The sequence below is a fragment of the Amycolatopsis sp. cmx-4-54 genome (assembly GCF_046548895.1).
Taxonomy (GTDB): Bacteria; Actinomycetota; Actinomycetes; order Mycobacteriales; family Pseudonocardiaceae; genus Amycolatopsis.
Map to the genome: position 1 here is coordinate 731,146 of NZ_JAEBEJ010000002.1, position 108,965 is coordinate 840,110.

109 protein-coding genes, 2 tRNA genes, 1 other RNA gene and 4 pseudogenes (2 of these 116 only partly in view) are annotated in these 108,965 nt (G+C 68.7%); 58 read left to right on the top strand and 58 right to left on the bottom strand.

The window, feature by feature from the left end; all coding sequences use genetic code 11:
• Nucleotides 1-355, bottom strand: the 5' end (the start) of a protein-coding gene (locus ACLJQ7_RS08740; RefSeq protein WP_410647594.1) for a YgfZ/GcvT domain-containing protein. Its footprint begins 773 nt before the window's first position; only the first 355 of its 1,128 coding nucleotides appear in the window; the start codon lies at nt 353-355; the stop codon falls past the left edge of the window.
• 30 nt (nt 356-385) lie between these two features.
• Between ACLJQ7_RS08740 and ACLJQ7_RS08745 the strand changes: the two genes are divergently transcribed.
• Complete coding sequence (locus tag ACLJQ7_RS08745) at nt 386-1,240, top strand: aminodeoxychorismate lyase (RefSeq protein WP_410647595.1); 855 nt, start codon at nt 386-388, stop codon at nt 1,238-1,240.
• A gap of 64 nt (nt 1,241-1,304) precedes the next feature.
• Here ACLJQ7_RS08745 and ACLJQ7_RS08750 read toward each other — a convergent pair whose 3' ends face one another.
• The 9 genes from ACLJQ7_RS08750 to ACLJQ7_RS08790 form a co-directional block, all read right to left on the bottom strand.
• Nucleotides 1,305-1,718, bottom strand: coding sequence for a hypothetical protein (locus ACLJQ7_RS08750; protein WP_410647596.1), 414 nt, complete (start codon nt 1,716-1,718; stop codon nt 1,305-1,307).
• Nucleotides 1,706-2,578, bottom strand: a complete 873-nt coding sequence (locus ACLJQ7_RS08755) for a biotin-dependent carboxyltransferase family protein (protein ID WP_410647597.1) — start codon at nt 2,576-2,578, stop codon at nt 1,706-1,708. The genes ACLJQ7_RS08750 and ACLJQ7_RS08755 overlap by 13 nt, the downstream gene beginning before the upstream one ends.
• Nucleotides 2,575-3,186 (bottom strand): 5-oxoprolinase subunit PxpB, encoded by a 612-nt coding sequence (pxpB, locus tag ACLJQ7_RS08760; protein ID WP_410647598.1) that lies wholly within the window; start codon nt 3,184-3,186, stop codon nt 2,575-2,577. Before pxpB ends, ACLJQ7_RS08755 begins: the two co-directional genes overlap by 4 nt.
• 10 nt (nt 3,187-3,196) lie before the next feature.
• Nucleotides 3,197-3,829, bottom strand: a complete 633-nt coding sequence (locus ACLJQ7_RS08765) for an FABP family protein (RefSeq protein WP_410647599.1) — start codon at nt 3,827-3,829, stop codon at nt 3,197-3,199.
• Between the two features lie 227 nt (nt 3,830-4,056).
• Entirely contained in the window at nt 4,057-4,365 is a 309-nt protein-coding gene (locus ACLJQ7_RS08770; protein WP_034312617.1) for a DUF1416 domain-containing protein, read from the bottom strand.
• The gene (locus tag ACLJQ7_RS08775) at nt 4,365-5,201 is read right to left on the bottom strand and encodes a sulfurtransferase (protein ID WP_410647600.1); all 837 of its coding nucleotides are present in this window, start codon (nt 5,199-5,201) and stop codon (nt 4,365-4,367) included. Before ACLJQ7_RS08775 ends, ACLJQ7_RS08770 begins: the two co-directional genes overlap by 1 nt.
• Nucleotides 5,202-5,223: 22 nt before the next feature.
• Nucleotides 5,224-5,658 carry a DUF4395 domain-containing protein gene (locus ACLJQ7_RS08780; RefSeq protein ID WP_410647601.1) on the bottom strand — a complete coding sequence of 145 codons (435 nt, stop codon included), beginning with the start codon at nt 5,656-5,658 and terminating at the stop codon, nt 5,224-5,226.
• A gap of 235 nt (nt 5,659-5,893) precedes the next feature.
• Nucleotides 5,894-6,313, bottom strand: a complete 420-nt coding sequence (locus tag ACLJQ7_RS08785) for a TlpA family protein disulfide reductase (protein WP_410647602.1) — start codon at nt 6,311-6,313, stop codon at nt 5,894-5,896.
• 7 nt (nt 6,314-6,320) lie between these two features.
• On the bottom strand, nt 6,321-7,214 hold the full coding sequence (locus ACLJQ7_RS08790; RefSeq protein ID WP_410647603.1) for a DUF2993 domain-containing protein: 894 nt from the start codon (nt 7,212-7,214) through the stop codon (nt 6,321-6,323).
• A 143-nt stretch (nt 7,215-7,357) separates the two neighbouring features.
• Here ACLJQ7_RS08790 and ACLJQ7_RS08795 point away from each other — a divergent pair, with 143 nt between their 5' ends.
• The 6 genes from ACLJQ7_RS08795 (at nt 7,358) to pstB (ending at nt 13,231) form a co-directional block, all read left to right on the top strand.
• Entirely contained in the window at nt 7,358-8,110 is a 753-nt protein-coding gene (locus tag ACLJQ7_RS08795) for a winged-helix domain-containing protein (protein ID WP_410647604.1), read from the top strand.
• 63 nt (nt 8,111-8,173) lie between these two features.
• Complete coding sequence (gene mshD, locus ACLJQ7_RS08800; RefSeq protein WP_410647605.1) at nt 8,174-9,049, top strand: mycothiol synthase; 876 nt, start codon at nt 8,174-8,176, stop codon at nt 9,047-9,049.
• Between the two features lie 229 nt (nt 9,050-9,278).
• A complete protein-coding gene (gene pstS, locus ACLJQ7_RS08805; protein WP_410647606.1) occupies nt 9,279-10,406 on the top strand; it encodes a phosphate ABC transporter substrate-binding protein PstS in 1,128 nt (375 codons plus the stop codon).
• Nucleotides 10,407-10,606: 200 nt separating this feature from the next.
• Nucleotides 10,607-11,524, top strand: a complete 918-nt coding sequence (pstC, locus tag ACLJQ7_RS08810; RefSeq protein ID WP_410647883.1) for a phosphate ABC transporter permease subunit PstC — start codon at nt 10,607-10,609, stop codon at nt 11,522-11,524.
• Between the two features lie 2 nt (nt 11,525-11,526).
• A complete protein-coding gene (gene pstA, locus ACLJQ7_RS08815; RefSeq protein ID WP_410647607.1) occupies nt 11,527-12,444 on the top strand; it encodes a phosphate ABC transporter permease PstA in 918 nt (305 codons plus the stop codon).
• Nucleotides 12,445-12,454: 10 nt separating this feature from the next.
• The gene (gene pstB / locus ACLJQ7_RS08820; RefSeq protein WP_125679661.1) at nt 12,455-13,231 is read left to right on the top strand and encodes a phosphate ABC transporter ATP-binding protein PstB; all 777 of its coding nucleotides are present in this window, start codon (nt 12,455-12,457) and stop codon (nt 13,229-13,231) included.
• Nucleotides 13,232-13,839: 608 nt separating this feature from the next.
• Here pstB and phoU read toward each other — a convergent pair.
• The 8 genes from phoU to ACLJQ7_RS08860 all read right to left on the bottom strand — a co-directional run bounded on the left by phoU (nt 13,840) and on the right by ACLJQ7_RS08860 (nt 21,157).
• Entirely contained in the window at nt 13,840-14,502 is a 663-nt protein-coding gene (gene phoU, locus ACLJQ7_RS08825; protein ID WP_016337999.1) for a phosphate signaling complex protein PhoU, read from the bottom strand.
• A gap of 80 nt (nt 14,503-14,582) precedes the next feature.
• Entirely contained in the window at nt 14,583-15,995 is a 1,413-nt protein-coding gene (locus ACLJQ7_RS08830) for an LCP family protein (RefSeq protein ID WP_410647885.1), read from the bottom strand.
• 830 nt (nt 15,996-16,825) lie between these two features.
• Nucleotides 16,826-17,554: a GGDEF domain-containing protein gene (locus tag ACLJQ7_RS08835; RefSeq protein WP_410647608.1), complete on the bottom strand. Its 729-nt coding sequence runs from the start codon at nt 17,552-17,554 to the stop codon at nt 16,826-16,828.
• Between the two features lie 65 nt (nt 17,555-17,619).
• Nucleotides 17,620-18,231, bottom strand: a complete 612-nt coding sequence (gene idi, locus ACLJQ7_RS08840) for an isopentenyl-diphosphate Delta-isomerase (RefSeq protein ID WP_410647609.1) — start codon at nt 18,229-18,231, stop codon at nt 17,620-17,622.
• 58 nt (nt 18,232-18,289) lie between these two features.
• The gene (locus ACLJQ7_RS08845) at nt 18,290-19,123 is read right to left on the bottom strand and encodes an alpha/beta fold hydrolase (RefSeq protein WP_410647610.1); all 834 of its coding nucleotides are present in this window, start codon (nt 19,121-19,123) and stop codon (nt 18,290-18,292) included.
• Between the two features lie 22 nt (nt 19,124-19,145).
• The gene (dusB, locus tag ACLJQ7_RS08850; protein ID WP_410647611.1) at nt 19,146-20,291 is read right to left on the bottom strand and encodes a tRNA dihydrouridine synthase DusB; all 1,146 of its coding nucleotides are present in this window, start codon (nt 20,289-20,291) and stop codon (nt 19,146-19,148) included.
• 276 nt (nt 20,292-20,567) lie between these two features.
• A complete protein-coding gene (locus ACLJQ7_RS08855) occupies nt 20,568-20,945 on the bottom strand; it encodes a hypothetical protein (RefSeq protein ID WP_410647612.1) in 378 nt (125 codons plus the stop codon).
• Complete coding sequence (locus ACLJQ7_RS08860) at nt 20,942-21,157, bottom strand: hypothetical protein (RefSeq protein ID WP_410647613.1); 216 nt, start codon at nt 21,155-21,157, stop codon at nt 20,942-20,944. The genes ACLJQ7_RS08855 and ACLJQ7_RS08860 overlap by 4 nt, the downstream gene beginning before the upstream one ends.
• A 253-nt stretch (nt 21,158-21,410) precedes the next feature.
• On the opposite strand from ACLJQ7_RS08860, the gene ACLJQ7_RS08865 reads away from it, so the two are divergent.
• Together ACLJQ7_RS08865 and ACLJQ7_RS08870 are read left to right on the top strand one after the other, a co-directional pair.
• Nucleotides 21,411-23,441, top strand: coding sequence for a DUF2339 domain-containing protein (locus ACLJQ7_RS08865; RefSeq protein ID WP_410647614.1), 2,031 nt, complete (start codon nt 21,411-21,413; stop codon nt 23,439-23,441).
• 44 nt (nt 23,442-23,485) lie between these two features.
• Nucleotides 23,486-23,887 carry a TIGR03667 family PPOX class F420-dependent oxidoreductase gene (locus ACLJQ7_RS08870; protein WP_410647615.1) on the top strand — a complete coding sequence of 134 codons (402 nt, stop codon included), beginning with the start codon at nt 23,486-23,488 and terminating at the stop codon, nt 23,885-23,887.
• Between the two features lie 9 nt (nt 23,888-23,896).
• Here ACLJQ7_RS08870 and ACLJQ7_RS08875 read toward each other — a convergent pair whose 3' ends face one another.
• Nucleotides 23,897-24,448, bottom strand: coding sequence for a superoxide dismutase family protein (locus ACLJQ7_RS08875; RefSeq protein WP_125679670.1), 552 nt, complete (start codon nt 24,446-24,448; stop codon nt 23,897-23,899).
• An 83-nt stretch (nt 24,449-24,531) separates the two neighbouring features.
• On the opposite strand from ACLJQ7_RS08875, the gene ACLJQ7_RS08880 reads away from it, so the two are divergent.
• The gene (locus tag ACLJQ7_RS08880; protein ID WP_410647616.1) at nt 24,532-25,494 is read left to right on the top strand and encodes a DMT family transporter; all 963 of its coding nucleotides are present in this window, start codon (nt 24,532-24,534) and stop codon (nt 25,492-25,494) included.
• Nucleotides 25,439-25,903 carry a DUF6328 family protein gene (locus ACLJQ7_RS08885; RefSeq protein WP_410647617.1) on the top strand — a complete coding sequence of 155 codons (465 nt, stop codon included), beginning with the start codon at nt 25,439-25,441 and terminating at the stop codon, nt 25,901-25,903. Before ACLJQ7_RS08880 ends, ACLJQ7_RS08885 begins: the two co-directional genes overlap by 56 nt.
• On the opposite strand, the gene ACLJQ7_RS08890 is transcribed toward ACLJQ7_RS08885, so the two are convergent.
• Nucleotides 25,904-26,431 carry a hypothetical protein gene (locus ACLJQ7_RS08890; RefSeq protein ID WP_410647618.1) on the bottom strand — a complete coding sequence of 176 codons (528 nt, stop codon included), beginning with the start codon at nt 26,429-26,431 and terminating at the stop codon, nt 25,904-25,906.
• 77 nt (nt 26,432-26,508) lie between these two features.
• Between ACLJQ7_RS08890 and ACLJQ7_RS08895 the strand changes: the two genes are divergently transcribed.
• Complete coding sequence (locus ACLJQ7_RS08895; RefSeq protein ID WP_410647619.1) at nt 26,509-28,323, top strand: LamG-like jellyroll fold domain-containing protein; 1,815 nt, start codon at nt 26,509-26,511, stop codon at nt 28,321-28,323.
• 174 nt (nt 28,324-28,497) lie between these two features.
• Nucleotides 28,498-30,702 carry an RNA polymerase recycling motor ATPase HelR gene (gene helR / locus ACLJQ7_RS08900; RefSeq protein ID WP_410647620.1) on the top strand — a complete coding sequence of 735 codons (2,205 nt, stop codon included), beginning with the start codon at nt 28,498-28,500 and terminating at the stop codon, nt 30,700-30,702.
• Between the two features lie 80 nt (nt 30,703-30,782).
• On the opposite strand, the gene ACLJQ7_RS08905 is transcribed toward helR, so the two are convergent.
• From ACLJQ7_RS08905 to ACLJQ7_RS08930, 6 genes and pseudogenes are all read right to left on the bottom strand, one after another.
• Nucleotides 30,783-31,277, bottom strand: coding sequence for an Lrp/AsnC family transcriptional regulator (locus ACLJQ7_RS08905; protein WP_034314503.1), 495 nt, complete (start codon nt 31,275-31,277; stop codon nt 30,783-30,785).
• A gap of 168 nt (nt 31,278-31,445) precedes the next feature.
• The gene (gene lysA / locus ACLJQ7_RS08910; RefSeq protein ID WP_410647621.1) at nt 31,446-32,789 is read right to left on the bottom strand and encodes a diaminopimelate decarboxylase; all 1,344 of its coding nucleotides are present in this window, start codon (nt 32,787-32,789) and stop codon (nt 31,446-31,448) included.
• Between the two features lie 255 nt (nt 32,790-33,044).
• Complete coding sequence (locus tag ACLJQ7_RS08915; protein WP_410647622.1) at nt 33,045-33,203, bottom strand: DUF6307 family protein; 159 nt, start codon at nt 33,201-33,203, stop codon at nt 33,045-33,047.
• 9 nt (nt 33,204-33,212) lie between these two features.
• Complete coding sequence (locus tag ACLJQ7_RS08920) at nt 33,213-33,395, bottom strand: RGCVC family protein (protein ID WP_410647623.1); 183 nt, start codon at nt 33,393-33,395, stop codon at nt 33,213-33,215.
• Nucleotides 33,392-34,417 carry a fatty acid desaturase family protein gene (locus tag ACLJQ7_RS08925; RefSeq protein ID WP_410647624.1) on the bottom strand — a complete coding sequence of 342 codons (1,026 nt, stop codon included), beginning with the start codon at nt 34,415-34,417 and terminating at the stop codon, nt 33,392-33,394. Before ACLJQ7_RS08925 ends, ACLJQ7_RS08920 begins: the two co-directional genes overlap by 4 nt.
• A gap of 433 nt (nt 34,418-34,850) precedes the next feature.
• Nucleotides 34,851-35,521 (bottom strand): annotated as a pseudogene (locus ACLJQ7_RS08930) (dihydrodipicolinate synthase family protein).
• Between the two features lie 102 nt (nt 35,522-35,623).
• On the opposite strand from ACLJQ7_RS08930, the gene ACLJQ7_RS08935 reads away from it, so the two are divergent.
• Nucleotides 35,624-36,007: a hypothetical protein gene (locus ACLJQ7_RS08935; RefSeq protein WP_410647625.1), complete on the top strand. Its 384-nt coding sequence runs from the start codon at nt 35,624-35,626 to the stop codon at nt 36,005-36,007.
• A 5-nt stretch (nt 36,008-36,012) separates the two neighbouring features.
• Here the strand turns inward: ACLJQ7_RS08935 and ACLJQ7_RS08940 are convergent, their stop codons facing one another.
• Together ACLJQ7_RS08940 and ACLJQ7_RS08945 are read right to left on the bottom strand one after the other, a co-directional pair.
• Entirely contained in the window at nt 36,013-36,483 is a 471-nt protein-coding gene (locus ACLJQ7_RS08940) for a heme-degrading domain-containing protein (RefSeq protein ID WP_410647626.1), read from the bottom strand.
• 33 nt (nt 36,484-36,516) lie between these two features.
• Nucleotides 36,517-37,746: a M20 metallopeptidase family protein gene (locus ACLJQ7_RS08945; RefSeq protein WP_410647627.1), complete on the bottom strand. Its 1,230-nt coding sequence runs from the start codon at nt 37,744-37,746 to the stop codon at nt 36,517-36,519.
• A 76-nt stretch (nt 37,747-37,822) separates the two neighbouring features.
• On the opposite strand from ACLJQ7_RS08945, the gene ACLJQ7_RS08950 reads away from it, so the two are divergent.
• From ACLJQ7_RS08950 to ACLJQ7_RS08960, 3 genes are all read left to right on the top strand, one after another.
• A complete protein-coding gene (locus ACLJQ7_RS08950; RefSeq protein ID WP_200865852.1) occupies nt 37,823-38,305 on the top strand; it encodes a tRNA adenosine deaminase-associated protein in 483 nt (160 codons plus the stop codon).
• A 23-nt stretch (nt 38,306-38,328) separates the two neighbouring features.
• Nucleotides 38,329-38,781 carry a nucleoside deaminase gene (locus ACLJQ7_RS08955; RefSeq protein ID WP_410647886.1) on the top strand — a complete coding sequence of 151 codons (453 nt, stop codon included), beginning with the start codon at nt 38,329-38,331 and terminating at the stop codon, nt 38,779-38,781.
• Between the two features lie 84 nt (nt 38,782-38,865).
• Complete coding sequence (locus ACLJQ7_RS08960) at nt 38,866-39,072, top strand: CsbD family protein (protein ID WP_184897027.1); 207 nt, start codon at nt 38,866-38,868, stop codon at nt 39,070-39,072.
• Nucleotides 39,073-39,119: 47 nt separating this feature from the next.
• On the opposite strand, the gene ACLJQ7_RS08965 is transcribed toward ACLJQ7_RS08960, so the two are convergent.
• Both ACLJQ7_RS08965 and ACLJQ7_RS08970 read right to left on the bottom strand, forming a co-directional pair.
• Nucleotides 39,120-39,207: transfer RNA gene (locus ACLJQ7_RS08965), tRNA-Ser, on the bottom strand.
• Between the two features lie 45 nt (nt 39,208-39,252).
• The gene (locus tag ACLJQ7_RS08970; protein WP_410647628.1) at nt 39,253-39,798 is read right to left on the bottom strand and encodes a DUF305 domain-containing protein; all 546 of its coding nucleotides are present in this window, start codon (nt 39,796-39,798) and stop codon (nt 39,253-39,255) included.
• 114 nt (nt 39,799-39,912) lie between these two features.
• On the opposite strand from ACLJQ7_RS08970, the pseudogene ACLJQ7_RS08975 reads away from it, so the two are divergent.
• Nucleotides 39,913-40,041, top strand: a pseudogene (locus ACLJQ7_RS08975) (limonene-1,2-epoxide hydrolase family protein); the annotation flags it as partial.
• 291 nt (nt 40,042-40,332) lie between these two features.
• On the opposite strand, the gene ACLJQ7_RS08980 reads toward ACLJQ7_RS08975, so the two are convergent.
• Nucleotides 40,333-40,515: a hypothetical protein gene (locus ACLJQ7_RS08980; protein WP_410647629.1), complete on the bottom strand. Its 183-nt coding sequence runs from the start codon at nt 40,513-40,515 to the stop codon at nt 40,333-40,335.
• Nucleotides 40,516-40,641: 126 nt separating this feature from the next.
• Nucleotides 40,642-41,970 (bottom strand): BNR-4 repeat-containing protein, encoded by a 1,329-nt coding sequence (locus tag ACLJQ7_RS08985; protein WP_410647630.1) that lies wholly within the window; start codon nt 41,968-41,970, stop codon nt 40,642-40,644.
• Nucleotides 41,971-42,143: 173 nt separating this feature from the next.
• On the opposite strand from ACLJQ7_RS08985, the gene ACLJQ7_RS08990 reads away from it, so the two are divergent.
• Nucleotides 42,144-44,621, top strand: coding sequence for an endonuclease/exonuclease/phosphatase family protein (locus ACLJQ7_RS08990; RefSeq protein WP_410647631.1), 2,478 nt, complete (start codon nt 42,144-42,146; stop codon nt 44,619-44,621).
• A gap of 249 nt (nt 44,622-44,870) precedes the next feature.
• On the opposite strand, the gene ACLJQ7_RS08995 is transcribed toward ACLJQ7_RS08990, so the two are convergent.
• The 6 genes from ACLJQ7_RS08995 to ACLJQ7_RS09020 all read right to left on the bottom strand — a co-directional run bounded on the left by ACLJQ7_RS08995 (nt 44,871) and on the right by ACLJQ7_RS09020 (nt 49,543).
• Entirely contained in the window at nt 44,871-45,242 is a 372-nt protein-coding gene (locus tag ACLJQ7_RS08995) for a hypothetical protein (protein ID WP_410647632.1), read from the bottom strand.
• Nucleotides 45,235-47,976, bottom strand: coding sequence for an FtsK/SpoIIIE domain-containing protein (locus ACLJQ7_RS09000; protein WP_410647633.1), 2,742 nt, complete (start codon nt 47,974-47,976; stop codon nt 45,235-45,237). Before ACLJQ7_RS09000 ends, ACLJQ7_RS08995 begins: the two co-directional genes overlap by 8 nt.
• A 15-nt stretch (nt 47,977-47,991) precedes the next feature.
• Entirely contained in the window at nt 47,992-48,237 is a 246-nt protein-coding gene (locus tag ACLJQ7_RS09005; RefSeq protein ID WP_410647634.1) for a hypothetical protein, read from the bottom strand.
• 1 nt (nt 48,238) lies between these two features.
• Nucleotides 48,239-48,499, bottom strand: coding sequence for a hypothetical protein (locus ACLJQ7_RS09010; protein WP_410647635.1), 261 nt, complete (start codon nt 48,497-48,499; stop codon nt 48,239-48,241).
• 140 nt (nt 48,500-48,639) lie between these two features.
• Nucleotides 48,640-48,724: transfer RNA gene (locus ACLJQ7_RS09015), tRNA-Ser, on the bottom strand.
• A gap of 72 nt (nt 48,725-48,796) precedes the next feature.
• Nucleotides 48,797-49,543, bottom strand: coding sequence for a PP2C family protein-serine/threonine phosphatase (locus ACLJQ7_RS09020; protein ID WP_410647636.1), 747 nt, complete (start codon nt 49,541-49,543; stop codon nt 48,797-48,799).
• A 77-nt stretch (nt 49,544-49,620) separates the two neighbouring features.
• Between ACLJQ7_RS09020 and ACLJQ7_RS09025 the strand changes: the two genes are divergently transcribed.
• The 4 genes and pseudogenes from ACLJQ7_RS09025 to ACLJQ7_RS09040 all read left to right on the top strand — a co-directional run.
• Nucleotides 49,621-51,261, top strand: a complete 1,641-nt coding sequence (locus ACLJQ7_RS09025) for an N-6 DNA methylase (protein ID WP_410647637.1) — start codon at nt 49,621-49,623, stop codon at nt 51,259-51,261.
• Nucleotide 51,262: 1 nt separating this feature from the next.
• Entirely contained in the window at nt 51,263-52,147 is an 885-nt protein-coding gene (locus tag ACLJQ7_RS09030) for a serine/threonine-protein kinase (protein WP_410647638.1), read from the top strand.
• A gap of 93 nt (nt 52,148-52,240) precedes the next feature.
• Nucleotides 52,241-52,897, top strand: a complete 657-nt coding sequence (locus ACLJQ7_RS09035) for a L,D-transpeptidase (protein ID WP_410647639.1) — start codon at nt 52,241-52,243, stop codon at nt 52,895-52,897.
• 61 nt (nt 52,898-52,958) lie between these two features.
• Nucleotides 52,959-53,192 (top strand): annotated as a pseudogene (locus ACLJQ7_RS09040) (LGFP repeat-containing protein); the annotation flags it as partial.
• Between the two features lie 122 nt (nt 53,193-53,314).
• Here ACLJQ7_RS09040 and ACLJQ7_RS09045 read toward each other — a convergent pair.
• Nucleotides 53,315-54,838 carry a 3-hydroxyacyl-CoA dehydrogenase gene (locus ACLJQ7_RS09045; RefSeq protein ID WP_410647640.1) on the bottom strand — a complete coding sequence of 508 codons (1,524 nt, stop codon included), beginning with the start codon at nt 54,836-54,838 and terminating at the stop codon, nt 53,315-53,317.
• A gap of 169 nt (nt 54,839-55,007) precedes the next feature.
• Here ACLJQ7_RS09045 and ACLJQ7_RS09050 point away from each other — a divergent pair, with 169 nt between their 5' ends.
• Both ACLJQ7_RS09050 and ACLJQ7_RS09055 read left to right on the top strand, forming a co-directional pair.
• The gene (locus tag ACLJQ7_RS09050) at nt 55,008-55,202 is read left to right on the top strand and encodes a hypothetical protein (protein WP_410647641.1); all 195 of its coding nucleotides are present in this window, start codon (nt 55,008-55,010) and stop codon (nt 55,200-55,202) included.
• A 9-nt stretch (nt 55,203-55,211) separates the two neighbouring features.
• On the top strand, nt 55,212-55,835 hold the full coding sequence (locus ACLJQ7_RS09055; RefSeq protein ID WP_410647642.1) for a TetR/AcrR family transcriptional regulator: 624 nt from the start codon (nt 55,212-55,214) through the stop codon (nt 55,833-55,835).
• On the opposite strand, the gene ACLJQ7_RS09060 is transcribed toward ACLJQ7_RS09055, so the two are convergent.
• Nucleotides 55,819-56,508, bottom strand: coding sequence for a TetR/AcrR family transcriptional regulator (locus ACLJQ7_RS09060; RefSeq protein ID WP_410647643.1), 690 nt, complete (start codon nt 56,506-56,508; stop codon nt 55,819-55,821). The two genes, ACLJQ7_RS09055 and ACLJQ7_RS09060, sit on opposite strands and share 17 nt — an antisense overlap.
• Before the next feature lie 117 nt (nt 56,509-56,625).
• Between ACLJQ7_RS09060 and ACLJQ7_RS09065 the strand changes: the two genes are divergently transcribed.
• Entirely contained in the window at nt 56,626-57,084 is a 459-nt protein-coding gene (locus ACLJQ7_RS09065; protein ID WP_410647644.1) for a nitroreductase/quinone reductase family protein, read from the top strand.
• 378 nt (nt 57,085-57,462) lie between these two features.
• Here the strand turns inward: ACLJQ7_RS09065 and ACLJQ7_RS09070 are convergent, their stop codons facing one another.
• From ACLJQ7_RS09070 to ACLJQ7_RS09080, 3 genes are all read right to left on the bottom strand, one after another.
• Nucleotides 57,463-57,669, bottom strand: a complete 207-nt coding sequence (locus ACLJQ7_RS09070) for a hypothetical protein (RefSeq protein WP_410647645.1) — start codon at nt 57,667-57,669, stop codon at nt 57,463-57,465.
• 67 nt (nt 57,670-57,736) lie between these two features.
• Nucleotides 57,737-58,393 (bottom strand): response regulator, encoded by a 657-nt coding sequence (locus ACLJQ7_RS09075; protein WP_410647646.1) that lies wholly within the window; start codon nt 58,391-58,393, stop codon nt 57,737-57,739.
• Nucleotides 58,390-59,559, bottom strand: coding sequence for a sensor histidine kinase (locus ACLJQ7_RS09080; protein WP_410647647.1), 1,170 nt, complete (start codon nt 59,557-59,559; stop codon nt 58,390-58,392). The genes ACLJQ7_RS09075 and ACLJQ7_RS09080 overlap by 4 nt, the downstream gene beginning before the upstream one ends.
• Before the next feature lie 52 nt (nt 59,560-59,611).
• Between ACLJQ7_RS09080 and ACLJQ7_RS09085 the strand changes: the two genes are divergently transcribed.
• On the top strand, nt 59,612-60,676 hold the full coding sequence (locus tag ACLJQ7_RS09085; protein ID WP_410647648.1) for a hypothetical protein: 1,065 nt from the start codon (nt 59,612-59,614) through the stop codon (nt 60,674-60,676).
• Here the strand turns inward: ACLJQ7_RS09085 and ACLJQ7_RS09090 are convergent.
• Nucleotides 60,670-61,224, bottom strand: coding sequence for a hypothetical protein (locus tag ACLJQ7_RS09090; protein WP_410647649.1), 555 nt, complete (start codon nt 61,222-61,224; stop codon nt 60,670-60,672). The two genes, ACLJQ7_RS09085 and ACLJQ7_RS09090, sit on opposite strands and share 7 nt — an antisense overlap.
• Nucleotides 61,225-61,395: 171 nt before the next feature.
• On the opposite strand from ACLJQ7_RS09090, the gene ACLJQ7_RS09095 reads away from it, so the two are divergent.
• Nucleotides 61,396-62,145, top strand: coding sequence for a response regulator transcription factor (locus ACLJQ7_RS09095; RefSeq protein ID WP_410647650.1), 750 nt, complete (start codon nt 61,396-61,398; stop codon nt 62,143-62,145).
• Nucleotides 62,123-63,604, top strand: coding sequence for a sensor histidine kinase (locus ACLJQ7_RS09100; RefSeq protein ID WP_410647651.1), 1,482 nt, complete (start codon nt 62,123-62,125; stop codon nt 63,602-63,604). Before ACLJQ7_RS09095 ends, ACLJQ7_RS09100 begins: the two co-directional genes overlap by 23 nt.
• On the opposite strand, the gene ACLJQ7_RS09105 is transcribed toward ACLJQ7_RS09100, so the two are convergent.
• Entirely contained in the window at nt 63,582-64,472 is an 891-nt protein-coding gene (locus tag ACLJQ7_RS09105) for a serine/threonine dehydratase (protein ID WP_410647652.1), read from the bottom strand. The genes ACLJQ7_RS09100 and ACLJQ7_RS09105 overlap by 23 nt on opposite strands.
• A gap of 45 nt (nt 64,473-64,517) precedes the next feature.
• Between ACLJQ7_RS09105 and ffs the strand changes: the two genes are divergently transcribed.
• Nucleotides 64,518-64,614, top strand: an RNA gene (ffs, locus tag ACLJQ7_RS09110) — signal recognition particle sRNA small type.
• Nucleotides 64,615-64,705: 91 nt separating this feature from the next.
• Here the strand turns inward: ffs and ACLJQ7_RS09115 are convergent.
• Nucleotides 64,706-65,539: a spermidine synthase gene (locus ACLJQ7_RS09115; RefSeq protein WP_410647653.1), complete on the bottom strand. Its 834-nt coding sequence runs from the start codon at nt 65,537-65,539 to the stop codon at nt 64,706-64,708.
• A gap of 83 nt (nt 65,540-65,622) precedes the next feature.
• Here ACLJQ7_RS09115 and ACLJQ7_RS09120 point away from each other — a divergent pair, with 83 nt between their 5' ends.
• Nucleotides 65,623-67,668, top strand: a complete 2,046-nt coding sequence (locus ACLJQ7_RS09120) for a DNA polymerase III subunit gamma and tau (RefSeq protein ID WP_410647654.1) — start codon at nt 65,623-65,625, stop codon at nt 67,666-67,668.
• Between the two features lie 334 nt (nt 67,669-68,002).
• On the opposite strand, the gene ACLJQ7_RS09125 is transcribed toward ACLJQ7_RS09120, so the two are convergent.
• On the bottom strand, nt 68,003-68,836 hold the full coding sequence (locus ACLJQ7_RS09125) for an N-acetylmuramoyl-L-alanine amidase (protein ID WP_410647887.1): 834 nt from the start codon (nt 68,834-68,836) through the stop codon (nt 68,003-68,005).
• A 98-nt stretch (nt 68,837-68,934) separates the two neighbouring features.
• Here ACLJQ7_RS09125 and ACLJQ7_RS09130 point away from each other — a divergent pair, with 98 nt between their 5' ends.
• The 4 genes from ACLJQ7_RS09130 (at nt 68,935) to ACLJQ7_RS09145 (ending at nt 73,616) form a co-directional block, all read left to right on the top strand.
• Nucleotides 68,935-69,291, top strand: a complete 357-nt coding sequence (locus ACLJQ7_RS09130) for a YbaB/EbfC family nucleoid-associated protein (RefSeq protein ID WP_007035126.1) — start codon at nt 68,935-68,937, stop codon at nt 69,289-69,291.
• Nucleotide 69,292: 1 nt separating this feature from the next.
• Entirely contained in the window at nt 69,293-69,889 is a 597-nt protein-coding gene (gene recR, locus ACLJQ7_RS09135) for a recombination mediator RecR (protein ID WP_005166260.1), read from the top strand.
• Nucleotides 69,890-69,968: 79 nt separating this feature from the next.
• Entirely contained in the window at nt 69,969-70,889 is a 921-nt protein-coding gene (locus ACLJQ7_RS09140; RefSeq protein WP_410647655.1) for a PIG-L family deacetylase, read from the top strand.
• Between the two features lie 768 nt (nt 70,890-71,657).
• Nucleotides 71,658-73,616, top strand: coding sequence for a DUF6541 family protein (locus ACLJQ7_RS09145; RefSeq protein ID WP_410647656.1), 1,959 nt, complete (start codon nt 71,658-71,660; stop codon nt 73,614-73,616).
• Between the two features lie 46 nt (nt 73,617-73,662).
• Here ACLJQ7_RS09145 and ACLJQ7_RS09150 read toward each other — a convergent pair whose 3' ends face one another.
• A complete protein-coding gene (locus tag ACLJQ7_RS09150; protein ID WP_410647657.1) occupies nt 73,663-74,760 on the bottom strand; it encodes a UDP-N-acetylglucosamine 2-epimerase in 1,098 nt (365 codons plus the stop codon).
• An 86-nt stretch (nt 74,761-74,846) separates the two neighbouring features.
• On the opposite strand from ACLJQ7_RS09150, the gene ACLJQ7_RS09155 reads away from it, so the two are divergent.
• The 12 genes from ACLJQ7_RS09155 to ACLJQ7_RS09210 all read left to right on the top strand — a co-directional run bounded on the left by ACLJQ7_RS09155 (nt 74,847) and on the right by ACLJQ7_RS09210 (nt 88,422).
• Nucleotides 74,847-75,866 carry a glycosyltransferase family 2 protein gene (locus ACLJQ7_RS09155; RefSeq protein ID WP_410647658.1) on the top strand — a complete coding sequence of 340 codons (1,020 nt, stop codon included), beginning with the start codon at nt 74,847-74,849 and terminating at the stop codon, nt 75,864-75,866.
• Nucleotides 75,863-77,173, top strand: coding sequence for a lipopolysaccharide biosynthesis protein (locus tag ACLJQ7_RS09160; RefSeq protein ID WP_410647659.1), 1,311 nt, complete (start codon nt 75,863-75,865; stop codon nt 77,171-77,173). Before ACLJQ7_RS09155 ends, ACLJQ7_RS09160 begins: the two co-directional genes overlap by 4 nt.
• Nucleotides 77,174-77,252: 79 nt before the next feature.
• A complete protein-coding gene (locus ACLJQ7_RS09165; RefSeq protein ID WP_410647660.1) occupies nt 77,253-79,220 on the top strand; it encodes a DUF6541 family protein in 1,968 nt (655 codons plus the stop codon).
• A 59-nt stretch (nt 79,221-79,279) separates the two neighbouring features.
• Nucleotides 79,280-79,981, top strand: a complete 702-nt coding sequence (locus tag ACLJQ7_RS09170) for a glycosyltransferase family 2 protein (protein ID WP_410647888.1) — start codon at nt 79,280-79,282, stop codon at nt 79,979-79,981.
• A 10-nt stretch (nt 79,982-79,991) separates the two neighbouring features.
• Nucleotides 79,992-80,429, top strand: coding sequence for a DUF2304 domain-containing protein (locus tag ACLJQ7_RS09175; protein ID WP_410647661.1), 438 nt, complete (start codon nt 79,992-79,994; stop codon nt 80,427-80,429).
• Nucleotides 80,426-80,968: a uridine kinase gene (locus tag ACLJQ7_RS09180; protein WP_410647889.1), complete on the top strand. Its 543-nt coding sequence runs from the start codon at nt 80,426-80,428 to the stop codon at nt 80,966-80,968. Before ACLJQ7_RS09175 ends, ACLJQ7_RS09180 begins: the two co-directional genes overlap by 4 nt.
• Nucleotides 80,969-81,514: 546 nt before the next feature.
• Entirely contained in the window at nt 81,515-83,056 is a 1,542-nt protein-coding gene (locus tag ACLJQ7_RS09185; RefSeq protein WP_410647662.1) for an ABC transporter substrate-binding protein, read from the top strand.
• Nucleotides 83,057-83,142: 86 nt separating this feature from the next.
• Complete coding sequence (locus tag ACLJQ7_RS09190; protein WP_410647663.1) at nt 83,143-84,144, top strand: ABC transporter permease; 1,002 nt, start codon at nt 83,143-83,145, stop codon at nt 84,142-84,144.
• Nucleotides 84,141-85,076 (top strand): ABC transporter permease, encoded by a 936-nt coding sequence (locus tag ACLJQ7_RS09195; protein ID WP_034314615.1) that lies wholly within the window; start codon nt 84,141-84,143, stop codon nt 85,074-85,076. The genes ACLJQ7_RS09190 and ACLJQ7_RS09195 overlap by 4 nt, the downstream gene beginning before the upstream one ends.
• A gap of 94 nt (nt 85,077-85,170) precedes the next feature.
• Complete coding sequence (locus ACLJQ7_RS09200) at nt 85,171-86,166, top strand: ABC transporter ATP-binding protein (protein ID WP_410647664.1); 996 nt, start codon at nt 85,171-85,173, stop codon at nt 86,164-86,166.
• A complete protein-coding gene (locus tag ACLJQ7_RS09205) occupies nt 86,163-87,281 on the top strand; it encodes an ABC transporter ATP-binding protein (protein ID WP_410647665.1) in 1,119 nt (372 codons plus the stop codon). Before ACLJQ7_RS09200 ends, ACLJQ7_RS09205 begins: the two co-directional genes overlap by 4 nt.
• A gap of 499 nt (nt 87,282-87,780) precedes the next feature.
• Nucleotides 87,781-88,422, top strand: coding sequence for an SDR family oxidoreductase (locus tag ACLJQ7_RS09210; protein WP_410647666.1), 642 nt, complete (start codon nt 87,781-87,783; stop codon nt 88,420-88,422).
• Here ACLJQ7_RS09210 and ACLJQ7_RS09215 read toward each other — a convergent pair.
• Nucleotides 88,415-88,978, bottom strand: a complete 564-nt coding sequence (locus ACLJQ7_RS09215) for a CGNR zinc finger domain-containing protein (protein WP_410647667.1) — start codon at nt 88,976-88,978, stop codon at nt 88,415-88,417. The genes ACLJQ7_RS09210 and ACLJQ7_RS09215 overlap by 8 nt on opposite strands.
• Before the next feature lie 89 nt (nt 88,979-89,067).
• Here ACLJQ7_RS09215 and ACLJQ7_RS09220 point away from each other — a divergent pair, with 89 nt between their 5' ends.
• Both ACLJQ7_RS09220 and erm read left to right on the top strand, forming a co-directional pair.
• Nucleotides 89,068-89,766: an SDR family oxidoreductase gene (locus ACLJQ7_RS09220; protein ID WP_410647668.1), complete on the top strand. Its 699-nt coding sequence runs from the start codon at nt 89,068-89,070 to the stop codon at nt 89,764-89,766.
• A gap of 183 nt (nt 89,767-89,949) precedes the next feature.
• Complete coding sequence (erm, locus tag ACLJQ7_RS09225; protein WP_410647669.1) at nt 89,950-90,684, top strand: 23S ribosomal RNA methyltransferase Erm; 735 nt, start codon at nt 89,950-89,952, stop codon at nt 90,682-90,684.
• Here the strand turns inward: erm and ACLJQ7_RS09230 are convergent.
• Nucleotides 90,587-91,510, bottom strand: a complete 924-nt coding sequence (locus ACLJQ7_RS09230; RefSeq protein WP_410647670.1) for an EamA family transporter — start codon at nt 91,508-91,510, stop codon at nt 90,587-90,589. The genes erm and ACLJQ7_RS09230 overlap by 98 nt on opposite strands.
• Before the next feature lie 87 nt (nt 91,511-91,597).
• On the opposite strand from ACLJQ7_RS09230, the gene ACLJQ7_RS09235 reads away from it, so the two are divergent.
• Nucleotides 91,598-92,557 (top strand): LysR family transcriptional regulator, encoded by a 960-nt coding sequence (locus ACLJQ7_RS09235; protein ID WP_410647671.1) that lies wholly within the window; start codon nt 91,598-91,600, stop codon nt 92,555-92,557.
• Here the strand turns inward: ACLJQ7_RS09235 and ACLJQ7_RS09240 are convergent.
• Entirely contained in the window at nt 92,493-93,098 is a 606-nt protein-coding gene (locus ACLJQ7_RS09240) for a TetR/AcrR family transcriptional regulator (RefSeq protein ID WP_410647672.1), read from the bottom strand. The two genes, ACLJQ7_RS09235 and ACLJQ7_RS09240, sit on opposite strands and share 65 nt — an antisense overlap.
• A 57-nt stretch (nt 93,099-93,155) precedes the next feature.
• Here ACLJQ7_RS09240 and ACLJQ7_RS09245 point away from each other — a divergent pair, with 57 nt between their 5' ends.
• Nucleotides 93,156-93,782, top strand: a complete 627-nt coding sequence (locus ACLJQ7_RS09245) for a peroxiredoxin-like family protein (RefSeq protein WP_410647673.1) — start codon at nt 93,156-93,158, stop codon at nt 93,780-93,782.
• Between the two features lie 81 nt (nt 93,783-93,863).
• On the opposite strand, the gene leuA is transcribed toward ACLJQ7_RS09245, so the two are convergent.
• Complete coding sequence (gene leuA, locus ACLJQ7_RS09250) at nt 93,864-95,621, bottom strand: 2-isopropylmalate synthase (protein ID WP_410647674.1); 1,758 nt, start codon at nt 95,619-95,621, stop codon at nt 93,864-93,866.
• A 244-nt stretch (nt 95,622-95,865) separates the two neighbouring features.
• On the opposite strand from leuA, the gene ACLJQ7_RS09255 reads away from it, so the two are divergent.
• Nucleotides 95,866-96,231 carry a hypothetical protein gene (locus ACLJQ7_RS09255; RefSeq protein ID WP_410647675.1) on the top strand — a complete coding sequence of 122 codons (366 nt, stop codon included), beginning with the start codon at nt 95,866-95,868 and terminating at the stop codon, nt 96,229-96,231.
• 56 nt (nt 96,232-96,287) lie between these two features.
• Here the strand turns inward: ACLJQ7_RS09255 and ACLJQ7_RS09260 are convergent, their stop codons facing one another.
• Together ACLJQ7_RS09260 and ACLJQ7_RS09265 are read right to left on the bottom strand one after the other, a co-directional pair.
• Complete coding sequence (locus ACLJQ7_RS09260) at nt 96,288-96,887, bottom strand: hypothetical protein (protein WP_410647676.1); 600 nt, start codon at nt 96,885-96,887, stop codon at nt 96,288-96,290.
• 9 nt (nt 96,888-96,896) lie between these two features.
• Nucleotides 96,897-97,736 carry a helix-turn-helix transcriptional regulator gene (locus tag ACLJQ7_RS09265; protein WP_410647677.1) on the bottom strand — a complete coding sequence of 280 codons (840 nt, stop codon included), beginning with the start codon at nt 97,734-97,736 and terminating at the stop codon, nt 96,897-96,899.
• A gap of 103 nt (nt 97,737-97,839) precedes the next feature.
• Between ACLJQ7_RS09265 and ACLJQ7_RS09270 the strand changes: the two genes are divergently transcribed.
• On the top strand, nt 97,840-99,300 hold the full coding sequence (locus ACLJQ7_RS09270) for an MFS transporter (protein WP_410647678.1): 1,461 nt from the start codon (nt 97,840-97,842) through the stop codon (nt 99,298-99,300).
• Here the strand turns inward: ACLJQ7_RS09270 and ACLJQ7_RS09275 are convergent.
• A complete protein-coding gene (locus ACLJQ7_RS09275; protein WP_410647679.1) occupies nt 99,261-99,857 on the bottom strand; it encodes a nitroreductase family protein in 597 nt (198 codons plus the stop codon). The genes ACLJQ7_RS09270 and ACLJQ7_RS09275 overlap by 40 nt on opposite strands.
• Nucleotides 99,858-100,084: 227 nt before the next feature.
• Here ACLJQ7_RS09275 and ACLJQ7_RS09280 point away from each other — a divergent pair, with 227 nt between their 5' ends.
• Nucleotides 100,085-101,350 carry an aspartate kinase gene (locus tag ACLJQ7_RS09280; RefSeq protein WP_410647680.1) on the top strand — a complete coding sequence of 422 codons (1,266 nt, stop codon included), beginning with the start codon at nt 100,085-100,087 and terminating at the stop codon, nt 101,348-101,350.
• Nucleotides 101,350-102,390 carry an aspartate-semialdehyde dehydrogenase gene (locus ACLJQ7_RS09285; protein WP_410647681.1) on the top strand — a complete coding sequence of 347 codons (1,041 nt, stop codon included), beginning with the start codon at nt 101,350-101,352 and terminating at the stop codon, nt 102,388-102,390. The genes ACLJQ7_RS09280 and ACLJQ7_RS09285 overlap by 1 nt, the downstream gene beginning before the upstream one ends.
• 368 nt (nt 102,391-102,758) lie before the next feature.
• Here the strand turns inward: ACLJQ7_RS09285 and ACLJQ7_RS09290 are convergent, their stop codons facing one another.
• Nucleotides 102,759-103,865, bottom strand: coding sequence for a DUF4034 domain-containing protein (locus ACLJQ7_RS09290; protein ID WP_410647682.1), 1,107 nt, complete (start codon nt 103,863-103,865; stop codon nt 102,759-102,761).
• 9 nt (nt 103,866-103,874) lie between these two features.
• Nucleotides 103,875-105,374: a M48 family metallopeptidase gene (locus ACLJQ7_RS09295; RefSeq protein ID WP_410647683.1), complete on the bottom strand. Its 1,500-nt coding sequence runs from the start codon at nt 105,372-105,374 to the stop codon at nt 103,875-103,877.
• Between the two features lie 237 nt (nt 105,375-105,611).
• Between ACLJQ7_RS09295 and ACLJQ7_RS09300 the strand changes: the two genes are divergently transcribed.
• Both ACLJQ7_RS09300 and ACLJQ7_RS09305 read left to right on the top strand, forming a co-directional pair.
• Nucleotides 105,612-106,802, top strand: coding sequence for an RtcB family protein (locus tag ACLJQ7_RS09300; protein WP_410647684.1), 1,191 nt, complete (start codon nt 105,612-105,614; stop codon nt 106,800-106,802).
• Between the two features lie 63 nt (nt 106,803-106,865).
• On the top strand, nt 106,866-107,237 hold the full coding sequence (locus tag ACLJQ7_RS09305) for a hypothetical protein (protein WP_410647685.1): 372 nt from the start codon (nt 106,866-106,868) through the stop codon (nt 107,235-107,237).
• Between the two features lie 305 nt (nt 107,238-107,542).
• Here ACLJQ7_RS09305 and ACLJQ7_RS09310 read toward each other — a convergent pair whose 3' ends face one another.
• Nucleotides 107,543-108,685 carry an MFS transporter gene (locus ACLJQ7_RS09310; protein WP_410647890.1) on the bottom strand — a complete coding sequence of 381 codons (1,143 nt, stop codon included), beginning with the start codon at nt 108,683-108,685 and terminating at the stop codon, nt 107,543-107,545.
• Between the two features lie 208 nt (nt 108,686-108,893).
• Here ACLJQ7_RS09310 and ACLJQ7_RS09315 point away from each other — a divergent pair.
• Nucleotides 108,894-108,965 (top strand): annotated as a pseudogene (locus tag ACLJQ7_RS09315) (catalase) (it continues 1,374 nt past the right edge of the window).

Here is a 108,965-nt window from a genome sequence, read left to right on the forward strand (position 1 = left end):
CGCTGGTGACCTCCGCGCCCCTGTCGCTGTCCAGCCACACCGTGCCGTCCGCGTGCGCGACGACCATATGCGTGTCGACGCGGCCGTGGCTGTCCAGCACGAGCGCCTCGGTGCCGGTGCCTTCGGCGAGGCCGGTGACGTGCTGCGAGATCACCAAATGCAGCCAGGACAACCGTTCTTCCCCGGTCACTGCCAGGATTTCGCGGTGCGAACGGTCGATCACGACCGCGCCGCGCGCGGCCGTCCGTTGCTCGGCGAAGGGGTCACCCCAATGCCACGGGACACCCTCTTCCGGATGCCCGTCGGGTGCCGCGATCGGTCCGGGAAGGTCGAGCAGGGGGGAGCGGTAGGGCATGAAACCCATGCTAGTGAGTACCGTGTCCCCATGCGCGTGCTTGCCTTCCTCGACGGGACCCTGGCCGACCCCGAAGCCGCTCACCTGCGGGTGGACGATCTCGGACTGCTTCGCGGCGACGGCGTGTTCGAGACGATCCTCGTCGTCGACGGACAGCCCCGTGAGTTCCGCCCGCACCTCGAGCGGCTGGCCCGTTCCGCGGCCATGCTCGACCTGCCGGAGCCGGACCTCGCCGACTGGGAGCGCGCCGCGCAGGTCGTCATCGACAACTGGTCCGGCCCGGCCGAGATCGCGCTGAAACTGGTGTACACCAGGGGAATCGACGGAGATCCGGAGGCGAAGCCGTTCGGGTTCGCGCTCGGTGTGGAGATCGACGAGAAGGTCCAGCGGGCCCGCGTCGAAGGCGTCGCGGCGATCACCCTCGAACGCGGTATCGAGCCCGACCTCGCCGAGCGCGCGCCGTGGCTGTTGCTGGGCGCGAAGTCGATTTCGTACGGCGTCAACATGGCGGCGCTGCGTGAGGCGGGCCGCCGTGGCGCGAGCGATGTGATTTTCACCGCCGCCGACGGCACGGTCTTCGAAGGGCCGACATCGACGGTCGTCCTCGCGAAGGGCAAGACGCTTTACACGCCGCCGGCGACCATCGGCATCCTGCCGGGGACGACGCAGGCGGCGCTGTTCCGCGGCGCCGAGCGGGCGGGCTGGTCGGTCAAGGTCGAGCCGCTCAACGTCTCGGATCTCACCGAGGGTGAAGGGCTGTTCCTCGCGTCGTCGGTCCGCAAGCTGACCAGGGTGCACACGCTCGACGGCGTCGCGCTCACCGACTCCAGCGCGATCCACGCCGAGCTGGCCGCCGCGTACGAGAGCGAGTACGCGATCAGCTGAGCGTCGCGCGCAACTTCGCGATGGCCCGGAGGACCTCGTCCCGATGCTGGGCCGCCCAAGCCGGTCAGTTGAGGGCGCTGATGATCAGCAGGTGCGGCAGGATCGCTTCTTCGCGGTAGGCAGCGATCTTGTGGTGCCCGTCGAGGATCACCGCCGCGTCGGTGGTCTCCAGCACGACCGCGACCGGCCGGTGCCCGCTCTTGATCGCGGTCCGGTAGTAGCCGACGCGGGACACGTCGGCGGGCGGCCAGTCGGCGCTCGGGGTCAGGTAGCGGTCCTCGGCCAGTCGTTCGGGTCCGGCGACCTGGTATTCGCCGTCGGCGAAGAGGTCGAGAAGCGGGCGGAGCGTATCGCCGAGCGGGCGCCGCATCTGGCCGGTGGCCAGCGCGATCCGCAGCGACTGCGGAAGCTCTGGTTGGGTTGGGACCGAATTCGTGTCGATGACACCCGTGCCACCGTCGACCTTTACCTGTTCCACACCCTCGTGGACGAGTGAAAGCGGAGAAGGGTTCCGGGTCGGACCTGCGCGAGCGCCGGGAGTGACGCCTGTCTCACCACGGCCGCCACCGGATAACCACCGGTAGTTGGATGATCCGCCAAGAACACGACCGGCAACCCGTTCGGTGGCACCTGGACGGCGCCGGTCAGCAGGCCTTCGCTGGGCAGTTCCCGCTCCGCGTAGTCGGCCGCGCGAGTCAACGCCGGTCCGTCGAGCCGGAGCCCGACGCGGTTGGATTCCGCCGTCACCGTCCAGGTCTTCGCGAGCCCGGACGCCGGATTCTCGAACCACTGCGCCCGCGGGCCCGGGTCGATCAGCACGACCAGTTCCGCCGGAGCCACCGTGGGCGGCACGACGTCGGCGCCGCCGGAGACGGACGGCGTGCCGAGCGGGAGGACGTCACCCGCTTTCAGCGGTGCCGGCCCGATCTCCGACAGGACGTCCCGCGACCGGCTGCCGAGTTCCTCCTCGACCGTGATCCCGCCGGAAACCGCCAGGTAGCACCGTAATCCGGTGGCGGGAGCACCGATCGCCAAGACCTGTCCCGCCGTCAGCCACACCGGCGTGTGCGAGCCGACGGGGCGCCCGTCGAGTTCGACGGTGACGGCGGGGCCGGTCACCGCGATGGTGCAGGACGTCGTGGCGCGCAGCCGTAACCCGCCGAACAGGCACTCGACTCCCGCGGCGGCTTCGTCGTTGCCGACGAGCCGGTTGGCCAGCTTCAGCGCCGGGACGTCCAGCGCGCCGGACGGCGGCACACCGAGATGTGCGAAGCCGGGCCTGCCGAGGTCCTGTACCAGCGCGAGCGGGCCGGTCGCGACCACTTCCAAGGACCTCATCCGGCACTCCGGAACCGCACACGGTCGCCGGGCGCCAGCAACGCGGGCGGGTCGGCGCGCGGATCGAACAGGACGGTCCGGGCGTGACCGATCAGCCGCCAGCCGCCGGGCGAGACGCGGGGGTACACGCCGGTGAACTCGCCCGCGATGCCGACCGAGCCCGGCGGCACGCGAGTGCGCGGGGCGGACAGCCGCGGCTGCCGGAGCGGCTCGGGAAGCCCTGTCAGGTAACCGAATCCTGGCGCGAACCCGGTGAAAGCCACGGTGTAGACGGCGCCGGTGTGCAGCCGGACAACGTCCTCAATGGACACTCCGGCGTCCTGCGCGACGAGTTCGAGGTCTTCGCCGTCATAGGTGACGTCGAGCGTGATCTCGCGGGATTCGCCTTCCGGCGGATGTTCGAGGTCGGCGTCCGCGAGCAGTTCGCGGACGGCCGCGAGGGCGCCGGAGGCCGGGATTTCCACCACGAGCAGGCTTCGGGCGCCGGGAACGAGTTCGGTGATGCCTGGCGGGCGCGCGGACGTGACCGTCGCGTGCGCCGCCATCGACTCGGTGAGGGAAGCGCAGTCGAGCAGGGCGGCGTGCTCGCCGTAGGCACGCCACCGCATGGGTAGAGGGTCAGCCCACCACGCGACGCAGCAGCGCCGACGTGTGCGGCTGCAGTTCCTGGCCCATCATCGCGCGCTCCTCGACGTAGCCGAGCTCGCCGTTGACGATGCCGTACAGCCGCTGCGAAGCCGTGACGTCCTTGGCGGTCGAACTGCGGACGACCGCGTCGGTGCCGAGCTCCCAGGCCGGGACGGAGGCCTTGCCACGCGGCTTGCCGTAGAAGAGTTCCACGATGCCGGTGTTGTGGGTCAGCAGCAGCTCGATCGTGTCGTCGGCCTGCGGCCGCCAGAACCCGGACTCGCGCGCGGCGGGACGGATGACCTTGCCGTCCTCGTCGAGCAGCCAGGCTCGTGCCTCGTGGGTGAGGAACGGGCGGCCGTCGTGCGCGATGGTCAGCTGCATGCCGAACCGGTACGGGCCTTCGATGGTCGGGTAGTCGACCTCGCCCTCGCCGCGCCAGACGCCGACGAGCGGCAGAAGCGCCAGGCAGGCGTCGTTGAGGTTCGGGCCTTCGCGCAGGTTCGCCGTGTCGCCGGGGATGGGCAGGTCAGGGAAGGTGCCGTACGGAGGCAGGTTCCGGTCGCGCGTGTTTTCCGCGCGCTTCTCCGCGGCCTGGATGGCCTCGTCGCCACTAGCCGTCATCGGTCAGCGCTGGTCCGCGTAAAGCCGGTAGACGACGTACACGGCGAACCAGGTGATCGCGACGCCGGCGAGCACCAGCAGGGTCGTAAACAGGATCTCCACGCCACGCACTTTAGTCGCTACCTGCCCGGCCAGGCCTGCCGAGGTCGCGTGGCCGTGCCCACACGTGCGTGAAGGCCCCCTTCCCGCGGCTGAGCCGAGGGAAGGGGGCCTTCACGCGCGAAACGTCAGGCGACCGAGATGGCCAGCTGGTGCACGCCGGGTCCCTGCGCGGTGACGGAGGCCTCGCCGTTGCCGGAACGGTGCAGCGCGCGCACCGTCCAATCACCGGGGGCCGCGTAGAAGCGGAAATCGCCGTCGGCCGACGAGACGACCTCGCCGGTGAAGTCGCCGCCGCCGTCCAGCAACCGCACGAAGGCGCCGCCGACGGGGCCCTCCGAACCGGTCACCTTGCCGGCCAGCACGACCTGGCCGCGGGTGTCGTAATCGGCGGGCGTGGCCTCCTGGGCCGGTGCGCCGCAGCTGTCGTCTGCCATCACTTAGCTCCCAACTCGACCGGCACGCCGACGAGCGAGCCGTATTCCGTCCACGAACCGTCGTAGTTCTTCACCTGGTCGTAGCCGAGGAGCTCGTGCAGCGCGAACCACGCGATGGACGAACGCTCACCGATCCGGCAGTACGCGATCGTGGCCTTCGACTCGTCGAGGCCCTCGTCGGAGTACAGCTCCTTGATCTCTTCCTCGGTCTTGAAGGTGCCGTCCTCGTTGGCGACCTTCGCCCATGGGACGTTCAGCGCGCCCGGGATGTGGCCCGGGACCTGCGACTGCTCCTGCGGCAGGTGCGCCGGGGCGAGCAGCTTGCCGGAGAACTCGTCGGGCGAGCGCACATCGACGTAGTTGCTCTTGCCGATCTCGGCGACGACCTCGTCGCGGAACGCGCGGATCGAGAGGTCCTGCTCCTTGGCCTTGTACTCGGCAGGCTCGCGCTTGACCTCGTCCGAGTTGAGCTCGCGGCCGTCGAGCTCCCACTTCTTGCGGCCGCCGTCGAGCAGCTGCACCTTGTCGTGGCCGTAGAGCTTGAAGTACCAGTACGCGTACGCGGCGAACCAGTTGTTGTTGCCGCCGTAGAGGATCACGCGGTCGTCGTTCGAGATGCCCTTCTCGGACAGCAGCTTCTCGAAGCCCTCCTTGTTCACGAAGTCGCGGCGGACGCCGTCCTGCAGGTCCTTGCGCCAGTCGAACTTCACCGCACCGCGGATGTGTCCGTTGTCGTACGCGGTCGTGTCCTCGTCGACCTCGACGAACACGACACCCGGGGTGTCCAGGTTCTCCTCGGCCCACTGGGTGGTGACCAGGACGTCTTCACGGCTCATGGGAGCTGACTCTCTTTCTGGGTTAGGACGCGCGAGGGCTGGGGCTGAAACGTTTGACGAGCAGGTACATCTCGCAGCCGAGACAGAAGTTGAACGCCGCGTTGAGGAAGGCCGCGAACAGCGCGAACGCCGTCGCGACGAAGCCGAGCGCGGTCAGGCCGGTGGCGAAACCGACGGTGCCGACGACGGCGAACACGAACCCGACAGCCTGCGCGAACCGCAGCGGGGCGGCGTCCTCGCGTTCGGTCGTCGGGCCGAGCCGCGGCGCGACGAGGTAGCGATAGAGCAGGGAGTACGGCGCGGGCTTCAGGCCGATGAAGGCGCCGATCGCGAACACCACCGCCTGCGCCGCGAGCAGTGGCCACCACTGGGTGATGAGCACGACCGCGAGCACGATCGTCGTCAGGATGGCGGCGAAACGCGGACCACGGGGGTCGACGGCCGGTCCGGCGGACATGGTTCCTCCTGCGAACGAGAGGGAAAAGAGGTGCGTGCCGGAAGAGGCACGCGCGGCGGCTTCGAGAGCGCGATCAGCGAGCCGGACACAGGCTGCTGCGAACGCGGCACAGGTCCACTGCGCGGCGCTGGGTCAGCAGGGTTCGGGGCAGCCGGTTCACGGGCACGAGGGTACGCAGAGCTCCCTCAGGTTGGGAACCGTGTTCACACCTTGGGACGCTTCCCGAAATCCGGGATCAGGCGTTCGCCAGATGGGGCTTCAGGGCTTCGAGAAGGTCCTGACCTCGGGGAACGCCGCCGACGCGGAAGACCTCCCGGCCATCCGCGGTCAACGCCAGGGTCGTCGGGGTTCGCAGCACCGACAGGGCCTGGGCGACTTCGGGGGTTTCGGTGACGTCCAGATCGACGTGCGTGAGGCCGTCGGTCTTCTCCGCGAGCGCGGACAGGATGGCGCGGGTGTGGCGGCACGGTGCGCAGAACGTCGTGGAGATCTGAACCAGGGTGACGCCTTCGGCCGCGAGGGCGGCCGAGACACGACCGGGCAATGCGGGCGCAGTCGACTTCGCCGCGCGGATGCGGCCGTTGCGCGCCCGCAGCAGCGCGCCGGCCACGCCGCCGAGCACCAGTACACCCAGCAGCACCCACACCCCGGTCATCCGCAAGTCACCCCTGAGGCTTCGCTCCGCTGAAGGCGACGTTCTTGCCTTCGCCCTTGATGGTCACCGAGCCGCTGTTCACGCGTACCGCCGTCGGGGTCACCGAGAACGGCATCGCGCCGGTGTCGATGGTCGCGTTGAAGTTCGGCAGCAGCGCGTCCTGTACGGCTTGGGGAACGACGGTGGTTTCCTTGTCATTCCCGAACTGGAGCCGCTTCGGCTCGAGACGGATCTTCTGCCCGTCCAGTTCGATCATCGCGAAGCAGAAGATCTCCACCTTCTGTCCGGCGATCTGGACGTTGCCCGAAACCCGGATCCCGGCGCTGGCGGTGTCCACCGGCTCGCCGTTCTCCTTGGTCGCCGTCGGCTTCGTCTCGCCCTGGCCGCTGTCGCCGTTGCGGACGTAGTCCTCGGTGACCGGCTCGATCTTCAGGTTCTCGATCTTGTCCAGCGGCGCCTGCCGCGCGATGTCCGCGGCCTTGATCGTCACCTCACCCTTGAGCGTGCCGATGACGATCGACTTCGTGTTGCCGGACGTCAGGTCCGAGAGCGGCGCGGTGACGTCGCTCATGTCCGCGTTGAAGTCCACGTCACGCAGCTTCGGCGGAACGGCGACGCCCTGGGCGTTGATCGTGATGTGACTGTAGTCACCGGAAAGCGCCTGGGTCAGGAACGGGAAACCGTGCACCGTGACCGCCGGATCGTTGGCGAGCTGCAGCTGCTGGCGGGCCTTCTGGGAGATCGTGTGCTCGGCGTACGCCGCCGCCCCGAAATCGGCCCCGACCAGCAACACCACCAGTACCGCGAGGGCGATGAGCCAGCCCCGGCCACGGCGCTTTCCTCGCTTGGCGGACCGGCCGGAAGACGGTCGGTCGTCACGCGCCACGGGCCTGCTCACCATCGTGTCGAATCTCCTTCGTAAAGCTCTTTGGCCAGGTGTGATCGATCCAGCACGGGGTAGGTCCTCGGCTGTTCACCCGCTATTCTCACCAAGCACCGGCTGTAGCCACGTTCGAGGCGACCACGACTGAAGGCGGTGCGGCGATGAGCCTGGACCTTCTGGTACTGACCGCGGAAGCAGATGCCACCACGGTATTGCCCGCCCTGGATCTGCTGCCCCACACCGTACGCGTCCGTGCTCCGGAAGTGACCGCGCTGCTCGACGCCGGCCACCGCGACGTCATCGTCCTCGACGCGCGCAGCGATCTCGCCTCCGCGAAGAGCCTCTGCCGTCTGCTCAAGGGCGCCGGTGAGGACGAAACCTCCACGCCGGTCATCGCCGTCGTCGGCGAGGGCGGGCTGGTCGCGGTCAGCGCGGAATGGCGCACCGACGACATCCTGCTTCCGACGGCAGGCCCCGCCGAGGTCGACGCCCGGCTGCGGCTCGTCACCACCCGCGACGGCGGCGCGGCGCAGGTCGACGCGGAACTCCGGGTCGGCGAGCTGGTCATCGACGAGGCGACCTACACCGCGAAGCTCCGCAAGCGCACACTCGAACTGACCTACAAGGAGTTCGAGCTCCTCAAGTACCTCGCCCAGCACGCCGGCCGGGTGTTCACCCGCGCCCAGCTGTTGCAGGAGGTCTGGGGTTACGACTTCTTCGGCGGCACGCGCACGGTCGACGTCCACGTCCGGCGCCTGCGCGCGAAGCTGGGGCCGGAGCACGAGCAGATGATCGGGACCGTGCGCAACGTCGGCTACAAGTTCGAGCGGCCGTCCAAGGGCAGCGCCGCGGCCAAGCAGGCCATCGCCCCGGACGCGAGCGTCTACGAGCCGAACGAGCTGTCCGCGCACTGAATCCCCTCTCCTGCCTGACAAGACGTCCGGGTGGGCACCGGGTTCCCCGGTAGGGTCGGTTTCATGCTCGATCTGGCTTGGACCGGTGAACCGGACACGGAAGAGATCCACGACTTCCTGCTCGCCGTGCGTGAGGCCGACGGTCGCCCGGAGGACACCGGTTTCGCCGGTGGACAGCATCTTCTGGGGCGCCTCGACGGCGAGTTGGTGGCGTACGCGCACCTGGACACCGAGGGCGATGCGCACGGCAACCAGGTCGCCGAACTGTTCGTCCACCCCGGGTACCGCCGCTCCGGGCACGGCAGGGCGCTCATCAAGGCGCTCGTGGACCACGTCGCGGGGAAACCGTTGCGGGTCTGGGCACATGGTGACCATCCCGCCGCCGTCCACCTCGCCGGGACCGAAGGTTTCGAGCGCGCTCGCGAGCTGTTGATCCTGCACGCGGACGTGGAGACCGCCGAGTGGCCGGAGCCCGTGACTCGCGAAGGAGTCACGCTGCGGACGTTCGTCCCCGGTCAAGACGAGGAAGCGATGGTCCGCGTCAACGCGCGCGCTTTCGACTGGCACCCCGAGCAGGGCGCCCTGACCGTCGACGAGGTCCGGGCGACCGAAAAGGAAGCCTGGTTCGACCCCGAGGGCTTCTTCCTCGCGGAAGAGGACGGGAAGGTCATCGGCTTCCACTGGACGAAGGTCCACGACGCCGTCCCCGGCCGGTTCGGCGGCGAGCCCGCCGGTGAGGTCTACGTCGTCGGCATCGATCCGGACGCCCAGGGCGGCGGTCTCGGGAAGGCACTCACGCTCGCCGGGCTGCGGTACCTCCGTGATCGCGGGCTCGGCCAAGTGATCTTGTACGTCGAAGGGGACAACGCGCCGGCACTCGCGGTTTATTCGAAGCTGGGCTTCACCCGATACGAGGTAGACGTCCAATACGCTCGGTAGCCGCGTTCACACGTGCGGCACTTGACCGGTCACGGAGAGCAGACGCGCAGGTCACGGCTGGGACACAGACCACTTTCGGAGTAGTCGCGCTGCTCACATCGGACGCCTTGTTCACCTGTCGTTCACCCTTAGACGGTCGCCTGTCCACTGTCGGTGCTTAGTGTCCGGGTCCGGAAGGAACGCTCCCGTTCCACCGATCCGGCGAAAGTCTCCCAGTGGAGGAAATGCAGTGAAGATCATGCGGCCCGCGGGCGCGATCGGCATCGTGGCCACCGCCGCCCTCGTGCTCGGCGCCTGTGGATCCGACCCGGCGGCGACCAAGCCCGGCAGCACCGGCGCCGCCGCCGCCCCCAGCGGCACGGCCGACGTCGACTGTGGCGGCAAGAACCCGCTTTCCGCCGAGGGCTCGTCCGCGCAGAAGACCGCGATCGACATCTTCGTGCAGGCCTACGCCGCCAAGTGCTCCGGCCAGAAGGTGAACTACAACCCCAGCGGTTCGGGCGCCGGCGTCAAGCAGTTCAACGGCAACCAGGTCGACTTCGCCGGATCCGACTCGCCGCTCAAGTCCGGCGAGGAGGCAGACAAGGCCAAGGCCCGGTGCGCCTCCGACGCATGGAACCTCCCGCTCGTCATCGGCCCGGTCGCAGTCGCCTACAAGGTTTCCGGGGTCGACAAGCTGACCCTGACCCCCGAGGTCACCGCCAAGATCTTCAACGGCGGCATCACCAAGTGGAACGACCCGGCCATCAAGGCGGTCAAGGGCAACGAGAGCGTCAACCTGCCGGACAAGCCGATCCAGGTCATCTCCCGCACCGACGAGTCGGGCACCACCGACAACTTCCAGAAGTACCTGAAGGTCGCCTCGAAGGGCGCCTGGACCCAGGGCGACGGCAAGAAGTTCAACGGTGGCGTCGGTAACGGTGCCGAGAAGTCCAACGGTGTGGCCAGCGCGGTCAAGGCCACCGACGGTGCCATCACCTACGTCGAGTCCGCGTTCGCGAAGGACGGCATCAGCACCGCCCTCATCGACAGCGGCTCCGGCGGTGTCGAGCTGACCGCCGCGAACGTCGCCAAGTCCCTCGACGCGGCGAAGTTCAAGAAGGAAGGCACCAACGACCTCGCGCTGGACCTGGACGCGATCTACTCCAGCAACGTCGCCGGCGCCTACCCGGTCATCCTCGCCACCTACGAGATCGTCTGCTCGAAGTACGCCGACGCCGAGGTCGCGAAGGCCGTCAAGGCCTTCCTGACCGTCGCCGCCACGGACGGCCAGAAGCCGCTCGCGGACAAGGGTTACGTGCCGATCCCGCAGAGCCTGCAGGACAAGGTCCTGACCGCTGTCAAGGCCATCGCCTGACCCTTCCGGTTGATCGGTAAAGACAGGCTGGACAGAAGTAGTCGATGAGCGATTCATCTTCGCCCAGAACGCCCACCGGCGACCCCGGTGGGCGTTCTGGCGTCCGCGAGACCTTCACGGAGGACCCGATTTCGGAGCAACCTGCCGCGTCACCGCCCGAGAAGTCCTCGGTGCCGCTCGCGAGCCCCAATTCCAGGACGGTGCGACCCGGTGACCGCATCTTCCAGTTCCTGACCACCGGTGCCGGCGTCTTCGTCGTCGCACTGATCGGCCTGATCGGGTTGTTCCTGCTGGTGCAGGCCATCCCGGCGCTCCAGGCCGACAACGTGAACTTCCTGACCAGCCAGGTCTGGCAGACCACCCCGGACGACATGCGCTTCGGGATCATGGGTCTGCTGCTCGTCACGGTGTACTCGTCCCTGCTGGCGCTGGTCATCGCGATGCCGATCTCACTCGGGATCGCCCTCTTCCTCACCCAGTACGCGCCGAAGCGGCTGGCGCGACCGTTCGCGTACGTGATCGACCTGCTCGCCGCGGTCCCCTCGATCATCTACGGCCTGTGGGGCCTGATGGTCTTCGCGCCGACGATCGAGCCCTTCTCCCAGTGGGTCAACGACACCTTCTCGTGGATCCCGATCTTCGCGGCGGGCAACGTCTCGCCGGACATGCGGGGCACGATCTTCACCGCGGGCATCGTGCTGGCCGTGATGATCCTGCCGATCATCACCTCGCTGTCCCGTGAGGTGTTCGAGCGGACCCCGACCCCGCACATCGAAGGCGCGCTGGCCCTGGGCGCCACCCGCTGGGAGGTCATCCGCACCACGGTGCTGCCGTTCGGCAAGGCGGGCTACATCGGTGCTTCGATGCTCGGCCTCGGCCGCGCGCTCGGCGAGACGATCGCGCTCGCGATCATCCTGACCGGCGCGGTGGGCCGCGAGTTCAGCTGGAGCCTCTTCGACGGTGGCGCCACGTTCGCCTCGAAGATCGCGGCGGACTACGCGGAACTCAACAACGAGATCTCGGCGGGCGCGTACATCGCGGCCGGCCTCGTGCTGTTCCTGCTGACGTTCGTCGTCAACTTCGCCGCGCGATCCATCATCGCCAAGAAGGGGGACTGAGCATGTCCACCACGCTCGAGAAAACCCCCGCCACCACCCCCGCCTTCCAGCAGGTCAGCTTGGCGCGGAAGGCCAAGAACGGCTTCGCCACAGCACTGATCTGGCTGTCGTTCCTGATCGCCGTCGTGCCGCTGGTGTGGCTGCTCGCCACCGTGGTCATCAACGGTGTCAAGCGGATCCCCTACAGCAACTGGTGGACCGAGGACTTCGGCTCGGTGCTGTCGGACGAGGTCGGCGGCGGCGTGGCCCACGCCGTCATCGGCTCGGTGCTGCAGGGTGTGGTCTGCGCGATCATCGCGGTCCCGATCGGCATGCTGGTCGCGATCTACCTGGTCGAATACGGCCGTGGCAAACTCGCGAAGATCACCACGTTCATGGTGGACATCCTCTCCGGTGTGCCCTCGATCGTCGCGGCGCTGTTCATCTACGCACTGTGGATCACCACGTTCGGCCTCCCGCGCAGCGGTTTCGCCGTGTCGCTCGCCCTGGTGCTGCTGATGATCCCGGTGGTCGTGCGCTCCTCGGAGGAGATGCTGCGGATCGTCCCGGACGACCTGCGCGAAGCCTCTTACGCGCTCGGCGTGCCGAAGTGGAAGACGATCATGAAGATCGTCCTGCCGACCGCGCTGTCCGGCATCATCGGCGGCATCATGATGGCGCTCGCCCGGGTCATGGGCGAGACCGCGCCGCTGCTGGTCCTCGTGGGCTACTCCGCCTACGTGAACTGGGACATCTTCGGTGGCGAGCAGGCCGCTCTGCCGCTTCTGATGAACAACGAACGGGTCAGCAACCCGTTCGACGAAGGTACCGTCGCGTTCGACCGGATCTGGGGTGCGGCGCTCACCCTGGTGCTGATCATCGCGATCGTGAACCTCCTCGCCATGCTCTTTGCCCGTCTTGTCGCCCCGAAGAAGAAGTGAGCTGTTTGAGATGGCCAAACGAATCGACGTCAAAGACGTGGACATCTACTACGGCAAATTCCACGCCGTGGACGGCGTCACCCTCTCGGTGCCGCCGCGGAACGTCACCGCGTTCATCGGCCCGTCGGGCTGCGGTAAGTCGACCGTCCTGCGCACGCTGAACCGCATGCACGAGGTCATCCCCGGCGCCCGCGTCGAGGGTGAGGTGCTGCTCGACGGCGAGGACATCTACGGTGCCGGGGTCGACCCGGTGCAGGTCCGCCGCACGATCGGCATGGTGTTCCAGCGGCCCAACCCGTTCCCGACGATGTCCATCCGCGACAACGTCGTGGCGGGCCTGCGCCTGGGCGGCGCCAAGGGCAAGAAGGAACTCGACGAGGTCGCCGAGCGCGCGCTGCGTGGCGCGAACCTGTGGAACGAGGTCAAGGACCGGCTGAACAAGCCGGGCGGTGGCCTCTCCGGTGGTCAGCAGCAGCGGCTCTGCATCGCGCGGGCGATCGCCGTGCGGCCCGACGTGCTGCTGATGGACGAGCCGTGCTCCGCGCTCGACCCGATCTCGACGCTCGCCATCGAGGACCTGATCGGTGAGCTCAAGAAGGAGTACACGATCGTCATCGTGACGCACAACATGCAGCAGGCGGCGCGGGTGTCGGACCAGACCGCGTTCTTCAACCTGGCGGGCGTCGGCCAGCCGGGTCGCCTGGTGGAGTTGAACGACACCGAGAAGATCTTCTCGAACCCGGACGAGAAGGCGACCGAGGACTACATCTCGGGCCGCTTCGGCTGAGTCCTGCTTTTTGCGCGTGAAGGCCCCCTTCCCTCGGCTGAGCCGCGTGAAGGGGGCCTTCGCGCGCTTTGGGGTGGGCGCGCTGGGCGGACGTTGCGAAAGCCACTTTCGCAACGTTGAAGGTTGCGAAAGTGGCTTTCGCAACGCGTTCCCGCGGTGCGGTGCACAGGTGAGGGTCTCGCGCGGATGCTGGGCATCTTGTGTGTCTGGATGGACGACTCGCGTGTCTGGATGGACGGCACGTGTGTCTGGATGGACGACACGTGTGACTGGGCGGACGGCACGTGTGTCTGGATGGACGACACGTGTGTCTTGGGGGCGATACGTGTGTCTGGGGGCGACTCGCGTGTCTGGATGGACGGCACGTGTGTCTGGGCGGACGGCACGTGTGTCTGGATGGACGACACGTGTGTCCAGGCGGACGGCTCGCGGCGTTGCCCGGCCGCGGCAGTGTCGTCCGCCCAATCACGCGAAACGACCGGCATCGGTCCAGGTGGTGGCGGGCGGCGTGAGGCAGTCCTTGAGCGTAGGACCGTGAGACGACGAAGGGCCCTTCACCGCGCGAGATGCGGTGAAGGGCCCTTCGCTACAGCCTTAGACGACAGAAATTACAGCTCGTCGGGTCCGTAGCCGGGCATCTTGCCGGTCACCACGAAGATCATCCGGCGCGCGACCGAGACGGCGTGGTCGGCGAAGCGCTCGTAGAAGCGGCCCAGCAGGGTGACGTCCACGGCCGCGGCGACGCCGTGGTCCCAGTTCCGGTCCATGATGACCGTGAACAGATGCTTGTGGATCTCGTCGACCTCGTCGTCGTCCGACTCGATCGTGCGGGCTGCCTCGACGTCCTTGGACTTGATGACCTGCTCGACCTGGCGGGCCAGGCTGACGCCGACCTCGCCCATCTTGGCGAAGTCCGCCTTCACCTCTTCGGGCAGTACGGGGTCCGGGTGACGGCGGCGCGCGGCCTTGGCCACGTGCAGCGCCAGATCGCCCATCCGCTCCAGGCTCTCCGCCGCGTGGATCGCGGCGAGGACGGTCCGCAGGTCGGTCGCGACAGGTGCCTGCAGGGCCAGCAGCGCGTACGCCTGCTCCTCGCATTCGGCGCGCGCGTCGTCGACCTTCGCGTCGTCGCTGATCACCTGCTCGGCGAGTCCGAGATCGACCTCGAGCAACGCCCGGGTCGCCCGCTCCATCGCGTCGGCGACCTGGAGCGACATGCTCGCTAGATTCTCGGCGAGCTGTTCGAGTTCGACATGGTAAGCCTCACGCATGGCCCAACCCTACGGGGAACAGGGGCCAAAAGCCGCATCCCAGAGTGAACCCGACGTGAACCCGGACTAACGAATGATCCTCAGCCTGAGCTGCTGCTCTTCTTGGCGCCGCCGGACTTGGCGGAACTCGTCGGAGTGGACGGCGTGTCGGCTGTGCCGGCGGCGGGAGGCACCGGTGCCTTCTCTTCCAGCGGGGTGTTGTTGATCAGCGCGTCGAAGACGGCTTTCGCCCTGCTCTGGACCAGCACCTCGTTGCCGCGTTTGTTCGCCTCTTCGGTGGTGGGCACGGTCAGGAACTTGACCTTGTCCGATCCCATCCCGCGCATCGACTTCGCCAGCGTCATCATCTGGTTGATGCCGAGGTTCTCGCCGAAGGTGGCCTTGGCGAACGCGTCGATGAAGCCGCTGAGCTTGCCGGTGTCCAGGATGACGTCCTTCGACATCACCGTCTTCAGCAGCGCGCCGAGGAAGGCCTGCTGCCGCTTGATCCGGCCGTAGTCCGACGTCACGTCGCCCTTGACGTGCCGCGCCCGGACGTAGTTCAGCGCCTGGTCGCCCGAGATCCGGACCTCGCCCGCCTGCGGGATGATCATGCCGAGCGTGGTGTCGTCGACCGGTTTCTCGTTGTACACGGTGACGCCCTGCACGGCGTCGACCATGGACTTGAAGCCATTGAAGTCGATCCCGACGAAGTGGTTCATCTTCATGCCGGTGATCTGCTGGATGACCTTCGTGACGCACTGCGGGCCGCCGACCGCGTAGGCCGTGTTCAGCTTCGCGATCTTCTGCGCCGGCGAGGTCTTGTCCGAGTACGACGACGTCGCCGGGTCCCAGCGCTTGCATTCGGGGCGGCTGATCTCGAGGTCGCGAGGGAAGGACACCATGACGACGCGCTGCCGGTCGGCGGGGACGTGCGCGATCATGACCGTGTCCGAACGGGCTCCCGGGGTGCCGTCGGCGTCACCCACGCCGTCTTCGGCGGACGCGCCGTCACGACTGTCGGAACCGACCATCAGGAAGTTCTCGTCACCGGTCTGGCCCGCGGCGTCCTGGATGTCGGACGAGTCTTCGTCGAGCGAAGCGACGGTGTTGAACTTCGCGTCGAACCAGGTCTGGGCACCCCACGCCGAACCGATGGAGAGGAACACGAGCGCGGCGACCACGGCGGCGGCGATCCGGCCGCCCTTGGCCGTCTGCCTGGTCTTGCGTTCCTTCTTCTCCTGCAGACGGGTCTGCGGCGCCGACTCCTCGGCGGCTTCCGCGGGCACGGGATCGGTGGTCGTGACCACCCGCTGCAGTGCCGTGCGGGTCTGCTCCAGCAGCGCGGCGGGGCGGGCGGCGAGCCGTTCGCGGCGCTCGCGTTTCTTGGCCTCTTCGGCTTCGAGTTCGTCGTGCGCGGCGGAGAACCTGGCCAGCGTGTGGTCGATCTTGCGCTTGGTGATCGTCGCGTCGTCGATCGCCTCGAGCTCGTCGGTCATGGTGAGCCGGTCCATCTCGGACCTCGGCGGGACGCCGGGCGACGGCGGCGGGACCGGTGCCTGCTGCACCGGTCGCTGCACCGGGCGGCGGGGACGACGCGGGGGCGGCGGTGCCGCGGGCTGCTGCTGTGCGCCCGGGTTCACCAACGGCGGACGGCGCTGAGCCGGCGCTTCGGGACCGGGCGCGGCCTGTGTGGCGCGGCGTGGCTGCCGCGCGCGCGGCGGGCGCGGGGTCTCGGTGGGCTGCGGGTTGCGCGGCGGTGCCTGCGGCGTGACGGGTTTGGCCGCGCGGGGCGCGGTCGCCGGAGTCTCGGCGGCAGCGGCCGGACGAGGACGGCGAGGTGCGGGTGGCTCCGTCCGAGCGGCGCGCGCACCGGGTCCCGGAGGCTCGGGCGCCGGTTCGCTCTGCCGGAGGCGACGTGGAGCGGGTGCCTCGGCGGCGGGGTCGAAGATCGGGCGCTCACCGGTGTGACGTGCGACGACGTCGGAAACGCTGATCCCGCCGTGGGTGTCCATCGAGCGGCGCCGAGCCCCGCGGCCGCGCTCGCCGGCGCTTCTGTCGGTGTGACTGTGGCGACCGGTCCCCGGGTTGTGGTGCTCGTCGGGCACTCGGTCTCCTTTCGCGACTCTTCGAAGCTCTTTCGTTATCGTACGGACACCTCGGGTTCGTGGCGACAACCATCCCGGAATTTTCTTCACTCAAGGTACCGAGAAGCGCCGAGCGGTCCATGCGATCGGGTGAGCGGTCGTGGTTAAACCTGCGTTAAAAGGTGAGAAACCGCTACGCAGAGTGCGACGCCTAACTGTGCGAGTGGCGGCGAGTGTCGGCGAGTGGCGGCGAGTGGCTAGGCGCCCGCGGACTCCGCCGCGTTCATCGCCTGCGGAATCGTCCGTGACGATTCTTCGTCCTGATAGGCCACTTTGTTTCTCCCCGCCCGTTTTGCCATATACAACAAAGCGTCGGCGCTGCGCAACTGCCGTTCCGGTTCCGCCGCGATATCCGGCTCCGCGCGGCTTTCGTGCGCGAGCCCGACGCTGATCGTCACCGAGAGGCCGGGGCGGATCCGGCGCCACGGATGGCGGGCCACCCGGATACGGGCGGTGTCGGCGATGCGCACCGCGCGGGCGGCGTCGACATCGGGGATGACGAGCGCGAACTCCTCGCCGCCGTAGCGGGCGCAGAACGCCTCCGGCGGGAGTCCTTGCTGCAGAAGGTCGGCCACCTCGCGGAGCACGCGGTCGCCGACCAGATGCCCGAAAGTGTCGTTGACGCCCTTGAACAGGTCGAGGTCGACCAACGCGATGGCGACGCCGGGCGGGCCGCGGTGGTCGACGGCCGGGCCGTGCAGCCACTGATCGAGATAGCGGCGGTTGTAGCTGGACGTCAAGGTGTCCCGCAGGCTGCCCGCCCTGGCGAGGTCCAAAGCGGACTTGAGGTGGTGGTACGCGCGACGCCAATCACCCTGCGTGGCGAGAACTCGCGCGATCGACTCATGCAGGGTGAGCAGATCGGTGGACGGCGCGCCCGATGGGAGCGCGGCCTCGTCGTCGGCTGCCACGCTCACCTCCGCCACGAATTGGTTTTCGTCGTATAGGAGGGATCTCTTGAGGTATGAATACGGGCCAAAGCGAATATCGCTCAAGAGGACGACGGTTCGGCGCCATTGTCACGCACCGGAGTGCCGTTCTGTAAGGACGAAAACGGTTCGGTGTCTTTGAGCTGCGAAAACTGATCTTTCGCCCAGTAACTCACGTCAGTCACATCGTCATTCAGCAACAGTGCGTAATCATTCCAGCTCAGCCAGCGCCAGTCGCCGACCTCGTCCGGATGCGGTTCCGGGTCGTCGTCGACCCAGGCGACGAAGACCGGGCAGAACTCGTTCTCGACCACCCCTTCGAACGGCGGCGTGGAGTAGCGGTACGCCGGAAGGACGCACTGAAGCCCGTTCAGCCGGGGCAAGCCGAGTTCGAACGCGGCCCGGCGCCGGACGGCCTCCTCGATCGGTTCACCCGGTGCGGGATGCCCGCAGACACTGTTGGTCCAGACCCGGGGCCACACCTTCTTGGTGGCGGCGCGGCTGGTGATCAGCAGGGCTTGGTCGCTGCTGCGCAGCAGATAGCAGGAGAACGCCAGGTGCAGCCGGGTGTGCTCGTGGTGGGCGGCCAGCTTGGGCGCGGTCTCGCCGGTCGGCTCGCCGTCCTCGGTGACGTAGACGATGCGTTCGGTGTCCACTTCGGTCATGTTGTTCATCGGCCCCACTGAACCAGCAGGCCCGCTGTAACCGGTACCGCGACCAGAGTTACCCCTGTTAGTGGGACGAAAGGTGCTCCACGAGCAAAGAAGTGACGGCTTCGGGTGCCTCTTCCACCACCCAGTGTGAGACGTCCTCGATCATCTCGAAGCGGTACGGGCCGGTGACCCGGTTCGCGGTGTCGAGCGCGGCCGTCGAGCCGAAGGCGGCGTCTTCGGTGCTCCAGATGTAGAGCGTCGGTACCTCGATCGGGCCGATCTTGCCGCCGGGGCGGCCGGCGCGGTACCAGTTGAGCGCGGCGGTCAGCGCGCCCGGTTCGGACAGGCGCCGGATGTACTCGTCGACCTTGCTCGGCGACACCTTCCAGTCGAACATGCGGCGCAGCGCGTCCGCGTTGTTATCGAGCATCCGCCGTTCGGTGACCCGGCTCTGCCGCCATTCGGTCATGTACGCCGACCGGAGATGCTGGTCCTCGTCGGTCTTCATGGCCTCCGCCAGCGCCGCCGGATGCGGCGTCGAAAGCACGGCGAGACTGCGGAGCCTGCCGGGATGCGCGTCGGCCGTCCACCACGCGACAGCGCCGCCCCAGTCGTGCCCGACAAGATCGAATTCCTTCCACCCCAAGCGATCCGCGATCGCGATGACGTCGCCGACGAGATCGTCGATCCCGTACTCGGACGCCTGTTCCGGCCGCACGTCCGGCGAGTAGCCGCGCTGATCCGGGGCCACCGCGCGATAGCCGAGCACGCCGAGCGTCGCGACCTGGTGCTCCCATTCCACCGCGGCCTCGGGAAACCCGTGCAGCAGCAGGACAGGGCGGCCGTCTTCGGGACCGGCCGCGATGGCGTCGAAGGAACCGGCCGCGGTGGGGATGCTCAGCTGCTCGATCACGACGCCGACTTTACGGGGACGGCTAACCGCCCGAATGCATGTCCTCGGCCTCGGGCACGCAGTCGTCGTCCGGGTCGTCGAGCCAGCCGTGCGGCAGCGTGACCTTGCCCGGCGAACCCTGCCGCCCGCGCGGCCCGGTGGCGGCGCTGGGGAACGGGGCGTCGTGGTCGAGCTTGGCGATGAGATCGTCGAGTTCGTCCATGCTGGACAGCATCGCGAAACCGCGGCGGAGCTCGGAGCCGACCGGGAAACCCATGAAGTACCAAGCCATGTGCTTGCGGATGTCACGCATGGCCTTGTCGTGGCCGTCGTGCTCGACGAGCAGTTCCGTATGGCGGCGCAGCACCTTCGCGACCTCGCCGAGGTTCGGCGGAGTCGGCTGCGGGCGCCCGGCGAAGGCGGCTTCCAGTTCGCCGAACAGCCACGGCCTGCCCAGGCAACCGCGGCCGACCACGACCCCGTCGCAGCCGGTCTCGTCGACCATGCGCAACGCGTCCTCGGCGGAGAAGATGTCGCCGTTGCCGAGCACCGGAATGCTGGTGACGGCTTCCTTGAGCGCCGCGATCTTCGTCCAGTCGGCCTGGCCGGAGTAGCGCTGCGCGGCGGTGCGCGCGTGCAGGCTGACCGCCGCCGCGCCCTCCGCCTCGGCGATCCGCCCGGCGTCGAGGTAGGTCAGGTGATCGTCGTCGATCCCCACCCGGAACTTGACCGTGAACGGCACCCCCGCCTCGGCCGCGGCCTTCGCCGACTCGCGCACGATGTCGGCGAACAGCTTGCGCTTGAACGGCAACGCCGCTCCGCCGCCCTTGCGCGTCACCTTCGCCACCGGGCAGCCGAAGTTGCTGTCGATGTGGTCGGCGAGCCCCTCACCGGTGATGATGCGGACGGCCTCGGCCATGGTCTTGGGGTCGACCCCGTAAAGCTGCATGGACCTGGGCTTTTCGTTCTCGCCGAAGGTCATCATGTGCATGGTGCCGGGGTGGCGCTCGACCACCGCGCGGGCCGTGATCATCTCGCAGACGTAGATGCCGGCGCCGTACTCCTGGCACAACCGCCGGAACGCGACGTTCGTGATGCCCGCCATGGGAGCGAGCACGACCGGCGGATCGACCTCGTAGGGGCCGATCTTCAGGCTGGGCTTGCTCAGAGTGGCTGTCACGTCCTCCATTGTCGCCTGTGGTGTCTGTCACTCGCAGGTGGGCCGGTCTCCGTCGCCGATCAGGCCGCCGCGAGGGGTGATCACGTGTGTGTCTTCGGGGACCATATGGGTGTCTCCGTGACTGTGTGGATTTTGGGACGTCAGATGTCCCAAAATCCACACGGTGACCGAGTCTTCGCCGACGAATCATCGAGGCCGCGGCACCACATTCCGCGTCAAGCGAAGCTGATTTCAGTAGCTTCGCTGGTGGGCCGGTCTTCGTGGCGGCGCATCAGGCCGGGTTCGTCAGGACGACTTCGCCAACTGGCTGACTCGCTGGAACGACATACCGAGCACTTCGCCCGCTTCGCGTTGTGAAACTCCAAGAGCGAGCAGTTCTTGAACTGCCGCACGATGTTCAGCGGCCGCTTCGGCCTGCTTGCGTTGGGCTTCTTCGCGCAGGACTTCGGCGCGGGCTTGGTGGTCCTTCACGGAACTCGGCAGGTGCACTTCGAGGTGCAAGTCGTATTCGTCGTTTCGGACGCCGTCCATGATTTCGATGAGCTCGCTGGCCATCGTCACGACGTCCTTGTAGCGAAGAGCCTGGGTCGAGCGGTCGATCTCGCGGACCCGGATCAGCCAGAACCTTCCATCGCGAGTGACTTCGGCGTGGTAGGTCTTCACTTCCTCCACCAACCTTTCCCGAGGACGCCCTCGCATTCCTGGAAGATGTCGACGGCGAAGACCTCGCCCAGTTCGGTATGGCGCGGGATGGGCACCACCACACCGTTCAAGGTGTAGATGGTGTGGTTGGCGCCTTCCCGTTCCAGGATCCACGCCGCGCGTTGCCGCCTGGCGGCGACAGCGATCTTCTTGATGACCTCTCGTCGTCTCACAGGGTATGTCTAGGCAGGGCTAGACGCAAGCGTCAAGGCCGGGGTAGACACTTCCTGAGATGGGATGAAAAGGGACGCCTCGTTGCGGCTGCGCAACGCGGCAGATCCACGGAGGCGACCAAGTTCCTGGTAAGAATGCGGGCCGCCCGAGGCACTCCGCAGGTTCGTTCGATCGCGATGATCTTGCAGGTCGCGACCACATCGTCATCACGATTGAGTAGTGCTACGGATCCCCCGGGGGTCCTCAGGCCGCATGCTGATCGCCATGACCACCGATGGGGATGTGCTCCTCAGGCTCGCCGGGGAGATCGACGACCTTGGGGCCCGCCTCGTGCGGGTCGGCACGGAGCTGCGGACCGTCCGGTCCTCGGCGGAGCCGCGGCACGAAGAGGCCACTGAGCAGGCCGAGCAGCAGACGCCGCCCCAGGCCGAGCAGGCCCGGCAGCCGCAAACCCAGCAGCCGCAAACCCAGCAGCCGCAAGCCGAGCAGCCCGCACCCCAGCATCCGCAAGCCGAGCAGCCGCAACCCCACCAGCCGCGAGCCGAGCAGCCCCAGCAGACCCCGCAACCGCAGGTCCCGCAGCAGCCGTACCCTCACCACCAGCAGCACGCCCACCACCAGCAGCAATACCAGCAGGCCCAGTACCAGCAGGCCCAGTACCAGCAGGCCCAGTACGCGCAGTGGCAACAGCAGCAGTACCGCCGGCAGTATCAGCAGCCGCAGCAGCCCTACCGCCCGTACCAGCCCGCCCCGAAGGTGTCGCTCGCCGAGAAGCTGGGCAAGGAAGGCGCCGGTAGCCGGCTCCTGGCCTGGATCGGCGGAGCGGTCACGTTGCTCGGCATCGTGCTGTTCCTCGTGCTCGCGATCCAGCGTGGCTGGTTCGGCCCGGTGCCGCGGGTGATCGGCGGCGCCGTGCTCGGCGCGGCGCTGGTCGGGATCGGCCTTCGCCTGCACCGCACGCCGGCGGGCCGCACGGGCGCGTTCGCGCTCGCCGCCACCGGTATCGGCGCGTTGTACCTCGACGCCATCGCCGCGACGACGATGTACGAGTACCTCCCGGCCTACGCCGGGCTCGCGATCGGGCTCCTGATCGCGGTCGGCGGGTTGCTGCTGGCCGTGCGGTGGAAGTCGTCGCTGCTCGCGACGGCCGTCGTGCTCGGCTGTGTGGTCTGCGCGCCGATCATCACGCAGGGTTTCACCCCCCAACTGGTCGCGTTCCTGCTCGTGGTCCAGGTCGCTTCGACGCCGGTGCAGCTGCGCCAGTCGTGGCCGTCGGTCGCGGTCGCGGCCGGGATCCCGCCGCTGGTCGCGTCGGTCTTCAGCACGGCGTTCACCGGCTTCGGCGGCAGCACGGCCAACACCGCCGCCGCGCTGGCCGCGGGAGGCGTGGGACTCGCGCTGGCCCTGATCGTCACCGCCAAGCGGCCGGGGGACGCCGCCGCGCTCGCCCTGCTCGCCGTCGCCCCCGCGCCTTCGCTGCTCGCCGCGTTGTTCCTGCCGAAGACCCCGGCCGTGGTCGTCACGGCGTCGGTCGCGCTGGTGCTGCTCGCGGTGTGGGCGGCCGGGCAGTGGCTCGACGGCTGGACGGGTGACCTCACGGGCGCCGCCGGACTGGTCGCGGCCCTCCAGACGACGATGACGCTGTTCGACGGCAGTGCCCGTTCGGCGATCCTCATCGGCGAAGGGGTGTTGCTGGCGCTGGTCGCGCTGTGGACGAAGAAGCACGTGGCGCTCTTCGGCGGTCTGGGCTTCGCCGTCATCGGCGGCATGATCGCGCTGGTCTTCGACGTCCCGCCGACGCTCTTCTTCCTGATCCGGAACCGCCCGGACGCCGACCTCGCCGCCGCCTTCCTGGTGGCACTGGCGATCCTCGCCGTCTCGATCACCCTTCCGTGGGTCGCGCACCGGCTCGGGCTGTTCAAGGCCGCGGCGGAGAACGTGGTGCCGTGGCTCTTCGCCGGGGTCTGCGGGCTCTACGGCGCGGGCGCGATGGTGCTGTGCGGCGCGATGCTGGCCGTTCCCGGCCGCTCGGGTTTCCTGGTCGGCCACGTGGTGATCACGGTGTCCTGGACGGTCGCCGCGCTGGTGCTCCTCGTCCGCGGCATCTCCGCGGTCAACCTGCGGGTGATCGGTTTCGTGCTGGTGGGCGCGGCGGTGCTGAAGCTGGTGCTGTTCGACCTCGCCGCGCTGGACGGCCTGGCCAGGGTCGCCGCCTTCCTCATCGCCGGTCTGGTGCTGCTCGGCGCCGGGTCGCGGTACGCGAAGCTCGTCGCGTCCCGCTGAGCGGACGAGGAAGAAATGTCGGTGGCTCGTGGTTGGGTCGGGGCATGAGCTACCGACCCGACCCGCGGCTCGCCGAGCGGGCGAAGGAGAACGTCGCCTGGCTGACCACGATCAGCCCGAAGGGACGCCCTTCGCCCCGCCCGGTGTGGTTCGTACTCGACGGTGACGACATCATCGTCTTCAGCCAGCCCGACACGGCGAAGACCCGGCACATCGAGGCCAACCCCGAGGTCAGCCTCCACTTCAACAGCGACGAGCACGGCGGCTCGATCCTGGTGATCGGCGGCAAGGCCGAGATCCTGACGGACGGTCTCGCGTCGGAGCAGCCGGGCTTTCTCGAAAAGTACGAGAAGCATTATCCGGCGATCGACTACGACGTCCCGAAATTCGACCGGGAGTACCGCGCCCGGATCAGGATCCGGCCTGAGCGCACCTGGGGGTTCTAGGAAACACTGCTAGAAACCGACGGTCACGCAGGCCAGCCGGGCGCCCGCGGTCCCGGCGTGGCCCGGGTGGGTGTGCGTATGCGTTTCGTGGATCACGATGGAGTTCGCGCGCCGATCGGTGAACGTCCAGTCCACTTTGGACACGGCGGCGCCGCGGCCGGTGGCGTCGGTGGTCAGGTCGAGCCAGATCTCGTTGCGGGGGTTGGCGTAGGCCGGGTCCACCGACGGCTTCACCGGGTCTTCGACGTTCTGGTAGTGCGGTCCGGCGAGATCACCGGTGGCACCGCACGGCTTCGTGTGCGCGTGGGCGCCGTATTCGCGGTTGGGCAGCAGGCCGGTCACGAGGACCGCGGTGGAGGTGCCGTGGGCCTTGGACGTCAGCCCGAAGACGTGCGCGCGGGCACCGGGCGGCACCAGTTCGGGTTTGTAGCTCGTGAGGCCGCTCTTGGCGGTGATCACGTGGACGCGGGAGCCGGGAACGGCGGTGGCCGGTCCGGCGCCGGCGGTCAGGGCCAGTGCGGCCGCGGACAGGACAAGCGAGAGTGCGGGGACGGGGCGCATGCCCCTTGCCTAGTCCGCACGAATCGGACACGCCAGGGTGGTCACTCGGTCGGGCGATCATTCTCAAACTATGGGCAGGAAATGTGAGTAGCAACCCTCCGGATCGCACCTGGCTGGTCGCGGTCGCCGCCGCTCTCTGGGGTACCGACGGGCTTTTGCGGCTCCCGCTCGCCGAGGCGCTCCCGGCGGCCACGGTCGTCTTCTGGGAGCACCTGCTGGTGGTGCTGGTGTTGAGCCCCTTGATCCCCGGCGCCATCCGGGCGCTGCGCCGGACCGGCCCGCGGGAATGGCTGGCCGTGCTCGCCATCGGCGGCGGGTCTTCCGCGCTCGCGACGGCGATGTTCACCGCGGCCTTCAAACTGGGCGACCCCGTGACGCCGTTGGTGCTGCAGAAGCTCCAGCCGGTGTTCGCCGTGCTGGCGGCGTATTTCGTACTCCGGGAGCGGGTCCGCCCCGGATACGCCTTGTTCGCGATCCCGGCGCTGCTCGGTGCCTGGCTGCTGGCCTTCAAGGATCCGCTGAACATCCAGGTCGCCGCGGCGAAGGCGGCGCTGCTGGCGATCGGCGCGGCCGCGCTGTGGGCGGCGGGCACGGTGCTCGGCCGGATGCTGTCCACCGAACTGGCGCCGAAGGAGGTCACCACCCTGCGTTTCACGGTCGGGCTTCCGGTCTCGGCGGGGATCGTGGCGTACCAGGGCGGCCAGTTCGCCGTCGGCTGGGACAACGCGCTCGGGCTCGGCCTGCTCGCGCTGGTCCCCGGCCTGCTGGCGCTGAGCCTCTACTACGTGGGCCTGCGGTCGACGCCCGCGGCCAGGGCGACGCTCGCGGAGCTGGCGTTCCCGGTCACGGCGGCCGTTATCGGCGTATTGTGCTTGAACGCCGATTTGTCGGGTACTCAGTGGCTTGGCCTCGCCGTCGTGGTGGTGTCGGTGACTTCGCTCGGCTGGCATGAAAAAGTCAGGCGTCAACCGATGGTCTTGGAGCCGCTGAATGGTCGAGCACACCGGCGAGACGAAGAACGAACGCCTGACCCGCAACGTCAATGAGCTCCTGCAGGAGCTGCGGGTCGCGCAGGCCGGCGTCCAGATCCTCTTCGGTTTCCTGCTCACGGTGGTCTTCACCGACGAGTTCCACGAGGCGAGCGGTTTCGAGAAATCCGTCCACCTGACGGCGGTCCTGCTCACGGTCTCTTCGACGGTCCTGCTGACGGCGCCCGCCGCGTGGCACCGGCTGCTGTTCCGCACCGGGAACCGGGAGCGGATCCTCACCGTCGGCAACCGTTCCGTCCTGGTCGGGCTCGGCTGCCTGGCGGCCGCCATCACCACCACCGTCGCGCTCATCGCCAAGGTCGTCTTCGGCCCGATCGCGATGACGATCCTCGGCGTGGTGACGGCGGTGCTGTTCGTCGTCATGTGGTTGGTGGTGCCGAAGAAGATCGACCGCAACGGCGACTGATCAGCGGCCGGTGCGCACCGGGGTGCCGTCGGGCAGGCCGAACGCGGCGGGCGAGACGCTCCGAGGGTCGTCCGGGCTCGCGCCGTCGAGCACCCGGCGGGCGCCGACCCACGAGAACATCTCCTTGACCGAACGCGAGTAGCCGGCGCCGTCCTCCGCGAATTTCCGGTCGAACACGCGGTATCCCCCGGAAGTCCGTTCGACGCGGTAGACCACCGGCTGACGGCGGAATCCGCCGCACGTGACGAGCCCGTCGCCCTCTTTCTCGACCTCGTCGCAGCTCGCGACCAGGCCGATCTTGACCCGGTCGCCGTCCGGCCGGGTTTCGATCACCTTCTGGGTGCACACCCAGCGGATTCCGGCGTCCCTGGAACCGGCGAGCGCGCGCAGATGCTCGTCGATCGGCGGCAGCGCCTCCCGCGCGACGGCGTCGTCCACCGAAGGCATCTCGTCCACGATCCACCAGGCCGCCGCGGCCACCACCACACCGACCCCGGCGAGCACGGGCCAGCGTTTGACGTTCCCCATGAAACGAAGCTACCGAGCGGAGCAAGTGTTCATCCGTGGTTGGCGGACCGTTGCCTCCGCGACCGTAGGTTTCGGCCGTGAACGACTCCTCCAGACGGACCTTCCTGCGCGGCGCGGGCCTGCTCGGCGCCGGTGCGGCGGTCTCCGCGTTACCCGCGCTAGGTGCTCCGGCGGCTTCGGCGACCTTCGGTCAGCACGGCCCGGACTTCGAAGACGGCCGCTTCACCCTCGCGGTGCTGCCCGACACCCAGTACCTCTTCGACGCCGACCGCGGTGATCCCGCGCCGTTGGACGCCACCCTGCGGTACGTCACCGGCGGCGACGAGAACATCGTCTTCCTGGCGCATCTCGGTGACCTCACCGAGAACGGGCAGCCCGGCGAGTTCGACCAGATCAGCCGCTCGTTCCAGCACCTGGACCGGCGCCGGTTCCCGTACAGCACGCTGGCGGGTAACCACGACATCAAGTCCTCGACCGACGACCAGCGCGGCCGCACGCCGTACCTGGACGCGTTCGGGCCGCACCGGCAGCGGGGTTCGCGGACCTTCCGCGGCGCGAGCCCGGACGGTTACAACAGCCACCACGTCTTCCGCGCGGGCGGCCGCGAGTGGCTGCTGCTCGCGCTCGACTGGCGGCCGTCGGCGGGCGGGCTGGAGTGGGCGCGGTCGGTGCTCGCGCGGAATCCGCGGCTCCCGGCCATTCTGACCATCCATGAATTGGTATGGGCCGACGAGGCGGGACAGGCCCAGTTCTCGGAGTTCGGCCGGCAGGTGTGGGACGAGCTGATCGCCGGGAACGATCAGATCTTCCTCACCCTCAACGGGCACTACTGGCCGCCGGGACGCACGGTGAAGCGGAACAAAGCGGGCCACGACGTCCATCTGCACATCACCAACTACCAGGACCGCTACTACGGCGGCAGCGCGATGATCCGGCTTTACCGGTTCGACCTCGCGCGGAACGTGATCGACGTCCGTACCGTCTCGCCGTGGCTGGCGGACCAGGCGCCGCGGCTGAACGAGCTGCAACGGCAGGAGATCGAACGCACCGGCCCGGCGGACTACTTCAGCCTGGAGATCGACTTCGAGTCGAGGTTCGCCGGGTTCGCGCCGGTCCCGGTCCCGCCGGCGCGGCCCGCCGAACGGCAGCTGATCCGCGGGACCGTGGCCTACTGGCGGTTCGAAGGCCGTGACGGCGCTGCCGTGGACGGTGTCCGTGATCTTTCGGGCCGCGGCAACGACCTGGTCCGGGTGACCCTCCCCGGCAGCGCGCCCGAGGCGCTGCGGTTCTCCGGCGAGTTCTCCGGACGGCAGCCGTCGAGATCGAGCCTCCGGTTCGACGGCGGCAAGAAACCGGCTCGCGGCGGGTATCTGCGCACGGCGGATTCCGCGCCGATGAACGCGGAGACGTTCGCGCGCGGCTACACCGTCGAGGCGTTCGTCAAACTGCCCGCGGATTTCAAGGACGGAAAGCACGCCTGGGCCGCGATCTTCGGCAGGCAGGGCTCCGGCGGCAAGGCGGGCAAGACCGGCGACGATCCGGGCGAGCCGTCGGCCACACTGTCCCTTTCGGACGGTGCCGCCTTCCAGTGGGCGGTGTTCCCGGTGAACCAGAACGGGATCTCCACCTGCTGGGGGCACGAACTGGCGCTGGAGGAATGGATCCACGTCGCGGCGGTCAACGACGGCAGGCGGACGACGCTCTACGTCGACGGCTGCCCGGTGCTGCGGAACCCGAAGACGACGGCCGCGGGGATCGCGAACCCCGGCGGCTCGTGGCTGATCGGCGCCTACGCCTACGACTCGATCGTCGAGCAGGCGTTCCACGGCTGGCTCGGCGACGTCCGGGTGGTGGGGCGCGCGCTGGACCCCCGCGAGTTCATGCTCGGCTGAGTGAGAGCGTGCGCGGTAATGGCGGATGTTCGTCCCCATTATCGCGCACGATCGTTTCCCCGGGGATACCGGTCCCTCTTGACAAGCGGTGGACAATAAAAAATCGGCGCCCAAATCAGAATGACTGATCTGAAGCGCCGAATGTGTTGTCAGTCTAACCGCTGTGAGGGGAACTTGTCAAATCAGGGGTACGACGAGGAATTGCGTTCCGAACGGCAGTACGTCGCGTCGCTCTACCGGCGGCTGGACGCCGAGCGCGCACGGGTGAAGGAGGCGTATGCCGGTGCACTGCGGGGAGAAGGCTTCGCGCTTTCCGACCGCGAGGTCTCGGCCGGCGCCAAGGCACGCGAGATGGCGAGGCTGAAGATCGCCGACGAAGGGCTTTGTTTCGGCCGGTTGGACGCCCTTTCGGGAGAACGGTCGTACGTCGGCCGGATCGGTCTTTTCGACGAAGAGAACGACTACGAACCGTTGGTGCTCGATTGGCGGGCGCCGGCGTCGCGCGCGTTCTACTGCGCGACGGGGGCGTCCCCGGAAGGAATGGCGCGCCGCCGTCAATTCCGCACTCTCGGCCGCGACGTCCTCGACTTCACCGACGAGGTCTTCGGCCGTCCGGAATCGGCGGGGGAACGCGGCGACGCCGCGCTGCTCGCCGCGGTCAACGCGCCGCGCGGCGAGGGGATGCGGGACATCGTCGCGACGATCCAGGCCGAGCAGGACGAGATCATCCGGCTGGATCACCCGGGCGTCGTCGTCGTGGAGGGCGGACCGGGAACGGGGAAGACGGCGGTGGCGCTGCATCGGGTGGCGTACCTGCTGTACACCAAACGAGAGCGCATGGAACGGCGCGGAGTGCTCGTGGTCGGGCCCAGCAGCGGTTTCCTCGACCACATCGGCCGTGTCCTGCCGTCGCTGGGCGAGACCAGCGCCGTCTTCGCGACACCTGGTGATCTCGTCGCCGGTCTGCGCGCCGAACGCGAGGATCCGCCGCCGGTGCAGCGGCTGAAGGGCTCGCTGGCGATCCTGGACGTGCTCGCGGCGGCGGTGGCGGACCGGCAGGAACTCCCCGCCGAGGCGGAGCCGATCGCACTCGACGACGTCACCGTGCCGCTGGACGCCGACGTCGCGGCGGCCGCGCGTGAGGTCGCCAGGGAAAGCGGCCTGCTGCACAACGAGGCGAAGGCCGTCTTCGAACGGGAGGTGATCGCCGCGCTCGCCACCCGCGCGGTCGACCGGCTCGGCGCGGGCTGGCTGCCGTCCGACGACGAGCACACGCGGCCGGAGATGCTGAAGAACGCCCGGCGCGACCTGGAAGCCAGCGAGGAGCTCCGCGCGGTGCTCGATCGTCTCTGGCCGTCGCTGACGCCGCAACGGCTGCTCGCCGACCTCTACGCCTCGCCGGAGCGGTTGCGGGCGGCCGGGGCCGATCCGGCACTGTTCCGCGAGGACGCGGACGCGTGGACGGTGTCCGACGTGCCGTTGCTGGACGAAGCCGTCGAGCTGCTCGGCGTCGACCGCACCGCCGAACGCCGGGCGGAGGAGCGGCGGCGGCTGGCACGGAAGGAGTACGCCGAGCGGGTGCTGGAAATCGTCGAGGTGGAAGCGGATCACGACGACTACGAGTTCGCGCTCCGGCCGACGGACGTGCTGATGGCGGAGGAACTGGCGGACCGGTTCGCCGAGCGCGACGAACGGGATCTGGCCGAACGCGCCGCCGCCGACCGGGAATGGACGTACGGCCACGTCGTGGTCGACGAAGCACAGGAACTGTCCGAAATGGACTGGCGGGTGCTGATGCGGCGTTGCCCCAGCCGGTCGTTCACCGTCGTCGGGGATCTCGCGCAACGGCGGTCGCCGTCGGGCGCGCGGTCGTGGGACTCGATGCTCTCCCGGTACGTCGCCGATCGCTGGGTGTACCGGAAGCTGACGGTCAACTACCGGACGCCTTCGGAGATCATGGCGGTGGCGGCTTCCCTGCTGGCGAGTTTCGCGCCGGACGTCGTTCCGCCGGCCTCGGTGCGTTCGTGCGGTGTCCGGCCATGGGCCCGCCGACTGTCCGAAATGGACATCGAAGACGCCATCGCCGAGTTCGCCCGTGCGGAATCGGGTCGCGAGGGGACGTCGGTCGTCATCGGGCCGCCGGGAGTGCCCGGTGCGATCGCGCCCTCCGCGACCAAAGGGCTGGAGTACGACGCCGTACTGGTGGTGGAGCCGGAGCGGATCCTCGCCGAAGGCCCGAGCGGCGAGGCGGAACTGTACGTCGCGCTGACGCGGGCGACGCAGCGGCTCGGGGTCGTGTACAGCGGGACGCTGCCGAAAGTCCTCCGCGGTCTCGATTCCGGGCGGCGGACTCCCGACGCGTTCCTGCGCTGCGTCTGACCCCTCCCGCGAGCGCCATGAACGGATCGTTCCTTGCGAAATCGGCAAGGAACGATCCGTTCATGGCGCGGGCCGGACGTTCATCGGGTCAGGTTGCCCCAGGCGTAGGTCTGTTTCGCGAGTTTCAGGTAGACCAAGGTCTCCGTGCTGACGACACCCGGGATGGGCCGGATGTCGTCGTTCAGCACACTCAAGAGGTGTTCGTCGTCCCGGCAGGCGACCTCGGCGAGCAGGTCGTAGCCTCCCGCGGTCAGCACGACGTAGTGGACGTCCGGCAATCCGGAGAGCTGGTCGGAGACCGCCCGCGGATCGCCGTGGACCCTGATCCCGACCATCGCCTGACGGCCGAGCCCGACGTTCGCCGGATCCGTGACCGCGACGATCTGCATCGTCTCGTCCCGCAGCAGCCGCTGCACCCGCTGCCGCACGGCGCCCTCCGACAACCCGACGGCCTTGGCCAAGGCCGTGAACGAGGCCCGCCCGTCGACTTGCAGTAGAGCGATCAGAGTGCGATCGGTATTGTCCAAACCTCTAGGTGTGCGCTGCTCCATCTGCGCGCGTGGTTCGTCACCCATGCCGTCCCTCCCTTTGTTTCGGCATGCGATTCTTGTCGCGCAGCGTATCGATCAATGTCCAGAATGCTACCGCCGTTAAGTTGTTTGTCGCGATTCTCTTTCCCTGCCCCTTCGGGCAAAGGATTCTGTCGCATGACAGGCCAGGTGCCGAGGATTTCGGACGGTGTCTCAGCCGATATCGCGTTTGAGCAGGTCTTCCTCGGTTTCGCGGCGGACGAGCAGCGTCGCCGTACCGCGGGAGACCCCGACCACCGGCGGCCTGCCGACGAGGTTGTAATTCGACGCGAGCGAGTGGTGGTAGGCCCCGGTGCACGGGACGGCGAGCAGATCGCCGGGGTGGACGTCGTCGGGGAGCGAGAGCCCGTCCGCGAGGACGTCGCCCGATTCGCAGTGCCGCCCGACCACCGTCATCGGGCGCCTGGCCGCTCGGCTGCGCCTGCCGATCAGGCGCGCGGTGTACGCCGCCCCGTAGAGCGCGGGCCGCGCGTTGTCGCTCATCCCGCCGTCGACGGCGACGAAAGTGCGCGAGCCGCGTTTCACCGCGCAGACCCGGTACACGGTGATTCCGGCCGGCCCCACGATCGCGCGGCCCGGTTCGATCGTCAGTTTCGGCAGGGGGAAGCCGTGCGAGGTGCATTCGTAGGCGAGCGCGACCCGCAGGCGGCGCACATAGCCGTCGATGTCGAAACCCGGGTCGCCGGGCAGATAACGCACGGCGTGCCCGCCGCCGAGATCCAGCTCGCGGAGGGTGACACCGTGGGTCTCGCGCAGCGCGACGAGCACCCCGATCATCTTGCGGGCGGCCAGTTCGTAGAAGTCCACCCGCGACACCTGCGAGCCGATGTGGCAGTGCAGCCCGGCCAGGCGGAGCCCGGGCTGCGCGAGCACCGCGGAGACGGCCCGGCCGAGGTTGTCGCGGACCCCCTCGCGCAGCGAGAAGCCGAACTTCTGCCCTTCGGTGCCGGTGGTGATCGCCGCGTGCGTGCCCGCCGCGACGTCGGGTGTCACGCGGATCAGCACCTGCTGTGCACCGGTGGCCAGCGCGCCGAGCTGCTCGATCTCGTCGAGTGAGTCCACCACGATCCGGCGGACGCCGTAGGCCAACGCCGCCTTGAGGTCTTCGGGGGTTTTCGCGTTGCCGTGCAGCAGGATCCGCTCGGCGGGAAAACCGACCGACCGCGCCACCGCGATCTCGCCCGCCGAGCAGGTGTCGAGGGAAAGCCCTTCCTCGGCGACCCAGCGCAGGACCGCGCGGGTGCACAGCGCCTTGCTCGCGTACGCCACTTCGGCGTCCGGCAGCGCCTTCCGGTACGCGCGGGCGTTCTGGCGGACTTCGTCCTCGTCGAGCAGATACGCCGGTGTCCCGAACCTCGCGGCGAGGTGGGACACCGGCGCGCCGGCGAACAGCAGTTCCCCGCCGGGCCCGAGCCGGGTGCTCCGTGGCCAGACCCCGGGTTCGAGGTGGTCGGCGGCCTCGCAGCCGAGGCTGGGCAGGAGCTCGGTGAGCGTCACGGTTACCTCCGCGTCGATCGGTCAGTGCCTCATCAGCACAACTCCGATCGACCCGGCCGGGCCGCTCCGGCAACGTCTCCCTGACGTTTCGCGAGGCCTCGCTGACGCCTTGTTTACGCGCGAGTAACCCCGGTCACGCTCCCTAGGGCGCGTTTCATAAGCCCAGGCGGTCCCTGACGGCCCGGGCGGATGCGGCCGAGTACGACCCGGTACGAGGCCAAACGAAGCCCATCGAACAGGCTTGTGAAACACGCCCTAGCGGACGGGCTCCGGGACGGTGTCCAGCGCCCGCACCATGTGCACGGCCAGCGCGAACGCCGCCTCGTTGTCGAGTTCGGTGTGTTCGTTGACGATCTTCTTCACGGTGTCGACCCGGATCTCGTACCGGGAGACGGGGATGGTCTCGGCGTTCATGGTGAGCCTCTATTCGGTTGTTTCGGGTTTCGTGGCGCAGGTGCAGCCGCGGCTGAAGCCGCCGGCCGCGGTCGCGGTGCAGAAGCGGCGGGCGATCGCGTCGTGCGCGGACATCGGATGCGGGCAGCTCGGGCACCGGTCGTCGGCGGCGGGCTCGGCGACGTCGCCGAGGGAGCGGACGGAGGAGGTCATCGGACACCCACCGGTTGAGCACGCAGGGGCGCTCCGACTTCGTGCAGATGCCGGAGCACGTAGCCGTACGACGCCGCCCAGCCGCACTGGGCGTAGTCGATGCCGTGCTTCGCGCAGAACTCCCGCACGATCACCTGCGCGTGCTTGAGGTTCGGTCGCGCCATGCTCGGGAAGAGGTGGTGCTCGATCTGGTAGTTGAGCCCGCCGAGCGCGAAATCCACGACCGGGCCGCCGCGCACGTTGCGCGAGGTGAGGACCTGCTTGCGCAGGAAGTCGAGCTTGTGCCCGGCCGACAGCGTCGGCATGCCCTTGTGGTTCGGGGCGAACGAGCAGCCCATGTACACGCCCCACAGGCACTGGTGCACGGCGATGAAGACGAAACCGACGCCGGGCGAGAGGACCACGAACACCGCGGTCAGGTACGCGGCGATGTGGGCGAGCATCAGCGCCGATTCGAGCTTCCGCCGTTTGAAGCCGCGCTGGAAGATCGCCGTCACGCTGGACACGTGCAGGTTCAGGCCTTCCAGCAACAGCAGCGGGAAGAACAGGAACGCCTGGTATTTCGCCATCCAGCGCAGGAAACCACGCCGTTCGGTGCCCTGCGCCTTGGTGAAGATGAGCGCGGCGAGGTTGACGTCCGGGTCCTCGTCCTCGTGGTTGGGGTTGGCGTGGTGGCGGGTGTGCGTGCCGATCCACCAGCCGTAGCTCAGGCCGGTCAGTCCACCGTGGACGAAACCGGTGACGTCGTTCGCCTTGCGGCCGCGAAAGATCTGCTTGTGTCCCGCGTCATGGCCGATGAAGGACAGCTGCGTGAACATCATCGCGAAGAAGGCAGCGAGGAACAGCTGCCACCAAGAATCCCCGAGGTGCGCGAAGGCGACCCATCCGCCCGCGAAAGCCAGCAGGTTCAAGGAGATCTTCATCGCGTAGTATTTTCGCCGCCGGTCGAGAAGGCCGGCGTCCTTGACCAATTTGGACAGTTCAGCGAAATCGCTGCCCTGCCTCGTCTGGGTGGAGGTCATGGGGAGATCACACCGTTCTGGTTCGTGAAAGTGGGCAATCCAGCAACGGGTTCACAAACACCGAAGGGGTCTGGGTCGGCCGAGAAGAGGCACTGGTACCACAACACGCCACGGTCGCTCCGTGGCCTGCTTCCAGTGTCCCACGGCGGAGGAGCGGAAGCAATTCACCAAAGCCGCACGATCTGGCGTACAGTCGAAGACATCGAGGGAAATTTCCCCCGGTTCCGTCCGGTCGCGAGAATCGATCGGAGACAGGAGCACCGGCCAGACATCGTTCTTCGCGCTCATGGTCCCACCGGCCTCGCCGGTGAGCAGCCGCCCGCCGCGCACAGCGCGCCCCGAGGCGCCCATCAGGGCCACGCCGCGATCGTCGATGGCCACGACCTCTGACCTGTCACCGTGTCCGCACCCGCCCCAGTGGGTGCGGACACGGTCAGAAAAGGCCCCAGCCCGCCAGCGCCGCGCAGACCTGTTCCCGTTTCCCGCCGGTCAGCGGGCGGCTCGGCGGACGGACGTCGGCACGGCACAAACCCAGCTGTGCCAAAGCTTCCTTCACCACGCTCACGTTGTTGGTGTTGCGGCCCGGAGTTCTTCGAACGGCCGGACGCGCCGTCGCGCAGTGCGCGGAACATCTCCAGCGAGAGCGACGGCGCGATCCACGTGAAGCGATCGATTCCCGTGCCACCGCGGCGAACCGCGCCGGATCCGGCACCGCGTACTTCAACCCGATGACGTTCTCCGCGGCATCGGCGAGCCTGGCCGGCCGCTCGCCGTCGATTTGCGCGTCGCGCACGTGCGGCACGACACCCAGCTCCGGGACCGCCGCGGCGGTGGCGCGGTGGTACTCGAGCCAGCCCTTCGCCGAGACGTACGGATGCACCGGCTGATGAATCATGATCAGCTCCGCGCCCGCCTCCGCGGCGTGGCGCCCGCCGCGGCCTTGACCGCCAGTTCGAGGCAGTGCCGGGTCTCGGCCTCGTCCAGCGCGTAGAACTCGCCGGTGTTCCCGTTCGGTGTCACCACGCCGGCTCCGCCGTCGATCACCCGGTCCACCAGTTTCGCGTAGGCGTCCGGATCCACGGCGCGGCATGCCCTATCTGATATATGATATGACCCTCATCGGTAGTACGACTTCGGACGCTCGTCCCGAAAATCGGGACAAGCGTCCAAGGCAACGGAGAGAGCCGGCCCGCGCGTACTTCCGGTATGCGAAGACGGTGGCTCTGGGGGACCCCGGCGAAACTGGTGCTGTTCGGTCTCGTGCTCGTGTTCCTGAACGCCTCGTGCGGCCCGCCGGCGGTGGGCGACGCGTTCACGTTCCGCCTCGGCGGCTGGGTCGTGCTTCCGGACGAAGACCTGCGTCTCGCCTATCTGGCGGTGCTGGACGAGCGGTGCCCGCACGGGGAGATCTGTGCTTCGGCGGGGCGCGCGATCGTGACGATGTCCTACGCCCGGCCGTCGGCGGGCCCGGCGGTGTCGTTCACGATGGACGTGCTCAAGGCCGAGGGGACCACCTTCGGCGGCTACCGGGTCGACTACGCGGATCTCTCGCCCAGTGCCGATTTCCTCACCCTGCGCCTCGGTCGCTAGTCCGATCAGGACGGTTCGGTGAGGAAGATCTCCAGCTGCTCGACGACGAACGCGTGATCGTCGGCCTGTGGCAGCCCCGAGACGCCGACGGTGCCGACCGGGCCAACGCCCTCGACGATCACCGGGAACACGCCGCCGTGCGCGGCGTAGAGATCAGGGTCGAGCCGGGAATCGGCTTCGAACGTCGTGCCCTTCGCGCGGAACCGCTCGCCGACGAGGAACGAGCTGTGCCCGTACCGGTCGACGACGCGGCTCTTGCGGTCGATCCACGCGTCGTTGTCGGCCGAGGTGCCCGGCAACGCCGCGTGGAACAACCGCTGCCCGCCGCGGCGCACGGAGACCGTCACCGGGAGGGCGCGGTCCCGTGCCGCCGCGAGCAGATGGGCGCCCAGCTTCAGCGCGGTCTCGTTGTCGAACCGGCGGAAGACCAGGCGTTCCTCCTGCGCGGCCAGGACGGCCAGGGTGTCATCGCTCATGGCACCCATTAAATCAACGCTGTTGTGTAATGGCTAGCGAAGGGCGTCCAGCGCGAAGGCGGCGTACATCGCGACGCCGTTGGCCATTGCGTCCTCGTCGAAGACCACGCGGTTCGAGTGGTTGGCCTCGACCGTGGCCAGGTCGGCGCCGGGCGGGCAGGCGCCGAGGAACGCGAACGCGCCCGGAATCCGCTGCAGGACGTAGGAGAAGTCCTCCGCGCCCATCACCGGGTTCTCCATGGCCTCGGAATTGGAGGCGCCGAGGACCTCGGCCGCCAGATCCAGCACCCGCGCCGCGACCTGGGGGTCGTTCACCGTCACGGGGTAGCCGGGGACGACTTCGGCGCTCACGCGGACGCCATGCGCCGCGCCGACCGCCTCGCACACCTTCGGCAGCTCCTCGCGGACGAACGCCTGCGTCCGGTCGGACAGCGTGCGGATCGTGCCCTCCAGGAACGCCGTCTCGGGGATGATGTTCGTCGTCGTCCCGGCCTCGATCCGAGTGACCGAGACCACCGCGGGCTCGAACACGCTGACCTTGCGGGTCACCATCGTCTGCAGCGCGCTCACCATCGCGGCCGCCGCCGGCACCGGGTCGATCGCCTGGTGCGGCGCCGAGCCGTGCCCGCCACGGCCGGTGACGGTGACGTGGAAGCTGTTGGCCGACGCCATGATCGGCCCCGGCCGCGTCTGCACGACACCGGACGCGGCCGAGGTGAAGATGTGCAGGCCGAACGCCTTCTCGACGCGCTCGCCCGAGGCGTCGAGCACGCCCTCGTGGATCATGTGGCGCGCGCCGTGCTCGCCCTCCTCGCCGGGCTGGAACATGAACACCACCGACCCGGCCAGCTCGTCGACGTGCTCGCTGAGCAGCCTCGCCGCCGACGCCAGCATCGCGACGTGGGTGTCGTGCCCGCAGGCGTGCATCGCGCCGTCGTCCTCGGAGGAGAAGTCGAGGCCGGTGTCCTCGTGCAACGGCAGCGCGTCCATGTCGCCGCGGAGCAGGATCGCCGGGCCCGGTTTCCCGCCGCGGAGGACGGCGGTCAGCGAAGTGGTCGATTTCCCCTCGATGATCTCGAGCGGCAGGCCTTCGAGGGCCGCTTTGATCGAGGCCTGGGTCTTCGGCAGGTGGAGCCCGATCTCCGGATTCCGGTGGATCTCCCGGCGGAGCTCTACGGTTTTCGTCTGGAGCGCGCGGGCTTCCTCCAGCAATCCGGCGAAGCGCGCGTCGGGGAGGGTGGGCAGGTCGGTCGGTCCGGTCATGTCTCGATAGTGGCGCATGCGGCGCTTCGGGCGCACCGTGCGTGCGTTCCGAATGCGGGCGGAATACGGTGTGCGCATGGCGGTGCAAGAGCCGATCACGGGGTTCGCGGTGGCCGTGGTGCGGGAGGACGGTCGGTGGCGGTGCAGCTCTCTTGATCCTGGGGCGCTCGCCGAACTCGACGCTGCGATCACCGAGCTGGGGAAACTGCGTTCGACCGGCGCCGCGTTCGGGCTGCTGGCGGTCGACGACGAGTTCTTCGTGATCGTCCGGCCGAGTCCCAGAGGCCCCTCGTTGCTGTTGTCCGACGCCGCCGCGGCGCTCGACTACGACATCGCCGCGGACGTCCTCGACGTGCTGAGAGTCGACCCTCCGGACGAGGACGACGACGCGGTCTGGCCGGAAGGCGACCTGGAGATCCTGTCCGACCTCGGACTCCCCGGGGCCGAACTGCAGGTGATCGTCGGCGAGGTCGACCTCTATCCGGACGAACAACTCCAGATGGTCGCGCAGCGGTGCGGCTTCGCCGCCGAGTTCACCAAGATCCTGGACGAGATCTGAGCCCCGCCGCCTCCGCCGCCGACATCGCCGCCGTCCGGGCGGCGATCGCGGCGGCGCGAGGTACGGGCGACGACGTGCCCATCGGCGCCGTCGTCCTGTCGCCGGACGGGACTCCGCTCGCTTCCGCGCGCAACGCCCGCGAAGAACTCGGCGACCCGACGGCGCACGCGGAGATCCTCGCGCTGCGTGCCGCGTCCGAGAGTTACGGCGACGGCTGGCGGCTCGAAGGCTGCACGCTCGCGGTGACGCTGGAGCCGTGCACGATGTGCGCCGGCGCCCTCGTGATGGCCCGGGTCGCGAAGGTCGTCTTCGGCGCCTGGGAACCCAAGACGGGGGCCGTGGGGTCGCTGTGGGACGTCGTCCGCGACCGGCGGCTCAGCCACCGCGCGGAGGTCGTCGGCGGCGTGCTGGAGGCCGAATGCGCGGCCCTGCTCGAAGAGTTCTTCCACGGGCGACGGGGTAACCGCACCGGGTGACAGATGTGTCGGATCCCGTGTTCCGGGTAACCCGGAGACAGGCGGTCGCAAACGGCGGCCGCAGTCGAAGGAGGAACATCCGCCATGAGCGTTTTCGACAAGGCGAAGGACAAGGCCGAGCAGGCCATCGGCGCCGCCAAGGAGAAGCTCGGCGAGAAGACCGACAACCAGGACCTCGCGAACTCCGGCCGGGCCGACCAGACCGAAGGCCAGGTGAAGGAGACCGGACACGACCTGCGTGACCGCGCGGAAGGCGGCGTGCAGGAACTCAAGGACAAGTTCAACAAGTAGTCCCGGACGCAGAAGAGCCGGTCTCCGTGGAGACCGGCTCTTCGCTGCGGTGGCGGTGGGATTTGAACCCACGGACGGTTATTAGCCGTCACACGATTTCGAGTCGTGCTCCTTCGGCCGCTCGGACACGCCACCGCCGAGAACAATAGCGGACTTGCCACTCCCGGCGTCGCAGGGGGGTCAAGGAAGCTGCGCGGTGATCTCGTCGATGGCCGCCGTCTGGTTCTCCACGATCTCCTGTGCCAGCGCTTTCGTCTCGGCGTGCTCGCCCGAGGACAGCACGGTCTTGGCCATCGCGACGCCGTTGCGCAGATGCTCGGCCATCAGCGGGAGCCACACCTTGTCGAACTCGGCGCCGGACAGGTTCTGCAGCGAGGCGACCTGCCCCTCGGTGATCATCCCCGGCATCGCGTGCCCGGCGTGACCCGCCGCGGGGAGGACGGCCGCGTTCCACGATCGCAGCCAGCCGGTCATCGTCTGGACCTCGGCCGACTCCGCCTTGACGATCTTGGCGGCGGTGGCCTTCACGTACTCCGAGGCCGACCGGTCCGAGGCCAGGTTCGCGACCTGGATCGACTGCTGATGGTGCGGGACCATGTGCTGGGAGAAGGTGATGTCGGCCTGGTTGGCGCCCGGTGTCGCCGGTGCGGCGCCCGTGGCCGCCGAGCAGCCCGCGAGCACCCAGACGACCAGCCCGAACAGGGCCATCGGCAGTCGCCGTCGCATCGATACCTCCGTAGTCAGGGAAAAGCGGCCCCTCCGCCCTGTGATACGGCTGTGACCTTCCGGCGGTTCAAAATCGGCTCAGCCTTGGCGGGGTTCGACATCGATCGGGCGCTCGGTTTCGCGGCGTGCACCCATCACATCGCCGCCGACGGGCCGATCGTGCTGACCGAGCGCACCGGCGTGCTGCGGTGCGGTTCGCGGGAGGCCGAGTTCTGGGTGTGCGGCACGTTCGAAGTGCGCGAAGTCGCTCCCCACACGCGTGTCGTCCATCCGGTCACGCGTGTCGTCCGTCTGATCACACGTGTCGTCCGTCCAGTCACGCGAAACGGCCCGTTCGGAAGCCGGCATCCGCGGCGCGGGCACGTTGCGAAAGCCACTTTCGCAACCTTCAACGTTGCGAAAGTGGCTTTCGCAACACCCGGCCGGCCGCGTGACTGCCCCGCACGAGGCGGAAATGACACACCGCCGGTGTACGGGCTCCGTCCTCCCCCGACGGGTCCCGTGCACCGGCGGTGCGCCCCCAGTTCCCCCTGCTCACCCTCCCCGGTGAGCGTCGAGAAGTCCTTCGCTCAGGTCCGCCTCGCGCAGTACGGCATCGAGCCGCGCTCCGCCGAAATGGGCCACCGGCCGCCCGCCGCGTTTCCGGTCGCGCAGATCGACGGCCAGCGCGATGCTCAGCAGCAGAACCAGTGCCGTACCGACGATGAGCCAGTTCATCGGACACCTCCTCCGGCGAGGTGAGCCGAGGATTTGTGTCCTCGCTCACGTCGCCAAAGGTAACTCCGGGAATGCCGGGTTGTACCCCGACTTGAGGTTCATTTAAGGCAGCGGAACACCAATGGGCTATTTGCGCGGGGTTCCCGCGACATAAATGTCACCGTCGGCCACGGAGACGTCACGGGCACTGGACGCGCCGGTCGCCAGAATGCGGGCCGGGTCCCGGAAACCGGTGATCACTTCGACGCGCTGGACCGGTTTCGGTGTGGTGATCAAGGTTTCCGGCCGCCAGACGCGTCCGTTCTCGAGCAGGAACGTTTCGATGCCCGGCTTTCCGTCGCGCGTTCCGTAAACGCGCCATGTGCCGCCATTGAGCTGTTCGATCTCGCGCAATCGGAGTCCGTTCGCGACTTCGCGCACTTCCCAGTTCCGGCCGTTCCACGCGCCCGCGAAATCGCGCGGCGAGCCCGCGGCGTCGAACTGGAACCAGGTGACGAACGGTTTGCCGTCGCGCTGCGTGCCGACCTGCAGGATGTAGTCCGGCGACTTGAGCCCGCCGGGGAGTTCGAGCGGTGTTTCGACGACCTTGAGATACCGCTCCTGTTCGGCGTCGTCGACCTGCGTGCCGAGGTCGTGGCCCGCCGCGGAGTAGAAGCGCAGGGTGCGGACGTCGAACGACAGGTAGTAGACGTTCCGGTGGTAGACGTCGTGTTTGTGCTGCGTGGGCCCGCCGCCCGCGAGCGTGTAGACGAACTGGATCCGCCCCTGCGACGGCAGGTACCGCAGCTGCCCGACGTAGACCTCGTCCATGTGGTCGGCCCGGCCCAGCGAGCCGAACGCCCACGGTTTCCCGGTCAACCGCACGGAGTTCTTCCACGTTTTCCCGTGGTCGCGGGAAACGAGGTACTTCATCGGGCGGAAGTCGGAGTTCGCCGCCGGATCCAGTTCCTTCGTGGTCTCCCGGTAGAACAGGAACAGCGTGCCGTCGACGGTCTTCACCGGCATCGGATAGCTCGCCGCGGCCCCCTCGGGGACCTCGACGTCGGTCCAGGTGCCGTCGAGGGAATGCGTGAGTGGCGCGCGGCTGATCACGGTCCGCTTGTTGTGCATGCCGCGGAAGATCAGCAGATGCCCGTCGCCCGCCAGCAGCATCGTGGGGTAGTTGTGCGGATCGGACTCGCCGTCGGCGATCTTCTTCGGCGACGTCCAGACGCCGGTCCGGTGGTCGTAGGCCTGGACGTAGGTGTCCGCCGCCTTGCCGGACCACGAGATGAAGGTCTTGCGCGCGACCGGGTCGAAGATGCCGCCCGCGTTCGGCCGCCGGTCGGTACGGGACGCGACCGCGCTCGCCGGGGTCATCACGTCGAACGCGACCTTGTCGGGTGGTTCGGCGGCCGCGGAGGGAACCGGGATCACGAGACCGGCCGCGACGATCGCGCAAAGCAGTCTGCGCATGAAGACGCCTCCTGGTGCGTAACAGGCGGCGGAGGTCGATCTTCGCACGCGGGGCTCCGGCGCGACCAGAGTCCGAACGGGCTAGCGGTGACGAATCGTTGCCTTGTCGTCTTCCTCATTTCACTTGTCCGGGGGAGTATTCCTCGACCGATCTTGTGAAGAGGGGACTCAGCGTGACCACATCCCGACGTGCCGCCCGGAGACGGGCCCTGACCGTGGCCGTCGCCTCCGGCCTGGTCGTGAGCGGCGTCTCCGCTCCGGCCGCGCTCGCCGCGCCCAGCGCCGACGCCGTGATCGCGGAGGTCTACGGCGGTGGCGGCAACTCGGGCGCCACGCTGACCAACGACTTCGTCGAACTCGCCAACCGTGGCACGGGCGCCGTGAACCTCGACGGCTTCAGCGTCCAGTACGCGCCCGCGTCGGGGAACAGCTGGCAGGTCACGCCGCTGGCCGGCAGTGTCGCGCCCGGCGCGCGGTACCTCATCGCGCAGGCGAAGGGCTCGGGCGGCACCGTCGCGCTGCCGACGCCGGACGCCAGCGGCTCGCTGGCGTTGTCCGCCACCGCGGGCACCATCGCGCTCGTCCAGGGCACCACGGCGCTGACCTGCAAGACGGCCGCCGACTGCGCGGCCGACACCCGGATCAAGGACCTGGTCGGCTTCGGCGCGGCCGCTGTCATCCGTGAGGGTTCCACGGCGCCGGCGCCGTCCAACACCGCCTCCGTCGCCAGGGGGACGACGCTCGCGGACACCGACGACAACGCCGCCGACTTCACCTCCGGCGCGCCCACGCCGACCAACGGCAAGGGTGAGACGCCGGGCGAGACCGGCCCGCCGCCGGTGAATGCCAAGATCCACGACATCCAGGGCACCACCCGGATCTCACCGTTCAAGGACCGGAAGGTCGCCGGTGTCACCGGCGTCGTGACCGCGATCCGGAGCTTCGGTTCGGCGCGCGGGTTCTGGATCACCGACACCGCGCCCGACTCGGACCCGCGTACCAGCGAAGGCCTGTTCGTCTTCACCGGCTCGACGACGCCCGCCGTGGCCGTCGGCGACGCGGTGACCGCCGCCGGTACCGTCCGCGAGTTCTACCCGGACGCGCCCGCGACCTCGCCGTACCAGTCGCTCACCGAGCTGACGAGTGCACAGTGGACGGTCCAGTCGAGCGGGAACGCTTTGCCCGCACCGACCGTCGTCTCGCCGGACACGGTCCCGGATGCCGTCGCCCCCGCCCCGGGCGGCAGCATCGAGCCGTTGCCGCTGGAGCCCGCGAAGTACTCGCTGGACTTCTGGGAGACGCACGAGAGCGAGATCGTCAGCGTCTCCGACGCGCGCGTCGTCGGCCCGACGTCGTCGTTCAACGAGCTTTACGTGACCACCAAACCGAAGCAGAACCCGAGCGTCCGCGGTGGCGCGGTGTACCTGGACTACGACCGGCTCAACACCGGCGTGCTCAAGGTCGCGTCGCTGATCCCGTTCGCCCAGCAGCCGTTCCCGAAGGTCAACACCGGCGACGTCCTCACCGGCGAGACCTCCGGCCCGGTCGAGTACAGCAACTTCGGCGGCTACACGCTGTTCGCGACGAAGCTCGGCGCCGCCAAGGACAACGGGTTGCAGCGTGAGAGCACCCGCGCGCAGCGCAGTGGTGAGCTTTCCGTGGCGACCTATAACGTCGAGAACCTGTCCGCTTTGGACGGTGCGGAGAAGTTCGGTGAGCTGGCCAAGGCCATCGTCGGCAACCTGGCGAAGCCGGACATCCTGAACCTGGAGGAGATCCAGGACAACAACGGCCCGGCGAACGACGGCACCGTCGTCGCGGACCAGACGTTGCAGAAGTTCGTCGACGCCATCGTCGCCGCCGGTGGCCCGCGTTACGAGTGGCGCCAGATCGACCCGGAGAACGGCAAGGACGGCGGCCAGCCGGGCGGCAACATCCGTGTCGGATTCCTGTTCAACCCGGCGCGTGTGTCCTTTGTGGACCGTAAGGGCGGTGACGCGACCACTCCGGTCGGTGTCGTCAAGGAACGCGGCAAGACCCATCTCACCGTCTCGCCCGGGCGGGTCGAGCCCGGGAACGAAGCGTGGGAAGCCAGCCGGAAACCGCTGGCCGGCGAGTTCGTGTTCAAGGGCCGTACCGTGTTCGTCATCGCGAACCACTTCAACTCCAAGGGCGGCGACCAGCCGACCCACGGCCGCAACCAGCCGCCGGTCCGGAGTTCCGAGGTGCAGCGGGTCAAGCAGGCGACCGTGCTCCGTGGCTTCGTCGACAAGCTGCTCGCGTCGGACAAGAACGCGAACGTCGTGGTCGCCGGTGACATCAACGACTACCCGTTCTCGCCCGCCGTGCGGACGCTGACCGCCGGTGGCGCGCTGAAGGACCTCATCGCGTCGCTGCCCGAGAACGAGCGGTACAGCTACGTTTTCGAGGGCCAGTCGCAGGTGCTGGACCACATCCTGGCGTCGAAGGCGCCGCGCGGGATCGACTACGACGTCGTGCACCTGAACGCCGAGTTCGCGAAGCAGGCGAGCGACCACGACCCGCAGGTGCTGCGGTTCCGGCCGAGCGCGGGCAACCCCGTCCAGGACGCGTTCAACGACCTGGCGGACTACCTGGAGAAGGTGCTCGGCCCCTACCTGCCGAAGCCGTAGTGACTCGCGTGAAGGCCCCCTTCCCTCGGCTCAGCCGAGGGAAGGGGGCCTTCACGCGAGTTCCGCCCTCGATCACGCGTGTCGTCCGTCCAGTCACGCGTGTCGTCCCTCCAATCACGCGTGTCGTCCGTCCAGTCACGAGTCCCCTCCATCGAGTACGCGTGCTTGGAGGCGTAACTCGCGTGCTTCGGGGCGTAACTCACGTGCTTGGAGGCGTAACTCGCGTGATTGGGGGCGTGACTCGCGTGATCAGGAGCGTTTGGCGCGCCACCCCAGGGAAAGGACCGCCTGCACGAGTTCCTGGTAGCTCGGCTTCACCTCTTCGAGGTACTTCTCCAGGTAGCCGGGCCGCGCGGTCGGCACCGGGCGTGGGGCCTCGTCGTCGGGCAGCCACGAGAGCCCTTCGACGTTGTGCTGCGCCATCTTCCACCAGCGTGTGCACCGGTCGACGGCGCGCTGCTCGCGTTCGGCGGCGTCCGCGACGGCCTGGTGCGCCTCGGCGAGCCGGGCCTCCAATTCGTCCGCGCGGCCGATCTCCCAGTCGCGGAGGTTCTCCGCGGAAGCGCGCGCGAGGCCGACGATCTCCTTGTACCGCATGGCCGCGGTGATGCCGTCATCCATCGAGAAGCCCTTCCGGACGCTGGAACGGGATGATCACCTCAGGGGCGCCGTGGGTGGTGCGGTCGAAGAACAGCGCCCGGCCCGGCCGCGGTGACCAGTGCACGACCTGGCCGGCGGCGAACGGCGACAGTTCGTTGCCCTGGACGTCCAACGCCGCCCAGGTCCCGATGTCGTCCGTGCCCGCGAAGCCGAGCGTGTCCTTCAGCCGGGCGATGCTGCGCCACCAGCCGATGGTGTGGACGCCGTGCGTCGGCCCCTGCTTCAGCAGGATCCGCAGCTGATCCAAACCGCTCTTGAGCTGCCCCGGCGCCTTCGCCTCCAGCGCGGGGATCGACGCGTCGACGCCGTACAGCAGCAGCACCTTCGCTTTGTCCAAAGAGGACAGATTCTCCGCGATATCGATTACCCGGGCGGGCAAATCGTCGACGAGAGTGGCCTGGTGTCCCTCCGCGCACAGTCGCTCGGCGAGTTCGGCCACCGCGGGGACGGACGCTTCGATGGGGCACGAGAGCACGAACTCCACCGACTCGTACCGATACTGGCGGGCCAGCGATCGAGCGGCGGAGTCCATGATGGACAGTGCTTCCGCGGTGGCCGCGCCGAGGACGGCGACGTTGCGTCCCGGCGCCTTCGGCAGTTCGACCCCGCAGGCGGCCTCGTCGACGTCGATGGACTGCCCGAGCAGCGCCCGCGGCCGGTCCGTCGGCTTCAGATCGGCGAACGCCGGGAACTGTTCCAGCACAGGGGAATGCGCGCCGTCGAACAGCCGGGGCCGCTTGAACGACTCCGAGTACCGCTCCCAGAGCCGGTGCTGCAGCTTGTTGAAGACGTCCTTGGTGCTCGCGTCCGGCACGTGGGCGAGCTGGTTCCCGTGCGCCACCCCGGAATCGTGATTGATCACCGCGTGCCATTTCGGCGCCGAGACCGCCGCGTTGTTGGTCTCGGCCAGCACGCGCCGCGCCTTCGGCATCGCGATCCGCAGCGTGCACTGCTCGAATACCGCCGGTTTGCCCCAGAAGGCCTCGATCCCGGCGACGTCCTGGCTCGCCAGTACCAGGTGGATGCCCTGAGACCGGCCTCGCCGCGCGATGTCCTCCAGCAGCTGGGTCGCGGTCGCCGTCACACCGTCGCGGCCGGCGAACAGGTACTGGAATTCGTCGATCACCGCGACGATCCGCGGCCAGTGCCCGCCGGGGTCCTGTTCGCGCAGGTCCGAGAGGTTGGTGACCTCGTGCAGTTTCGCCGCGGCGGACCGGCGGCGCAGTTCGTCGGCGAGGAACCGCAGCAGCGCCAGGCCGAACTCGCGGTCGGTGTTGACGTTGACCCCGATGAGTTTGGCGTGCGGCAGCCAGCTGGCGTCCCGCCGTCCCGGCGCGAGCCCGGCGAACGACACGCCCTCCTTGAAGTCCAGCAGGTACAGCGCGAGCTCGTCCGGCGAGTACCGCGCCGCGAGGCTGCCGAGCAGCGAGTACAGGAAGTTCGTCTTCCCCGAACCGCTCGGCCCGCCGATGAGCACGTGCGGGCTGGCGTCGCCGATGACGACCTCCACCGGCTCGCCCTCGAAGAACCCGACCGGCGCCCGCAGTTCGCGCGCCGAGCTCTCCTTGCCCAGCTCGGTCGGCAGGAGGTCGGCGAACGCGCGGGGCCCGCCCTGTTTGGCGATCAGCGCCTCGGCGATCCGCCCGGCGGCCCGGATGACCTGCCCGGACGGCATCGGCGGATCGAGGTCGACGACCAGGTCGGGGCCGGTCATGCTGCTTATCGCGTGCCGGTCGTCGTGCAGGCTCAGCGATTCGACCGACGTCGACAGCATGGTCGGCACATCGATGAGGATCAGGCAGATCCCGGCCGCGAGTGCCCCGGTGGCGACTCGTTTCAGTTCGCGGGCGCGCTCCGGTTCGAGGGTTTCGCCGTTGCCGTAGAGCACCGCGACGCGGAACGGTTCGACGCGCTGGCCGCTCGCCCGCCGGATCTCGCGCAAGGACGTGTGCCCGGCCTGCATCCCGGTCGCGTGGATGCGGCGGATGTGGCCCGCCAGTTCGTCGAGGAGGTCTTCGAGCCGTCCTGGGTCGTACAGCGTGAGCGCGCTCGTACGGCTCAGCGGGTACAGGTCGGGCAGGATCGCGGTCAGCTGTCCGACGTCCCACAGGTGGACGCGCACCGCGCCGGGTTCGAACGTGCTCAGGATCCGCATCAGCAGGTTCTGCACGATGCCGTCCACCGCGGCCCTGGTCTTGGGCGCCGACGTGATGGACAGATGCGACTCGTCGAGCAGGGGGACCGCGACGTCGAACGTGCGCGGGACGTCCTTGCCCGAAACGGTCGCCGAGCCGACGCGCCACAGTCCCGGCGCGGTGATGCCGGGATTTCCGCCGACGCGGCCGAGCCAGTTGCCCGGCGGCTGGCTCGCGGGCCCCGGCGCGTTGTGCGCGACGAGTTCGCGCAACGCGTTCGGACCCGCTTCCCAGTCCGCGTAGAACTGGCCGCGCACACTGCCGAGCAGGCCGAACACCTCGTTCGCGGCGGGATGCCGCGACCATTCGGCGTACTGGTCCGAGGTGGAGTTGTTCATCCCCACCCGGACTATGTGCTGTTCCAGTTCCAGTTTGGCCAGCTCCGCCTCGGCGGACTGGCGGGCGCCGGCGGCGGCGCCGAGGACGAGCCCGATCTGGTGCCGGACCCGCTCCAGCGCCGTAACGACGCGATTGCGCTGTTCACTCGCTTTGCTGCCCATACCGGCTCGCCGATCTCAGAGGCGGGATTGGTAACCGCTGACCAGGTCGTCAGCGGCGGAAAGGCGCGTCAGGAGGTTTTCCATTCCCTCGTCGGCCTGCGCCAGCTGCGGCGGCACCCATGGCACGGCTTGGGCCTGGGGTTCCACTATGGCGCGCCGGGACTCTTCGAGCAGGCTTCTGGCCCGCTCGGTGTGGGCGCGTCCGTCGGCGAGGCCGGTTTGGACCGCCGTCAGCAGCTGGTGCAGCTCCTCGAGGTACATGTCAGAGACGGGTCGAGTACGACTCGGCCGACGAGATACTCGCCTGGATGGTGCTCTGCATCCCGGTGATGCCCTGCAGGGCCTCGGCGAGGAGCCCGTGCGCCTGGCTCACCTCGTGCTGGTTGCTGCCCTGGGTGGCCTGGGAAAGCGAAAGCTGGGCTTCTTCGAGAGACTGCGCTGCCTGCTGAAGTGCGGCGATGCTCGCGGATGCCTTCTCGTTCGCGAGCGCGATACCAGCGCGGATCTCTTCGACTCCGGCCATTTTGGCGGACTCCTTGGGACGTCGGGGGCTGGAACGACCACTGTTAAACTTAGCGTGATCAACTGACTCTGTTAAGTGAAGGTCCTGCTAACTAATCAACAAGGCCCCGGACGTCGGAACGTCCGGGGCCTTGCTGACGGCGGAGGATACAGGATTCGAACCTGCGAGGGCGTGAACCCAACACGCTTTCCAAGCGTGCGCCTTAGGCCGCTCGGCCAATCCTCCGTGGGGAACTTTACCGGATGCCCTTTCGCCCCCTCGAAGGCGGGTCTGACCTGCGTTTGCGGCGTCGCGGGCTCAGGCGGCCTCGGGTCCGACAACGTCGGCCACGACGCAAGTGATGTTGTCCGGCCCGCCGCCTTCGTTGGCCAGGTCGATCAGCCTCGGGACGGTCTCCGCGGGCTCTTGGAAGGACCCCAGGACGTCCTTGATAACGGTTTCGACAACCGTTGCCGTTAACCCGTCCGAGCACAGCAGGACACGGTCTCCGGGCGCGGCGTCGAAGGTCCAGATGTCCGCTTCGCCGCTGCCGGTGCTCAAGAGCGCCTTCATCAACAGCGAGCCGCGAGGATGCCCCTCGACCTCCGACGGGTCGATGCGCCCGTCGTCCGCGAGGGCCTGCGCGAGCGTGTGGTCGCGGGTGAAGCGCTGAAGCGTGCCGCCGCGCAGGAGGTAGCCCTTCGAGTCGCCGATGTGGGCGGCCGTGAAGTGGGAGCCGTCGAACAGCAGCATGGTCAGCGTGGTGCCCATGCCTCGCGTCTCGGGCTCCTGCTCGGCCGTCGCGGCGAGCCGGTCGTCGATGGTGCGAAGGCCGCCGGAGAGCACCTCGACCAGGTCGACGTCCGCGAGGTCGAAACCGTGAAGGTCCTTGTCGAGCCGGGACAGCACGCCCACCGCCTCGGCGCTGGCCACCTCGCCGTGCGGCTGGCCGCCGATACCGTCGGCGACGGCCAGCATCCTGGTGCTGGCGTAGACCGAATCCTGGTTGACCTGGCGGCGCCGCCCGACGTCCGAGCCGGCGGCGTACCGAAGGGTGTACCTCATGGGACCCAGTAAAGCAGCTGTGTACTGAGTTCACAAACAAAGGGTTGGAATGGTCCGCTGTCGGTTACGATGCGGCGATGGAGGAGCAAGCCACCGTCACCGCGGCGGACATCGCGCGGATCGCCGGCGTCGGCCGCGCCGCCGTCAGCAACTGGCGCCGACGTTACGGTGATTTTCCGCCGCCCGTCGGCGGGACGGCGTCGAGCCCCTTCTTTTCCCTGGTCGCGGTCGAAAAGTGGCTGCGTGAACGGGGGAAGCCGGTCGAGATCTCGCTCGGCGACCGGATCTGGCAGCGGCTGCGGAACCTCGGCGACGACCTGGCGCTCGGCGACCGGGTCGGCCGGGTGGGGTCGTACCTGTCGCGGCGCGACGCGTGGACGTTCTCGCCGCGTTACGACGACGCCGAGCTGCTCGAACTGCTGGACCGCTTCGCCGACGAGCGAGGCGCGCGCGAGGCCTACGAGTTCCTGTGCGACCGCTACGTCGAGGCGCACTCCCGACAGCTGTCCGTCACCGCCGGACCGGTGGCCGCGTTGATGGCCCGGCTCGTCGGTCCCGCGCCCGGCGTGGTGCTCGACCCGGCGTGCGGACTCGGGACGCTGCTGCTCGCCTCCGGCGGGACCCGGCTGCTCGGCCAGGTCGACGATCCGGCGACCTCGTGCATCGCGGCGCACCGGCTGCTGCTCGCGGGCGCGGACATGGAGATGTACGGTGCGAACGCCCTGTCGATGGACTCCTACGAAGGGGTTCTGGCGGACACCGTCGTCTGCGATCCGCCGTTCAACGAACGGGAATGGGGCTACGACGAACTCGTCGGCGACCCGCGCTGGGTGTACGGCCAGCCGCCGCGCGGCGAACCGGAACTGGCCTGGGTGCAGCACTGTCTCGCGCATGTGAAACCCGGCGGGCTGGTCGCGATCCGCATGCCGCCCGCCGCCGCCGTCCGCCGCACCGGGCGGCGGATCCGCGGGAATCTGTTGCGGGCCGGGGCTTTGCGTGCCGTGGTGACGGTCGGCGGCGCGGATCTCTGGCTGCTGCGGCGGCCGGAACCAGGCGAGCGGCCGCCGTCCCGGCTGCTGCTGGCGACCGATCCGTCCACTGTGGAGGATTACCTGCGTGGCGTGGACGTACCGGGCACGGTGCGGATCATCGACCTGCTCGACGAAGAGATCGACCTTTCCCCCGCGCGGTACCAGGATCGGGACGAACACGCGGGCGAGGCCTTTCTCGAAGTCCGCAAGTATTTCGAGGGAATCCGGGCGGAGCTGCCGTCGCTGGCGGTGTCCGACGAGAAGCCCTCGTTCGTCACGATCGGCGAGCTGCTGAAGTCCGGCGTGCTCACCGTGCCGGAATCGGTGGAAGAAGGCGATGTCGTCGCGTCGCCCTCCGTACCCGCGTATGTCCACAGTGGAGAGACGATCGAGGCGGAGCCGACGATGTCGAAGTACCGCACCGATCCCGAACGGCTGGACGCCGCGTTCCTCGCCGGATGCCTGCGCGCGGCGGGGCAGATCGCCCCGACCACCTCGACCAGGATCGACCTCAAGCGCACCCGGATCCCGCGCCTGCCGATCGAGACGCAGCGCGCCCACGGGGAGGCGTTCACCCGGCTCGCCGCCTTCGAGGCCGCCTTGCGCGAGGCGGCGGAATCGGGCCTGGAGCTGGTGAGGCTAGGCTTGACCGGACTCACCGAAGGACAGCTCGAGCCGGAGAAATAGGTTGCTGATCGCGGACCGCTACGAACTCGACGAGCTGCCGCTCGGCAGGGGTGGCATGGGCGCGGTCTACGCGGGCCACGACCGGCATCTCGGTCGCCGCGTGGCGGTGAAGTTCCTCGGGCTTCCCGGCGGTCCGGACGCCGAACTCGAACAGCGGTTCATCCGCGAGGCGCGGATCCTCGCGACCCTGGAACACGCGGGCGCGCCGACGCTCTACGACTTCGGCACCTACGACGAGCGGTTGTACCAGGTCATGCAGTTCATCGAAGGCGTGACCGTCGCCGATCTCGCCGCCGAACACGGTCCGCTGCCGGTGCCGTGGGCGGCCGCGATCGCCGCGCAGGCCTGCGCCGTGCTGTCCGCCGCGCACGCGCTGTCCATCTGCCACCGCGATCTCAAACCCACCAACCTGATGCTGTGCCCCGACGGCAGCGTGAAGGTGCTCGACTTCGGGCTCGCGATGCTGCGCGAGACCGACGTCGCCCAGTTCACCCGCGCCGGGCAGATCCTGGGCACCCCCGCGTACATGGCGCCCGAGCAGATCCAGCGCGGGATCGCCGGACCGCGCAGCGACCTGTACGCGCTGGGCTGCGTCCTGCACGAAATGCTGACCGGCAGGCAGCTGTTCACCGGGCCGACGGCGTACGCGGTGTTCGAGAAACAGGTCAAGGAGAGTCCGGCCGAAGTGGACGGTGTCCCGCGTGGACTGAACGACCTGCTCGCGGACCTGCTGGAGAAGGACCCGGAACGGCGCCCCGCCGATGCGAACGAACTGTTCGGCAGGCTGGCCGGGTTCGCGCGGGAGTTGCCGCCGTTGCCCGGATATCTGGACGAAGGCGCCAACCCTGGCCGGATGTACGCGCGGGTCGTCGGCCGCGTGCCCTGAGACGCGATCGTGACCTTCCGATCAACAACCCCGGACGGGTGAGCTCCGTCTTTACCCATGTCAGACGGATTACGGGCGACGGGGGTAAGGGTCATGAAGAAGTTCCTGGTGGGGGTGACCGCACTGGCCACCGCGCTGGTGCTGACCGCGTGTTCCGGCAACTCCGGTGGCGGTGCGCCCGGTGGTGGCGGCGTCGCTCAGGGCGGGACCACGACCACGTCCGCGCCTTCTGTGTCGTCTCTGACACCGGCCAACTCGTCCGCGACGCCGACACCGACGCCGACGCCGAGCAGCAGCAGCTCCCCGCCGAAGCCGACGTCCTCGAAGCCCAAGCCGACGCCGAAACCCACGCCGAAGCCGGCGCCCAAGCCCGCCCCGAACGCCGCCGACGTTCCCTGCAAGACCGCGCTGACCTCGCCGGGCGTGAGCGCCTGCGTGGACCTTTCGGCGCTGAAGACGTGGCTGCTGCAGGACGGCAAGGTCATCTACGGCCCGGTCAAGCAGCTGCCCGGCAAGAAGGGGTACGCCACGCCGACCGGCGTCTTCCACGTTTCGGCCAAGGTCAAGAACTACCACTCGAAGCAGTTCGACGCGCCGATGCCGAACTCCGTGTTCTTCCTGCCGGGTATCGCTTTCCACACCGGCAGCCTTTCGGTGTACTCGCACGGCTGCATCCACCTGTCCGCGGCGGCTTCGCAGAAGTACTTCACGATGCTGCAGAAGGGCGGCGTCGTACAGGTCGTGGCCTGATCGCGTCGTGAGTGTTTTGGGTCGTTAGAACGACACTTGTCACTCACGACCACCGTGCGACCGCTACAACCACTTCAGCAAGAAGGCATCGATCTACTGGACGCCTGCCACGGATTCGCACGCGATCTACGGGGCGATCCGGCAGCGCTGGGCCGCGCTCGGCTGGGAGCGTTCATACCTGCGCTACCCCACGACGGATGAGTTCTCCGTCTCCGGCGGACGGCAGAACAAGTTCCAGGGCGGCTACGTCACCTGGAACCGGACCACCGGAGCGGTGACCGACCGCCGCTGGTGATCGCGCGTGAAGGCCCCCTTCCTCCATCCATGCCCCCGCCACCGCCCTCAACGGACGCGCTGGCGCGCGCATGCCTGATTCCATCAGCCGAGGGAAGGGGGCCTTCACGCGCTTCGGGGGAATCAGCGGAGGAGGTCGGCGGGGGTGGTTCCGGTCGAGGTGAGGGGCAGGCCGAGCGCGACGCGTTCGGTGAGCCAGGCGCTCGGCCGGTAGCGCTGATCGCCGGTGCTCGCGACGAGCCCGCGCAGGACACGCAGCACGAGATCCGCACCCGCCTGGTCACCCCAGGCCAACGGCCCGCGCGGGTAGCCGAGGCCGAGCCGGACGGCGGTGTCGATGTCCTGCGGCGTCGCGAGCCGCTGCCCGGCGATGAAGCAGGCGGTGTTGACGATCGACGCCAGCAGCCGCTGCGCGATCGGCGCGGGACCGTCGCGGACCACGGTCACCGGCAGACCTGTCGCGGCGAGCGCGCCCCAGGCGGTGCGGCCGGCGGCCGGGTCGAGCGCGGGGTGGACCGAGAGCGTCAGGCGTTTCCCGTAGCCGCCGAGCGGATCGACGCCGACGACCCGTTCCACCGGAAGGCCTGCCGCGCGTGCGGCGTCCACAGTGGACGAACCGATCGGGCTGACGATCAGGACCGTGTCCGGGTAGGCGGAGTGCACGACCTGGATGCCCGCCGACGAGAGCAGCATGCCGAGCCGTTCGTCGTCGACCCACACCGGCGTGGTCGGGGCCTCCGGCGCGGCAGGCTCCGGCTCGACCTGCTGCTGTCCGTCGACATAGGAATAGAAGCCTTCGCCGTTCTTGCGGCCGAACAGCCCGGCGGCGACACGCGGACGCGTCAGCCACGACGGCCGCAGCCGAGGTTCGCCATGGAAACCGCTCCAGATGCTTTCGAGCACGGCGTGCGAGACGTCGAGACCGGTGAGATCCAGGAGTTCGAACGGGCCGAGCTTCAGGCCGAGGACGTCCCGTGCGACGCGGTCCACCTCGGCCGGGCTCGCGATCCCTTCGGCGAGGATCTGCAGCGCCTCAGTACCCAGCCCGCGGCCGGCGTGGTTGACCAGGAAGCCCGGCGCGTCGCGGGCGAGGACGGGTTCGTGTCCCCAGCCGCGGACGAGCTCGGTCACGGCCGGCGGCAGCCAGGCGGCGGTCCGCGCGCCGGGCACGACCTCGACCAGCCGCATCAGCGGGACCGGATTGAAGAAGTGGAGACCGAGCAATCGGCTTGGATCGGTCAGCGCGGCCCCGATTTCGGTCACCGACAGCGAGCTGGTGTTGGTGGCGAACACGGTGTCCGGCCCGCATACGCGTTCCAGTTCGGCGAACAGCGTGCGTTTGATCTCCAGGTCCTCGCGTACCGCCTCGATGACCAGGCCGACGCCGTCGGCGGGGGCCAGCGGACCCTCGGCCGCGATCAGCCTGCCCTTCGCCGACTCGGCGGCTTCCTCACTGATCTTGCCCTTCGAAGCGAGCTTGCCGAGCATCGCGCCGACCTGCTCGATGGCCTCGCCGACCGCGTCGGGCCGGGCGTCGGCGAGTTCGACCTCGAGCCCCGCCGTCACGGCGAGCTGGACGATGCCCCGGCCCATCACCCCGGTTCCGATGACCCGGATCCTGCCGACCTGCTCCGCCCACTTCTCCACCGCGAGCCGCCTTTCCCTCGATGTCGTTCCCGGCGTGACGCTAGCCGCCACGCCGGTATCTCGCCCGGAAGGGTGATCCGCGCCCTGCTCGGCGTAAGGCCACCGACCCGGCGCGGTCTCCTCCGCGAAAACCGAGTGTTCCGCGCCCCACCCCGAAGGGAAAGCTCCCATGGCCACCGTCCCCGCCGCCGCAGCCGTCCGGACCACGCCGTTGCTCCTCGTCGCCGTTCTCTTCGGCGCCGTCGCCGCGTTCCTGGCGAGCCAGGCGTTGTGGTCGCTCACCGCACTGGCCGTCGTGGTCGCCGCCGCCGTCCTCGCGGGCGGGGTGTGGCTGACCGGCCGGAAGGCGAACACCGAACTCTAAGATCGCCGTGTGACGGCGAAACGCTTGACGCGGGAAGAAAGCCGCGAGCAGACCAGGCAGCGCCTGCTCGCGGCGGCCGCCGAGCTGTTCTCCGAACGCGGGGTCAACGGCACGTCCGTCGAGCAGATCGCCGAACGGGCCGGGTTCACCCGAGGTGCCTTCTACGGCAACTTCGACGGCAAGCACGAGCTGGTCGTCGAGCTGCTGCGCCGCCGGACCCAGCGCGAGGCCGAGGAGGTCGCGGTGCTGCGGGACGGCGTCGGAACCTTTGCCGAGATGATGGACCGGCTGCGTGCGTGGAACGTCGAGCGCGCCGAGCACCTCGCCGGCTGGCTGACGCTGCGCACCGAGCTGGCGCTTTACGCGCTGCGGAATCCCGACGCGCGCCCGCTGGTCGGCGAAGGCGAGAAGTCGACAAGGGCGCTGCTGGAGACCTCGGTCCGGACCGAACTCGCCGCGCGAGGCGTGGAACCGCCCGCCGACCCGGCCTTTCTCGCGTTGATCCTGCACGCGCTCGAGGACGGTCTCCTGTTGCAGCGCTTCCTCAGCCCCGAGGGGACCGGGGACGAGGACGTGGTGGACGCCGTCCAGCTGCTGATGCGGTCGTGGACCGCGCTCAGCCGGTCATCTTGATCCCGGTGAACTCGGCCATCTGACGGATCCCGTGCGCGAAGAAGTCGTCCGCCGGGTCCATCGAGCCGACGTACTGGCCGAACAGCTCGAAGTTGATCATCCCGAAGAGCTGGGTCCAGGCCATGATCAGCCGGGAGGCGGTCTCCGGGGCCAGGTTGATCTTGAGGATCCCGGTGAGGTCGTCGAGCTGGTGCAGCAGGGCGACGGGCATCTCGCCGACCTCGGTCTCGACCCGGAGGTTCGCGTCACGCAGGACGGCGACCAGCGCGAACGCCACCCGGCCGGCGGGGGCGACGGTGTCCTGCGGGGCTTGGTAGCCGGGGATCGGCGAACCGTAGATCAACGCGTACTCGTGCGGGTGCGCCTTCGCCCAGGCTCGGACCGCGTGCCAGATCGACTCCCATCGCTCCAGTGAGGTCTTCTTCGGGTCGTCGGCTGCCTCCGCGGCTTCGCCGACGGCGTTGTAGGCGTCGACGATCAGCGCGGTCAGCAGCTCCTCGCGGCTGGAGAAGTACCGGTAGAGCGCGGACGAGACCATGCCCAGCTCTCGTGCCACCGCGCGGAGCGAGAGCCCGAGCGCGCCGACTTCGGCGAGCTGGCGGCGGGCTTCGTCCTTGATCTCGCGGGTAAGTTCGGCGCGGGCGCGTTCCCGCGCGGTCTGAGTGGCAGCCATGCTCTCACCATAGAGCATCGCACCTAAACGAGAGCACTGCTCTTGACGTACAGCACTGCTCTCGTGTTCACTGCTCTTAACAGAGAGCACTGCTCTCGCAGACCTCGAGGAGACGAGATGACCACCGCCGCTTCCGCCGCCACGACCCGCTACCTCAAGCCCGCCAAGGCGACCAGCGCGTTCAACGAATTCGTGCTGAAGCTGACGAGGCTCGGCGTCAGCGTCCTGGGCAGCCGGGTGCTTTCGGTGCGCGGCCGCAAGAGCGGCGAACTGCGCTCGGTCCCGGTCAACCTGCTGAAGCTGGACGGCGAGCGCTATCTGGTCGCGCCGCGCGGTGTCACGCAATGGGTGCGGAACCTGCGCGTCGCCGGGGAAGGGCGGCTCACCGTCGGGCGCCGCTCCGAGACGTTCACCTACACCGAACTCGCCGACGCCGAGAAGCCCGCAATCCTGCGCGCGTACCTCAAGCGCTGGAAGTTCGAGGTCGGTGTGTTCTTCGATGGCGTCGACGCGAAGGCCTCCGACGAGAAGCTGCTGGAGATCGCGCCCGGCTACCCGATCTTCAAACTCGCCTGATGCCGCTCGCCGCTCCCCCGACCACGCGAGTTACGCCTTCAATGACGCGAGTCGCGTCTCTGATCACGGAGTCCGCCGCCTGCTCACGTGAGTCACGTCTTCGATCACGTGAGTTCGCCGCCTGATCACGCGAGTTGGCCGTCCAATCACGCGAGTTCGCCATCTGATCACGCGAGTTCGCCATCTGATCACGCGAGTTCGCCATCTGATCACGCGAGTTGGCCGTCCAATCACGCGAGTTCGCCATCTGATCACGCGAGTTCGCCATCTGATCACGCGAGTTGGCCGTCCAATCACGCGGGTCCGCCGCCTGATCACGCGAGTCGCGTCTCCAATCCCGCGTGACGCGGCCGGACACCGGCCTGTAGAACGCGCCGCCTAGTCGTCAGCGGGTGCCCGCCGCGTGCGGCGGGCGGTGGCGGCCACCAGCGCCACCCCGATCAGGAACGCGACCAGCCCGATCAGGAACCACAGTTTCTGCCCGGTCATGAAGCTGCCGGTCAGCACGCCGGCGCCCTGGAGCACCCAGACCCCGCCGACCAGCAGGAAGACCAACCCGACCGTGAGCGTGACCCAGCGTTTCATCCACAGCTCCCCGCCTCGACGTGCCCTGCCGCGATTCTGACACCGGGAGGCCCGCCGGGCGAACCGATCACCGTCCGCCGACGAGCCCGTTCCGGTACGCGTAGACGACGGCGTGCACCCTGTCCCGCAGCCCGAGCTTCGCCAGGATCCGGGAGACGTGGGTCTTCACCGTCTCCTCGCCCACGTGCAGGCGCACGGCGATCTCCGCGTTGCTGGAGGCGTCGGCGACGAGCAGGAGGACTTCGCGTTCGCGTGAAGTGAGCCGTTCCAGTTCCGCCGGTTCGGCGGCGGCGGGTTCGATGCTGGTGGCGAAGGTCGACACCAGCCGCCGGGTCACCGTCGGGTCGATCAGCGCATCGCCGCGCGCGGCCACTCGCATGGCCGAGACGAGCTCTTCGGGAGCGAGGCTTTTGAGCAGGAACCCGCTCGCACCGGCCCGAAGCGCGCGGTAGACGTACTCGTCCGAGTCGTAGGTCGTCAGCACGAGGACGCGGGTGTCGTTCCCCGGCGCGGACATGATCGCCTCGGTCGCCGCCAGACCGTCCAATTTGGGCATCCGGACGTCGAGCACGGCGACGTCCGGGCGCAGCGTGGCAGCCTGTGTGACGGCCTCGCGTCCGTCGGCCGCTTCGCCGACGCATTCGAAGTCCGCCTGGGTGTCCAGCACCGCGCGCATCCCGGACCGGAACATCGCGTGGTCGTCGGCGAGCAGAACCCGGATCACTGTGCCTCCAAAGGAAAACCGACGCGGACCCGCCAGCTCCCGCCGTCGTCGAGCGGTCCGCATTCCGCCTGTCCGCCGAACAACGCGACCCGCTGCCGGATCCCGGCGAGGCCGCGTTTCGTCGACTCGGCCGCCGCGTTCGCGGGGCCGATCTCGTTGGTGATCGTGAGGATCACCTCTGTCTGCCGGTAGGCGAGATCGATCTCGACGATCCCGCCGGAGCCGTGCCGGAGCGCGTTCGTCAGCGCCTCCTGCGCGATGCGGTACAGCGCGACGTCCACCGAACCCGGGAGTTCCCGCGGCCCGCCGTGGCTCGTCAGCCGCGCGGGCAGCCCGGCGGTGCGGAGGTTGTCGAGCAGCTCGTCGAGGTTGTCCAGCCCCGGTTGGCGCTGCGCGTCGCCGTTCTCCTTGCCGTGCAACAGATCCAGCAGACGTCGCAGATCAGCCATCGCGGCCCGGCTCGACGATTCGACCGCGGAGAGCGAACGCCGTACGGCCGGTTCGCCCTCCGGCAGACCGAGCCGCGCGGCACCGGCGTGCACGCCGATCGCACTGACGTGGTGGGAGATCACGTCGTGCAGGTCGCGGGCGATCGTCGTGCGTTCTTCGGCGACGGCGCGGCGGACCGCTTCGGCTTCGTGCTGCTGCCGTTGCTCTTCCGCTCGCTGGAGATCGGCGATGTACGCACGTCGCGCGGTCGTGTAGCGGCCGACCATCCACGGCAGCAGGCCGCTCACGCCGACATCGATGAGCAGCAGCCGCCAGTCCCGGTCGCCCCGGTCGACCGGGATGAGATTGCAGGCGACGAGCCCGGCGAGCATCACCGCCAGCGCGGCCAGCGCCGGTTTGGTCGAAAGCCAAGCGCCCGCGCGGTAACCCGCGATCAGCACGCCCGCGTTGGTGGCCTGCAGATAGTGGTCGTACGGGTACAGCAGGAGCGGCGCGGCGGTGAGCAGCGCGCCGTGCGCGGCCGAAACCCAGCCGGAATACCGGGAAGGCCCGGCGAGCGCGACGTTCGCGAGGATTCCGCCCAGCAGCAACACCCACGCCTGCCACCCGAGCGAGAGCGGCGGTCCGGCGATGAGGAACAACCCGGCGTCGGCGACCAGGCAGACGGCCGCGACCGCCCAGGCCTGCCTCGCCAGCGAACCACTGATGTCCCGCACGCGCTCAACTCTGCCCTATTTCGCTGGACAGGGGTTCCTAAGATCGAAAGCCATGGGGACCACGAAGACGCCCGTGCTCTGGACGACCGGCGCGCCGGGTGCCGGGAAATCCACCACGGCCTGGGGGTTGTACCGCCGTGTCGGGGAAGCGGGCGGCAACGTCGCGTACGTCGACATCGACCAGCTCGGGCTGATCGGCCCGCCGCCCGGCGGCGGGGACGCCGCGTATGCGATCAAGGCGGCCAACCTGCTGCGAGTGCTGGAAATCCTGCGCGCGCGGGGTGCCGCGCAACTCGTCGTGTCCGGTGTGGTGGACCCGGCGAAGCCATACATCGAGGGCCACGACGTCGACCTCACGCTCGTTCGCTTGACGTGTGCTCGCGACGAACTCGAGAGCCGGTTCCTCGGGCGTGGCTCACCCGCCGCGGCCTTGCCCGACCTCTTCGCGGTGGCGGACGCCTACGACGGCGCCGGGTTCGGCGAAGAAATGGACACGACCGGCCAGCGCCCCGACGAAACCGTGGAGGCGCTGTTTCACCGATGCGTCGTGGACGCCGGAAGTGTTCGGCCGCCGGAACCCGGTCGACCACAGCCCGGACCGGTGACCGTGGTGACCGGCCCGACGGCGGTCGGCAAGTCGACGGCCGCGTTCAGCGCGCTGCGGGACCTGTGGGAGCGCGACGCACCCGTCGCGTACGTCGATCTCGCGCAACTCGGTTTCGTGCACCCCGGTCCGGATCCGGCGCTGGAGGCGGCGCTCCTGTCGGCCGTCTGGCGCGGCTATCGCGACGCCGGGGCGAAACAGTTGATCGTCGTGGCCAGGGAATTCCGCCCGGAGCACCGGCAGGTCTTCGACGCGGTCACCGTCGTCCACCTCGACGCGGACGAACCGACGCTCACCGAGCGAGTCCGGCGCCGGGCGGATGGCGAGTCCGCGTTGCTGGCGGGCGACGAGCTACGCGGCGCGCCACCCGGCGTACGGGACCGGGTGGCCGCGCGTGCGGTCGCCGAGGCGGCCCGGATGCGGCGCTCCGGCGGCGATCGCGTGGTCATCGACACCTCCGGACAGGAACCCGCCGAAACGGCCGCCGCGTTGCTCACCGTCGTGGCTCAGTAACGCCGCTGGCCGTCCGGCGGCCCGCCGCGCTGGTTCTGCGCGGGCTTGCCGATACTCGTCGCCGTCGCGGTGTCGCCGCTGACCTTGGCGTTCACCGTCACCGTCTCGCCGGTCTTGGGATCACCGGTCTTCTTCGTCGACGCGTCGATCGTGTAGGCCTGTTTGTAGCCGTCCTTGCTGGTCAGGCTGACGGACGTCGCGCTGATCTCGGTGATCTCACCGGTCTGCATCCGCTCGGTGTGGTAGCCGCCATTGCCGTCGGACACGACGAAATCACCGTGCAGCGCGTCGCGCGGCATGCCGCCGCCAGGGCCCATGAGCACCCGGCCGCCGCCGGGGCCGCCCATCCCGCCCTGTTCGGCGCCGTTCGCGGCGGTCCCGGCCCAGATCGCGGCCCCGCCGCCGGCGGCGATCACCACCGCCACCCCGGCCGCGATCGCGGTCTTGCGGCCCGACCAGGTCTTCTTCGGTTCACCCGCCGGGACGGGCGCGCCCCAGGTGACGGGCTCGTCCGCCGGGGGTTCGGCGGGTTTGGTCGGTTCGGTCATTCTGGTCGCCTCCGTGTGGTCGGTTGCGGCCATGCTCGGCGCCGTCGCTGTGCGGAAGCTGTGCCGTCGGTGGGCACGCGCTGTGTTTCGCTCCCCGGCAGGGTGATCGTTCACAGGAAACGCACAGGCGGGACACAGAGAAGCCTCATCGGGGCCGCCCAGGATGGCAGCATGACCAGTGTGAACGTCCCTTCGTCCGGTTCGGCGAAGGCCGGCCTGCGCCGTGCCGACGGCAACCCCGTGCGGGTGCTGGTCGTCGACGACGAGGCGACCTTGTCCGAACTCGTGTCGATGGCGCTGCGCATGGAGGGCTGGAACATCCGCACCGCGGCCGACGGCACCGAAGCCGTCCGCGTCGCCAGGGAATTCCGGCCGGACGCGGTGGTGCTGGACGTCATGCTGCCGGATATGAGCGGCCTGGAAGTGTTGCGGCGCCTGCGTTCCGAGGTGCCGAACCTGCCGGTGCTGTTCCTGACCGCGAAGGACGCGGTGGAGGACCGGATCGCCGGGCTCACCGCGGGCGGCGACGACTACGTCACCAAACCGTTCAGCCTGGAGGAGGTCGCGTTGCGGCTGCGCGCGCTGCTCCGGCGGGCGGGCGGCGTCGCCGGGCCGAGCGGTTCGATGCTGGTCGTCGGGGACCTGACCCTGGACGAGGACAGCCGCGAAGTGCACCGAGGCGGTGATCTCGTGCCGCTGACCGCGACCGAGTTCGAACTGCTGCGTTATCTCATGCGCAATCCCAAACGCGTGCTGTCCAAGGCGCAGATCCTCGACCGCGTCTGGAGCTACGACTTCGGCGGCCAGGCCAATATCGTCGAGTTGTACATTTCCTATCTCCGCAAGAAGATCGACGCCGACAGGGAACCGATGATCCACACGATGCGCGGCGCCGGGTATGTCCTCAAACCCGCGGGGTAGGCGGCCTTGGTCCCTGCGACGGCGGCTGATCGCGCAGGTCGCGGGGTTGCTCGCGCTCGTCTGCCTGGTGGTGGGCGTGGTGACCGAACTGGCGCTGCGGGATTTCCTGTTCGACCAGCTCGACGCCAGGCTCGCCGAGACGAGCGAACGCGCCAGCCGTCCGCCCCCGCCGGGCCGTCCCGGTGGTGAAAGGGTTCCCGAAGGACTGCGCGCGTACGGCCAGAGCACCGGTTCGTTGTTCGTGAACATCCTCCCGGACGGCCGGGTGGTCGCGGCGGTGCTGCGGTCCAGCTACGACGCGAAGGTCGCCGACCCGTTTCCCCATGACCCGATCGGCCCCACCCAGCTTTCGGCTCTGCTGCGGTCGACACCGACCGACAGACCCACCGACGTGAACCTCGGATCGCTCGGCGAGTACCGCGTGGTGGCCAAGCAGGCGTCCAACGGGGGTGTCGCGATCACCGGACTGCCCACAAAGGACGTCACGGACACCTTGTGGAATCTGGGTTTCATCTTCGGCGGCGTCGCCGTCGGCGGCATCCTGCTGGCGGGCGCGCTCGGCGCGGTGACCGTGCGGCGCACCATGAAACCCCTCGACCGCCTGGCCGCCACCGCGACCAGGGTCGCCGAACTCCCGCTCGACCGCGGCGAGGTCGCCCTGTCCGAGCGAGTGTCCGAAGTGGACACCGATCCGCGGACCGAGGTCGGAAAGGTCGGCTTCGCCCTCAACCGTATGCTCGGCCACATCTCGAACGCGCTTTCCGCCCGGCAGGCCAGTGAAAGCCGGGTGCGCCGGTTCGTCGCGGACGCCAGCCACGAACTCCGGACGCCGCTCGCGGCCATCCGCGGCTACGCGGAACTCACCCGGCGCTCCGGCTCCGAGGTGCCGCCGGACATCGCGTTCGCGATGGGCCGGGTCGAATCGGAATCGACGAGGATGACCGGCCTCGTCGAGGATCTGCTGCTGCTCGCCAGGCTCGACTCCGGACGTCCGGTGGTGCACCAGGCGGTCGATCTCTCCCGGCTGGTCGCGGACGCCGTCGCCGACGCGCATGTCGCCGGGCCGGAGCACAAATGGCTGCTGGAGGTCCCGCCGGAGCCGATCACCGTCCTCGGCGACGCGGGCCAGCTGCACCAGGTGGTGATCAACCTGCTCGGCAACGCGCGCACGCACACCCCGGCGGGGACCGAGGTCGCCGCCTCTTTGTCCATAGTGGACTCAACAGTTACACTGTCCATTGTCGACAGTGGGCCGGGCATTCCGCCGGAGATCCTCCCGGAGGTCTTCGAACGGTTCGCCCGCGGCGACGACTCGCGGTCGCGGGCCGCCGGCAGTACCGGACTGGGCCTGGCCATCGTCGCGGCCGTCGTCGCCGCGCACGGCGGGCGGGTCGGGGTCGCCAGCCGTCCGGGGCGGACGGAATTCCGCGTCGAGCTCAGGGCGTCCAGTCACTGTTAGCGCCGCACAGGATGACGCAGGGCAGCTCGCCCTCGGTCCGCCCGGCCAGCCACGCGGCGAACGGCACCGCGGCGGCCGGTTCGACGGCGAGGCGGAACTCGTCCCACAGCCGGTCCCGCGCGGCGAGCAGTTCCGCGTCGCTGACCAGCACGGACGTCACGCGATCGCGGAGCACGGCGAACGGGAGGCTCCCGATCCTGGTCGCGCCCAGCGCGGACGCGGCCACCGAGTCGATCTCCACGTCCACCGGCTCGCCCGCCTCCAGCGCCGCGTTGAGCGCACGGCACCGCTCCGGCTCGACGGCGAACGTCGGCACCCCGGCCAGCGACGTCCCCGCGACCAGCCCGCCACCGCCGACCGCGACCAAGAACGCGTCGACGTCCGGTGCGTCCTGGACCACTTCGGCCGCGACGGTGCCCTGACCGGCGACGACGGCGGGATCGTCGTACGCGTGCAGATACCGCGTACCCGGCTCAGACGCTGCTTCGAGCGCCTTCGCGGCAGCCTCGGCGTACGTCTTTCCGTGACGGATGAGCTTCGCGCCCGCGGCCTCGATCCGGTCCGTCTTCGCCTGCGGAGCCGACTCCGGCACGTACACCGTCGCGGGCAGATTCAGCAGCGAAGCCGCCGTCGCCACGCCCAGCCCGTGGTTGCCGCCGGACGCCGTCAGCACCCGCTCCGGCAACGGCCCGCTCACCAGCGCGTTCACCGCGCCCCGGAGTTTGAACGATCCGCTCCGCTGCAGATGCTCCAGCTTGAGGATCAGCGGCCGTCCGTCGACTTCGGCGCGCAGGAGCGGCGTGTGTCGCACGAACGGGTGGACGGCCTCGGCGGCCTTGCGGACATCTGCCCAGGTCGGAGTGCTCATACCCCCCACTGTCCTCCATCTCTGGACGGGAGTGGCTACACTGGTCCCTGGATCCCGCGCGGCGGACATCTTGTGAACCTCCCCAGGGCCGGAAGGCAGCAAGGATAAGCAAGCTCTGACGGGTGCGCGGGATCCGCCTCAATTTTTTGTGGGGTGCAACCCCACGCCCGCCCGGTGGGGCTTCGCCCCCCGGACCCCCACGGTCGGTCACTGGGGTGACCGCGTGCGGGGGGTTAAAAGATTCCGAAGACATCTTTTGGTGGTACTGGGGACGGCAGGGCTTCCGCGTCGGTGATGGGGCGCGCCTTGCCTTGGAGATCGAGTAGGTCGTCGTTGGCGACGCAGCGGGCGGGATATGCCGACGAAGCGGCGCGGCGGGTTATGGCGGTCACGGGGAGTTCGACGCGGGAAGCGGCGACCACGATGTTGCCGAAGCGGCGGCCTCGCAGGACGCCTGGCTCGGCCAGGATCGCCAGGTGGGGGAAAGAAGTCGCCAGTGTCGCCAGGAAACGGCGGAGAAACGGCAGGTTCGGCCCGTCGGAGACGTTGGCGACGTAGGATCCGGCCGGGCGGAGGACCCGTGCGATCTCGTTCGTGAACTCGACGGTCGCGAGGCCACCGGCCAGGACTCCGCGTTCGAAAGCGTCCACGATGACCAGGTCGGCCGAAGCGTCGTACCTTTCGGAGACCCCTTCGCGGCCGTCGCCGACGCGGACCTTCAACCCCTTCAGGCCCAGCTGCTCCCGGACGAGCGCCACGAGTTCGCCGTCGGCGTCGAAGACCAGTTGTCGTGAGCGCGGCCGTGCCGCGGCGATGTAGCGCGGGAGCGTGCAGGCCGCCCCGCCGACGTGGAGCACGTCGAGCGGGCCGTCGCCGAGACAGTCGACGACGTCGGCGATCCGGCGGATGTAGTCGAACTCGAGATCCCGGGGGTCGTCGAGGTTGACGTGCGACTGGGCGACGCCGTCGACCGAGATCAGCCAGGCGTTGGGGCGGTCGGCGTCCCGGAGCAGTTCGGCGCTGCCGAAGCGGACCGGATACCTGCCGGGGGTCGGTGCCGGTCTCACCTGTCGGGCCCTCCCGGTATCCATCCATGCCCCCGCCGCCGCCCTCAATGGAGACGCTACGCGCCACTGTTAGATTCAACGCCGTGGCATTAGCGCTGTACCGAAAGTACCGTCCGGCTACCTTCGCCGAGGTCGTCGGGCAGGAGCATGTGACCGATCCGCTGCGCGTCGCGCTGGCCGCCGGTCGGATCAACCACGCCTACCTCTTCTCCGGCCCGCGCGGCTGCGGCAAGACGTCCAGCGCTCGCATCATGGCGCGGTCGTTGAACTGCGCGAAGGGCCCGACGCCGGATCCGTGCGGCGAGTGCAACTCTTGCCGCAACCTCGCGCCCGAAGGCCCCGGCAGCGTCGACGTCACCGAGCTCGACGCGGCCAGCCACGGTGGTGTCGACGACGCCCGCGAGCTGCGGGACAGGGCCTTCTACGCCCCGGCCGACTCGCGCTATCGCGTCTTCATCATCGACGAGGCGCACATGGTCACCACGCAGGGCTTCAACGCCCTGCTGAAGATCGTGGAAGAGCCGCCGGAGCACCTGATCTTCATCTTCGCGACCACCGAACCGGACAAGGTGCTCCCCACCATCCGGTCGCGGACGCACCACTACCCCTTCCGGCTGATCCCGCCCAGTTCCATGCGTGAGCTGCTGGAAAGCAACGTCGCCGCCGAGGGTGCGAAGGTCGAGCCCGCGGTGTATCCGCTGGTCATCCGCGCGGGCGGGGGTTCGGCGCGGGACACGCAGTCGGTGCTGGACCAGCTGCTGGCGGGGGCCGGGCCGGACGGCGTCGACTACTCGCGCGCGGTGTCGCTGCTGGGTGTCACCGACGTCGCGCTCATCGACGGCATGGTCGACGCGCTGGCCGCGGACGACGCGGCCGCGGTGTTCGGCACCGTCGAGCGGCTCGCGGAGGCCGGGCACGACCCGCGCCGGTTCGCCACCGACCTGCTCGACCGCCTGCGCGACCTGGTGATGCTGCGTTCGGTGCCGGACGCGGGTGAGCGCGGTCTGGTCGCCGCGCCGGACGACGAGCTCAAGAAGATGAAGGAGCAGGCGGGCAAACTGGAACCCGCCACGCTCTCGCGCTACGCCGATATCGTCCACAGTGGACTCTTGGAGATGCGGGGCGCGACCTCCCCGAGGCTGGTGCTGGAACTGCTCACGGCGCGGATGCTGCTGCCGTCGGTCGCCGAGGGCGCCGACGCGTTGCTGGCTCGGCTCGAACGGCTCGAACGTCGTGCCGCTTCGGCCCCGGCAGTAGCAGCAGCCGCCGCCGCTCCGGCGCCGGCCGCTCAAGGCGTTCAGGCGGCTCCGGTGGCGCAGTCCGCCCCTGTCGCTCCGGCGGGTGAGCCCGTCCGCGAGTTCCAGCGGCCTTCGCAACGAACCTCCGCGCCCGCGCCGGCTCCCCAAGCCGCCCCACAACCTGCGGTGCAGCCCACACCACAGCCCACACCACGGCCCGATCCGGTCGTCGAGCGGCCCGCCGCCCCCCAGCGGCCGACCCCGCCTCCGGCCGAGCCCGCTCCGGCCGCGGCTTCCGGTGGCGCGACGGACGTGGACGGGATCCGCGGCCGCTGGCCGCACGTACTCGCCGCGATCCGCAAGGTCCCGGGTGGCCGCAGCACCGAAGCGATGCTCACGCAGGCGAGCGTGGTGAGTGTCGAGGGCAACGCCGTCACGCTCACGCACAGCGCCGAGCCACTGGCCCGGCGGCTTTCCGAGCCGCACAACGCGGAGCGCGTCGCGACCGCGTTCAAGGAGGTCTTCGGCGGCGACTGGCAGGTGCGGTGCGTCCACGGTGCCGCGCAGCCCCGGCAGGCCGCGGCTCCCAAGGCCGCGGCGCAGCCGCCGGCGCCCGAGCGGTCCTTCACGCGCCGGTCCGCCGAAGCGCCCGCCGCCCCTCCGGCGCCTCCCGCGCCGAAGCCGGAGCCCCAGCGGCCGAAGGTGACGACCGCCGAGCCGGACATCCCGCTCCCGCCCGAGCCGGTCGAGGAGGACGAGGACCTCTACAACGAGGACGCGAGCCCCGCCCCGCCCCCTCCGCCGCTCCCGCCCGAGCAGGATCCGGAAGAGATCGCCCGGAAGCTGCTCGCCGACCACCTCAACGCGCGCCCACTCGACGAACGCAAGTAGTCCTCTGGATGCGGTAGCTGGCATCGCGAAATACCGCATTCAGAGGACGAAACGCGGGGGGTAGCGGGTTGGGTGACCCGCCACGCCGGGGGTCGGTGTCGGGGGATCATGCCTCGCCCCCCTCGAGACGGCATTTCTTCTCCGCCGGCGACTCAAACGTGCCGGAAACCCGGCTTCGACCTGCGGAGACACCGGCGCGTAAGACGTCATCGAGAGGTCCCGTGCCGGTGAGGTTTCGCTGGCAGCCTGAGGTGGGGAACGCGGCTCACCCGCAGGTGTTGCGAAAGCCACTTTCGCAACCTTCAACGTTGCGAAAGTGGCTTTCGCAACGCCCTCACGGTCCGGCGAGGTAGTCCTCGATGGCCTTCGCGATGACGGCGGCGTACTGCTGACGTCCTTCTTCGCTCGCCATCGCCGCGGCTTCGGCGGCGTTGCGCATGTTCCCGCACTCCACGAGCGCGGCGGGCCGCGTCGAGAGGTTGAGCCCGCCGAGGTCGGCGCGCGGGGCCAGCCCGTTCGACCCGAGATACGTCGACGTCGGGAAGCCGCCCGCGCGGAGACCGTCCCGCAACGCCGTCGCGAGTTTCACCGAGGGCTCGCCCTGCTGGGCGTTCAGCGGCGGTGCCGAGTAGGCGACGTGGAAACCGTGCGCCCCGGCGGAATTCGAGCCGTCCGCGTGGATCGACACGACCGCGTCCGCCTGCGCGTCGTTCCCGATCGCGGCGCGCTCGTTGACGCACGGACCGACCCCGGTGTCGCTCTGCCGCGTGAGCACGACCCGGATTCCCTTGGCCGCCAACGCCTGCGATATCCGTTGCGAGACGTCCCAGGTGAACGCGTGCTCGGAATAGCCGGAATTCGTCGAGGTTCCGGTGGTGTTGCACGGTTTCGTCTTGCCGCGCCCCGCTGGGACCTGCCGGTTGATCTCGCCCGGTTTGCCGGAGTTCCCGCCGTTGTGACCGGGATCGAGCACGACGACTTTGCCCGTCTTCGGCTGCTGCGTGCTCGAAGGCGGCTGGGTGCTCGAAGGCGGCGCGCTGGTCGTGGGACTCGGCGGCGGAAGGGTGGTGAAGACCGTCGTGGTGCCGGGTGGAGCCGGACTCGACGGCGATGACGCGGGGGTGTCCACCCCGCACGCCGTGAACAGCGTCAATCCGATCGCCACCATCAGGCCCAGCCGTCGTCGCACGGCGCCCACGGTGCCACACGCGTGACGGCTAGGCTGGTAGGCGGCACGGGATTTTCCAGGAGAGGACCGATCGGATCATGGTGCAACCCGGTGGCGGCTTCGACCTGTCGCAGATCATGCAACAGGCCCAGCAGATGCAGCAGAAGCTGGTCGAGGCCCAGGAAGAGCTGGCCAACACGGAGGTGACCGGTACTTCCGGCGGCGGTCTGGTCACCGCGACCGTGTCCGGCGACAGCCAGCTCAAGTCGCTGTCCATCGACCCCAAGGTGGTCGACCCCGACGACGTCGAGACCCTGTCCGACCTGGTGGTCGCGGCCGTGCGGGACGCTTCGGCCAACGCGCAGAAGCTGACCGAGCAGAAGCTCGGCCCGCTCGCCGGCGGCCTCGGCGGCGGCATGCCGGACCTCGGCGGCTTCCCCGGGCTCGGCGGCTAGCTTGTACGAGGGTGTCGTCCAGGATCTGATCGACGAACTCGGGCGGCTGCCCGGCGTCGGTCCCAAGAGCGCGCAGCGGATCGCCTTCCACCTGCTGGCGGCCGATCCCGCGGATATCGCGCGCTTGCAGGAAGTGCTCGGCAAGGTCAAGGAAGGCGTGCAGTTCTGCGAGGTCTGCGGCAACGTCTCGGAGCAGGAGACCTGCCGGATCTGCCGCGACACCCGCCGCGACCTCACGGTCATCTGCGTGGTCGAGGAACCGAAGGACGTGCTCGCCGTCGAGCGGACGCGTGAGTTCAAGGGCCGCTACCACGTGCTCGGCGGCGCACTGGACCCGTTGTCCGGCATCGGGCCGGAGCAGCTGCGTATGCGGGAGCTGCTCGCGCGGATCGGCGGCGCGGAGATCAGCGAGATCATCATCGCGACCGACCCGAACACCGAAGGCGAGGCGACCGCGACGTACCTCGTGCGGATGCTTCGCGACTTCCCCGGCCTGACCGTGACGCGACTGGCGTCCGGTCTGCCGATGGGCGGTGACCTGGAGTTCGCGGACGAGCTGACGCTGGGCCGGGCGCTCTCGGGACGACGGGCGCTCTAGCGGAACTACCGAACCCAGAAGGCGGGTAGTTCACGACCTTGTTCGTGAACTGCCCGGCCGAACGGAAAGGAATGACGTTGTGCGGGCTCGAATAGCGCGGCCTGCGGTCGCGTTGGCATTGATCGCGGCGACACTCGTCGCGGCGCACAGCCCGGCCGCGTCCGCCGACGACAACACGACGACATTGAGTTTTTCGGCGCACCAAGACGACGACCTGCTTTTCATGAACCCCGACATCGCGTCGGACGTTCAGGCGGGCTACAACGTCTGGGTCACCTACCTCACCGCAGGTGAGCTGCCCTGCGAAAGCCACCACCCATGCGGTATGGATTACGCGGACACGCGGATCCAAGGTGAGCGCGCTGCTTACGCCGAGGCGGCAGGCGTACCGAATGCGTGGACGTACGAGGAAATGTGGTTCGGCGGTCATCCCGTCGCCGTCAATCACCTCGACGGGACGAACGTGCACCTCGTTTTCACCTACATCCACGCGGCCGCCGGGCCGGAGGACAACTGCGGGGACCTCTACCGGATGTTGCATGACGACTCCTATTCGGCGCGGCCGATCGACCGCCGGCCGGCATACACGAAGGACACTTTCGTCGGCATGTTGAGGTCGATCATCGACTACGTCAAACCCGACTACATGCGGACGCAGAGCACCGTCGGCCATCGGGAACGCCGAGGTGACGGTATTGCGGATAACGTCGACCATGTCGCCGGCGCGATCCTCGCGGCCGACGCGGACGTCGACGGTGCCGGCAACACGTTGATCCGCAGAGACGAATACCAGGGCTACATAATCACGGATTTCCCGGACAACGTGGGCGGCTACTGGCGGGATCGCAAGCAGCAAATCTGGAATCGCTACAAGCCTTTCGACAACCAGATGGGTCCGACTACCTGGGACAACGTGATGGGTAAGCAGTACCGACCGCAAGGCCGGATCTTCTGGCCGGGTACTCCTTGGGTTCCGCCGGGCGACTTCAACAACTGCTAGTTGTACTCATGAGATCGCGGTACTCGTTCAGGAAACTCCGTTGCCCGCGTAGTCGGGGATGAGCCCCGTCGACGATCTGAATCCGACGTGCTCGGTGGAGTCCAACGGGCGAGCCGCGTCCGGCTGGTGAGCCCGTACAAGCACCCTGCGCTACTAGGGATGGGAAACGAACTTGGCTTTCGCATGCGGCGTCGTCGAGCACCTCGACAGGCTCGACGGGCGAGAGTTGTCCACCGCCGTGGCACGTGCACGGCCAGTGAACTCGTGCCGAGCCCGCTTTGCCGAAGATGGCGGTCCGCCGCATGAGCTGTCCTTCGCGAAGAGATGCGCGGCAAGCAAGGAGGTGCACCGTCACGCTGCGTCTGCGCCGTCCTTCACCGTCGAAACCCGCGCTGTGTCTCTGCCCGTGAGGTCACACGATCAAGTGATCTTTCGGCGAAGATAAGGCGCCTCGGCGGAGCCGCACTTGAATACGACCACCGCTGTGGGGAAGGAGTAGGAAACACTCGAACGGGGTAATCGGCGCGGAGTGTGATCGTCGGCCAGGCCGGCTCAGCGGCGGCTCGGCCGGGACGGTCGACTACGGTCGTCCAGCAGGCGGGTTCGTCATTTCGTATCCGGGTCACCACGCTGCGTCAAAGGCAAGATCCCGGTAAAACAGCACCTGGCGCCGTGTGTAAAAATCTGCGTCGGCCTGCCGATCGGACGGCGAAAGTTCGCCGTGTACCCGGATGCGTGCGTCAGGGCCGATGAGCGAGGAATTCCGCAATGGATTGGCTTACCGCGATACCTGCTGTGCTGCTGTGCGCGTCGCTACTGGTACTGCCAGGCCTGCCGATCACGTACCTGCTCGGCCTGCGCCGTCTGACGGCCGTCGCGCTCGCCCCGGTCGTCGTGGTGGCCGTGGTCGTGCTGACGGCGATGGTCGCGTCGAAACTCGGCATAGCCTGGTCCCCGTTGCTGGTACTCGGCGTGTTCGCCGGGTTGACGGTGGTGGTCACCTGCGTGGTCATTCCGCTCCGCAAGCGGCTGCCGAGGCCGGCGACGGGCGACGACTGGCCGGTCGTCGGCGCTTCGGTACTCGGCCTCGCCGGCGCCGCCCTCCTGGGCGCGCTCACCGTGCGCCTGTCGATCCGCGGCCCCGAAGAGCTGATCCAAACCGAGGACTCCGCCTTCCACTACAACGCGATCGCGAACATCCTCAACACCGGCGACGCGTCCACGCTCATGATCGACACCCTTGGCGTGCCGGGCAGGGCCCACGGGTTCTACCCGGCCGCCTGGCACGACCTCGCTTCGCTGTTCGTCATGATCACCGGGGGATCGGTACCGGCGGCCGCGAACATCCTGTCGATTTCGATCGCGCTGGTCATTTGGCCGCTGGGCTGTGTCCTGCTGATGCGGCAGCTCGCCGGGCCGTCGCGGTTGGCGTTGGGGCTCGCCGGCCTGATGAGCATCGCCTTCGGCGCGTTCCCGTGGGAAATGCTCGGCTGGGGGATCCTCTGGCCTAATCTGCTGGGCCTTTCTCTCGTGCCCGCCGCGTTGGCCGCCCTCCTGTCCGTGGCGAAGCTCGCCACGGAGGACGCCATCGGCCGCGGCCGGGCGTGGCTGCTCGTCCCGATGTTCGGCGTGGCCGTGACGATCGCCCACCCGAACGCAGTGATCAGCCTGGCGGCGGTCGCGGTGCCCGTGGTGTTCGCCGGTTTCGCCCGGGCGTCGATCCGGCGGTACAGGGCGGGTCGTCGTGGTACCGCCGCCCTGATGGCGGCTCCGATCGTGCTGGCCGCTCCGGCGTACTGGCTGGTGGTCGTCGAATCCGGACTGTTCGCGGGCACCATGAACGCGGATTCGCCGCCGTTCGAGTCACCTTCGCACGCGCTGGGTGAGGCACTGACGGGGGCCACGAACGGCCGGGGCGCGGGCTGGGTGCTGGCCGTGCTCGTGGTCATCGGTGCGGTCTCATGCTTCCGGCAGCGGTTCCGGCGGTGGCTGGTGGCGTCGCACGCCATCTCGGTCGGCCTCTACGTGCTGGCCGCGGGGGTGCCGGGCGCGGGACGCCGGGTGTTCACCGGTTTCTGGTACACCGACTCCCACCGGCTCGCGGCGATGATCCCGATCACCGGGGTCCCGCTCGCGGTGATCGGGATCATCGCGGTGGTGGCCGCGGTCCGGTCGTGGCTCTCGTCGGCGAGGTTCCTGGAGCACCGGGGGACCCTGGCCGCACGGGGCTCCGTCGCCGCGCTCCCCGTCGTGGTCGTCCTGGTACTGGTCACGACCGGCGGACTGAATCTCCTCGATCATCGCAACCGGGTGCTGAGCGCATATCCCAAGATCGATCCGCTGGTCAGCCAGGAGGAACACGCGCTGTTCGAGCGGATCGGCGAGCGAACCGAACCCGGCACGATCGTGGCCCAGATGCCGTACAACGGCAGCCCTGTGGTGATGGCGCTGAGCGGTCGCCAAGTGCTGTTCCCCCAGCTCAACATCGGCAGGCTCACCGCGGACCAGATCTACCTGGCCCGCAATCTCAGCAAAGCGGCGACCGATCCGCGGGTCTGCGAGATCGTCGACAAGCTCAACGTCCGCTATCTGCTGACCAACGACATCCCGCGCGGGAACCTGTGGGACGGCCTGACCTATCCGACAGGGGAAGGCTTCCGCCAGATCGACCAAGGTGGCACGTTCAAGCTGTACCGCGTCACGGCCTGCGACGCTTCGGCCGACTGAAGGCGACAGAGACCGGCCACGCGCTCGCGGCGCGTGGCCGGGAGGCTCAGCAGTAGCCGAGCTGCGCCAGTGTGTTCACGACGATCTCGGACGGATGGTATTTGTCCATCCAGTTGTCGCCGCGGCGCGAGGTGTAGGTGTCGAGGAAGTTTCGCAGTTTGTCGCCGCTCATCTCGGTGAGCTCGATGTTGGCGCCGATCCCGACGTGCCGCTCGGTGCGGTTGCGGTGCACCGCGCACGGCAGGCCGAGGTAGCCGCATTCCTCCTGGAGGCCGCCGGAGTCGGTCACGACGTACTCGGCACGCGCGACCAGCGGCAGGAACTTCAGGTACCGCAACTTCGGCCGGATGATGAAGCGGTCGTCGAAGAGGTGCTCCAGCTTGAGGGCGCGCAGCTTCTCCCGCTCCGGCGCGCCCGCCATGTACAGCACCGGCATCTTGCGGCTTTCTTCACGCAGGATCTCCAGCACCTCGCGGTACTTGTCCGGCCGGGACAGCAGCTCGAAGCGGTGCAGGGTGGCGAGGCCGAATTTCTCCGGCAGGTCCTCGACTACCAGCGGCTGGCCGATGGCCAGGCGCATGGAGTCGATCGCGGTGTTCGCCTCGGTGTCGATCACGACGCCGCGGGTGTTCCGCAGGTTGTTCACCTCGCGAGAGGTCGGGGCGAAGTGGATGTCCACGACCTTCGCCGCGATCTTGCGGTTGAGCTCCTCGGGTAGCGGCGACAGGATGCTGCCCGACCGCGCACCCGCCTCGATGTGCCCGACCCGCGACTTGAGGATCCGCTTCCCGATCAGTGCGCCATAGGGCGTGGTGAACGTGTCGCCGTGCACGAGGACCAACGGCGGACGGCCGTCCGCGGTCAGCTCGGCGCGCAGTTCTTCACGGCGGCTCCACGCGGTACGCAGTACCTGCGTGGCCCACCCGGGCACCTGCGCGGGCGACTCGAGGTTGTGGGCCTTGTCCCGCGGCACCATCCAGAGGTCGGGTTCCGGGAGGTTCAGGTCGGCCACGACGTCGGCCACCTCGTCGACGTGCTGCGCGGTGAACCAGATCTTCGGCCGCATACCGCGCTCGACGATCCCGTGGTAGACGGGCGCGATCTTGATCAGTTCCGCGGTGGTGCCGAGGATGAAGGAAATCACCGTAAGTGCCCATTCTCGAGTCGGGTGCGGTGGGCCCAAGGATACTGACCGACCCACCGCCGGAGCTGCCGGGTAGCCTCGGCACCGTGAGTGCGAATCCGCTCGTCCCCTCGCTCAGTGTCGTGATCCCTGTTTACAACGAACAGGACTGGATCGAACGCAGTGTCGGCGCGCTGCTCGCCTCGGCCGAGGCGGCGAGCTGGCCGATCGAGGTCGTCGTCGTGGACGACGGCAGCACCGACGCCACGCCCGTGAAGCTCGAAGAGCTGCGCGTACGGCACGGCATCACCGTGCTCAGTCAGGTCAATTCCGGCCGTTTCGAGGCGCGCAGCGCGGGTATCGCGAAGTCGTCCGGCGAGTGGGTCGCGTTGCTCGACAGCCGCGTCATCGTCGGCCTGGGCAGTCTCACCTTCCTGCGCGAACAGCTTTCCGGACACCCTGAGCGCGCGGTTTGGAACGGCCATATCGACGTCGCCTCCGAGAACAATCCGTACGCCGGTTTCATGGCGGGACTCGTCAAGGTTCCCTGGCGCGCGTATTTCGCGAATCCGCGGTTGACGTCCTACGGCATCGAGGAATTCGATGTCTATCCCAAGGGGACGACATTCTTCTGCGCGCGGCGCGAACTTCTCGAAGGCTCGATCACCGCATTCGTCTCCCTCTTCGACGATATCCGCTTCGCGAGTGACGACACCCGCATGCTGCGCTGGATCGCCGAACGCGAGCGGGTGTGGCTGGCCCCCGAGTTCAACGCGGTCTACAACGGGCGCGACTCGTTCAAGAAGTTCGCCCAGCAGGCCTACTTCCGCGGCACCACCTATGTGGACTCCTACATCGGCTCGCCCGGCCCGGCCCGCAACGCCCTGTTCGGCGCGCTGGCCGTCGGAGTGGCCGGTCTCGCCTTCGCGGCGAAAAAGCCGAAGACGACGTTGGCCGCCGGAGTGCTCGGCGCCGTCGCGGCGGGTGAAGTCGTGAAGAAGTGCGGCGCGACCGGCCCGGAGGCCAAAGCGGTCACCAAGCTGCTGCCGGTGTTCGCCGGTGGGTTCGGTGCCGGTGTCCTGCGTGGCCTGGTCATGGCCGTCCGGGCCAGGCTCCGGCGCCGATGAGTTCCGCGGGCGTGGAGGAAGCGGGCGCGAAGGCCGGGACCGGAGCGCGGAGTGGCCGGACCACCGCGGGCAGTCTCGGCGGCTCGCTGCTCGTGTCGATCGGTCTCGGCTACGTCCTGACCGTCGCCTGCCAGCGCCTGCTGCCCCCGCAGGAGTACGCGGTCTTCGTCACCTTCTGGGGCCTGCTGATGGGTCTTGGCAGCACACTCTCGCCACTGGAGCAGGAGCTGTCCCGCCAGTCGGCGGTCGCGGCCCTCGACGGAGGCAGGGCAGGCCGCCCCGCACTGCGAGCGGTCGCCGTCGGCGCGGTCGTCGCCGCGGTCTTCTCACTGGCCCTGCTGATCCCGCCGATCAACGACCGGTTGTTCCGCGGTGACTGGACGCTGGGGCTGATCGTGCTGGTCGGCGGTGTCGCCTTCGCCTTCCAGTTCGGCACCCGCGGGCTCCTGATCGGACAGCACCAGGTCAAGCCCTTCTCCCTCCTGGTGATCGCCGAACCGGCGGTACGGGCGCTCGTCCTCGGCGTGCTGTTCGTGGCCGTCGCCTACAACGTCGTCACGCTGGCCATCGCGGTCGCCGCCGGCTCGTTCGCCTGGCTGCTGTTCGCCCGCCCGGCCCGCCGTCTGATCGACCCGCACGCGGAGGGCGACGGTTGGGGTGTCACCTCCCGCCGGATGGGCATGCTGCTGGTCGGCGCCGCGCTGACGTCGGCGGTCATCACCGGCTACCCCGCGTTGGTCGGCCTGCTGGCCCCTGGTGACGACGGCGCCCGGGTCGGCGCGCTGTTCGCCGCGCTGGTCATCGCCCGGCTGCCGCTGACCCTGATCGGACCGGTGCAGTCCCTGGTCGTGCCGTTCGTCGTCCGGCTGTCGACCACCGACGAGGGCCGGAACCGCCTGCAACGCGTGCTCGCCCTCGGGGTCGTGGTCTCGTTGGCGCTCGCCGCGCTCGGCGCCCTGGTCGGGTTGTGGCTCGGTCCGTGGGCGGTGCGGTTCGTCAGTGGCCCTGGCTACGACGTCGACGGCTGGTCGGTCGCGGGGCTGGTCTGGTCTTCGGTGGTGCTGGTGCCGATGCAGTTGCTCACGGCCGTGCTCGTGGCAAGGACGCAGGCGCGTCTCGTGCTGATCACCTGGACCGTGGTCACCGGGACGGCTTCCCTGTTGCTGCTGTTCCTGCCCGGTGACACCGTGTTCCGCGCGGTGGTCGCGCTGGCCGTGGCGCCGACGCTCGGCCTCGCGGTCGTGGTCGCGTTCGTGCTCCGCCGTGCCCCGAAGACAACCTCGGGCGCCGCTGAACCGTCTTCATAGTGGCCCAGTAAGGTTCGACCCACCGGGCCGAATCGGACAGGGCGGTGCCGGGGCCAGTGAGATTGGGACAGCGAATTCGATGAACGTGCTCCTCGTTATGCTCGCGTTCTGGCTGCCGGGCCTGCTGTTCGGCGCCGCGATCCGGCTTCGAGGCTGGACACTCGCGGGCGCCGCGCCGCTGCTCACGTTCGGCGTCGTCGCGATCGGTGTCCCGGTGCTCGGCGCGCTCGGTATTCGCTGGACCATGCTGAACGTGGCGCTCTGGACGCTGGTGGTGTCCGCCGTCGGCTTCGGGCTGGCTTACGCCGTGGCCAGATACACGCGGCGGCGCCATCCCGACTGGGAAGAGGACGAGCGGCCGGCGCGCAATGTCCGCGACCAGCTGCTCATCGGCGGCGGGGTGCTGGCCGGTCTCGTCGTCGGCGCGGTGACATTCCTGCGCGGCAACCGGAGCCTGGACAACATCCAGCAGGATTGGGACGCGCCGTTCCACGCGAACCTGGTGCGCTGGATCGCCGAGCACGGCGACGCCCGGCCCTCGACCGTCGGCACCATCGCGAACCTGCCGAACCAGACCGACTACTTCTACCCGGACACCTACCACGCGCTGCTCGCACTGGTCTTCGGCAAGAGCGGCCTGACGATCATGCCGACGCTGAACCTGGCGGCGCTCATGGTCGTGCTGACCTTGCCGTTCGGCGTCGCGGCGATGTGCCGCGCATGGCGGATGCCGGTCCTCGCGACCGCCGCCGCGGCGGCGGTGTCCACCTGGTTCACCGCCTTCCCGTACGACTCGCTGTGGCGTGGCCCGCTGTGGCCGTACGTCGCCGGCGTGGCGCTCGTGCCCGCGATGCTCGCCTTGACCCGCCTGCTGATCAAACCGAAGGGAATCGCCGGGCCGGTCGCGATCGGTATCGGCGTCGCCGGTCTGGCCGGGCTGCACACCAGCCTGATCTTCGTCATCCTGGTCTACTTCGTCCTGATCCTCCTGGCGGTGCTGTTCCGTTTCGAGGCGATCGACTGGCGCCGCAGCGCGTCCTCGCTGGTGGCGACGATCGTGCTCGCGGCCGCGTTCGGCCTGCCGATGGTGCTGCCCGCGCTGTACAACGCGAGCGGGGTGACCGCCGCCTCCTGGGCGTCGGAGACCACCGTGTCCGGTGCCGTCGGGCAGACCATCACGTTCTCGCCGATGGCTGCGTTCCCCCAGTGGTGGATCGGTGTCCCGGCGATCATCGGGGTGTTCCTGCTCGCCCGCCGGCGTCAGATGGTGTGGCTGGTAGGGGCTTACGTCGTACTCGGCGGCTTGTTCGCGGTGACCGTTTCGCTCGAAACCCCGCTGATCCACACCCTGACCGGGCCGTTCTACAACGACCACTGGCGGCTCGGCGCGCTCGTCCCGCTGGCGGGCACCGTCGGGTTCGGTGTGTTCGTGCACGCAGTGGCCGCCAAGGCCGCCGAGAAGATCGGGCAGCGGAAGCCAAGCCTCAACCCGGTCACGCTGACCGTCATCGGTGTGATCCTGGTCGGGCTGGTGGTGACCTTGCTGAGCAAGGGCGGGTACATCGGCCGCAACTCCGCCCGCGTGGCGTTGCACTACGGTGACGGTCCTTCGGTCAGCAAGGGCGAGGTGGAGGCCTACAACTGGCTCGGCGCGCACACCGTGCCCGGCGAGCGCGTCATGAACAACAAGATCGACGGATCGGTGTGGCTCTACGCCCTCACCGGGGTCCAGCCGGTCGAATGGTCCAACTACGGCGCCGCCTTCTCCACGAAGGCCGGCTATCTGAGCGTGTTCTTGAACGACATCGGCAAAGAGCCCCGTGTCCGGCAGACACTCACCGATCTGAAGGTGCGGTACGTGCTCGTCGGCAAGGGCAAGGTTTCCCCCAAACTGCAGACCCCGGTCGGTTTCGAGCGCATCGAAACTACTCCGGGTTTCAAACGCGTCTTCCGTAACGCGGACGCCTCGGTCTACGAAATCGAAGGTCAGCAAGGTGTGGTCGATTCCGGCGCGACCACCGGGGCCGACACCGCTCACGGCCAGTAAGAGGATAGAGTGATCCAGTGTCCAGTACGTCCGTGACCACGCGTCGCGTACTCATCGTGATGCCTGCTCTCAATGAGGAGGCCAGTGTCAGTGCGGTCATTTCCCAGGTCAAGAAGTCATTGCCGGGGATGGACGTGCTGGTGGTCGACGACGGTTCCGTCGACAACACGGCGAAACTCGCCCGCGCCGCGGGTGCCGAGGTCGCGCGCCTGTCGGTCAACCTCGGCGTAGGCGGGGCGATGCGCACCGGTTTCCGGTACGCGGCGGCCCGCGGTTACGACGTTGTCGTCCAGGTGGATGCGGACGGCCAGCACGACCCCGATGAGGTCGCGGCTTTGCTGGATGGGCTGAACGACGCGGATATCGTGATCGGGTCACGGTTCGCGGGTAAGGGCTCCTACAAGGCGAGCGGCCCGCGGAAATACGCGATGGTTGCGCTGTCCCTGGTGTTTTCGAGGCTCGGCAAAACCCGGCTCACCGACGTCACATCAGGCTTCAAGGCGATGGGGCCCCGCGCGATCAGGCTGTTCGCCGCGTACTATCCCGCCGAGTATCTCGGTGACACGGTCGAATCGCTGGTGATGGCGATCCGCGCCGAATTGAAGATCAAGGAAATCCCGGTGATCATGCGGGAACGGGTGGGTGGCACACCGAGCCATTCGCCGGTGAAATCGGCCGTCTATCTCGGTCGGGCCGGGCTCGCCCTGCTGCTGGCGCTCATGCGCCGTCGACCGGCTGTCGACTCGTCGGATTCGGCGTAAAGGAGCTATCATGGCTGGCTGGCGCATCCTCAGTATCGTCATCGCCTGTTTGGTGCTGTTCGTCGTCCTCGAGATGATGCGGCGGCGGAAGCTGCGCGAGAAGTACGCGGGCGTCTGGCTCTTCCTCGCCGTCGGCGTGGTGGTGCTCGCACTCGTTCCGCAGGCCGCGGACTTCCTCGCCGACGTCACCGGAATGCAGACGCCATCGAACTTCGTGTTCCTGATGGCCGGTGTGGTGCTCGCACTGGTCGCGTTGCATCTGTCGACCGAGGTCGGGCATCTCGAAGAAGAGGTCCGGACCTCCGTCGAGGAGATCGCGCTGCTCCGCTGCGAACTCGCCGACGCTCAGCGTGACCTGGAAGAACGGGTCGCCGCGCTCGAAGCCAAGACCGCGGCTCCCGACAACGTCAACGGGCTCCCCGAAGTGAGCCCCGCACGCGCACGCTGATCGACGCCCTTCTCGCGGCCCCGCCGAGGCTGGGCGCCGTCCGCGTACTGGCCGTCGACGGCCCGTCCGGTTCCGGGAAGTCCACGCTGGCCGGGAAGATCGTGGCCGAACTGGCCGGTCGCGGCGTCCGGGTGGCGCTGGTGAGCACCGACGAATTCGCCACCTGGGACGAACCCGTTTCGTGGTGGCCGCGGCTGGAAACCGGAGTCCTGGAACCGCTGCGCGCGGGCCGGGCCGGGCGGTACCGGCGAGTGGACTGGACCGGCGTCACCCCTCGGCCGGGTGATCAGGTCGAGATCCCCGTCCCCGAAGTGCTGGTGCTGGAAGGCGTTTCCAGCGGCCGCGCGCGGATGCGGCCGTCGTTGTCCCTGCTGACCTGGCTGGACGGCGGGAGCGAGGTCGAACGCCTGGACCGCGGTGTCGAGCGTGACGGTGAGGGATCCCGTGCGGAACTGCGGCGCTGGCAACTGTTCGAACGCGGGTGGTTCGCCGTCGATGGAACCCGGGCCGCGGCCGATCGCGTGGTCACCTGTCCGTGAAGGCCTCCTTGAGGGACCCAGAGTCCCTCAAGGAGGCCTTCACGGACTTCAGGACCCCGGCACGGCACGGCACGGCACGGGACGTTTGTGTCGGAGGCCTTAACTACTCACGAGACGGGACCGGTTGTCCTGTTTTGTCTGGCACCCATTGGTCGTAGTGGTGGACACCCATTTGAGTCAGTGACCCGGCACTCTACGCGTTAGTGGTCCGGAATTGATTACACTCCGTCCGGAATTGCGGACACCTTGCGGTCGTATTGGCCGTCGTGTAGCGCGATCGTAACCTCGCGTGCTTAAGTGCGGGCCGAGTTCCCGCTAGTGTCGGCGGGCACACCGATCGTCCGTGGAGCTCGAGTTTCCGACCGACCGACCGGACGGTGCCTAAACACCGAAAATCTCCTCAAGGGGTGCCAGATGCAGCAACTGCGGGTGACCCGAGCACGCCGTGTGGCCCTGATCGGGCTTGCCGGCGCACTCGCGGTCTCCATTTCCGCCTGTGCCGAATCGAAGCGTGAAGAAGGCGCAGGGGGTGGCTCGGGAGGCACGATGGTCTTCGGTGCCGCCGGTAACCCGAAGACGTTCGACCCGCTCTTCAACGACGACGGTGAGACCTTCCGCATCATCCGCCAGATGATGGACACGCTGATCATGAACAAGCCGGGGACCGCGGACCTCGAGCCTGGTCTGGCGGAGAAGTGGGAAGGCAGCAACGAAGGCAAGACCTGGACGTTCACCCTGAAGAAGGGGGTGAAGTTCCACGACGGTACCGCGTTCAACGCGGAAGCGGTCTGTTTCAACTTCAACCGCATGTTCAACATGAAGGGCGCCGCCGCCCAGAGCCAGATGATCTACTACGGCGACGTCTTCGAAGGCTTCGCCAAGAACGAGGGCGACGCTTCCGGCGACCCGGTGTTCAAGGACTGCCAGGCCAAGGACGAGTCCACCGCCGTCCTCAACCTGAACAAGGCCAAGGGCGCCTTCCCGGCGGCCTTCACGCTGCCGTCGTTCTCGATCCAGAGCCCGGACGCGCTGAAGAAGTACAACGCCGACGCCGTCACCCAGAGCGGTGACTCGTTCTCCTACCCGGAGTACGCGCTGAAGCACCCCACCGGCACCGGCCCGTTCAAGTTCGAGAGCTGGGACCAGGCCAAGGGTGAGATCACGCTGGTCAAGGCCACCGACGCGCCGACCCAGACGGCCAAGCTCGACAAGCTGGTCTTCAAGGTCATCCCGGACGAGAACGCCCGCAAGCAGGCGCTCAAGGCAGGCGACATCCAGGGCTACGACTACCCGTCGCCCGCGGACTACGGCCTGCTGCGCAACGACGGCGAGCAGGTGCTCATCCGCCCGTCGTTCAACATCCTGTACCTGGGCATCAACCAGAAGAACAACCCGAAGCTGAAAGACCCCAACGTCCGTAAGGCGCTGGCCTACGGCCTCAACCGTGCGCAGTTCGTGAAGTCGAAGCTCCCCGAGGGTGCCGAGACCGCGACGCAGTTCGTGCCGAAGGCGATCGACGGCTACAACGAGAACGTCACCAAGTACGACTACGACCTTCAGAAGGCGAAAGACCTGCTGAAGACGGCCGGCGCCGAGGGTATGACGCTGAAGTTCTACTACCCGACCGAGGTCACCCGGCCGTACATGCCGAACCCGGCCGACATCTTCACCTCGCTGTCCGAGGACATGAAGGCCATGGGCATCAAGGTCGAGCCGATCGCCAAGCCGTGGAACGGTGGCTACAAGGACGACGTCCAGAAGGCGGGCAAGCACGACGTGCACCTGCTCGGCTGGACCGGTGACTACAACGACGCCGGTAACTTCGTCGGTACCTTCTTCGGCCGCGAGAAGCCGGAGTTCGGCTTCGAAAACGCGGAGCTGTTCTCGGCCATTTCCGCCGCGGACGCCGCGCCCGCCGGTGAGGCGCACACCAAGGCGTACCAGGAAGTGAACCAGAAGATCATGGAATACCTGCCCGCCATCCCGATCTCCTACGGCCCCCCGGCGATCGTCGTCGGCCCGAAGGTGAAGGGCCTGGTGGCCAGCCCGCTGACCGACGAGCGCTTCTACACCGTCACGGTCAACTGATCCACCACCACTGAGCCACCAGGGGGTGGGCGCTACCGCGCCCGCCCCCTGTGGCCCATTCCCGGGCTGGCAACAAAGGAACGCACGTGCTCCGTTTTCTCGTGCGTCGGCTGCTACAAGCGATACCGACGCTCTTGATCCTGTCCATTTTGATCTTCGCCTGGCTCCGGTCCTTGCCCGGTGGCCCCGCCGGCGCCCTGCTGGGTGACAAGGCGACCCCGGAGAAGATCGCCGACCTGAACAAGCTCCTCGGCCTCGACGATCCGATTTTCGTCCAGTACTTCAAGTTCCTCGGCCGGGCGATCACCGGCGACTTCGGCAACTCGCTGGTCTCCGCCCAGCCGGTCATGTCGGAGATCGGGAACTTCCTTCCCGCCACGATCGAGCTGGGTTTCTGCGCGATGCTCATCGCGGTGGGTCTTGGCATCCCGTTCGGCTATCTGTCCGCCCGCTTCCGCGGCGGGACCGTCGACAACGTCATCATCGTGCTCAGCCTGGTCGGCGTCGCGGTGCCGGTGTTCTTCCTCGGCTACATGATGCAGGACCTGCTGGCCGCCCCGCTGGGACTTCCCTCGCAGGGCCGTCAGATGGCGGGTCTCGACGCCACCACCGTCACCGGGTTCGCGGTCCTCGACGGCATCATCACCCAGGAATGGGACGCCGCCTGGGACGCGATCACCCACCTGATCCTCCCGGCGTTCGCGCTGGCCACGATCCCGCTCGCGGTCATCGTCCGGATCACCCGGGCCTCGGTGCTGGACGTGCTGAACGAGGACTTCATCCGCACGGCCAACTCGAAGGGTTTGACCCAGCCGATCGTGCGGCGCCGTCACGTGCTCCGCAACGGTCTGCTGCCGGTGGTCACGGTCATCGGTCTGCAGACCGGGGCGCTGCTTGGTGGCGCCGTGCTGACCGAGCGGGTGTTCAACTTCCGCGGCCTCGGCTTCCTGCTCGCCGAAGGCATCGAGCGGCGTGACTACCCACGTCTGCAGGCGCTGCTGCTGTTCGGCGCGCTGGTCTACGTGCTGGTGAACATGCTGGTCGATGTCTCGTACGGGCTCATCGACCCGAGGGTGCGTGTCCGATGAACACCTTGCTGAACAAGAAGAAAGAGCCGATCGACAAGCTCGCGGCTTCGTCGGCGAAGGGCCACAGCCTCGGTGGCGAGGCGCTGCGCCGGATGATGCGGAGCCCGGTGGCCATCACCGGCGCCGTGATCACCGGCCTGTTCCTGCTGGTGGCGATCTTCGCGCCGCTCCTGGCGCCGAAGGATCCCTACGAGCGGTATCTGCAGAGCCAGGTCATCCTCGGCCAGGGCATCATCCCGGGCGCTCAGCCCGGTTTCCCGCTCGGTGTCGACGACTTCGGCCGTGACTACCTTTCGCGGCTGCTGGTCGGCGCGCAGAACACGCTGCTGGTCGGTGTGCTCGCGACGATCATCGGCGTCGTGGTCGGCATGATCATCGGTGGCCTCGCGGGTGCCTTCGGCGGCTGGGTCGACACCGTGCTGATGCGGCTCGTCGACGTCATGCTGTCCGTGCCGTCGCTGCTGCTGGCGATCTCGGTCGCCGCGCTGTTCCAGAAGCCGAGCCAGTGGACGGTGATCGTCGCGGTGTCGATGGTCAGCGTGCCGATCTTCGCGCGGTTGCTGCGCGGTTCGATGCTCGCGCAGAGAAACAGCGATCATGTGCTCGCGGCGACGTCGCTCGGCGTCAAACGCGGGGCGATCGTGTTGCGGCATATGCTGCCCAACTCGCTCGGCCCGGTCATCGTGCAGGCCACGCTGACCCTGGCGACCGCGATCCTCGAGGCGGCGGCTCTGTCGTTCCTCGGTCTCGGCGACCCGGACCCGAACCGGGCGGAATGGGGCATCATGCTGAGCCGCAGCGCTCGGCAGTTCCTCGACATCCGCCCCGAGCTGGCGTACTACCCGGCGATCGCGATCATCATCGTCGCGCTCGGGTTCACGCTGCTCGGCGAGTCCCTGCGGGAAGCCCTCGATCCGAAGAACAGGCGGTGATCTTTCATGGCTCTCCTTGAAGTACGTGACCTGTCTGCGCTGCGGATCGTCGCTGGAAGCCCTCGATCCGAAGAACAGGCGGTGCTGTAACACGATGGCCCTCCTCGAAGTACGCGACCTCAAGGTCGTTTTCTCCCGGCGCGGCGAGAAGCCGTTCACCGCGGTGGACGAGGTCAGTTTCGACGTCGAACCCGGCCAGACGGTCGGTCTCGTCGGTGAGTCCGGTTGCGGTAAGTCCGTGACCTCGCTGGCGATCATGCGGCTGCTCGCCAAACGCGGCAACCACGTCAGCGGTTCGGTGTCGTTCGAAGGCACGGATCTGCTCAGCCTGTCGGACCGGGAAATGCGGGACCGCCGGGGCCGTGACCTCGGCATGGTGTTCCAGGACCCGCTGTCCTCGCTGAACCCGGTCATCCCGATCGGGCTGCAGATCACCGAGGTGCTGGAGCGGCACCGCGGGATGTCGCGCAAGGTGGCGTCGGTGGAGGCGGCGGAACTGCTGGACAAGGTCGGCATCCCCGACCCGGCACGGCGGCTGACCGAGTACCCGCACCAGCTTTCCGGCGGGATGCGGCAGCGCGCGCTGATCGCGATCGCGCTGGCGTGCCGTCCGCGGCTGCTCATCGCCGACGAGCCGACCACCGCGCTCGACGTGACGATCCAGGCGCAGATCCTCGCGCTGCTGCGGGAACTGGTGCAGGACACCGGGACCGCGCTGATCATGATCACGCACGACCTCGGTGTCGTCGCCGGGCTCTGCGACGAGGTCAACGTGCTCTACGGCGGCAAGATCGTCGAGCGGGCGGAGCGGCACTCGTTGTTCGCCGAGCCTCGGCACCCGTACACGCACGGCCTGCTCGCCTCGATCCCGCGGCTCGACGCGGGCCGCGGCGAGAAACTGGTCCCCATCAAGGGATCCGTCGCCGACAACATCCCGTGGGACGGCGGTTGCGCCTTCGCGCCCCGCTGCCCGAACGCTCTCGGCGTGTGCCGGGAGGTTTCACCGCAGCTGACCCCCGATCGCGGTGGACTGCTGCGCTGCCACAACCCGGTGATCCCGGCCGTGGCCGCACGAGGAGGGGTCCGATGACGCACGCGGTACCGGAGCAGGAAGTGCTGCTCGAGGTCAACGACCTCAAGGTGCACTTCCCGATCAAACGCGGCATCGTGATCGACCGGACGGTCGGGTACGTGTACGCCGTGGACGGTGTCGATCTGGCCATCCGCAAGGGTGAAACCTACGGTCTGGTCGGGGAATCCGGCTGCGGGAAGTCCACTTTGGGCAGGGCGATCCTCCGGCTGACCGAGCTGACGAACGGCAACGTCGTCTTCGACGGCACCGACGTCGCGGGCCTCAGCGGCGAAGACCTGCGCAAGGCCCGTCGCCGGATGCAGATGGTGTTCCAGGACCCGATGTCCTCTTTGGACCCTCGGCAGTCGGTGGAATCCATTCTGACCGAAGGGATGAAGGCGCACGGCCTCGCCAAGGACAAGGAGGCGACGGCCAAGCGGCTGCGCGAACTCCTGGCCGCCGTCGGTCTTCCGGAGTCCTCGTTGCGGAAGTATCCGCACGAGTTCTCGGGCGGCCAGCGTCAGCGCATCGGTATCGCGCGGGCGCTCGCGGTCGAGCCGGACCTGATCGTCGCCGACGAACCGGTGTCCGCGCTGGACGTCTCGGTGCAGGCGCAGGTGGTCAACCTCCTCGAGGATCTGCAGGAGAAGCTCGGGCTCACGTATCTGGTGATCGCGCACGACCTCGCGGTGGTGCGGCACATCTCCGACCGGATCGGCGTGATGTACCTCGGTTCGCTGGTCGAAGAGGCCGGCGCCGACACGCTGTACGAGAACCCGCTGCACCCGTACACGCGGGCGCTGCTTTCGGCGATCCCCGTGCCGGACCCGACGGTGGAGGACAGCCGGGAGCAGATCCTGCTCGCGGGCGACCTGCCCTCGCCGGCGCGGCCGCCGTCCGGGTGCCGGTTCCACACGCGCTGCCCGTGGAAGCAGCAGAGCCTGTGCGACACCGACCGCCCGCAGCTGCGGGAGATCGGCGCCGGGCACCGGGTCGCCTGCCACTACGCGGAGGACATCCGCGACGGGCGGATCAAACCGCACGAGGTCAAGGCGGAACTCGTCGGTGCCGGGGAGCTGAACCCCGACGTCGGCGGGCTGCCGGACGTCGGCTCTGCGGCGGAGATCCTCTAGCCCTTTGTGAAGCGCGTGAAGGCCCCCTTCCCTCGGCTGAGCCGAGGGAAGGGGGCCTTCACGCGCTCGCCCGCTTTTCGTCCTCTAAATGCGGGCAGTCGGCGCGCTCGGCCGCGTTGCGAAAGCCACTTTCGCAACGTTGAAGGTTGCGAAAGTGGCTTTCGCAACACGCGGCCGTCGCCGAGGACGCCAAGGCCTGTCCGCATTTAGAGGACTAAATGTGTGGGTGACGGCGCCAAGCTTGCCCGCATTGAGAGGACGAAATGCGTGGGTGAGGCGCCGAGCTTGGCCGCATTGAGAGGAACGAAATGCGTGGGCGGAGGGCGTCGAGCTTGTCCGCATTTAGAGGACTAAACGCGTGGGTGGGGGCGTCGAGCTTGTCCGCATTGAGGGGACGAAATGCGTGGGCGGAGGGCGCCGAGCCTGTCGGCATTGAGAGGACGAAATGCGGCCAGTCGCTGACCGGCGCGGAAGGGCGCGATCGGGCAGACTCGGTGTCATGCGGGTCACAGTGCTGGGAGCGTCGGGGCGGACGGGGATCCACGTGGTCCGGCTTTTGCGGAGCCGGGGTCATCAGGTGCGGGCGGGGCTGCGCAGCCGTCGCCGCGCGGAGGAGGTCGCCGGTCTCGGCGCCGAAACCGTCGTCGCGGACGTCACCGCCGACGCGGAAGACCTCGTCGAGGCGCTCGCCGGCTCCGAGGTGGTGATCAGCGCGATCGGCGCACCCGATCCCGATCAGGCCTCGGTCGACCTCGTCGACCGCGACGGCGTGATCACCGCGATCCGCGCCGCCGAGAAGGCCGGTGTCTCCCGGTTCGTGCAGCTTTCCGCGCAGTTCGCCGATTCGCCGGACCAGGGCGATCGCCTGGTGCGGTCGATCCTGATGGCGAAGCAGATCTCCGACAGTGTCCTGCGGCGCTCCAGCCTGAACTGGACGATCGTCCGGCCCGGCACGCTCACCGACGACCAGCCCACCGGCCACGTCAAGATCGCCGGCCATCTCGAACCGGGCCGAGTCTCCCGCGCGGACGTCGCCGCCGTCCTGGTCGCCACGCTGGAGGAGCCGCTGACCGAGAACCAGGGTTTCGACGTCATCGGCGGCGAGATCCCGATTCCCTCGGCGCTGGCCTCGTTCAGCTGAGCGCTTTCTTCCGCTCCCGCGCCGCCCGCAGGTTCGCGACGTTCCCGCAGGTGCGCACGTCGTGCCAGACGCCGCTGTTGTTGCGCGAGACGTCGTAGAACGCCGAGCGGCAGCCGTCGAGGCGGCACAGTTTCAGCCGCGGCCAGATCCCGGCCTGCTGCGCGAGCAACGTCTCCGTCCACAGCGCCGACGCGAGCCACTGCCGTCCGGTGCCGGACGGGAACAGCCGGACGACGCCGTCCCGCAGCGTCAGATCCGCTTTGACCGGTTTGCCGAAGTCGGCATCCCCGCCTTCCACCAGCGAAACGAACGTCTCTCGCAGGTCGCGAAGCGCGCGAAGGTCGCCCGGTCCCAGCGTGATCTCGGGCACCTCGGTGTCCCTGGCCCGCGACCATTCCGCCAGCGCCTCGGCGGCCCAAGGCCGCGTCAGGTCGGCGTCGCTGAGCAGGTCGAGGCCGTAGGTCTTGATCGCCTTCGTGTTGAGGAAGTCCTGAACGAGCGCCAGCCCCGAGGGGGCGGTGCGTAACCGGTAGCGGTCCGTCGCGGTCCATGACATAGGTCAAGCGTACTTGACTCTGTCAGATCGCGTCGCCATGCTGACGACAGAGGCAAACAAAGAACACTTCTGTCAAAGGAGTCACGATCATGACCTCCATCGAAGGCGCCGTCGCCCTGGTCACCGGCGGACAGCGCGGACTCGGCAAGGCGTTCGTCGCCGAACTGCTCGACCGCGGCGCCGCCAAGGTCTACGCGACCGCCAGGGCGCCGCGAGAAGAGACCGACCCGCGGATCGTCCCGCTCCCGCTCGACGTCACCGCCCCGGAATCCGTCCACGCGCTGGCGGAGAAGGCGGGCGACGCCACGATCGTCTTCAACAACGCCGGCGTCCTCGGCCTCGGTTCGCTTCTCACCGAAGACGTCGATGCGCATCGCCCGGTCTTCGAGACGAACGTCTTCGGCCCGCTGCGGATCGCGCAAGCGTTTGCGCCGCAGCTCAAGGATGGCGGAGCGCTGGTCAACGTGCACTCGATCCTGTCGTGGGCGGCGGGCTCGGGCTCCTACGGCGCGTCGAAGGCCGCCTTCTGGTCACTCACCAATTCGCTCCGCATCGAGTTCGCCGAACAGGGCACCCACGTCGTCGGCGTCCACCTCGGCTACACCGACACCGACATGACTCAGGGCCTCGACATCCCCAAGAACGACCCGCGCGACGTCGCCCGCCAGGTCGTCGACGGGCTGGAGAAGGGCGAGACCGAGGTGCTCACCGACGACCTCACCCGCCACGTCAAGGCCGCGCTGTCCGGCCCCGTCGAGCACCTGGGCACCAGCCGGATCGGCGCGTAGAAAACGGTTGGCGTACGGCCGCCGGCCCGAGGTAGTTTCGCCGCCATGTGTGCTTCCGCGTTCACCAGGAACCGCCGCGCCTAGCGGCGGATCCCCAGCGTCCAGCAAGGAACCGCCGCCCGAGCGAGTCATCGCCGGGCAGGCATCGTGCCGCCCGGCTCCCCTCGAAGCCGCGGAGATCCCTTGCGCACACAGCGTCCTGGCCGTCACGAACTCGGCCAGAACTTCCTCATCGACCGGAACACCATCGAAACCGTCGTGAAGCTCGTCGCCGCGACCGGCGGGCCGATCATCGAGTTCGGCACGGGCGACGGCGCGTTGACCCTGCCACTGGAACGGCTCGGCAGGCCCCTGACCGGTATCGAGATCGACGGCCGCCGCGCCGCCAGGCTGGCGGGCCGCGTCCGGCCGTCCACGGAGATCGTCACCGCGGACTACCTGCGGTTTCCCCTGCCGCGGGCGCCGCACGTACTGGTCGGCAATCTGCCGTTCCACCTGACCACCGCGACGCTGCGCCACGTCCTCGCCGCTCCCGGCTGGACGGACGCCGTCCTGCTCATGCAGTGGGAGGTGGCGCGCCGCCGGGCCGGGGTCGGTGGCGCGACCATGATGACCGCGCAGTGGTGGCCGTGGTTCGACTTCCGGCTGGCGGGCCGGGTGCCCGCGGCGGCGTTCCGCCCGAGGCCCGGGGTCGACGGCGGTCTGCTCACCATGACCCGCCGCGAGCGTCCGCTCGTCGAAGACGCGGATCGTGTGCGCTACCAGGAGTTCGTGCGGCGGCTGTTCACCTGTCCCGGCAAGGAAGTCGTGCCCAAACGCCTCACCGCACACCAGTGGGCTGAGGAGTTTCGGCTTCGGCGAGGAAATCCGGCTCGCGCACGCGGCGCTTCGCCGAACCGAACAGGACCCCGCCGATGACCACGGCCGCCGCGATGATCTCCAGCAGGGACGGCCGCTCGTCGAGGACGAGGAACGCCATCGACAGCCCGACCACCGGCACCAGCAGGGAGAACGGCGCGACGACACCCGCCGGGTTGCGGCGCATCAGCGACGTCCAGATCCCGGAGCCGACGATCGTGCCGAACAGCACGACGTAGGCGAGCCCGCCGAGGCCGATCAGCCCGGTCGGGGTGCCCAGCGTGGCCAGCGAATGCCCGATCTCGGCGGGACCCTCCATGACCAAGGACAGCGCGAACATCGGCAGCGGCGGCACCACGGACATCCAGAGGACGAAATTCAGCGGGTTGTCCGGTGCCGCCTGCCGGGTGCTCAGGTTGCCGAACGCCCAGCTCAGCGCGCCGAGCAGGGTCAGGATCACCGGCAGCAGGGCGGCGTTCCCCGCCTGCTGCCAGGCGATCGTCGCCATCCCGGCGACGGCGAGCAGGATGCCGGTGAGCTGCCGCCCGGACACGCGTTCGCGCAGGAAGACGGCGCCGAGCAGGACGGTGAACGGCGCCGACGCCTGCAGTACCAGCGAGGCGAGACCGGTCGGCATGCCGGTGTCCATCGCGATGAAGAGGAACACGAACTGCCCGGTGCCGAAGCCCAGCCCGTAGCCGAGCAGGTGGCGGATCTTCACCTTCGGCCACGGCACGAACAGGATCGTCGGGATCGCGATGACCGCGAAGCGCAGCCCGCCGGCGAAGACGGGCGGGAACTGGCCGAGGGTGGCGTGGATGGCGAGGAAGTTGCAACCCCAGAGGACGGCGACGAGCAGGGCGAGCAGACGATCGCGGGCGGGCATGTCTTCACTCTTACGTGGGATGACCATTTAGGACCAGCGAGAATATTTGCAGCGACCGTTCAGTTTCGCTTCACATATGCTGGCGGTATGGACATCGGCCGGTTGCGGACCCTGCGGGAATTCGCCGATCGCGGCAGCGTGACGGCGGCCGCGAAGGCGTTGCACTGCACGCCGTCCGCCGTTTCCCAGCAGCTGCGCGCCTTGCAGAGTGACGTCGGTCTCGCGCTGACCGAACCCGCCGGGCGAGGCCTGCGGCTGACCGACGCGGGCCGTACGCTGGTCGCCCGCGCGGACGACGTGCTCGCCGCCCTCGAACGCGCCGAGTCCGAATTGGACACTTATCGCAGCGCCCCGCGCGGCCGGGTCCGGGTCGCGATCTTCCAGTCGGCCGGGCTGATGCTGCTGCCAGGGTTGCTGCACCGGACGGCGGAGTTCGAGGGGCTGGACGTCATCGTGCGTGACGTCGACATGACCCCGCCGGAGGTCCCCGGGCTCGTCGCGGATTACGACATCGTGGTGGCGCACCGGGACGAGCACGCGCCGTCGCTGGGCTCGGACCGCCTGGAGACGCGGCATCTGCTGCGTGAACCGCTCGACGTCGCGCTCCCCGCCGGGCACCGGCTCGCGAAGCGGCGCCGCATCGAGCTGGCCGAGCTGGCCGACGAACGCTGGATCAGCGTCAATGCCGGGTTCCCGGTGGACGACATCCTCCAGTCGCTGATCATCCGCACCGGGGTGCGCCCGCAGGTCGTCCAGCGCATCAACGATTTCCGCATCACCGAACGGCTCGTCGCCGCCGGGCACGGGATCGCGCTGCTGCCCCGGTACACAATGGACACTCGGCGCGGCAGCGGCCTCGTCTGCCGTCCGCTCGCCGGGATCAAGGCGGCGCGGCACGTGGAAGCGGTCTACCGGCTCGGGGCGTCTTCCCGGCCGGCGGTGGCGAAGGTGCTCGAAGCGCTCGCCGACGAGGTCGCGTCGCTCACGGGCGAGCGTGACTCTTCAGGTGGGCCAACGCGATCTCGAGCGCGTCAGCGATCGGCGTGACGTCATGGCGCAGGTGGGCCATCAGCAGGCCGCCCTGGACACAGCTCATCGCGGCCTGCGCGAGCCTGGCCGGGTCGGCGTCCGCGGCGAGCTTTCCCTGATCCCGCAACGATTCCAGCCCGCGCTGGAGATGTGACTCCCATTCGCGGTAGGCCTTGTCCAGCAGTGGCGCCATCCTGGGGTCGTCGCCGAGTTCGCCGGTGAGGTTGCCCAGCGGGCAGGCGATCGGTCCCTTGGGCGTGGTCTGGATGGCCAGGATCTCCCGGGCCCACTGGTCGAAATCGGCCCAGTCGCGCAGCTCGAAGATGGTCGGCTGGTTGCCGAGGATGTTCTCGAGGAAGCGGGCGATGACCGCCTCGACGAGCTGATCCTTGTTCTTGAAGTAGTGGTACATCTGCGATTTCCCGGTGCCGCTCGCCGCGAGCACCTTGTCGACGCTCGTCCCGGCGACGCCGTTGACGTACATCAGCTCCGCCGCCGCGTCGACGATCGCGTCCCGCGTCATCCGCCCCTGCGGGGTCTTCGCCGGTTGACCACTCATGTACCGGATAGTACAGTCGGCTTCACTGTACCGATCAGTACAACCGAAGGAGCCGACATGGGGGATCTCAATACCGACCTGGCCGAGCTGCGGGAATCCGTCGCGAGCCACGTTTCGGCCGAGGTCGCCGAGGTGCTGAAGGCCGACCGGGCGGCGTTCGCCGGGGTGGTCGCCGAGGCGGCCGCGAAGCCGGGCACGGCGATGCCGGATCTCACGCTGCCGGATGCCGGAGGCGAGCGGATCCGGGTCGGGGACGGGCCCGCCGTCGTGGTGTTCTACCGCGGCGCGTGGTGTCCGTACTGCAACCTCGCCTTGCGCACGTATCAGCAGGAACTGCTGCCGGAGCTGGAGAACCTGGGCGTGAAGCTGGTCGCGGTCAGCCCTCAGTTGCCGGACGACTCGCTGTCCACAAAGGACTTGGACTTCACCGTACTGTCCGATGTGGACAACACGCTGGGCCGCGCGCTCGGCATCACGTTCCGGCTGGCTCCGGAGACGAAGCCGGCTTTCGACACGCTCATCGGCGACGTCGAGAAGATCAACGGGGCGGCGGAATGGGAGCTGCCCTATCCGACCGTCCTGGTCGTGGACGGCGAGGGTGTCATCCGGTACATCGACGTGCACCCGGACTACACCACGCGCACCGACCCGGCCGACGTCCTGGCCGCCGTGAAGACCCTGTAGGCGCCACGCCCGGGAAGCGCGTGAAGGCCCCCTTCCCTCGGCTCAGCCGAGGGAAGGGGGCCTTCACGCGCAAAGCGGGAACTACCGGTGAGCCCGGTTCACGGCCGAGACGACGGCCCGCAGCGAAGCGGTCACGATCGACGGGTCGATCCCGATACCCCAGTACACCCGGTCGGAGATCGCGCACTCGATGTACGACGCGGCTCGCGCGTCGTCGCCCGGCGAGAGCGTGTGCTCGCTGTAGTCCAGCAGCCGCAGGTCGAACCCGACGGTCGACAACGCGTCGAAGAACGCCGCGATCGGGCCGTTGCCGCGGCCGGTGACCTCGTGCTCGTCACCTTCGACCCGCACGGTGGCGGTGATGTCGTACTCGCCGTCGCCGTTGTCCCTGACGTGCTGGCGTACCAGCTCCAGCGGGGTCTTCAGCTCCAGGTACTCGGCCGAGAACGCGTTCCACATCGTGGTCGGGTCGACCTCGCCGCCCTCGGTGTCGGTGTGGCGCTGGACCACCTTCGAGAACTCGATCTGCAGGCGCCGCGGCAGGTCGAGCTGGTGCTCGGCCTTCATGATGTAGGCGACGCCGCCCTTGCCGGACTGCGAGTTCACCCGGATGACGGCCTCGTAGTTGCGGCCGATGTCCTTCGGGTCGATCGGCAGGTACGGGACCTCCCACGGGTGCTCGTCGACCGGTGTGCCCGCCTTGTCGGCGGCGGCCTTCATCGCGTCGAGGCCCTTGTTGATCGCGTCCTGGTGGCTGCCGGAGAACGCGGTGAACACCAGGTCACCTGCCCACGGGCTGCGTTCGTGCACCGTCAGCTGGTTGCAGTATTCGACGGTCCGCTTGATCTCGTCCATGTCGGAGAAGTCGATCTGCGGGTCGACGCCCTGGCTGTACAGGTTCATGCCCAGCGCGACCAGGTCGACATTGCCGGTGCGCTCGCCATTGCCGAACAGGCAGCCTTCGATCCGGTCGGCGCCCGCCTGGAAGCCCAGTTCGGCGGCGGCGATACCGGTGCCGCGGTCGTTGTGCGGGTGCAGCGACAGGATCACCGAATCGCGGCGCTCCAGGTTGCGGTGCATCCACTCGATCGAGTCGGCGTAGACGTTCGGCGACGCCATCTCGACGGTCGCGGGCAGGTTCAGGATGGCGGGCTTGGCGCGCGTCGGCTGCCAGATCTCGGTGATCGTGTTGCAGACCTCGAGCGCGTACGACAGCTCGGTGCCGGTGTAGGACTCCGGCGAATACTGGAACCGGAAGTCGGTGTCCGGCTGCTTCGCGGCGTAGTCGACGACCAGCTCGGCGGCCTGCGAAGCGATCTTCGTGATGCCGATGCGCTCCTCGCGGAACACGACGCGGCGCTGCAGGATCGAGGTCGAGTTGTAGATGTGGACGATCGCGCGCGGCGCGCCTTCGAGCGCCTTGAAGGTGCGCTCGATCAGCTCCGGACGGCACTGGGTCAGCACCTGGATGCTGACGTCGTCCGGGATGGCGCCCTCGTCGATGATCTCGCGGACGAAGTCGAAGTCCGTCTGCGACGCCGCCGGGAAGCCGACCTCGATCTCCTTGTAACCCATGCGGACCAGCAGGTCGAAGAACTTGCGCTTGCGCGCGGGCGACATCGGGTCGATCAGGGCCTGGTTGCCGTCACGCAGGTCGACGGCGCACCACAGCGGCGCGGTGTCGATGCGCTTGTCCGGCCAGGTGCGGTCGGGCAGCGAGATGTCCTCGACCAGGTCGTACCAGGGGCGATAGCGGTGCACGGGCATCGAAGTGCCGCGCTGGGTGTTCCACGAGGCCTGCTCGGAAGGGGCAGGACGGGTGGGCTTGCGGATGCTCATGAGGGGAGGGTTCTCCTGAAGAATCGGGTGCGACGACCGGCACCACGAAGCCCCGCGACGGGGAGCCGGTCCGATCAGGCCCCGTCGCGGCAGCGAAGCAGGAGAGCTCGAGCCACGACGCCACCTTAACCGCGCGATCTCCCGAAAGGAAACCCGGGCCGCGATCGAACCGTGACTCAAGTGGCGCCCATTCGGGTTACTCGCGGGTAGCAATCGGACCAGGCGGCGTGCCACACTGCCCGGCATGGGCGAGCACGCTGAAGAGAAGGAAACCGCTGATCAGCCGACCAAACGCAAGGTCGACTGGCGAGCGGGCGGCGGTCGCGCGGCCGGGATACTGGCGAGCGTGGTGCGCTGGGCCGGGTTGATCTTCGCGGCCATCCTGGTGCTGCACGTCGTCTTCGTGATCGGTGAGGCGAACGCCGGCAACGGCATCGTGTCGTTCGTCCGCGGCTGGGCCGACGGGCTCCTGCTCGGCTTCAAGGACCTCTTCATGCCCGAAGACGCCAAGCTCCGCGTGCTGATCAACTACGGCATCGCCGCGATCTTCTGGATGGTGGTCACGGGCATCGTCGCCAAGATCATCCGTCGCGTCGGCGGCGCGAACTAGCCGCATTTAGTCCTCTGAATGCGGTCCTTGCGCGTGCAACCACCGCGTTCAGAGGACTAAATGCGGTCGGGGGAAAGCCGGTCGTAGGCCTCGACGGCGGCTTTCGGGTCGTCCGCCTGGAATTTCACGACACGGACGGTCTCGGTCGCACCGAGCGGCCGGGTCACCGTGATCGGCTCACGCAGTTCGGCGATCAGGTTGGTTTCGTAGAAGTTGTCGTAGCTGAGCCAAACCCCGTCGCGGAACGTCTTCGCCTTGGCCGGATCGTGGCTTTCCTTCACCTGCCGCAGGCTCACGACGTTCCCCCGAGGGATCCGCACGTCGTAAAACGAGCTGTAGCGCACCCGCACCTCACGCGACGAGATCACGTGCGGCCGGACGACAGTACCGGCGTATACGCCGAATACCAGCAGCGCCGAGTAGACGCCGAGGGCCAGCAGCAGAAGGTCGACGACGAGGCCGAAGTCGAGCAGCCAGAACAAACCCGCTTCGACGGCGCTCACCACGGCGAGCACGATGAAGATCGACTTGCCTCCTCCGCCGTACGGCACCGCGACGGCGTCCCCGTCGATTCCGTCCTTCCGGCGCCTGAGATACAGCCAGAGCCCGGCCATCGTGCGGGATTCGTTGCGGAGAACGCGGCGAAAGGCCCCCATGGCCCCAGGTTAGCGCTCGAACTGCGTCAGGATCTTCAGCGCGTCGGCGGATCCCGGATCCTTGGGCGTGTAGATCTCCAGCCGGTGATCGGGGCTGTCGGGCTGGAGCCACACCTGGTAGTCGACGCTCACCGCGCCGACCGTGGGGTGCCGCAGATGCATGGGCCCGACGGTGCAGTCGGCGACGTCGCCGGTCGCCCACAGGGTCGCGAACTCGTCGCTGCGCATCGAAAGTTCGCCGATGAGCCCGGCCAGGCGGGCGTCGGTGGGGTAGCGGCCCGCGGTCAGCCGCAGGTAGGCGACGTGGATCGGCGCGAGTTCGGCCCGGTTCCGGTGCAGTTCGCGGGTCAGCGGGTCGAGGAAGAACATGCGCGGCAGCGAAGGCCGCCGTTCGGGATCCTTCGGCGCGTCGAAATCGAGGTGTTCGGCCATGAGCGTGTGCCCGGCGTGGTTCCACGCGAGCACGTCGCCGCGACGGCCGAAGACGAGGGCGGGCACGGCCTCGCCGAGGTTCTCCAGCAGCGCGAGGACCCGTGGGTGCGGCACTTCGGGGCCGGGGTCGGTCAGCTTCGGGAGCGAGGTCTGCCGCGCGAGGTTGTGCAGATGGCCGGTCTCGACGTCGTCGAGCCGGAGCGCGCGGGCGAGCGCGTCGAGCACTTGCCGTGAAGCGGTTTCGGCCAGTCCTTGCTCCAGCCGCGTGTAGTACCCCGCGCTCACCCCGGCGAGCTGGGCGAGTTCCTCGCGGCGCAGACCGGGCACGCGGCGCGAAGTGCCGTAGGTGCGCAGGCCGATCTCGGCGGGCGTCACCCGGTCACGACGGCTCTTGAGGTACACGCCGAGGCTTTCCATGACTCCGAGCCTAAGTTCTCCGCCCGCCGCGTGGGTGCACCTGCCGGGTGTACCCACAGCGAGGGGATGGCTGCTCTCCCGAAGCCGGTACAGCGTCGAGGTCATGACACGACAGCACACCAGGGCCTGGTTCGGCCTGCTGGTGATCCTCTGCCCGGTGTTCCTGGTCTCCATGGACGGATCGATCCTGTTCCTCGCGATGCCCAGGATCAGCCAGGCGCTCACCCCCACGGCCGATCAGGCGTTGTGGATCCTCGACGTCTACGGCTTCGCGGTCGGCTCCTTGCTGATCGCGTTCGGCAACATCGGTGACCGGTACGGACGGCTGAAGCTGCTGATGATCGGCGCCACCGTGTTCGGCATCGGTTCGGCGGGCGCGGCGTTCGCCCCGAACCCGGAACTGCTCATCGCGTTCCGTGCCCTGATGGGGCTGGCGGGAGCGACCCTCCTGCCGTCCGCGCTGGCGGTGCTGAGCGAACTCTTCCCCGACGCGCGACGCCGGGCGCGGGCCATCGGGATCTTCGCGGCCGCGTTCGCCGCCGGTTTCGCGATCGGCCCGGTCGTCGGCGGTGTCCTGCTGGAACGGTTCCCGTGGGGTTCGGTCTTCCTGGTCAACCTGCCGGTGATCGCGGTGTTCCTGGCGCTCGCGCCGGTACTGCTGCGGGAGGTGCGGGCCACCGGGAAGGGGCGCGTCGACGTGCTGAGCGTCGGGCTCTCCGCCGCCGGGCTCCTGCTCGCGATCTACGGGATCAAGCACGCGGCCGCCGACGGCCTGTCGGTCACCGCGGTCTCCGCCGCGATCGCCGGGGCCGGGCTGCTGGTGTGGTTCGCCCGGCGCCAGCGGGGTCTGGAGTATCCGCTGATCGAGTTCTCCCTGTTCCGCGACCGGGTCTTCACGATCGCGATCGTCACCGGGCTGCTGCCGCTGGCGGCGTGGTCGGCGGCCGCGTATCTGTCGGGGATCCACCTGCAGTCCGTGCTCGGCCTGCCCGTCCTGCACGCGGCGTTGCTGGCGCTGCCGGGCGCGGCCGTGCTCACGATCATGTGCGTCGTCACGCCCGCCCTGGTCGACCGGATCGGCGCCCGCGCGGCACTGATCGTCTGCCATTTCTCCATCGCCGCCGGGCTGGCGCTGCTGCTCATGACCGGTGTCACGGGCGGGGCGGGCTGGTACGTCGCGTCGACGGTGGTCGCCGGTGTCGGCTACGGCATCTCGTTCAGCGTGGTGGCGGACACGGCCGTCGCCGCGGTGCCCGCCGAGCGCGCGGGAGCGGCGGGCGCGATCGCCGAAACGAGCAACGAGATCGGCAACGCACTCGGGATCGCGCTCATGGGCTCACTCGCCGCGCTGGTGTTCCGCCTGGCCGGACCGGACCTCGCGCCCACCCTCGGCGAAACCCTAGAGATCGCGCCCACGGCCGCTCTTGACGCGAAGGAGGCCTTCGTCACGGGCCTCCACACGGCCGTCGCGGTGCTGAGCCTGCTGCACGTCGGGCTCGGGATCCTCGCCCTTCGCTGGCTCCCTCAGCCGTCGAAAGCGCTGGTGCCCCAAGCGTCGGCGTAGGCGAATTCGGCCAGCGGGACTCGCTCGCGCGGCGCCTTCTCGCGCTCGATGCGCCAGTCCTCTTCGAGCACCGAGGGGTCCGCGGGCGAGCCGACGGCGATGGCGACCTTGGGGACGACGTCGTCGGGGAGGCCGAAAAAGTCCTTCGCCGCTTCGGCGGAGAAGCCCGCCATCTGGTGCGCGATCAGCCCGAGGTCGACGGCCTGGAGCACGAGGTTCTCGCTCGCCAGCCCCAGCCCGTACTCGGCGTAGGGGACTTCGCCCTTCTCGTTCGTGGTCACCATCACGCCGATCAGCAGCAGTCCGGCGCGGTGGGCCCACGCGCGGTTGCCCGAGTTGAGCGTCGAGAGGATGCGGTCGAACGACGGCGTGCCCCGCAGGCCGACCAGGTAGCGGGCGGGCTGGGTGTTGCCGAACGACGGAGCCCAGCGGGCCGCTTCGAGCAGCGCGCGGAGCTGGTGTTCGGTGACGATCGCTGACTCGTCGTAGGCGCGCGGGCTCCAGCGGTGGGCCAGGATCGACGCGATCGGGGTACTCGTGTCGGCGGGTTTGTGCATTGGCGGACGATAACAAGGGGTGCTCTCCGTCACTAAAGTGAAAGCCCTCCGACTATTTCGTTGGTGTCAAGGAAGATTTACTTCCAGGAGTCCTCGAAGTGGTGGTCAGGACCACTTACGAGGGTGGCGAGCGCGCGTCGCCCCGGTAGGCTTTCGCCCAAATAAGGGACGCGGGGGCTCCTCGGTGCCCACCAGGAGCACGCCCGGCCCGTCGAGGAGGTTCGGGCGTGGCCCTCGTGGTCCAGAAGTACGGCGGTTCGTCGCTGGAAAGTGCCGACCGGATCAAACGCGTCGCGGAACGCATCGTCGCCACCAAGAAGGCGGGCAACGACGTGGTCGTCGTCTGCTCCGCCATGGGAGACACCACGGACGAGCTGCTCGACCTGGCTCAGCAGGTCAACCCGGCGCCGCCGGAACGCGAGATGGACATGCTGCTCACCGCGGGTGAGCGCATCTCCAACTCCCTGGTGGCGATGGCGATTTCGGCGCAGGGCGCGGAGGCCTGGTCGTTCACCGGCTCGCAGGCCGGCGTGGTGACGACGTCGGTGCACGGCAACGCGCGGATCATCGACGTCAGCCCCAGCCGGGTGACGGAGGCCCTCGACCAGGGTTACATCGCGCTGGTGGCCGGATTCCAGGGCGTGTCGCAGGACACCAAGGACATCACCACCCTCGGCCGCGGGGGTTCGGACACCACCGCCGTCGCGCTGGCCGCCGCGCTGAACGCCGACGTCTGCGAGATCTATTCCGATGTGGACGGTGTGTACACCGCCGATCCCCGGGTCGTGTCCGACGCGCGCAAGCTCGACACCATCGCCTACGAGGAGATGCTGGAGCTGGCGGCGAGCGGGTCGAAGATCCTGCACCTGCGCTCGGTCGAGTACGCGCGCCGCTACGGCGTCCCGATCCGAGTCCGTTCTTCCTACAGTGACAAGCCGGGCACCACGGTGACCGGTTCTATCGAGGAGATCCCCGTGGAACAAGCGTTGATCACCGGTGTGGCGCACGACCGCTCCGAAGCCAAGATCACGGTGACCGGAGTGCCGGACCACGCCGGCGCCGCCGCCAGGATCTTCCGGGTGATCGCCGACGACGAGATCGACATCGACATGGTGCTGCAGAACGTGTCCAGCACCGTCTCTGGCCGCACCGACATCACCTTCACCCTCTCGAAGGCCAACGGGGCCAAGGCCGTGCGGTCGCTGGAGAAGATCAAGGACGAGATCGGCTTCGAGTCGGTCCTCTACGACGACCACGTCGGCAAGGTTTCGCTCGTCGGCGCGGGGATGCGTTCGCACCCCGGTGTCACGGCGACGTTCTGCGAAGCGCTCGCGCAGTCGGGCGTCAACATCGAAATCATCAACACCTCGGAGATCCGGATCTCGGTGCTCATCCGGGACGCGCAGCTCGACGACGCGGTGCGCGCGATCCACGAGGCGTTCGAACTCGGCGGCGACGAAGAAGCCGTCGTCTACGCGGGGAGTGGTCGCTGATGTCCGAGGGTTTGCGGGTAGGCGTGGTCGGGGCGACCGGCCAGGTCGGCGGCGTCATGCGCCGTCTGCTGGCCGAACGGGGTTTCCCGGTCGCCGAAATGCGCTACTTCGCCTCGGCGCGGTCCGCCGGTTCGAAGCTTCCTTGGCGTGACGGGGAAATCGTCATCGAGGACGCGACGACCGCGGACCCGTCCGGTTTGGACATCGCGCTGTTCTCGGCCGGTGGCGCGACCTCCAAGGCGCAGGCGGAACGGTTCGCCGCGGCTGGTGCCACGGTCATCGACAACTCGTCGGCGTGGCGGATGGACCCGGACGTCCCGCTGATCGTCAGCGAGGTCAACCCGGAAGCGATCAAGGAGGCGCGCAAGGGGATCATCGCGAACCCCAACTGCACCACCATGGCCGCGATGCCGGTGCTCAAGCCGCTGCACGCCGAAGCCGGTCTGGTGCGGCTCGTCGCCAGCACCTACCAGGCCGTGTCCGGCAGCGGGCTCGCCGGCGTGGAGGAGCTGGAAGGCCAGCTCGCCGCCGCGGCGGCGAACGCGGGCGCGCTGACCCACGACGGCGCGGCGGTGGACTTCCCCGAGCCGAAGAAGTACGCGCGACCCATCGCGCACAACGTCCTCCCGCTCGCCGGGTCCATTGTGGACGACGGTGAGTTCGAGACGGACGAGGAGAAGAAGTTCCGCAACGAGAGCCGCAAGATCCTGAGCATCCCGGAGCTGCTGGTCTCGTGCACCTGTGTGCGGGTGCCGGTGTTCTCGGGGCACTCGATCTCGATCAACGCCGAGTTCTCGCAGCCGCTTTCGGTCGCCCGCGCGACCGAACTGCTGACCGGCGCCCCCGGCGTGGAGCTGTCGGACATCCCGACGCCGCTGCAAGCCGCCGGCCAGGACCCGTCCTACGTCGGGCGCCTGCGGACGGACCCGGGCGTCGACGGTGGTCGTGGCCTGGTGCTGTTCCTGTCGAACGACAACCTGCGGAAGGGCGCGGCGCTCAACGCCGTGCAGATCGCGGAACTGGTCGCCGCGAACTCCTGACCCCGGCGTGCGATGAACGGTCCTTTACTTGCGAAATTCGCAAGTAAAGGACCGTTCATCGCATCCGCGGTCAGTGCACTCGAGTGTCCACAAGGGACACTTTTGCGTGACGAAATGCCCGATTGGTCGCCGTGTGCACGGTTACGCGCGACGGTCGTGCCGCTGACGTTGCGAAAGCCACTTTCCCAACCTTCAACGTTGCGAAAGTGGCTTTCGCAACATGCCACATTTGCCTGATTCGCCAATAGGACGATCCTTGCCATTCACGACCCCTCCGCGAACCGTCCAAATCGGGCGCGCCGGGCGGCTTGACGTCCCTTGTGGCACCTGAGGTTCCTGGGACGACGGACCGGCTGCTCCGGAACGCGTCAGGGCTTCGCCGCACCCGCACAAGCCGCGTACCGCGTAGCCAGGAACTCGCCCCGAGGGTCCCCGCTGTAGGACCAAACCCCGCTGTCCGCCCGCGTCCCCAAATGCCGGAACTGCTCGACGGCCTCGTCGAAGCGCCCGTTCTCCACGAGCGCCTTCGCCAGGTACGCCCGGTCTCCCCGCGTCTCCGGGGCGTCACGTCCTTCGCCGTCGAGCCACGCCAGGATCTCGTCGAGCGCGCCGGAGACCCGCGGGTCCCGCCAGGCGGGAACGTCCTGGAACTCGGCTTCGTGCGCGGCGACCAGCAGCAGCGGAGCCAGCTTCGGCGACTTCGCGGCGGCGGTTTCGGCGAACTCCCACATCAGCTCGTTCGAGCCGAACCACTTCGCACACCAGTACTGCAATGCCCGCGAATGCGCGCCGCGATGCCGCGGGTCGCGGGCGGCGAGTTCCGCCCAGACCTTCCGGTACTGGTCGTTCTCGTACTGCCGCCCCATCGCGATCGCGAGCGCGGTCACCCACGGCGTCGGGTCTTCGGGAGCCAGCCCTGCCGCCTCGTGCACGGCGTCCTCGGCCTGCTCCAGCACCCGGAAGAACGCGGCGAACTGCTCCTGGGTGACGTGCTTCGCCTGCAGCGCGCTGCGCACCTCCCACGCCACGTGCACCAGCGACTCCGCGGTGACGAGCGCCGCGTCCGGGTCGCCGGGGCGGGCCTTCCGCCACGCGCGCAGCCACTCGTCGTCCTGCGCGGCGGCCTCCCCGAGCGCGCCGGTCACCTGACCACGGCGATCCCGGTTCTCCCGGGTCGACGCCAGCAGCGCGGCGGCGCCTTCCCATTCGCCGCGGGCGGTCGACTCCTGTACGGCGAGGATCTCCTCGTCGGTCCAGTACTCCTTGGCCGACACCTCGCCGTCGGCCGGGAGACCCCAGCGCGTGACGTCCGGGATCCTGCCCTTGAACTTGGGCTTCTCCGGCGGCAGGAGCGCGGCGAACTCCTCGGGCGTCAGGACGTTCTTGAGTTCGTCGACTTCGACGCCACGCCGCTTCGCCTCTTTCATCATGGCGAAGACGGCCTTGCGTTCACGGGATTTGAGCAGCCAAAGCATCGGAACTCCTTAAGAACGAACAAGGGTGAGAGACGGCCGGTAGCCGGCGGGCACCCCGGCGGCCGTCAGGAGCGCGCGAAGCGGCGCGGTGTCGGATTCGGCCGAGGCCGCCTTGTCGACCGACGGCGTGAGCTGTTCTCGCAGCGGCTCGTCCAAGGTGAACCGCGCGGGGCCGGACCACGAGAGCGACCATCGTCCCGCGCCGACGTCGGTGAGCGCCGCCTGGACGACGATCGCCAGCCGTCCCCGGACGGAGACGGCGGCGAACTCCCGGCGGGCACGCGGCCCGGCTCCGGCGGGCGGCGCCGAATCCGGATCGGCGAGTTCCTCGTGCCTGCCCGCGTCGAGCAGGTCCAGCGCCATGTCCAAGGTGCGTTCGCCCAGGATCTCGGCGGCCGCTTCGGCGGCGTCGTGACGACGGCCGATGGCGACCAGCGACTGCCAGTCCGTCCGCCGCTTCTTGCGCGCTTCGTCGGAGAAGACGGTGAACAGCGCCTCGTCGAGCATCTTTTCGGCGCCGGCCAGCAGTTCGGTCGCCGGACGTTCACCGCCGGGGCGCACCGGGATCCGGGCGCCTGCTTCGAGCGCCGCGACCCGGTCCCGGGTGGCCGGATGCGTGTCCCAGCGCGAGGTCTCGTCCTCCGACGGGTTCCGGCGGATCTCCTCCATCTGCTCCGCCCTGGCCGGGTCGGTGAGCAGCGCGCGGTAGCCGTCGCCGAACCGGTCCGGGAGGTATCCCGCGTCCCAGCCGATCGCGGCGTAGTTGTTCATGAAGAATCGCCAGGTGACGGCCAGCGCTTCGATCTCGCGCAGGGCCGAGGTCGCCGCGTCGGTACCGGCGAGCCGGGCCGAGACGGTGTCGGCCCGGAGTTCCTGGGCCCGGCAGACACTCATCGAGACGACGAAATACAGCTTCGCGTACTGCTTGAAGAGCCAGCCGACGAAGCGCTCGAAGTAACCTTCGCGATCGAGGCCGCTGACCACCCGCGCGATCGACTTGCGCCCGCGATAGGTCAACGCCGAGAACCGGGTGTCCTTGTTGCTGTAATGCCCCAGTTCGTGCGCGAGCACCGCGCGGAACTGGTCCTGGCGCAGGCCCATGATCAGCGGGACACCGATGATCATCCGGCGGCGCAGCACCCGCAGCCCGAGCCACGAGGTCCGCTCGGTGACCGCGGCGTTGACGTCCGGATCGAGGTAGATCTCGTCCGGCGGCCGCGTCCCCGCTTCGGCGGCCAGCTCCCGGACCAGCGCCCAGAGGGCGGGCTGCGACTCGGGCGTCACCTGGACGCCGGGCACGTCGTCGTCGGTCACCCGCTCGACCGTGAGCAGGGTCTTCAGCAGGATCCAGCCGACCGGGACCGTGACGATGCCGAGCTTCACCGCCGCGAACACGTTGTGGCTCAGCGCCAGCACTTCGAGCGCCACGATCCCGCCGACGAAAGCGAGCACGAGCAGCGGGAACCCCGCCAACAGGACGGCAGCGAGCAGCCCACGTAAAGACTTCACCGTGAAACGGACCTTCCCCAGAGTTGGTGACCCCCGACACCGAGCGCCCATTGTGCCCGAAGCGGCTCCCGCGGCCGATCACTTTTCGAATACGATCGAAGACTTCGGGATGAACATCACGCCACCGCTTTTGGTCGCGTGTGGACAGTCCACTGTGGAGAACGGTAATTGCCTTGTCCGGTTCGTCCGGCCCGTGCATCCTCAAGAGCGGCAAAACGCTTCCACGAAGGGAAAATCATGTACACGGCGGTCGAAGGCTCGCGGGTTCCGATCCGGATGTGGGCCGACCCCGCGTCGGTCGAGGACCAGGCCATGCGACAGCTGCACAACGTCGCCAACCTGCCGTGGGTGCACGGCGTCGCGGTCATGCCCGACGTCCACTACGGCAAGGGCGCGACCGTCGGCAGCGTGATCGCGATGCGCGACGCGGTGTCCCCGGCCGCCGTCGGCGTCGACATCGGCTGTGGGATGAGCGCGGTGCGGACCTCGCTCACCGCCGCCGACCTGCCCGACGACCTGCTGAAGCTCCGCCGCCGGATCGAATCGGCCGTCCCGGTCGGGTTCGGCCTGCACAAGACCCCGGTGAACCCGGCGAAGGTGCACGGTGTCGGTGGCTGGGACGCGTTCTGGAAGTCCTTCGGCGAGCTGCATCCCGGCGTCCAGGACCTGCACGACCGCGCGTCGCGGCAGATCGGGAGCCTCGGCGGCGGTAACCACTTCATCGAGGTCTGCCTCGAACAGGGCGGCGAGGACGAGGGCCGGGTGTGGCTGATGCTGCACTCCGGTTCGCGCAACATCGGCAAGGAACTCGCGGAACGGCATATGGCCGTCGCGCGGAAGCTGCCGCACAACGCGGACCTGCCGGACCCGGATCTCGCGGTGTTCGTCGCGGGCACGCCCGAGATGCGGGCGTACCGGCGCGACCTGTTCTGGGCGCAGGACTACGCGGCGCGCAACCGCGCCACCATGGTCGCGCTCGTGAAGCAGGCGCTGAAGGACGTCGTGCCGCAGACGACGTTCGACGACGCGATCAGCTGTCACCACAATTACGTCGCCGAAGAGACCTACGACGGCGTCGACCTTCTGGTGACCCGTAAGGGCGCGATCCGCGCGGGTTCGGGTGACCTCGGGATCATCCCGGGCAGCATGGGCACCGGTTCGTACATCGTGCGCGGCCTCGGGAACGCGTCATCCTTCCAGTCCGCGTCGCACGGCGCGGGCCGCCGGATGTCGCGGAACAAGGCGAAGAAGCTGTACACCGCCGAGGACCTCGCCGCGCAGACCGCCGGTGTGGAATGCCGCAAGGACTCCGGCGTGGTGGACGAGATCCCGGCCGCGTACAAGGACATCGAAACGGTGATCAGGGCGCAGACGGATCTCGTCGAGGTGGTCGCGCATCTCAAGCAGGTCGTCTGCGTGAAGGGCTGAAACGGGGGTGGTGTGCCGGGGGAACCCGACATACCACCCACGTTTCTCGCTACTGTGGTTCTCATGAAGAGGTTGGGAATCACGGCGCTCCTGGCGGCCGCCGGGCTCGCGCTGGCGGGCTGCAGCGAGGTCACGAACGCGGTCGATCAGACGAACAAGGCGGCGACGAAGGTCAGCGCCTGCGCCGAGGCGCTCAGCCTCGCCGACCTTAATCCGGACCCGGCGACGCTCAAGGAGCGCGCCGCGGACAAGGAGAAACGCCTGCGTGAGCTGGCGGGCAGCGTCGGCGAGCAGAACGTGGCGAGTGCGCTCACCGGCATGGCCGACTCGTATCTGCAGGTGCAGAAGGAGAACATCCAGGACGCGGGCAAGGCCGCGGACTGGACCAAGCGCAACCTCGAGCAGCTGGAAGCCCTCCGGAAGGTCTGCGCCTAGCCCATCTCTCGCGTTTCGTCCTCTGGATGCGTGGTCGCCGGTGTTGCGAAAGCCACTTTCGCAACCTTCAACGTTGTGAAAGTGGCTTTCGCAACACCCCCGGAGCACTTCGCGACAAGGCCCCCGCGCGAGGCGGCGGATCTCGCGTGATTGGAGGCGTGACTCGCGTGATTGGAGGCGGATCTCGTGAGTGCGGTGTCCGAGCACGCGAGATCCGTCTTCCGACACACGAGTTACGGCTCCGAGCACGCGAGTGCGGTCCTAGAGCACGCCAAGACGAACTCAGGAAGGGGCCTTCACGCGCGTCAGGGGGAAGTGAGCGCCGGCACCTGGGCGGGGGTGCGGGAACGGCGCCAGAACAGGCCGACCGAGGCGATCGCCAGCGCGCCCAGCGCCGACGCCGCGAAGCCCCAGCCCGGGCTGGAGTGGTCGATCACGAATCCGATGATCGGGCTCCCGATCGCCAGCCCGATCCGGCTGGCCGCGTCCAACAGGCCCATCGCCTCCCCGCGCACGCGGGCGGGCGCCGCCGCGCTGACCGTCTCCGTGCTCGCCGCGAGCGTCGGCGCGCACAGCACGTTGCTCGGGAACAGCACGATCGCCAGCAGCCACCACGGCTCGGTGATCAGCCCGACCGGCAGGGTCAGCACCGCGAGCAGCACCATCAGCGTGCCCTGCGAAAGCGACCGCCGGACCGCGCCGTGGATCGCCCCGCCGAGGACCGACGCGACGCACATCACCGTGATCAGCAGCCCGGACCAGGCGATGTCACCGCTCGCGCGCAGGGTCGCCAGCGCGGCGAGCTCCATGCCGACCAGGCAGAACAGCGCGCCCGCGGCGATGAACATCGCCATCACGAGCCGTCCGGTGAGCCAGCTCCGCACGGACGGCCGGTCCCCGGTGAACACCTCGGCGTCGGCTTCGGCGCGGATCGGCGGGTTCTGCCGGTAGATCAGCGCCGCCGAAAGCGCGAAGCAGACCCCGATCCCGGTGAGCGCGTAGACCGCGGGCAACTGCGTGATCGCCATGATCCCGGCCGACGGCCCGATCATGAACGACGCCTCCACCAGGATCGTGTCCAGCGAGTAGGCAGCCCGCCGTTGTTCCAGCGGCACGAGCGCGGTGAGCACCAGCCGCGCGAGCGTCCCGGCGGGCACCGACAGCACCCCCGCGGGGAGCGCGACCACGAGCAGCACCTGATACGGCAGATGAGGTGCGCTGATCCAGAACGTCGACGAGGCCAGCCCGCAGATCGCGACCACCGGCCGCAGCCCGTAGCGGTCGACGTACCGGCCGACGAGCGGTGCCCCGATCGCGCTGCCGAGGGTGGTGGCGGCGCCGACCAGCCCGGCCGCGCCGTAGCCGCGGCCCAGGTCGTTGACCACGTACAGCGTCATCGTCACGCCCATGGCCGTCATCGGGAGCCGGGCGAGGAACATCAGCAGCATCGAGCTGGGAACTCCGGGCACGGCTAACACGCGACGATACGGAGCGAGGGCCATACGTCCGATGAGAACGTAACTTGGTACGCGCGTGCAAGTTTTTTTCGCGTAGCGCGGGTCACCCGGAACCGAGTGCTTTCTTGACTGATTCCAGATTAGGCGAGAGGGTGGGAGAGGACCGACCGCTCACCACCACGAACCAGGAGGCACCGGCGTGACCCTGCCGACCACGAACAACGTGGGCATCCCCGCGCAAGCGACAACGATTCCCAGACCGTAGGCGCCA

What these genes read in the sequence shown, in the direction of transcription:
- ACLJQ7_RS09185 (WP_410647662.1), top strand. Translation starts at nt 81,515, where the DNA reads ATGGTCTTCGGTGCCGCCGGTAACCCGAAGACGTTCGACCCGCTCTTC.
- phoU (WP_016337999.1), bottom strand. Translation starts at nt 14,502, where the DNA reads ATGCGTGAGGCTTACCATGTCGAACTCGAACAGCTCGCCGAGAATCTA.
- ACLJQ7_RS09265 (WP_410647677.1), bottom strand. Translation starts at nt 97,736, where the DNA reads ATGGAAAGCCTCGGCGTGTACCTCAAGAGCCGTCGTGACCGGGTGACG.
- ACLJQ7_RS09290 (WP_410647682.1), bottom strand. Translation starts at nt 103,865, where the DNA reads ATGCTTTGGCTGCTCAAATCCCGTGAACGCAAGGCCGTCTTCGCCATG.
- ACLJQ7_RS09240 (WP_410647672.1), bottom strand. Translation starts at nt 93,098, where the DNA reads ATGAGTGGTCAACCGGCGAAGACCCCGCAGGGGCGGATGACGCGGGAC.
- ACLJQ7_RS09000 (WP_410647633.1), bottom strand. Translation starts at nt 47,976, where the DNA reads ATGGGCAGCAAAGCGAGTGAACAGCGCAATCGCGTCGTTACGGCGCTG.
- ACLJQ7_RS09090 (WP_410647649.1), bottom strand. Translation starts at nt 61,224, where the DNA reads ATGACCGAACCGACCAAACCCGCCGAACCCCCGGCGGACGAGCCCGTC.
- ACLJQ7_RS09285 (WP_410647681.1), top strand. Translation starts at nt 101,350, where the DNA reads ATGTCCGAGGGTTTGCGGGTAGGCGTGGTCGGGGCGACCGGCCAGGTC.
- pstA (WP_410647607.1), top strand. Translation starts at nt 11,527, where the DNA reads ATGTCCACCACGCTCGAGAAAACCCCCGCCACCACCCCCGCCTTCCAG.
- ACLJQ7_RS08775 (WP_410647600.1), bottom strand. Translation starts at nt 5,201, where the DNA reads ATGAGCCGTGAAGACGTCCTGGTCACCACCCAGTGGGCCGAGGAGAAC.
- ACLJQ7_RS08770 (WP_034312617.1), bottom strand. Translation starts at nt 4,365, where the DNA reads ATGGCAGACGACAGCTGCGGCGCACCGGCCCAGGAGGCCACGCCCGCC.
- ACLJQ7_RS09100 (WP_410647651.1), top strand. Translation starts at nt 62,123, where the DNA reads ATGTCCTCAAACCCGCGGGGTAGGCGGCCTTGGTCCCTGCGACGGCGG.
- ACLJQ7_RS08960 (WP_184897027.1), top strand. Translation starts at nt 38,866, where the DNA reads ATGAGCGTTTTCGACAAGGCGAAGGACAAGGCCGAGCAGGCCATCGGC.
- ACLJQ7_RS08785 (WP_410647602.1), bottom strand. Translation starts at nt 6,313, where the DNA reads ATGACCGGGGTGTGGGTGCTGCTGGGTGTACTGGTGCTCGGCGGCGTG.
- ACLJQ7_RS08755 (WP_410647597.1), bottom strand. Translation starts at nt 2,578, where the DNA reads ATGAGGTCCTTGGAAGTGGTCGCGACCGGCCCGCTCGCGCTGGTACAG.
- ACLJQ7_RS09305 (WP_410647685.1), top strand. Translation starts at nt 106,866, where the DNA reads ATGAAGAGGTTGGGAATCACGGCGCTCCTGGCGGCCGCCGGGCTCGCG.
- ACLJQ7_RS09255 (WP_410647675.1), top strand. Translation starts at nt 95,866, where the DNA reads ATGGGCGAGCACGCTGAAGAGAAGGAAACCGCTGATCAGCCGACCAAA.
- ACLJQ7_RS09270 (WP_410647678.1), top strand. Translation starts at nt 97,840, where the DNA reads ATGACACGACAGCACACCAGGGCCTGGTTCGGCCTGCTGGTGATCCTC.
- ACLJQ7_RS09020 (WP_410647636.1), bottom strand. Translation starts at nt 49,543, where the DNA reads ATGAGGTACACCCTTCGGTACGCCGCCGGCTCGGACGTCGGGCGGCGC.
- ACLJQ7_RS09070 (WP_410647645.1), bottom strand. Translation starts at nt 57,669, where the DNA reads ATGAAACGCTGGGTCACGCTCACGGTCGGGTTGGTCTTCCTGCTGGTC.
- ACLJQ7_RS09230 (WP_410647670.1), bottom strand. Translation starts at nt 91,510, where the DNA reads ATGCCCGCCCGCGATCGTCTGCTCGCCCTGCTCGTCGCCGTCCTCTGG.
- ACLJQ7_RS08920 (WP_410647623.1), bottom strand. Translation starts at nt 33,395, where the DNA reads ATGACCTCCTCCGTCCGCTCCCTCGGCGACGTCGCCGAGCCCGCCGCC.
- mshD (WP_410647605.1), top strand. Translation starts at nt 8,174, where the DNA reads ATGCTCGATCTGGCTTGGACCGGTGAACCGGACACGGAAGAGATCCAC.
- ACLJQ7_RS09195 (WP_034314615.1), top strand. Translation starts at nt 84,141, where the DNA reads ATGAACACCTTGCTGAACAAGAAGAAAGAGCCGATCGACAAGCTCGCG.
- ACLJQ7_RS09125 (WP_410647887.1), bottom strand. Translation starts at nt 68,836, where the DNA reads ATGGTGGCGATCGGATTGACGCTGTTCACGGCGTGCGGGGTGGACACC.
- pxpB (WP_410647598.1), bottom strand. Translation starts at nt 3,186, where the DNA reads ATGCGGTGGCGTGCCTACGGCGAGCACGCCGCCCTGCTCGACTGCGCT.
- ACLJQ7_RS09210 (WP_410647666.1), top strand. Translation starts at nt 87,781, where the DNA reads ATGCGGGTCACAGTGCTGGGAGCGTCGGGGCGGACGGGGATCCACGTG.
- ACLJQ7_RS09165 (WP_410647660.1), top strand. Translation starts at nt 77,253, where the DNA reads ATGAACGTGCTCCTCGTTATGCTCGCGTTCTGGCTGCCGGGCCTGCTG.
- ACLJQ7_RS09215 (WP_410647667.1), bottom strand. Translation starts at nt 88,978, where the DNA reads ATGTCATGGACCGCGACGGACCGCTACCGGTTACGCACCGCCCCCTCG.
- ACLJQ7_RS08925 (WP_410647624.1), bottom strand. Translation starts at nt 34,417, where the DNA reads ATGACCTCCACCCAGACGAGGCAGGGCAGCGATTTCGCTGAACTGTCC.
- ACLJQ7_RS08745 (WP_410647595.1), top strand. Translation starts at nt 386, where the DNA reads ATGCGCGTGCTTGCCTTCCTCGACGGGACCCTGGCCGACCCCGAAGCC.
- dusB (WP_410647611.1), bottom strand. Translation starts at nt 20,291, where the DNA reads ATGGAGGACGTGACAGCCACTCTGAGCAAGCCCAGCCTGAAGATCGGC.
- ACLJQ7_RS08765 (WP_410647599.1), bottom strand. Translation starts at nt 3,829, where the DNA reads ATGACGGCTAGTGGCGACGAGGCCATCCAGGCCGCGGAGAAGCGCGCG.
- ACLJQ7_RS09160 (WP_410647659.1), top strand. Translation starts at nt 75,863, where the DNA reads ATGAGTTCCGCGGGCGTGGAGGAAGCGGGCGCGAAGGCCGGGACCGGA.
- ACLJQ7_RS08890 (WP_410647618.1), bottom strand. Translation starts at nt 26,431, where the DNA reads ATGGGGAACGTCAAACGCTGGCCCGTGCTCGCCGGGGTCGGTGTGGTG.
- ACLJQ7_RS09235 (WP_410647671.1), top strand. Translation starts at nt 91,598, where the DNA reads ATGGACATCGGCCGGTTGCGGACCCTGCGGGAATTCGCCGATCGCGGC.
- ACLJQ7_RS09130 (WP_007035126.1), top strand. Translation starts at nt 68,935, where the DNA reads ATGGTGCAACCCGGTGGCGGCTTCGACCTGTCGCAGATCATGCAACAG.
- ACLJQ7_RS09010 (WP_410647635.1), bottom strand. Translation starts at nt 48,499, where the DNA reads ATGGCCGGAGTCGAAGAGATCCGCGCTGGTATCGCGCTCGCGAACGAG.
- ACLJQ7_RS08885 (WP_410647617.1), top strand. Translation starts at nt 25,439, where the DNA reads ATGGTCGAGCACACCGGCGAGACGAAGAACGAACGCCTGACCCGCAAC.
- ACLJQ7_RS08905 (WP_034314503.1), bottom strand. Translation starts at nt 31,277, where the DNA reads ATGGGTGACGAACCACGCGCGCAGATGGAGCAGCGCACACCTAGAGGT.
- ACLJQ7_RS08945 (WP_410647627.1), bottom strand. Translation starts at nt 37,746, where the DNA reads ATGACCGGACCGACCGACCTGCCCACCCTCCCCGACGCGCGCTTCGCC.
- ACLJQ7_RS09005 (WP_410647634.1), bottom strand. Translation starts at nt 48,237, where the DNA reads ATGTACCTCGAGGAGCTGCACCAGCTGCTGACGGCGGTCCAAACCGGC.
- ACLJQ7_RS08790 (WP_410647603.1), bottom strand. Translation starts at nt 7,214, where the DNA reads ATGGTGAGCAGGCCCGTGGCGCGTGACGACCGACCGTCTTCCGGCCGG.
- ACLJQ7_RS09050 (WP_410647641.1), top strand. Translation starts at nt 55,008, where the DNA reads ATGGCCACCGTCCCCGCCGCCGCAGCCGTCCGGACCACGCCGTTGCTC.
- ACLJQ7_RS09105 (WP_410647652.1), bottom strand. Translation starts at nt 64,472, where the DNA reads ATGAGCACTCCGACCTGGGCAGATGTCCGCAAGGCCGCCGAGGCCGTC.
- ACLJQ7_RS09025 (WP_410647637.1), top strand. Translation starts at nt 49,621, where the DNA reads ATGGAGGAGCAAGCCACCGTCACCGCGGCGGACATCGCGCGGATCGCC.
- ACLJQ7_RS08795 (WP_410647604.1), top strand. Translation starts at nt 7,358, where the DNA reads ATGAGCCTGGACCTTCTGGTACTGACCGCGGAAGCAGATGCCACCACG.
- ACLJQ7_RS08980 (WP_410647629.1), bottom strand. Translation starts at nt 40,515, where the DNA reads ATGAACTGGCTCATCGTCGGTACGGCACTGGTTCTGCTGCTGAGCATC.
- ACLJQ7_RS09275 (WP_410647679.1), bottom strand. Translation starts at nt 99,857, where the DNA reads ATGCACAAACCCGCCGACACGAGTACCCCGATCGCGTCGATCCTGGCC.
- ACLJQ7_RS08915 (WP_410647622.1), bottom strand. Translation starts at nt 33,203, where the DNA reads ATGAACGCCGAGACCATCCCCGTCTCCCGGTACGAGATCCGGGTCGAC.
- ACLJQ7_RS08985 (WP_410647630.1), bottom strand. Translation starts at nt 41,970, where the DNA reads ATGCGCAGACTGCTTTGCGCGATCGTCGCGGCCGGTCTCGTGATCCCG.
- ACLJQ7_RS09095 (WP_410647650.1), top strand. Translation starts at nt 61,396, where the DNA reads ATGACCAGTGTGAACGTCCCTTCGTCCGGTTCGGCGAAGGCCGGCCTG.
- ACLJQ7_RS09035 (WP_410647639.1), top strand. Translation starts at nt 52,241, where the DNA reads ATGAAGAAGTTCCTGGTGGGGGTGACCGCACTGGCCACCGCGCTGGTG.
- leuA (WP_410647674.1), bottom strand. Translation starts at nt 95,621, where the DNA reads ATGAGCATCCGCAAGCCCACCCGTCCTGCCCCTTCCGAGCAGGCCTCG.
- ACLJQ7_RS09310 (WP_410647890.1), bottom strand. Translation starts at nt 108,685, where the DNA reads ATGCTGCTGATGTTCCTCGCCCGGCTCCCGATGACGGCCATGGGCGTG.
- ACLJQ7_RS09170 (WP_410647888.1), top strand. Translation starts at nt 79,280, where the DNA reads ATGCCTGCTCTCAATGAGGAGGCCAGTGTCAGTGCGGTCATTTCCCAG.
- ACLJQ7_RS09085 (WP_410647648.1), top strand. Translation starts at nt 59,612, where the DNA reads ATGGGGACCACGAAGACGCCCGTGCTCTGGACGACCGGCGCGCCGGGT.
- ACLJQ7_RS09260 (WP_410647676.1), bottom strand. Translation starts at nt 96,887, where the DNA reads ATGGGGGCCTTTCGCCGCGTTCTCCGCAACGAATCCCGCACGATGGCC.
- ACLJQ7_RS08950 (WP_200865852.1), top strand. Translation starts at nt 37,823, where the DNA reads ATGGCGGTGCAAGAGCCGATCACGGGGTTCGCGGTGGCCGTGGTGCGG.
- ACLJQ7_RS09065 (WP_410647644.1), top strand. Translation starts at nt 56,626, where the DNA reads ATGACCACCGCCGCTTCCGCCGCCACGACCCGCTACCTCAAGCCCGCC.
- ACLJQ7_RS09060 (WP_410647643.1), bottom strand. Translation starts at nt 56,508, where the DNA reads ATGGCTGCCACTCAGACCGCGCGGGAACGCGCCCGCGCCGAACTTACC.
- ACLJQ7_RS09220 (WP_410647668.1), top strand. Translation starts at nt 89,068, where the DNA reads ATGACCTCCATCGAAGGCGCCGTCGCCCTGGTCACCGGCGGACAGCGC.
- ACLJQ7_RS09200 (WP_410647664.1), top strand. Translation starts at nt 85,171, where the DNA reads ATGGCCCTCCTCGAAGTACGCGACCTCAAGGTCGTTTTCTCCCGGCGC.
- ACLJQ7_RS08870 (WP_410647615.1), top strand. Translation starts at nt 23,486, where the DNA reads ATGAGCTACCGACCCGACCCGCGGCTCGCCGAGCGGGCGAAGGAGAAC.
- pstB (WP_125679661.1), top strand. Translation starts at nt 12,455, where the DNA reads ATGGCCAAACGAATCGACGTCAAAGACGTGGACATCTACTACGGCAAA.
- ACLJQ7_RS09245 (WP_410647673.1), top strand. Translation starts at nt 93,156, where the DNA reads ATGGGGGATCTCAATACCGACCTGGCCGAGCTGCGGGAATCCGTCGCG.
- ACLJQ7_RS08830 (WP_410647885.1), bottom strand. Translation starts at nt 15,995, where the DNA reads ATGGACCGGCTCACCATGACCGACGAGCTCGAGGCGATCGACGACGCG.
- ACLJQ7_RS08875 (WP_125679670.1), bottom strand. Translation starts at nt 24,448, where the DNA reads ATGCGCCCCGTCCCCGCACTCTCGCTTGTCCTGTCCGCGGCCGCACTG.
- ACLJQ7_RS09145 (WP_410647656.1), top strand. Translation starts at nt 71,658, where the DNA reads ATGGATTGGCTTACCGCGATACCTGCTGTGCTGCTGTGCGCGTCGCTA.
- ACLJQ7_RS08970 (WP_410647628.1), bottom strand. Translation starts at nt 39,798, where the DNA reads ATGCGACGGCGACTGCCGATGGCCCTGTTCGGGCTGGTCGTCTGGGTG.
- ACLJQ7_RS08940 (WP_410647626.1), bottom strand. Translation starts at nt 36,483, where the DNA reads ATGAGCGATGACACCCTGGCCGTCCTGGCCGCGCAGGAGGAACGCCTG.
- ACLJQ7_RS08935 (WP_410647625.1), top strand. Translation starts at nt 35,624, where the DNA reads ATGCGAAGACGGTGGCTCTGGGGGACCCCGGCGAAACTGGTGCTGTTC.
- ACLJQ7_RS08995 (WP_410647632.1), bottom strand. Translation starts at nt 45,242, where the DNA reads ATGGATGACGGCATCACCGCGGCCATGCGGTACAAGGAGATCGTCGGC.
- ACLJQ7_RS09205 (WP_410647665.1), top strand. Translation starts at nt 86,163, where the DNA reads ATGACGCACGCGGTACCGGAGCAGGAAGTGCTGCTCGAGGTCAACGAC.
- ACLJQ7_RS09175 (WP_410647661.1), top strand. Translation starts at nt 79,992, where the DNA reads ATGGCTGGCTGGCGCATCCTCAGTATCGTCATCGCCTGTTTGGTGCTG.
- ACLJQ7_RS08780 (WP_410647601.1), bottom strand. Translation starts at nt 5,658, where the DNA reads ATGTCCGCCGGACCGGCCGTCGACCCCCGTGGTCCGCGTTTCGCCGCC.
- idi (WP_410647609.1), bottom strand. Translation starts at nt 18,231, where the DNA reads ATGAACAACATGACCGAAGTGGACACCGAACGCATCGTCTACGTCACC.
- ACLJQ7_RS09300 (WP_410647684.1), top strand. Translation starts at nt 105,612, where the DNA reads ATGTACACGGCGGTCGAAGGCTCGCGGGTTCCGATCCGGATGTGGGCC.
- ACLJQ7_RS08865 (WP_410647614.1), top strand. Translation starts at nt 21,411, where the DNA reads ATGCTGATCGCCATGACCACCGATGGGGATGTGCTCCTCAGGCTCGCC.